Genomic DNA, 113,342 nt, shown 5'->3' with positions numbered 1-113,342 from the left:
CATCACCGCGCCGCGCAGGTCGATGAGCCCGGTGGGCCAGGCGCCGGTGAGCCGCGCGCTGGCAAAGATCAGCAGGTCCACCGCCCACATGATGCCGAGCGCGACGATCGCCATCCGCGCGCCGCCCGCATGCTGCCACACGCGGCCGTGACGCAGCCGGCTGACGAGGATCAGCGCGCCGGTGGCGGCGAGCATCTGCAGCAACAGCCGCGTGTCGAGCAGGATCGCCTCGACCGCTCGGCTGGTGACCGCGGCGGCGGCGATCGCCAGCACGCCGCTGCTGACCACGACCAGCGCCACGGTGACATAGACGGCGCGCAGCGATCGCGGGGCGGCATCCGCCGGATCGCGCCGGGCAAGCGCGTACATCAGCGACAGCCAGGCAAGGTTGCGCACGCTTTCCGCCAGCCGGGTCGCCACGTCGCGCGGATCGAGCCCGGCGACCGCAAGCGCCCAGAATGCGGTGGCGATCAGCCCGGCAAGGAACGGTCCGCGCGGCAGGGCACCACCGTGGCGCCGCTGGGTGAGCGCCAGCGTGCCGAACAGCAGCGCCGCCAGCGCATGGGTCCACAGCGTGATCGGTGCCGCGTTCACCGCGCGCCCGATGGCCAGAGCACCACCCGGAGCGTCTGGAGCAGGATCAGGAGGTCGAGGAAGGGCGAGTAATTCTTGGCATAATATAGATCATATTCCAGCTTGTGCCGGGCATCCTCGATCGACGCGCCATAGGGATAGTTGATCTGCGCCCAGCCGGTGATGCCGGGCTTCACCATGTGCCGCTCGGCATAATAAGGTAGCTGCTGTTCGAGCTCCTCGACGAATTGCGGGCGCTCGGGGCGCGGGCCGACGAAGCTCATCTCGCCCTTCAGCACGCTCCAGCATTGCGGCAGTTCGTCGATCCGCACCTTGCGGATGAAGCGGCCGATCCGCGTGACGCGCGGATCGCGCTCCAGCGCCCAGACCGCCTGCCCCGCGACCTCGGCATCCTGCCGCATCGAGCGCAGCTTGAGGATGTCGAACGGCTCGTTGAAGAGTCCAACGCGGCGCTGGCGGTAAAAGGCGGGGCCGCGGCTTTCGAGCTTGATCGCCAGCGCGGTGATGAGGATCACCGGCAACGCGAGGGCAAGCAACAGCCCGCTCGCCAGGATGTCGAACGCGCGCTTCGCCATCGCGGACAGCATGCGGCCCGAGGCGAAGCCGTCGGAGAAGATCAGCCAGGAGGGGTTCACGCTGGCAAGATCGATGCGGCCCGTCTCGCGCTCCAGAAAGGTCGAGAATTCGCTGACGTGGACGCCGGTCGTCTTGACGCGCAGCAGATCCTTGAGCGGCAGCGCATTGCGGCGCTCCTCGATCGCGAGCACCACCTCGGTCGCGCCATGTTCCACCACGAAGGCGGCGAGGTTGGGGATGGCCGAGCGGGGCACGGCATTGGGCACCTCGATCGACGGTTCGCCCATCGCGACATAGCCGGCGATCATGAAGCTGGCGCCGTTCGCCCGCTCCAGCCTGCCGAGCCGCGCCGCGCGCGCGCCGGCGCCGAGCACCACGATCCGGCGGCGAAACCGGTCGCCGCCCAGCATGCGGCGGAATAGGACGCGGGCCGCCACCAGGCCCACGATGGCAAAGAGCATCGCGTAGAACAGGCTCGATCGCCACAGGCTGACGGTCGGCAAGAAGAAATACAGGAGGCTGAGGAAGATGACGCCCAGCGACACCGCGACAATCAGCCGCATCACCGCCTGGCGCAGCGAGACCAGCACGTCCGCCTGATAGGCACCGACCGCCACCATCGCGATACCCAGCGGAATGGCAAAGGCAGCAAGCTGCGGCAGCCGGGTGGTGATCGCTTCCGGGATCATCTCTAGCTGCGCAGCACGCAGCAGCCAGCCACACTCGGCCGCGGCGAGCAGGATGACGAAATCGATCAGCCCGAGCAGGGCGACCGCATTCGGCACGTAGTGTTTGAATACTCTGATCATCGCCTGCGCTCGTCCCTATGGTGTAAGGGAAACCGACACGAGGGCTGTTGCAGGAAATGGCAAAGAAAGATTGAACGAGCCGTGGATCAAAAGCCGCTTACCGTGCATTAAGCCGGCGGGGATCTACCATTTTCCTGTTATTCGAACCGTTGCCCGGTCCATGAACCGTGGCTCAAGGAGCTTGCGCGCATGACGTCGATCGTTCCCGTGATCCTGTCCGGTGGCTCGGGTACGCGGCTGTGGCCGATGTCGACGCCCGAGCGGCCGAAGCAGATGCTGGCGCTGACCGCGGACCAGACCATGCTGCAACTGACCGCGGCGCGCGCCTGCGGCGAGCGGTTCGACGCGCCGATCGTCGTCGCGAACGCGCGCCACGCCACCATGATCGAGGATCAGCTCGCCGCGATCGGCTGCCGCCCGCAGGCGCTGATCCTGGAACCGATCGGTCGCAACACCGCGCCCGCGATCGCGCTTGCCGCGCTATGTGCGGTGGAGCCTGACGCGCCGCTGCTGGTGATGCCGTCGGACCATGTCATCGAAGACGTCGAGGCCTTCCGGGCGGCGGTCAACGCCGCGCTGCCGATGGTGGAGCAGGGCTGGCTGGTGACGTTCGGCATCACGCCCGATGCGCCCGAAACCGGCTATGGCTATATCAAGGTCGGCGAGGCGATCGAGCCGGGGGTGCACCGGGTCGACCGCTTCGTGGAAAAGCCGCCGCTTACGGTCGCCGAGGCGATGGTGGCGAGCGGCGATCATGCCTGGAACGGCGGCATCTTCCTGTTCCGCGCCGACGCGTTCCTCCATGCGCTGGCCCAGCACGAGCCGGACATGCTCGATGCGGTGCGCCGGTCGATCGCCGAGGGCGAGCGCGCCGGCACGCATGTCCGCCCCGCCACCCTCCCTTTCTCCGAAGCGGCCAATCAGTCGATCGATTATGCGGTGATGGAAAAGGCCGACAAGGTTGCGGTGGTGCCGGTCTCGATGGGCTGGAACGACGTGGGCAGCTGGGACGCGCTGCACGCGATCAGCAAGTGCGATCCGGCGGGCAATGCGATCGGCGGCGAGGTGATCGCGCTGGACACCAACAATTGCCTGGCGCGCAGCGATGGCGTGCGCATCGCCATGGTGGGCGTCAGCGACCTGATCGTGGTGGCGTCGGGCAACGACGTGCTGGTGCTGCCGCGCGGCCGCAGCCAGGAGGTGAAGGCGCTGCTGGAGGCGATGAAGAGCGCGGGCCAGCAAGGCGAGACGCCGGCGCAACTGGAGCGCGCGGTCAAAGACTGAGCGTCAGCGCCCCGTCGAGCGGGACGCTCGCCCATTGCCGCGTCAGCAGGTCCAGCTGCGCGCGGATCGCCTCGACCTCGGCCGGGGCGATGGCGGCGACCGGGTGGCCACGCGCGCCGCACGCATGTTCATAGGTGGCGATCAGATCGTCGACGGGCACGCGGCCGCCCCACATTTCGGCCTGAAAGGTCTCCACCAGGCGCTCGATCGCTTCCTCGTCAGCGGCGCCGGTGGTCGCGAACGCCGCGCTTTTGCCCTGCGCCACGAGCGCGAGGAAGCCGCGCGCGGCCAGCACGCTTTCCACCGCAAAATGAACCATGTCGTGCGGAATGATGCCCTGTTTCGGGCACGCGATCGATTCTCGCGTACCGTCGGCACGCACGATCGTCAGATCGTCGGACTTGCCGCCGCGCTTCGTGAAGGTGAGATCCATGACGACCTTGGCCGACGTAACGCGCTAGCGACGCTCAGGCCGACTCGCGATCGAGCAGCGCCGCAGGGTCGAGCCCAAGTAGCTCGATATAGGCGCGAATTCGGGGCCATTGCTGGCTGACGAAGGTCTCACGCTCGGACACGCGCAGTCGCTCCGCGGCGCCCGGCAACACGAACATGCCGACGCCGCGGCGCACCTCGACGTAGCCCTCGTCCTGGAACGACTGATACGCCTTCGCCACCGTCAGCGGGTTGGCGCCATGCTCCGCCGCGAGCGCGCGCACCGACGGCAATTGATCGCCGGCGCGGAAATCGCCGCGCAGGATTCCCGCCGCGATCGTGCCGCGAAGCCTGATATAGACCGGGCTGTCTTCGTTGCTCAGCGCTGTCATGCTGCCTTAATACAGCAAATGACAGCGGAGAACAGCCTGTAATGCGTGAGGAAGCGTTGCTGGCTGCGCCGGCACCGCCGCGCGATCAGTCCAGAATGTGCATCCAGAACGGCTCGCCGGCGAGGCTCTGCGAGCCGCGCAGCCGCTCCAGCGCGGCCTCGACGTGCGACTCGGGCGCCTCGTGGGTCACGATCACGACCAGCGCGGTGCCGTCCTCGGGCGCGGCACGCTGGATCAGGCTTTCGATCGACACGCCCGCGTCGCGCATCGCGGCGGCGATTTCCGCCAGCACGCCGACGCGATCCGCGAGCGTGAAGCGCAGATAAGCGCGGCCGCGCCGCTCGCCGGTGGGCGCTGGCGACGCCTCCGCCAGCGAAGCGACGGGCATGGCATAGGCCGGCCCGAACTCGCCGCGCGCAATGTCGATGAGGTCGGCCACGACTGCGCTGGCGGTCGGCCCGTCACCCGCGCCGGCGCCCTGGAACAGCAGGCGGCCGACGTAATTGCCGTCGACCACCACCGCGTTGGTCGAGCCGGTGACATGCGCCAGCGGATGATGCGTGGGCACCAGATGCGCGTGGACGCGCTGGAACAGGCCGCTCGCGCCCGCTTCCGCCACGCCGACGAGGCGCACGCGATAGCCGAGCGCCGCCGCCTCGGCGATGTCGGCCGCGATCACGTCGCGGATCCCGCTGACCGCCACGTCGCCGAACGCCGGCTTCATGCCGAAAGCGACCGAGGAAAGGATCGACAGCTTGTGCGCGGCATCCACGCCGTCGATGTCGAAACTGGGATCCGATTCGGCATAGCCCAGCGCCTGCGCCTCGGCGAGCACGTCCGCGAAGTCGCGCCCCTCCGCCTCCATCTTGCTCAGGATGAAATTGCAGGTGCCGTTGAGGATGCCGTAAACGCGGTCGATCGCGTTGGCCGCGGCGCCTTCGCGCAGGCCCTTGATCACCGGAATGCCGCCGGCGACCGCGGCCTCGAACTTCAGCGGCACCTTGGCGCCCTCGGCGGCGTTCGCGAGCTCCAGCCCGTGGTGCGCCAGCATCGCCTTGTTCGCGGTGACGAAGCCCTTGCCCGCCGCCAGCGTCGCGCGGGCGAGCGCCAGCGCCGGGCCGTCCGCGCCGCCGACCAGCTCGACCACGACATCGGCGTCGCACGCCGCGAGTGCGCTGGTGTCGTCGACCCATTCGAAGCCGCTGATGTCGACGCCGCGGTCCTTGCTGCGATCGCGGGCGGAGACGGCGACGATCTCGATCGGGCGGCCGGCGCGGCGCGTGATGAGCTCGCGGTTCTGCTGCAGCACGCGAATGACGCCGCCGCCCACCGTGCCAAGCCCCGCCAGTGCCACCCGCAATGCTGCCGTCATCGTCGCCCCCGTTGGTCGTCACAGCGCGACTAAGCGTTCGCCTGCGCCATGTCGACCATGTGGTGCACGGGCGCGGACCGACGGTGACGTGGGGTATTTTCGGTCTCTCCCCCTTTTCGGGGATGCGCAGGCGCCATCGAAGCTGCCATGCAAGCGGTGCGACCCAAGCCTGTGACCTACAGGCTACCTGCCCGGCCTCTTCTCAACGAAGCGGCCGGGCATATTTTTTTTGGTCGCGGCCGCGCCGACGGATCAGGCGGCCTTGGCGAACTCCGGCTGCTCCGGCTCGTTCGCGACGACCGGGTCGGGCTGAGCCGTAATGGCGGGCGTGGCAGGCGTGCGCTTGGCGGGGATCGCGAGGCGCGAGATCAGGACGATCGCGCCGAGCGCAAGATACGAGATCACGACGCCGACCGGCTGCACCACGAAGGCTGCGCCGAGCGCCAGGCGCAGCCACAGCGGGTTGAAGCCGAAATCGTTGCCCAGCGCATTGCAGATGCCGAGCAGATTGTCCTTGGCGTTGGTGGGCTTAGCGCTTTGCTGGGGGATGGCGGGCTGGGCGGTGGTCATGGTCTGGCTCCGGTCAATGGCGGCATGTGCCGCTTGATTGACGAACAGGTTGCAGCTTCCGTGCCAGACGGCGTGACACGCAATTTCAATGCTTTAGTGGTTCAGCGCCTTCGCCCGCACGCGACAGATCGGCACGGATCACCAGATAATAGCGCTTCGCGCCACCGCAACGGCAGCGCCGTGATAAAAAGCGGCGCACGCGAGGCGCGTCGGCGGGCGCGCTGCGACGCGCACCCGCACGGCCGTTCCTACATCAGCGCGAGAAGCTTGCTTATCTCGACAAAGGCGAAGCCGACCGAGCTGTCGGCGATGCCATAGGGCACGAACAGCTTGTCGTCCTGACGCATGGCGCCGCAGGTATAGACGACGTTGGGCACATAGCCCTCGCGATCCTGATCCGCCGCCGCCAGGATCGGCTCGCGCGTGCGACCCAGCACCTTGGAGGGATCGTTCTTGTCGAGCAGCGCGGCGCCGATCGAATATTTGCGCATCGGGCCGACGCCATGGGTGAGCAGCAGCCAGCCCTCGTCCACCTCGATCGGCGGCCCGCAATTGCCGATCTGCACCAGCTCCCACGGGAACACCGGCGTCAGGATCAGCTCGCCATCGTCCCAATGGTCGAGCCGGTCCGAGCGCAGCAGATACAGGTTCTCGCCGTCCTGCCGGCCGATCGAGAGATACTCGCCGTTCACCGTGCGCGGGAACAGCGCGATGCCCTTGTTGCGCGCGGCCGAGCCGGTCATCGGGACCAGATCGAACGAGCGGAAATCGCGGGTGCGCATCAGCTCGGACTGGATGCTGGCGCCGTTATAGGCGGTGTAGGTGCCGAGCCATTCGATCGAGCCGTCGTCGTGGGTGAAGTGGACGAGGCGCAGATCCTCCAGCCCCTTCGACTGCGCCTCCGTAATCGGGAAGATCACCGTGCCCGAAAGCGTCGAATCGCGGTTGCGGTGCACGGTGACCGGCCCAGTGGGCATGTCCTGCCCGTCCATCCCGCGCGTGTCGGCGGCGGTGGCGAAGGGCGGCTCGGGCGCGAGCGCGAGCTCATCATCGTCGGTGATGATGCCTTCGCGAAAGGCGACGGAGGAGATGTGCCCCTCCCCCACCGCGCGCAGGCTCATGACGATGCGCTGCGATCCCGGCGGCATCCCGGACTGGTCGGGATGCGGCACCGCGCTCGGGTTCATCAGCGCAGCGGCGGCATAGCTGTATTCGTGGCAGAAATAGGCACCGATCAGCTGGCGCTTTTCCTCACTGATGCCGCTGGCATCGAGACCGTGTACCTCGGCGATCTCCTCGTAGCGCGTCGTGAAGACGCGCCGGGTCTGCCAGTGGCGGGCCTCGAAGTCCTTGAGCACGGCCGACAGCTGCTCGTGCGCTTGCTGCGGCGTCATGGCGAGCACTTCGTCGATCATGCGCTGCGAACGGCTTTGCCCTTGGCCGTTCATCGCCGAACGGGCGATGTGAAAAGGGCGTACCACGACACGTGACGGATCGGCGTGAAGCCGGAGCCGGTGATTGAACAGGTCCAAGAAGAAGGCCTCGTATGGTCGTCCGGAAGTCGGCGCGCCGAGAAAGGCGTGGCTTACGCGACCGCGCGCCCCATCCCTGCCACGCCCTGCGCCTGCTTTGAAAGCCCAGAAATGGCGCAATTCGACAATTGAAGTGCCAAAATCGACTCGGCACCCTGGTTCCGGTTGAGCCCGGTCGGCATCAGGCCATCGAAACAGCCGCCATCCTGCAACGTCGCGAGCGGCAGATCGAGATCGTTCTGACCAAAATACCAGCCATAGGCGCGCTCGGCCTCTGTCCGCCATTTCGCGTCGCCGGTGGCGGCGTAAGCGGCACAGCATGCCTCAACGGTGGCCTGCGCCTCGAGTGGCTGCTGATCGAACGGCAGCGGCTCGCCATAGGGGCGACCGAAGCTTTCGGTGCCCACGGCGCGGAACCGCCCTTCCGGGCTTTTCTGCTGCTCGATGATCCAGTCGAGCGTTTCAAGACCGGCCGCCACCACGTCCGTGCGGCCGATCGCCTGACCGGCGCGGATCAGCGCTTCTGGCAGGCGGGCGTTGTCGTATGCGAGCACGATCTCGAACCACACCCAGTTCGGCCGGCGCGCGACATCGAGCAGCGCCATATGCTCGTCGGGGAAGCGCGACACGATCGAATGCGCGAGCTGGTGACCGGGCGACGCCTCGAGCATCGCCGCTGCGCCCAGCATCGCGAAGGACTGCGCGCGCGGGCTGCCGAGTTCGAAGGCGAGGCTCGCCGTCATGTCGAACATCATCACCGCCCAGTCGCGATGCTTGCGGCTGCGCGCGTCACGCGCGGTGACGCCCAGCGCCCACAAGGCGCGCCCGTTCGAATCCTCCGAACCGGCATCCTCGCACCAGGTGCGATCGAAGTTCATGAAGTTGCGGAAGCGCCGTTGATCGGGGTTCCAGGCATATTGCACGAAGGACGCGTAGATCGTCGTCCACTTGTCCCGCGCGACCTCGTCCAGATCCTCCATCGCGCTCATCAGGATCAGCGCGCGGGCATTGTCGTCGATGCAATAGCCGTGGCGGCGATCGGGCACCGAATAGATCGAATGCTGGAGCATGCCGGTGGCATCGCTCATCCGCTCCACGGCCGCCATGTCTGGCGCCTGCGGCTTGACCGTGCCGGCAGTGGGGATGCGCTGCGGGCGCCCGTCGATTATCGCGCTTATCTCGTTCATCGCTCGCTCCGCCACCCGTGACCATGTCATCGTCCGTCCACGCTCATAGGCACGCGCGGAAAGACGCGAACGATTGCGCTCGCTGCCGAGAAGATTGTTGATCTCGCGGGCGAACGCCGCGGCGTCGCGGAAATCGACCAGCACGCCATGCCCATCCGCCAGAATTTCGGTCGCATGGACATAGGGCGTGGAGATAACCGCCTTGCCCACGCCGACGGCGTAGGAAAGCGTGCCGCTCGTGATCTGAGCGGGATTCAGATACGGCGTGACATAGATGTCGGCCGCCTGGAGATAGTCGATCAGTTCGTCCTGCTCGACGAAGGCGTCGAGAAAGGCGATGTTGTTTTCGACACCCAGATCGCGGGCGAGCGCCTTCAGGCTGTCGCGATATTTCTCGCCTTCGTGCGCGACGAGATTGGGGTGCGTGGCGCCCAGGACGACGTACATCGCGCCCGGATTCTGCGCCACAACAGCCGGCATCGCCTCGATCACCGTCTCGATGCCCTTGCCCGGCGCGAGCAGGCCAAAGGTGAGGATCACGTCGCGGCCGGCCCAGCCGAAATTCGGCTTGAAAACAGCCGGGTCGGCGAACGGCCGATCGGGCACGCCATGCGGGATGTTGACGATCTGGCGCGGATTGATGCCGTGAACGCGCGTCAGGATCTCGCGCCCGCGCTCGGCCATCACGATGACCTTTGACGCACGGCGCAGCAGCGCCTCCATCACCGCCCGCTCCTGCACGCTCGGCTTTTCGAGCACGGTATGCAGCGTGACGATCAGCGGCAGGTTGGTACGGTCGAGCAGCGCCAAGATATGCTCGCCAGCAGCGCCGCCGTAGATACCATATTCGTGCTGGACCCAGATCGCCTCCGCGCCCGACGCCTCGATCGCGCGCGCGGTGGCGATATAGGCGGCGCGATCGTCCTGCGGGATCGTACCCGTGACGGCATCGGGGTAATCGTAGCGGCCGGGATGATCGTCCATCGCGTAAACGTCGACGGTGAGATCGGGATAGCGGGACTTCAGGGCATTGAACGTATCGGTCGTGAACGTCGCCAAGCCGCATTTGCGGGGCAGAAAGTTGCCGATCAGGGCAATATGCTTGACGTTATCTCGTGCGACCGCCTGGTTCATCCTCTTGTGCCTCTGCTACGGGAAACGCAGCGAGGGTTCACGCCGCGTTCACCGATACAACCGGATTGTTCGCAGTTGGTTGCGCCAATTTTTGCGCTGCAGCAAATAAAGATGCGTTTTCGCGATCAGCCGCGGCCGCGATACGACGGAACACCCTGATCGGGCAGCCACAGGTCGGCCGGCGGTGCACCGGTCTGCCAGAACACGTCGATCGGGATGCCACCGCGCGGATACCAATAGCCGCCGATGCGCAGCCATTCGGGCTTCATCTCCTCGGCCAGCCGCTCGCCGATGCCGACGGTGCAATCCTCGTGAAAGGCGGCATGGTTGCGGAAGCTGCCGAGAAACAGCTTGAGCGATTTGGATTCGACGATCGTGTCGCCCGGCACATAGTCGATCACCAGATGCGCGAAATCGGGCTGGCCGGTCACCGGGCAGAGCGAGGTGAATTCGGGCGAGACGAAGCGCACCAGATACTGGCGGCCGGGGCGCGGATTGGGAACATAATCGAGCACCGCTTCTTCCGGGCTGGCGGGAAGCGGGCTGTTCTGGCCGAGATGCAGTGTCATGCGGCGTCAGATAGGGGCGGCGGCGGCCAGTTGCCAGTTCGCGCGCGGCCCAGCTCGCCCGCAAGATTTCGACAAGCGGGGAATGGACGCTAAGAGATGGCCATGGATGCACTTGTCTCCGCCCAATGGCTCCTCGACGCAATCGGTGCGCGCGATCTGCGCATCGCCGATTGCAGCTGGTTCCTGCCCGGTGACGGGCGCGACGCGCGCGCCGACTATCTGGCGGCACACCTGCCGGGCGCGATTTTCCTCGATCTGGCCGAGATGGCGGACACCAGCACCAGCCTGCCGATGATGCTGCCCGGCCCGGAAAAGTTCGCCAGCCGGATGGGGCGACTGGGGCTGGGCGATGGCACGCGCATCGTGCTGTACGATCAATCGCCGCACCATACCGCCGCGCGCGGCTGGGCGATGCTGCGCAGCTTCGGCATCACCGATGTCGCGATCCTCGACGGCGGGCTGGACGCGTGGCGCGCGGCCGGCGGTGAGATCGCCACTGGGGAGGAAAGCCCCAAGCCGCGGCACATCACCCCGCGCGAACGCGGTGCGGCGATCCGCGATCTGGCACAGATGAAAGCGACGCAGGCGAGCGGCGACGCGCAGATCGTCGACGCGCGTTCGCCGAGCCGCTTTGCCGGTGCCGAGCCCGAGCCGCGCGCCGGCGTCACGCCCGGGCATATCCCCGGCTCCACCAACCTCCATTATGCGCGCTTCTTCCATCCCGACGGTACGTGGAAGCGCGGCGATGACCTGCGCGCCGTGTTCGAGAGCGCCGGCATCGACCTTGACCGCCCGATGGTGGCGACGTGCGGATCGGGCGTGACGGCGGCGGTGATCGCCTTTGCCGCGCACCTGTTAGGGCATGAGGTGCCGATCTACGACGGCAGCTGGGCCGAATGGGGCAGCGACCCTGCAACCCTCAAGGAGACGGGCGCATGAGCAAGGACCGGCCGATTGCCGATGCCACCCGCGTCGTCGCCGCGGGGCGGCGGGCGGAGTGGACGCAGGGCATCGTCAGCCCGCCGGTGTGGCGCGCCTCGACGCATCTTTACGGCTCGATCGCGGAACTGCGGGCCAATGGCGCGCGCGATACGCACCATCGCCTGTTCTACGGCCGGCGCGGCAGCCCGACGCAATGGAGCCTTGCCGATGCGCTGACCGAGCTGGAGCCGGGGGCGGAGGCGACGTTCCTCTATCCCTCGGGCGTGGCGGCGATCGCGGCGGCGCTGCTGAGCGTCCTCTCGCCCGGCGACGAGCTGCTGGTGCCCGATGCGGCATACGATCCGACACGATCGATGGCGACCGGGCTGCTCAAGCGCTTCGGCATTGGGCATCGGTTCTACGACCCGCTGATCGGCGCCGGCATCGCCGACCTGATCGGGCCGGACACCCGCGCGATTTTCATGGAAAGCCCCGGCAGCCTGACATTCGAGGTGCAGGACGTGCCGGCGATCGTCGCCGTGGCCAAGGCGCGCGGGATCACCACCCTGCTCGACAATACATGGGCCACGCCCCTGCGGTTTCGCGCGATCGAAAAGGGAGTCGATCTGGCGATCCTGGCGGGCACCAAATATGTCGTCGGCCATTCGGACGTGATGCTGGGCAGCGTCACCGCCGCGCCGTCGCACTGGCGGCGGCTGCGCGAGACGAGCTTTCAATTGGGGCAGGTGTCGAGCCCCGACGACGCATGGCTCGGCTCGCGCGGGCTGCGCACCATGGCGGTGCGCCTGAACCAGCATGAGCAAAGCGCCCTCAAGATCGCGCGCTGGCTCGAGACCCGCCCCGAGGTGGCGCGGGTGCTGCACCCGGCGCTACCCTCCTGCCCCGGGCATGACGTCTTCATGCGCGATTTCACCGGATCGACCGGCCTCTTCTCCTTCGTGCTGAACGGGGGCGACGAGGCGGCGCGCGCGGCGCTGATCGATGCGCTGGCGCATTTCGGCATCGGCTATTCGTGGGGCGGGTTCGAAAGCCTCGCGATCCCGGCCGATCCGGAGCGGCACCGTAGCGCTACGACGCCCGATTTCGCCGGACCGCTCGTCCGGCTTCAGATCGGGTTGGAGGATCCCGACGACCTGATCGCCGATCTCGCGAACGGCTTGCAGCGCTTCAGCGACGTGCGCGGATGATCGATCTCGAGCCTTGGCTCGCCTCGCACGGGCTGGCGCTGCCGTCGCGGTTCGACGCGCTGGAGATGGCGATCGCCGGCACGCTGATGGTGCTGTCGCTGGCGCTGGGCGTGCTGACGCAGCGCAAGCTGGGCGCGAAGGCAAGCGAGTGGTGGAAGAACCATGTCGCGCATCACGGCGAAGGTTTGTGGGAACGGATGCCCGCCATCCTGCGCCACGGCGCCGCCGCGCTGGCCGCCGCGATCGTCATGGCGGCCTATCCCTGGTCCGCCTGGGGTGGGCTGCCGATCGGCCTCGCGCTGGGCTGTGCCGGCGCGTTCGCCGCGCATCAGGTGCTGCGCGGGCTGGGCATTCCGCGCTGGGCGTCGTGGCTCGTTTCGGGGATCCTGTTCGTGGCGCTGTTCAGCCGCGCGGTTGGCGGGCTGGACGCGATCACCTCGACGCTCGACGGCGTGGGTGTCGATCTCGGGCGGCGGCGGCTGTCGCTGCTGGCAATCATCAGCGCGCTGCTGGCGATCGTGGTCATCGTCGCGGTGGTGCGGTTGGCCAATCGCATCGTCAGCCACACCATCGCGCAGACCAAGACGCTGGACGCTACGCAGAAGCTGCTCGGCCAGAAGCTGGCGACGATCGCGATCGTCATCGCGGCGTTCATGTTCTCGATCGACCTGCTCGGCATCGATCTCACCGCCTTTGCCGTCTTCTCCGGCGCGCTGGGCCTCGCTGTCGGCTTCGGTCTTCAGAAGACGGTCGGCAATCTGATCGCCGGGATCATCCTCCTCATGGATCGCTCGATCAAGCCGGGCGACGTCATCGTGGTGGGCGACAGCTTCGGCTGGGTGAACAAGATCGGCGTGCGTGCCGTCAGCGTGATCACGCGCGACGGCAAGGAGCATCTGATCCCGAACGAAAACCTGATGACGCAGGAGGTGGAGAATTGGTCCTTCTCCAACCGCAACGTGCGAGTGCGCATTCCGGTGAGCGTCGCCTATGATTGCGACCTGAAGCAGGCGCAGGAGCTGATGCTCGCCGCCGCCAAGGAATCGCCGCGCGTCCTGTCGAGCCCCACGCCCAATGTGTGGCTCACCAATTTCGGCAACGACGGGGTGGAGCACGAGATCCTTGCGTGGATCAGCGACCCGGAATCGGGCGTCGGCAACGTGCGCTCGGACGTACTCAATCGCTTGTGGTGGAAATTCAAGGGAGCGGGCGTGAACATCCCGTTCGCGCAGCGCGACATCTATGTGAAGAGCTGGCCCTCACCGCCGCCGGTCGCCGCGGCTGGCGCAGCGCCCGATCAGCCCAGCGACGCGCCCGCGGCGTGACCGACGGCGACGTCGCTAGCGTTTAGAGGAGCCGGGCTGGCGCGTGGACCAGCCCGCCGCCGCCCGTTCGGTCAGCGCGGGGTGTTGGCGCTTGCTTCCTGACCGTCGCCTTCGGGCGCGGCGATGATGTCGCGGGTGGTCTGGCCCTTGTCGACCACGTTAGTCTGCGGATCGCCGGCCGAGGAGCGGATGCCGCTGTCGACGGTGTCGCCGCCCGCTGCCTGAAGCGCCGCCGTCTCGCTGGCGCTGCGCGGCGCGCTGCCGAACAGCGCCTCCAGCGTCTGCGCCTGAGCCGCACTGGCGGACTGCACGCGCGCCGCGCCCGGGGTCGGCGGCACGAGCGCGAAATCGGGCGGGATGATCAGCGAGGGCTGACGCGCCACCGCGAACTCGTCGGGCCGGTCACGATCAAGGCCGTTGCTCGCGCATCCGGCCAGCAGCACCGCAAGGCCTGCGCCCATGACGATCGACTTACGCATTCACATTCTCCGAAGCCATCTTGTCCGGCTTTGCCGCCGGCTTATCGCGGATCAGCAGCGCGCGCACCAGCAGAATGAGCACGCCGATGGTGATCGCCGCATCCGCAATGTTGAAGACGAGGAACGGCCGCCACTCGCCAAAATGCAGGTCGGCGAAATCGACCACATAGCCAAAGCGGACCCGATCGACGATGTTGCCCAGCGCGCCGCCGAGCACGAGGCCGAGCGCGATCCTGTCGCCCACCTTTTCCTCGCGCCACATCCACCAGGTGACGGCGGCGGCGATCAGCGCCGTCATCGCCACCAGCGCCCAACGCGCGCCGTCGCTCTCGGCACGCAGCAGGCCGAGGCTGACGCCGATATTCTGCACGAAGCGCAGGTCGAAGAACGACACGATCTCGCGCGAGGCACCCAGAAAATTGATGCCGAGCGGGCCGGTGACGATCCATTTCGTCACCTGGTCGATCGCGAACACCGCCGCCGCGGCGCCGAGCCCCAAAGCGGGGACGGTACGCGTCACGCCGCCACCTCGTCGCCGACGACATCGGCGCAGCGCGCGCACAGCGCATTGTCCTCCGCCACTTCGGGCAGCAGGCGCCAGCAGCGCCCGCACTTGTGATAATCGGTCCGGCTCACCGTTACCTCATCGCCCGGCGATACCTTCGCCACGATGAACGCCTCGGCGAGCTGATCGACCGGCAGCGGCGTCTCGGTGACGGTGACGTTCGCCTCCAGGCTGGAGCGGACGACCTTTTCGCGGCGCAGCGGCTCGATCGCCTCCGTCACGCGCTCGCGCAGGCGGCGCACCTCGAGCCAGCGCGCGCTGACGTCCTCGCCCGCCTCTGCCGGCAGTTCGGGCCAGTCGAGGAAGTGCACCGAGCCGTCCTCGCTCGGGAAGCGCGATTGCCACACCTCCTCGGCGGTGAAGACCAGCACCGGCGCCGCCCAGCGCGTCATGGCGTGGAACAGCACGTCGAGCATGGTGCGATAAGCCCGCCGCTTCACGCTGTCCGGCGCGTCGCAATAGAGCGAATCCTTGCGGATATCGAAGAAGAACGCCGACAGATCCTCGTTGGCGAAGTCGGTCAGCAGCCGGACGTAATCGTTGAAGTCATAGTCGGCGATCGCACGGCGGAGCTGCTTGTCCAACGCATGGACGAGGTGGAGCATGTAGCGCTCCAGCTCGGGCCATTCCGCCACCGGCAGCTTTTCCGCCTCGTCGAACCCGTCGAGCGCGCCGAGCAGGTAGCGGAAGGTGTTGCGCAGCTTGCGATACCCGTCCGCGACGCCGGCCAGGATCTCCTTGCCGATGCGGTGATCCTCGGTGAAGTCCACCGATAGCGCCCACAGCCGCAGGATGTCCGCGCCGTAATCGCGCATCAGGTCGAGCGGGTTGATCGTGTTGCCGAGGCTCTTGGACATTTTCATGCCCTTGGCGTCCATCGTGAAGCCGTGCGTCAGCACCGCATCATAGGGCGCGCGCCCACGCGTGCCGCAGCTTTCCAGCAGCGACGACTGGAACCAGCCGCGATGCTGGTCGGATCCTTCGAGATACAGGTCCGCCGGCCAAGACAATTCGGGCCAGCGCCCGCTTTCCAGCACGAACGCATGGGTGCAGCCCGAATCGAACCACACGTCGAGAATGTCGGTGACCCGCTCGTAATCGGCCGGATCGCGATCGGGGCCGAGCAGCGCCGGCATGGCCGTGTCGCTCCACGCATCCACGCCCTTCTCGCGGAAGGCGGCGACGATGCGCGCGTTCACATCGGCGTCGACCAGATACTGGCCGGTCCGCCGCTCCACGAAGAGCGCGATCGGCACGCCCCAAGCCCGCTGACGGCTGATGACCCAATCGGGCCGCCCCTCGACCATCGCGCCGATGCGGTTGCGGCCCTTTTCGGGCACGAAGCGGGTTGCGGCGATCGCGGCCACTGCCTTTTGCCGCAGCGTGTCGCCACCCTCGATCGGCCGGTCGACGGCGATGAACCATTGCGGGGTGCAGCGGTAGATCACCTTGGCCTTGGAGCGCCAGGAATGCGGATAGCTGTGCTTGAAGTCGTCGCTGGCCGCGACGAGCGCGCCTGCTTCACGGAGGTCGGTGCAGATCGGGCCGTCGCTGGCAACGAACTTCTTGTTGATGACGCTGCCCTGCCCGCCCAGCCACAGCCAGTCGGATCGGTACATGCCCGCCGCATCGACCGCGAAGACCGGCTCGATGCCGTTCGCCTTGCACAGCTCGAAATCGTCCTCGCCATGGTCGGGCGACATGTGGACGAGGCCGGTGCCGGCATCGGTGGTGACGAAATCGCCCGCCAGGAACGGGCGAGGCTTGGCGAAAAAGCCGCCCAGCGCGTGCATCGGGTGCCGCGCAACGGCGCCCGCCAGCTTGTCGCCGGTGATCAGCGCGAGCGCGGTGACGGTGCCGGCCTCGTCGCCGACCTTCATCACCACCGGATGCCCGATCCGCGCGCCGAAGCTTTCGATCAGGTCGCGCGCCACCAGCAGCGTGCGCGGGCCCTCCACCATGTCGTCGAAGCGGGCGAGGACGTATTCGACGTTCTCGCCATAAGCGAGCGCCTGATTCACCGGGATCGTCCACGGCGTGGTGGTCCAGATCACCGCATGTGCGCCGACCAGTTCGGGCGCGTTGGGCGCTTCGGTGATCTCGAACGCAACATCGATCTGCGTCGACACCACGTCCTCATATTCGACCTCGGCCTCGGCCAGCGCGGTCTTCTCGACCGGCGACCACATCACCGGCTTGGCGCCGCGATAGAGCTGGCCGGTCTCGGCGAACTTCATCAGCTCGGCCACGATGGTCGCCTCGGCGGCATAGTCCATCGTCAGATACGGCTTGTCCCAATCGCCGTTGACGCCCAGCCGCTTCAGCTGCTCGCGCTGGGTATCGACCCACTTCTGCGCATAGGCGCGGCACTCGGCGCGGAATTCCGCCGCCGGCACCTCGTCCTTGTTCAGCTTCTTTTTGCGATATTCTTCCTCGACCTTCCACTCGATCGGCAGGCCGTGGCAGTCCCAGCCGGGCACATAGGGCGCGTTCTTGCCCAGCAGCGTCTGGGTGCGCACCACCATGTCCTTCAGGATATGGTTCAGCGCATGGCCGATGTGCATGTCGCCATTGGCATAAGGCGGGCCATCGTGGAGGATGAACTTTTCGCGCGCCTCGCGCTGCTCGCGCAGCCGCTGGTACAGGCCGAGCCGCTGCCACCGCTCGAGAATGGCGGGCTCCTTCTGCGGCAGGCCCGCCTTCATCGGGAAGTCGGTCTTCGGCAGGAAGACGGTGTCGCGCCAGTCCTTTGCGTCGGGGGCGCGTGCGGTGGGGGTTTCGTCGGCCATAGAGGCTCGCGCCCTTAGCGCGGGTCGCGGGGCAAAACAAACCGCTGTGGTGCGGCCGGTCAATCCCCGGCGAGGATCTCCCGCGCGCGCGTGCAATCGGCGGCCATCTGCTCGGTCAGCGCCTCCAGCGTGTCGAACTTCGCCTCGGGGCGGAGGAACTCGATCAAAGCGACGTCGATCACCTGGCCGTACAGGTCGCCGGAAAAGTCGAACAGATACGGCTCGAGCAGCTCCTTGGGCGGATCGAAGCTCGGGCGCACGCCAAGGTTCGCCGCGCCGCCAACAACGCGGCCGTCCGCCAGCGCCACGCGCACGGCGTAGATGCCGTAGGCGGGGCGCAGATAATTGCTCATGTCGACGTTGGCGGTCGGATAGCCGATCGTGCGGCCCACCTTGTCGCCATGGCGCACCTCGCCGCGGATCGTGAACGGACGGGTCAGCAGCCGGGCGGCGTCGCGCGGGCGCCCGTCACGCAGCGCGGTGCGGATGCGGGTAGAGGAGACGGTCTCGCCATCGAGCGCGACCGCACCCACCGTGTCGGTCGAAAAGCCATGGGTAGCGCCGAGCGCCGCCAGCATTGCGACATCGCCCGAGCGCGCCTTGCCGAAGGTAAAGTCCGCGCCGGTCACCACGCCGGCGGCGCCGATCTGCTCCACGAGTCGCGCGGTGACGAAGTCCTCGGCCGATAGCGCGGCAAGCTCGGCATCGAAGTCGAACACCAGCAAGGCATCGACGCCTGCCGCCTGCATCAGCTCGGCGCGCTGCTCCAGCTTGGAGAGCCGAAACCAGGGCGTGTCCTGCTTGAAGAAGCGCATCGGATGCGGATCAAAGGTCGCGCCGAGCGCCGGCCGCCCCTCGGCCCGCGCGCGTTCGACCGCGCGGCCGACCACTGCCTGGTGCCCGAGGTGAAAGCCGTCGAAGTTGCCGAGGGCGACGATCCCGCCGCGCAATGCCGCCGGCAGCGCGTCGCCTTTGCCCAGCCGGATGATCCCATGCCGCTCCATGGCAGCGCGCATAGCCGCGCGTGCTTCAGCGCACCAGTGTTACGAAGCTGTAGGCCGGGCGGTCGCCATCGACAGCACGATCCTCGCGCGCGATCTCGCGCCAGCCAGTGAACGGGGGCACGATCGTGTCACCATCGGGCGTGGCATGAACCTCGGTCAGTTCGATGCGATTGGCGAGATCGAGGAACAGCGCGAAAATGTCCGCGCCGCCGATCACCGCCGCGTCGTCGCCGGCCAGCGCCAGCGCGCTGTCGCGATCATGCACCACTTCCGCGCCCGCGGCAGACCAGGTGCGATCGCGCGTCAGGACGATGTGGCGGCGGCCCGGCAGCGGCGCGGGGAAGCTCTCGAATGTCTTGCGCCCCATGATCATCGGACGGCCCATGGTCTGCGCCTTGAACCGCGCGAGGTCCGCCGGCAGGTGCCAGGGCAAGCCGCCGTCGCGGCCGATCACGCCGTTGCTGGCGCGCGCCAGATGCAGCGAGACGGTCACCGCGCCGCCAGCGGCGTCGACGAAGGCGCGGCGCAGGCCGACGGGCTGCCGACCTGCAGCAGCAACGCAGCAAGCGTCGCCGTGGCAATCGTTACCAGATAATCGCGCATTTCAGCCTCCATCCCTTCGACTACGTATGTAGTCGTAACGGCTGAATGGCAAGTGAACGCTGTGGTCACGCCGGCATCGTCATACGGCGACAGGCGCCTTGATGTGCGGCTGTGCGACGTAATCGTGCAGCACGAAATCTTCGAGCTCATAGGCATCAATCGCGTTAGGCGTGCGCGTGATCTCCAGCCGCGGCGGCGGGCCGGGCGTGCGGCCGAGCTGCTCGCGCGCCTGATCGAAGTGGTTGGAATAAAGGTGGCAATCGCCGCCGGTCCAGATGAACTCGCCAGGCGCCAGCCCGCATTGCTGCGCCAGCATGTGGGTGAGCAGCGCATAGCTCGCGATATTGAACGGCACGCCAAGGAAGATGTCGGCCGAGCGCTGGTAGAGTTGCAGCGACAGCCGGCCGTTCGCGACATAGGTCTGGAACAGGCAGTGGCACGGCGCCAGCGCCATGGCGTGCAGATCGCCGGGGTTCCAGGCCGTGACGATCTGGCGGCGCGAGGCGGGGTTGGTCTTGATGTCGTGCACCAGCCCCTTGATCTGATCGATGTGCCGGCCGTCCGCCGTCACCCAATCGCGCCATTGCTTGCCGTATACGGGGCCGAGATCGCCCGCCTCGTCCGCCCATTCGTCCCAGATGCTGACCTTGCGATCCTGGAGCCAGCGCACGTTGGTGTCGCCGCGCAGGAACCACAGCAGCTCGACGATGATCGAACGCAGGTGCAGTTTCTTGGTGGTGAGCACCGGGAAGCCCTCGGCCAGATCGAACCGCATCTGGTGGCCGAACACGCTGAGCGTGCCGGTGCCGGTGCGGTCCATCTGCTCGCTGCCCGATTCGAGCACGCGGGCCATGAGGTCGAGATACTGGCGCATCCCGGCCTGCTACAGCCCGGCCGCACGCACGCCAAGCCGCCACGACCGCATCCGATACGGCGCCGATATCTTGCGCCGATCCCGCCACCCCTCAAACCGGACGGCATGTATGGGTTCGATCCGGCAATCAGCGGGCATCTGGCCGCCATGGCGCGGGCGGTTACCGAATCGCTCGCCTTCGTCTTCCTGGACGAGCGCGGCGGGACGGTGGGGCTGCACCACATCCTGTCCGCCAGCGCGTCGTCGGTCGACGTGCCGCTGCGCACGATCGTCGCGGTGGCGATGGCGCATGATTCGCGCGCGATCGTGATGGCGCACAACCATCCCTCGGGCGACGCCGAGCCATCGGCGGAGGACCTGCGCACCACCCGCCGCGTGGCGGAGGCGCTGGACAGCCTGGGGATCCGGCTAGTCGATCATCTCGTGCTGGCCGGCGACACGATGGTCAGCTTCCGTGCCCGCGGGCTGTTGTGACTGGGTGACGCGGCACGGCCGGATCGCAGCCGGCTCGGGGCGCGCGCCGCTCGCCCGGAAGGTGGCGAAATAGCCGCCGGCCGACGGCATCGCGGTGATCCCGACCAGCTCATAGCCGACCGATCTGAACTCGCAGCGCAGCAGCGCGGGCGGGGTGCCGTGGTTGGCGGTCGGGCGGTTGGCATCGACCACCACGACGAGGCCGTCGGGCCGCAGCGCGGAGCGCATGCGCCATAGGAATTCGTACGGCTGCTCGATCTCATGGTACATGTGGACCATGAAGATCCGGTCGAAGCTGTTCTCCGGCAGCTTGGGATCGTTCGGCTCGCCCAGTTTGACGCTGACATTGTCGAGCCGTTTGCGCGCGACCCGCTCGGCCAGCGCGTCGCGTACCGCCGGAATGATGTCCTGCGCCAGCACGCGGCCGTCTTCGCCCACCCGCTGCGCCAGCCGCGTGGTGTAATACCCCTCGCCCGCGCCGATATCCGCCACCGTCATGCCCGGCTTGATGGCCGCACGCGCCATTACCTCGCCCGCCTCGTTCAGCCGATCGCGCGCTTCTTCGTTCGACCAGCGCGGCGACACGATGTGCGCGACCGGGCGATCCGCGGCGGGGAACGGCCCCGGCTCGCGCGGCTCCTTCTTCAGCAACGGCTCGCCGCCCTCGCACGCCGCGAGCAGCAGCAGCAGCGCGGCGCCGGACTGACGAACCAGAGAAGCCCGGCGCATCCTCAGTCGACGTCCTCCACCTCGACCGCCTCGCCCGTGACGCGCTGCGCCAAAGCGGCGGCCATGAAGTCCTCAAGGTCGCCGTCGAGCACGTCGCCGGGCGAGGTCGAGGTGGTGCCGGTGCGCAGGTCCTTCACCAGCTGATACGGCTGCAACACGTAAGAGCGGATCTGGTGGCCCCAGCCGATCTCGGTCTTGGCCGCGTTGACGGTGTTCGCCTCTTCCTCACGCTTCCTGAGCTCATGCTCGTAGAGGCGGGCGCGCAGCTGATTGTACGCTTCCGCCTTGTTCTTGTGCTGCGAGCGCTGGTTCTGGCAGGCGACCACGATGCCGGTCGGCAAGTGGGTGATTCGCACCGCCGAATCGGTCGTGTTGATGTGCTGACCGCCAGCGCCAGAGGCGCGATAGGTGTCGATGCGAAGCTCGCTGTCGTTGATCTCGATGTCGATCGAATCATCGATCACCGGATAGACCCACACGCTGGAAAAGCTGGTGTGGCGCCGCGCGGAGCTGTCGTACGGGCTGATGCGGACGAGGCGGTGCACGCCGCTTTCCACCTTGGCATAGCCATAGGCGTTCTCGCCCTTCACCAGCAGCGTCGCGGACTTGATGCCCGCCTGCTCGCCCGCGTGATAGTCGATCAGCTCCACCTTGTAGCCGCTGCGCTCGGCCCAGCGCGTGTACATGCGCTGCAGCATCTCGGCCCAGTCCTGGCTCTCGGTGCCGCCGGCGCCCGCGTTGATCTCGACATAGGTGTCGTTCGCGTCCGCCTCGCCCGACAGCAGCGCCTTGACCTTGTCCTTTTGCGCGCGCTCCGACAGTTCGGCCAGCGCACGGGTGCCGTCCGTGGCCATCTCCTCGTCGCCCTCGGCCTCGGCCATCTCGATCAGCTCGGCGGTGTCGGAGAGCTCACGCTCGATCGTGCGCGTGGCGGTGATCGCCTCGTCCAGGCGGCGACGCTCGCGCATCACGTCCTGCGCGGCTTTGGGGTCGTTCCACAGCGTCGGATCCTCGACGCGGGCGTTCAGTTCGTCGAGCCGCCGCAGCGCACGATCCCAGTCGAGGCTGCGGCGCAGGAGCGCGAGCGCCTCGTTGATCGTGTCGGCATGGGCCTGCGCTTCGGCGCGCATCGTTCATTCTCCAGTTCTCGCGTCGGGTCGGCGCACCGGGGGCGGTGCCGTGGCGCGGACGCGCTGCGGACAACCGGCCCCGGCGATCGGCCGGCGCGACGGTATTTGGGTGGCGGACTTAGGGCCAGAACGGCGGCAGGACAATGCCGCCGCCGGCTGGTCAGTAAATGCCGCCTTCACGTTGCAGGAAGTCGCGGTCGCTCGCCTGGGTGGTGGGACGCGCCTTGGTGGGTGCGGCCGTCGGCGCCGCCGTCGGCCGCCGCGGCGCGCGACGCGCCTCCGCCTGCGGCTTGAACGCTTCCCAGATCACGGCAGGCTTGGGATCATTGTCATTGGGGAAGGTGCCGAATACCGGCCGGCCGCTGGCCCGATCGATCCGCACCATGCGAATGCCCGGCGGCGCGCGGAACGGCAGCGGCTCCATCCCCTCATATGCCTTGGTCGCCCATTGCTTGAAGATCGGCGCCGCCAGCGTGCCGCCCTGCGCATAGCCGCCGAGGTTCACCGGCGAATCGTAGCCGATATAGACGCCGGCCACCATTTGCGGCGTGCCGCCGATGAACCACACGTCCTTCGGCCCCGAGTTCGTGCCGGTCTTGCCGAAGATCGGTCGGTTCAGATCGCGCAGCACCGTCGCCGTGCCGCGCTGAATCACGCCCTCGGCGATGTGCACCATCTGATAGGCCGACATCGCGTCCAGCACCTGGCGCCCGCGCTGCATCGGGCGCGGCATCGCCTTGCCATCCCAATCGGGCATGTTGCAGCGGTCGCACGCGCGCCAGTTCTCCGGCCAGATCACCTCGCCGCGACGATTCTGGACGTAATCGATCAGCGTCGGTGCATGCCAGCGGCCCTGATTGGCGAGCACGCCATAGGCGTTGACCATCTTCATGACGGTCGTCTCGCCGGCGCCCAGCGCATAGGAGAGATACGGCTGATAGTCGCCGATATCCATTGCCTTCATCAGCCGCACGACGTTGGCCATGCCGGTCTGGGCGGCGGTGCGCACCGTCATCAGGTTTCGCGACTGCTCCACGCCCCAGCGCATGGTGTGCGGGCCGGCGCCGCGCGAATTGCCGAAGTTGCGGAAGCATTTCTGCCCCAGCCGCGCGCCCTGATCGACGCAGAACGGCCCGTCGACGATGATCGACGCAGGTGTCATGCCGTGTTCGAGCGCGGCGGCATAGACGATCGGCTTGATGGTGGAGCCGGGCTGGCGCATCGCCTGGGTGGCGCGGTTGAACGACTGCAAGGACGCGTCGAACCCGCCCTGCATCGCCAGTATCCGCCCGGTCTCGGGCTCCTGCACCACGAAGCCGCCCGAGATCTTGGGCACCGAGCGCAGCGCGAACTGGCTGCCCGACGGCGCCACGGCGATGATGTCCCCCGCCTTCAGGCTGGTGAACGCCGGCGTGCTGCTGCCACGCAGCGGCATCTGCGCGCCCGAGCGCGGCAGGCGTCCCTCGTCGCCGCTAGCGAAGCCGATCCGCGCCTCGCCACTGTCGCGCGAAATCACGATCGCGGCGCGCCAATCGGCGTGGTCGAGATTGATGTTGGTGTTGAGGAGCGCCACCTGCCAGCGATCGCCGTCGATCTCGACATGGCGCAACGGGCCTGAGAAGCCACGCCCGCGATCGTAGCGCAGCAAGCCGTCGCGCAGCGCCTCGGCCGCCGCGGCCTGCACGTCGCGGTTGAGCGAGGTGCGCACCCACAAGCCACCCGAATAGACGCTGTTCGCACTGTCGCGTGCCGTTTCGCCAAAACGATTGATCAGCTCACGGCGGACCTCCTCGACGAAATAGCCGCCGACCTGCTCGAACTTCGGCACGCGGGTGAGGATGGCGCCGATCGGCTGGGCACGCGCCTGGTCGCGCTGCGCCGCCGTGATGAAGCCGTTGCGCGCCATTTCGCCCAGCACCCAGTTGCGCCGCTCCAGCGCCCGTTCGGTATCGCGGAACGGCTCGTAATTCGCCGGGCCCTTTGGAAGGATGGCGAGATAGGCCATCTGCTCCAGGCTGAGCTGATCGAGTTCCTTGTCGAAATAGGCGTGGCTCGCCGCCTCGACGCCGTACGCGTTGCGGCCGAGGAAGATCTGGTTGAGGTAGAGTTCCAGGATCTGCGGCTTGGTAAGCGTATCCTCGATGCGCCAGGCGAGGATCGCCTCGCGAATCTTGCGCGTCGGCGAATAAGCGTTGCCGATCAGCAGGTTCTTCGCGACCTGCTGCGTGATGGTGGAGCCGCCGCGCGCGCGCTGCCCGCTGCCCAGCTTTGACACATAGTCGAACACCGCGCCGGCAAGGCCGGGATAATCGACACCGTGATGCTCGAAGAACGTCTTGTCCTCGGCCGACAGAAATGCCTCGACCAGCTGCTTGGGATATTCGGCAAAGGACAATTCCACGCGCCGTTCGCGGGCGTAGGAATAAATCGGGCTGCCATCGATCGCGCGGACGTTGGTGGGCAGCGGCGGCTCATAAGTGCGTAGCTGCTCGACAGACGGCAGATCGCGCGTGATGAAATACCAGCCTCCGGCCATCACCAGGAGGCCCAGCGCAGCAAGCACGGCCAGCACCTTTACCCAGCCACGGCTCCATAGCTGCGACAAACGCTCGCCCAGCGCAAAATGACGCCGCTTCGGCTCGATCGGTTCGGGAGGATTGGACGCCATACGCGACGCCGGTGTTTAGGGAGGCCCTCGGCGACTGGCAACATGCGGCGGTCAACATCCCGCCGCGCCGCCGCCCTGTGGCGACGGGCGTGCCTAGCGCGCGGCGGTTTGCGTCATCCGGCGTGCGAAATAGATGTCCACCGCACGGCGCACGCTTTGCGCGATCCGATTGCGCCCTTCACGGCTGTCCAGAAACGCGGCGTCCTGCGCGTTCGAGATATAGCCGGTTTCGAACAGGATCGAGGGCATGTCCGGCGCCTTCAACACCAGCAGCGACGCCATGCGGTGAAAGCTGCTTTTAACCGGGATCAGCGGCCTTGCCTCGCGCCCGAGCAGCCGGGCAAAGCCGGCGGACGCGTTCATCGTCTCGCGCTGGGTCAGGTCGATGAGGATGGAGGACACGTCCTCGCTCTCGTCGAGGTTCACGCCTGCGATGATGTCCGCCTTGTTTTCGCGCGCGGCGAGACGCGCGGCCTCCTTGTCGGAGGCGACGTCTGACAAGGTGTAGGCAGTGGCGCCGGTCGCCTCGACATTGCCGGCGCTGTCGCAATGGATGGAGATAAACAGGTCCGCGCCGAGCTGCCGCGCCACGCCGAAGCGCTCGCGGTGAAGGATGTAGCGATCGTCGTCACGCGTCAGGGCGACGCGCACACGACCCGATTCGAGCAGTTCGTCGCGGATCGCGCGGGCGATCGCCAGCGTCACGTCCTTTTCGCGTAGCCCCATCTCGGGGTTGAGCGCGCCGGGATCGTTGCCGCCATGGCCGGCGTCGATCACCACCAGCGGGCGGCTGGCATCGCCCTGTACCCGCGGCAGCACGCTTTTGCGCGCGGGCGGCACGGGCACCGTCACCTTGTATTTCGGTTTCGGCTTGCCCCAGCCGAACGGGAGGAAGCTGAGCGGCGAGGCTGCGCTGGCCGCCGCGAACCGCGCGCCATCGACCTGGCGCAGCGACAATTGCAGCGTGCGCCCCTCGTCGCGGAACTCGCCCTTGGACACGATCATCGGCGCGGCAAGGTCGAGCACCACGCGCGCGCCGTCGGCGCCGCGCCAGCCCTGGCGCACCGCTGCCACCGGCCCTTCGGCACCACCGCCCTGCCCCGGGTGCGCGCCGTCGATGTCGATCGCGATGCGCTGGGGTGCGTTGAGGATGAAGCTGGACGCACCGCGCACCGCCTCGTCGAAGCGGATGGTGATCCGCTCGTTGCCGATATCCACCCGCTCCACCGTCGCGGCCCAACCGGGCGCGGCGGCGGTGAAGCCAGCCAATAGTGCGAGCAGCATCGACATGCGCCCTGCATGCCGCGCTGGCCGCCCGCTGGTCCAGCGAAAAGCCATGATCTGCAAACCCTTTTTCCCTGTCCGACTCGATCTAGGGCGGCGGCTCTCAAGCCCGGGTTGCCCGACGCGGTTAACGCGGCGTTCGGCACATTCTTGCCGCCAACCGGCAAAGACGTTCCGGTTGCTGAATGACAATTGAATTGCTAGTCACCATTTTGATCGGATTGCGGACCATTGCGCCCGCGCCCGACCCACCGCCCAACCGGCCGATCGCGCCGGCGCGGGCAATCAGGTTGACGTACGCATGTCGCATATTCCCCCACCGCAGTTCCGACCGGCTTTCGCCGGCGGTGCGGACGCGGGGCTGATCCAGGGCGTATCGCCCGGACGTGCGCGGCGGACGAAGGCATCGTTCATCACCATCCGCTTGCCCGCGCCCGATGCGCCGGCAGCGCCTTTTTACCGCGCGACCCCGCCGTTTGGCGGCGCGAGTCGCGCGCGGAGACCATATAATGACCATGCGCATGCTGATCGACGCACGCCACCGGGAGGAAACCCGCGTGGCCGTCGTCAAGGGAAACCGCATCGAGGAATTTGATTTCGAGAGTGCCGAGCGCAAGCAGCTCAAGGGGAATATCTATCTTGCCAAGGTGACGCGCGTCGAGCCGTCGCTGCAGGCCGCGTTCGTCGATTACGGCGGCAATCGCCACGGTTTCCTCGCCTTTTCGGAAATCCACCCCGACTATTACCAGATCCCCAAGGAGGATCGCGAGGCGCTGCTCGCCGAGGAGGCGGAGCATGCCGCCGAGGAAGCCAAGCTGCGCGCCGAGCAGGAAGCGGCCGAAGAAGACGGCCTGACCGCTGCCGACGACGACGCCGATTTCGGTGACGAGGATGACGACGCGGACGGCGACGTCGCGACCGATGGCGACAGCGACGCCGAAGGTGAGGGCGTCCCCGCCCCGGCCGCCACGGGCATCAACGACGATCAGGTCGAGGCGCTGCGCCAGCGCCGCATGAACCTGCGCCGCCGCTACAAGATCCAGGACGTGATCCGCCGCCGCCAGGTGCTGCTGGTCCAGGTCGTCAAGGAAGAGCGCGGCAACAAGGGCGCAGCGCTGACGACCTACCTGTCGCTCGCCGGCCGCTATTGCGTGCTGATGCCCAACACGTCGCATGGCGGCGGGATCAGCCGCAAGATCAGCAACTCGGCCGATCGCAAGCGGCTGAAGTCGATCATGGCGGAAATGGAGCTGCCGCCGTCGATGGGCTGCATCGTGCGCACCGCCGGCCTCAGCCGCACGCGTACCGAGATCAAGCGCGACTTCGATTACCTCGCGCGCCTGTGGGACGGCATTCGCGAAAAGACGCTGACCAGCGCGGCGCCGGCGCTGATCTATGGCGACAGCGACCTCATCAAGCGCGCGATACGCGATATCTACAACAAGGATATCGACGAGGTGATCGTCGAGGGCGACGACGGTTACCGTCACGCCAAGGAATTCATGCGTCTGTTGATGCCCAGCCACGCGAAGCGGGTGAAGCATTACAGCGACCCCATTCCGCTGTTCCAGCGCTGCCATGTCGAGGATCAGCTCGCCGCGATGTACCATCCGGTGGTGCAGCTGAAATCGGGTGGGTATCTGGTCATCAACCCGACCGAGGCGCTCGTATCGATCGACATCAACTCGGGCCGGTCGACGCGCGAGCACAATATCGAGCAGACCGCGACCGCGACGAACCTTGAGGCGGCACAGGAAATCGCGCGCCAGCTGCGGCTGCGCGACATGGCCGGCCTTGTCGTCATCGACTTCATCGACATGGACAACAATTCCAATGTCCGGAAGGTCGAGAAGGCGATGAAGGAGGCGCTGAAGAACGATCGCGCCCGCATCCAGGTCGGCCGCATCTCGTCGTTCGGCCTTATGGAAATGAGCCGCCAGCGCCTGCGCACCGGCGTGCTCGAAGCCTCCACCCGCCCCTGCCCGCATTGCGAAGGCACCGGCCTCGTCCGCACCGCATCGTCCGCCGGTCTTGGCGCGCTGCGCCTGATCGAGGACGAGGCGGCGCGCGGCCGCGGCTCGCTGCTGACGCTGCGCGCCAGCGTCGAGGCGGCGGTGTACGTGCTCAACCGCAAGCGCGCCGACATCGCCGAGGTCGAGGATCGCTACGGCGTGACGGTCGAGGTCCTGCCGGACGGCGAGCAGGAGGGTGCGCGCATGTCGGTGGAAGCATCGGGCCCGCCGCCGGCCTATGCGCCGAAGTTCGCGCCGCCGCTCGAGGAAATCGAGGAAGATATCCCCGAGGAGATCGAGGAGGAGGAAGAGGAAGAGGTCGCCGAGGACGAGGCGACGTCTGCCGACGACACGCGCGGCGACGAGAATCGCGAGGGCGGTCGCAAGCGGCGGCGTCGGCGTGGCCGGCGTGGTCGCTCCAACGGCGACGCAGGCGCAGCGCCGGCGTCGAACGCGGACGGCGAGGCCGACGAGCGCGACGAGGACGTCATCGAGGCGGTGGAGTCCGATGACGACGGCGAAGGCACGCGGAGCGATGAGGCGGATGCCGATGGCGAAAGCGAAGGCGGTCGTCGCCGGCGCAATCGTCGCGGCCGTCGTCGGCGTGGCAATGGCGGCGCCGAAGGCGAGGCAAAGGCCACCGAAGCAGACGTGACTTCGGACGCGGACATGGTCGAGGTCGATGCCGCCCCTGCACCAGCGGCGGAGCCGGAAACCTCGGCAGGTGAAGCAACCGCGCCCGAGGCGACCGAGGAGGCCGCGCCCGAGGCGGAGCAGCCCGCGCCCAAGACGCGCCGTCGTCCGCGTGCCAAGAAGGCGGTCGAGGCCACCGCCGCCGAAGCACCGGCAGCGATCGAGACGCCGGGGATCGATGCGATCGCCCCCGCTACCGAGGAAGGCGCACCGGCCAAGCCGAAGCGGACCCGCCGCAAGAAGGCCGACGCACCCGCTGCCGAGGCCGAGAATGCGCCGACGCCTGCCGTCGACGAGGCCGAAGCGCCCGCCAAGCCGAAGCGCACGCGGCGCAAGAAGGCCGACGCGCCTGCGGCAGAGGCGGCTGCCGAAGCTCCGGCAGCCGAAGCGGCGCCGGTGGACGAGCAGGCTCTGGCCGAAGGCGACGCCAGCGACTCCGGCGACGAGGCGGCGGCAACCCCGCGCCGCGGCTGGTGGCAGCGGACGTTCGGCGCCTAAGTCGCTGATCGTGAAGCACCACTTGTGATCAGGATGCGCCGGGCTTCAGCGATGGTTCAGCCGCCATCATGCTGGGTCCGGCGCATGCCTGCCCTTTGCCAATCGTTTTCCGCGCGGCAGCGCCGGTGACGCGCCGCCCGCTCGCCCTCCGTCTCGTCGCCATGGCGGCGCTGGCCTGTGCTTTCACCGCGCAGACCGCCCAGGCGCAGTCGATCCTGCGCGACGCCGAAACCGAATCGCTGCTGAACGACATGACCGCCCCGCTCATCACCGCGGCGGGGCTGCGGCCGAGCGACGTGAAGGTCGTTCTGGTCAACGACGATTCGATCAACGCCTTTGTTGCCGGCGGGCAGATCGTATACGTCCACTCGGGCACCCTCCAGGCGGCCAAGACCGCCAACGAAGTGCAAGGCGTGATCGCGCACGAGCTTGGCCATATCACCGGCGGGCACGTGTCCTTGTCGGGACGCGGGTTTCAGGAAGCGACCGGTATTTCGATCCTGTCGATGGTGCTGGGCTTGGCCGCGATGGCTGCCGGCGCCGGCGAGGCGGGCGCCGGCGTCCTGGCTGCCGGACAGCAGGCGGCGATCGGCAAATACCTCGCCTTTTCGCGCCAGCAGGAAGCCTCGACCGACGCGGCGGGCGCCAAATATCTCAACGCTGCCGGGATCAGCGGCAAGGGATATGTCAATTTCTTCAAGACGATGCAGCAGCTCGAATATCGCTACGGCATCACCCGCAAGGTCGAGTTCATGCTCGATCACCCGGTATCGTCCGAGCGCGTCGCGGCGATTTCGGAGACGCTGGAATCCTCGCCCGCCTGGAACAAGCCGCTGAACCAGGATTGGGAAGAGCGGTTCAAGCGGGTGCAGGCGAAGCTGGACGGCTATCTCCTGCCGCCGGCGCAGGCGTTGCAGAAGTATCCCGAGACGATGCAGACCAGCTACGCGCATTACGCGCGCGCTTATGCCTATCACCGTGGCGGCTATCCGCAGAAGGCGGAGGCGGAAGCCGACGCGTTGGTGGCGAGCAAGCCCACCGATCCGTATTTCCTTGAAATCAAGGGGCAGATCCTGCTTGAAGCGGGCAAGCCGCAGGAGGCGCTAGGTCCGCTGCGCGCCGCGACCGATGGCTCGCGCAACAATCCGCTGATCGCCACCACGTTCGGCCACGCGCTCATCGCGACGGAGGACAAAGCGAATTACGACGAGGCGAAGCGCGTGCTGCGCACCGCAGTGGCGCGCGACGATCAGAACCCGTTCGCCTGGTATCAGCTGGGCACCGTGTACGAGCGTACCGGCGATCCGGCACGTGCCGCGCTGGCAACGGCGGAGCGCGCCAGCATGACGGGCGATCACCGCACCGCCGCGGTCAGCGCGCGCTATGCGCTGGCCGGCATTCCCAAGAACACGCCGGATTGGATCCGGGCACAGGATATTGCGATGACCTCCGGCAACTCGCTCGATAACGACAAGAAAAAGCGCAAGTGAACCGACTTACCCTGATGCTCGTCGTGCTGCTCGGTGCGGCATTCGGCGCAGGCGGCATGTGGCTGGCAGAGCGCGCGGCGCCTGGAAAGCTGGGCGCCGCAGACCAGGCGCAGGTCGAACAGGTGGTGCACGATTACGTGCTCGCCAACCCCGAGCTGATCCCGCAGGCGATGCAGAAGCTGCAGGAGCGCGAAAGCGGCCGGGCAGTGGCGGCCAATCGCTCACGCGTGGAAACGCCCTATGCCGGCGCCGTGATGGGCAATCCCAATGGCGATGTCACGCTGGTGGAGTTCTTCGACTATAATTGCGGCTATTGCCGCGCCAGTCTGCCGACGATCGATCGCCTGGTGAAAAGCGATCCCAAGCTGCGCGTCGTATTTCGCGAGCTGCCGATCCTGGCCGAAGAAAGCCGCGACGCGGCTCGCGCGTCGCTCGCGGCGGCCAAGCAGGGGCGCTTTGCGGCCTTCCACGAGGCATTGTACGCCGGCGGCCAGGTGAGTGCGCAATCGATCGCCGCTGCCGCGCGGCAGACCGGCGTCGATCTGTCGAAGATTCCCGACGATGCTGACACCGAAATCGCCGGCAATCTGCAACTCGCCGCCAAGCTAGGCATCAGCGGCACGCCGGCATGGGTCGTCGGGGACAAGCTGTTGTCCGGCGCGCTGCCGTTTGACCGGATGCAGGAGGCGATCGCCGAGGTTCGCGCCGCTCGCAACTGAGCCGGTCGCTTTCGGCGCCCCACCGCCGAGCCGTGGCTGCCACGCTACCGACGGCGGGACCTTCCGGCGCGCGCCGCGTTCTGGTTTGCGGACGTTCATTACGCCGCAGGTCTTCGTGCTTCTTCATATCCGTCGTTTTCTTCTTGCCGTCTGCCTGGTCACGCTCGCCGTCGGCCCGGCCGCCGCGCAGGATGCGGCCGCCAACAGCGCTACACCAACCGTTTCCGCCGACCCGTTCGGCCGCGAAACGCCGCGGTCCACCGTCAGCGGTCTGATCGATGCGCTGGCACAGCGCGATTACAATCGCGCGGCCAATTACTTCGATCTGCCGGTTCAGAGCGATGCCCGCGTCATGGCGGGCGCGTCCGAGCTGGCGCAGCGGCTGCAACGCCTGCTGGACAGCGGCGGCACGCTGCTGCCCTTTGCGCGCCTGTCGAACGAGCCGAGCGGGCGGGTCGACGATGACCTGCCGGTCGATCGCGAGCTTGCCGGCGACCTGAAGGGCAATGCCGGCGAGGCACCGATCCTGCTGACGCACCGCACCGTTGATGACCGCGCGGTATGGCGCATCTCGCACGAGACGATCCGCGAATTGATGGCCACCCCGACGCCCGCTGCGACCGCATCGCCGGTCAGCGAAGCGGTGGGGTTCAGCGTCGCCGGTGCACCGGTGGAGGATTGGGCGCTGCTGATCGGGCTGGCGGCGCTCAGTTTCGTGGTGCTGCGGATGCTTGCCGCCGCTGCGCTGGCGGTGATGCGCCGCGGCATCACCGATCCCGACTCGAACGGCGCCTATCGCTTCTTCCACGCCGCGCTCCCGCCGTTGAGCCTCTTTGTCTCCGTCATGATCTTCTACGCCTGGGCGGAGCGGCTGCAGGTGGCGATCGTCGCGCGCCAGACGCTGCTGCGCTACGCGGGCGGCGTCGCGGCGATCGCGCTGGTGTGGTTCCTGCTGCGTCTGGTGGACGCGGTGGCGGACGTGGCCATTGCGCGCATGCACCGCCGCTCGCGCCGGCAGGCCGTTTCGGTGGTCACGCTGCTGCGGCGCGCGGCAAAGATCCTGCTCCTGGTATTCAGCATCGTGGCGGTGCTGGATACGTTCGGCATCGACGTGACGACCGGCATCGCCGCGCTCGGCATCGGCGGTATCGCGCTGGCGCTGGGCGCGCAGAAGACGGTGGAAAATCTGGTCGGCAGCGTGACGGTGATCGCCGATCGCCCGGTGCAGGTGGGCGATTTCTGCCGGGTGGGCGACGTGATCGGCACGGTCGAGGATGTCGGCATTCGCTCCACGCGGATCCGCACCAACGATCGCACCATCGTCACCATTCCCAACGGCGACTTTTCGTCGCGGCAGATCGAGAATTACGCCAAGCGCGACCGCTTTCTCTTCAACCCCGTCATCGGCATCGAATATGTCGGCCCGGCCAAGCTGCGCGAAGCGGTGTCGATCATCGAGGACGTGCTTTTCTCGCACGACCAGGTGTCGAACGACGGGCCTCGCGCGCGCTTCAGCAACTTCGGCGACAGCGCGCTGGAGATCGAGATCTTTGCCTATATCACCGTCACCGATTTCGCGGAAAGCACGGCCATTCGACAGGAACTGCTGCTGACGATCTACGAGCGGCTGGCCGACGTCGGTATCGGCATCGCCTTCCCCACACGCACCTTGTTCATCGCTCCCGTCGCGCAGGGCGACGACGACGACAACGGTGCGGCGCCCGCGGTGCCGACGCAGACCATCTGACCCCCTCACGGCAAAGGCTTGACCATGAACGCAGCAGACGTGTTCACCACCCTATCGATCGAGTTGAAGCCGGATCCGTCCCGCACCGTCATTCGGCCGTTCAGCTTCGGCTATCCGGAGCCGTTCGGAAAGGATCGGCCTTCTCGCATGCAGCAAGTGGCCGATCGATTGCTCTCGCTGGACACGTCGATGCGTGCCCGCATGTGGAGCCTGATCGCGCAGCCGATGCACGAGCGCCACGCGAATGCCGATGCGACCTTCCTGCGCCGGTTCAACGACGTGGCCGGCAGCCTGACCTTGCCGGCCGATCTGGACGAGACGGATCGCCTGCTGCTGGGCGCCTATTTCAGCCAGGAATATGCGTTCGAGGCGGCCGCGCTGTTCAACCCCAGCATCATCCCGCTGCCCGACGCCGATGACGATCCCGCGACCGTTTCCTTTCTGCTGTCGCTGCGCGGGATCGGCGAAGGGCATATTTCGTCGGTCACCTTCCGCACCGGAACGTGGGACGGCGGCAACGAAGTCGTCATCAACCCGGCCAGCGAGCACGGCGTGCCGCCGCAGATCGACACGGAGGTGGACGGCTGGATCCGCCTCTTGTGCGGCGAAAGCGACGATGTGTCGGAGACCGTGCTGTTCCCGGTCCTGCCCAGCCAGCGATCGGGCATCGAGGATCTGCGCATGGTGCGGTTCACCGACGACGACGGCAGCCGCAGCATGATCGGCACCTACACCGCCTATGACGGGGTGATGGCGCGCGAGGAGCTGCTGCGTGGCGTCAACATGCGTACGGTGGAGATGCGCCCGCTGACCGGCGCGATGGCACCGTACAAGGGCATGGCGCTGTTTCCGCGCAAGATCGGCGGCCAGTTCGTGATGCTCGGCCGGCAGGATAACGAGAACATCTGGCTGCTACGCTCCGACCGGCTGGATCACTGGGAGGGTGGCGAGCGGATCATGGGGCCGAAATACCCGTGGGAGTTCGTCCAGATGGGCAATTGCGGCTCGCCGATCGAGCTCGACGAAGGCTGGCTGGTCTTCACGCACGGTGTCGGCATGATCCGCGGCTATTGCATCGGCGCCTGCCTGCTCGACAGAGCGGACCCGTCGCGCGTGCTGGCGCGCACGCCTTCGCCGTTGCTGTTCCCGAGCGCCGAACAGCGTGGCGGCTATGTGCCCAATGTGACGTACAGCTGCGGCGCGCTGCTCCACAAGCGGCGCATCCTGCTGCCCTACGCCATCGGCGACGAATATAGCGCCTTTGCCGTGGGCGAGGTCGACGATCTGCTGTCGGTGATGGTGCCGGCCTGACGCTGGCAGGTGACAGCGGGGCCGCAAGCCCCCACATGACCTCCATGCGTCGCCAGCCAAGCATCATCCGCGTCATCGATCTGGAAACCACCGGCAACGCGCCGCCGCAGCATGGCGTGTGCGAGATCGGCTGGCAGGATGTCGCACTGGGTGAGGATGGCCGCTGGGAAATCTATGGCGAAGGCGGGCAGCGGTTCGTCAATCCCGGACGTTCGATGCCGCCCGTCACCCAGGCGGTGCACCACATCCGTGACGAGGACGTCGCGGATGCGCCATGGTGGCACGACATCGCGCGTGGCATCCTTGATCCCTATCCGCGCCGCGTGGCGCTGGCCGCGCATCGCGCCGCGTTCGAGGAGCAATTCTGCACCAGCGCACTGACGCATGGCGCGGAGTGGATCTGCACCTGGAAATGCGCGCTGCGGCTATGGCCCGATTCGCCCAGCTTCTCCAACCAGGTGCTGCGCTATTGGCGCAAGCCCGACGGACTGCAGCATGAGCGCGGTCTGCCGGCGCATCGCGCGTTCCCGGACGCCTATGTTACCGCCTTTCACCTGCGCGACATGCTGAACGAGGCGAGCGTCGCGCAGCTGATCGAATGGTCGAGCATTCCTGCGCTGCTGCCGCGCGTTCGTTTCGGCGCCGATCGCGGCAAGCCGTGGAACGAGATCGAGGACGAAAGCCTGGTCAAATTCCTGACCGATCGCGATCCCGACGTGCGCTTCACCGCGGAGACGGAGCTGGCGCGTCGGCGCGGTGGCGGGCTGGTCGGGCGGATGAGCGCACAGGACCTGCTGCTTTGATGCCGATCAAGACAGCACGTCTGGCGTTTTAAGAAATCCGCTCCTAGACGCTTCGTCGATGGCCGGGGAACAGGGGCACAGCTTCGCCGTGAACGACGGCAAGATCGGACGCGTGCTGATCGCCTTCATGGCGGTCGGCTTCGTGGCGCTGATCGCCGCGGGCATCGCCGCCGCCTGGGTCACGGGCGAGATGGCAAGGCACAGCCAAGCCGTGTCGCACACCTACGAGGTGGAGCTGTCGATCGCCGAAACCCGCCGGCTGATCGAGCAGGGCGAAACGACGCGGCGCGGCTTTCTGCTCTCGCCCACCACGGCCAGCTTTCTCGATGCGTATAACACAACAGCCGCCGCCCTGCCGGTTGCCACCAAGCGGCTGCGGCAGCTGACCTATGACAATCCGCGCCAGCAGGTGCATCTGCGCACGCTGGACAAGCATCTGCGCGAGCTGCTGGCGCTGCGTGCCGAATCGATGGAGCTGATCGTCGCCGGTGACATCGCCGAGGCGACCGAACGGTTTCGCGAGGAACTGAGCAGCGTGCGCCTGCGCCAGATCCGCGCGGTGTTCGACCTGATGGCGCGCGAGGAGCGCAACCTGTTGCGCACGCGCGACGCACAGCAGGAACGCAGCATCAGCCTGTTCTACACGGTGCTGGTGGTCGCGGGGCTGCTGCTGGGTGCGGTGGCGATCGCCGCGTTGCTGGTGGTGGTGCGCTATACCGGCGACCTGGCGCAATCGCGCGAGCAGTTGCAGCAGCTGAACGAAAGCCTGGAGGCGATCGTGGTCGATCGCACCTCCGATCTGTCGCGCGCCAACGACGAAATCCAGCGGTTCGCCTATATCGTCAGCCATGACCTGCGCTCGCCGTTGGTGAACGTGATGGGCTTCACTGCCGAACTGGAGGCCGCAACCGCGACGCTGCGCGAGCTGGTGGAGCGCGCACAAGAAGAAGCGCCCGCCATCCTGACCGAAGATGCGCAGCTCGCCGCGCGCGAGGACCTGCCCGAGGCGATCGGTTTCATCCGCACCTCGACGCAGAAGATGGATCGCCTGATCAACGCCATCCTGGCGTTGTCGCGGCAGGGCCGCCGCGTGCTCGCGCCCGAGCCGCTCGACCTGATGCGCATGGTGGGCCAGATTCGCGACTCCATGGCGCACCGGCTGGACGAGACCGGCGCCAGCATCGACGTGGTCGGCTCGCTGCCCGCGCTGGTCAGCGACCGGGTGGCGATCGAGCAGATCCTGTCCAACCTGATCGAGAATGCGGTCAAGTATCGGCATCCCGACCGCGCGGTCGAAGTGCAGGTGCGCGGCGCGGCTGCCGCCGATCGCGTCTGGATCGAGGTTTCGGACAACGGCCGCGGCATCGATCCGCGCGATCACGAGCGCGTGTTCGACCTGTTCCGCCGGTCCGGCACGCAGGACCAGCCGGGCGAAGGCATCGGCCTCGCCCATGTTCGCGCCCTTGCCTACCGGCTGGGTGGTACCATTACCTTGCGCTCGGCGCTTGGCGAAGGCGCAACATTCCGCCTATCGCTGCCGCCGACGCTGAGCTTGCAGGAAAAGTCTTGAGATGAACGCACATCAATCCGTCAGCATCGTGATGATCGAGGATGACGAGGGCCATGCGCGCCTGATCGAGAAGAACATCCGACGCGCCGGCATCATGAACGACATCAAGCATTTCCTCGATGGCACGAGCGCGCTCGATTACCTGTTCAACTCGCCGCACGGCCCGATGCTGAACGGTCCGGCGCTGGTGCTGCTGGACCTCAACCTGCCCGACATGAGCGGCACGGACATCCTCGCCAAGATCAAGCAGTCCGACGGGCCGGTAAAGCGGACCCCGGTCGTGGTGCTGACCACCACCGACGACAGCCGCGAGATCCAGCGCTGCTACGATCTGGGCGCCAACGTCTACATCACCAAGCCGGTGAATTACGAAAGCTTCGCACAGGCGATCCGCCAACTCGGCCTGTTCCTGTCGGTGATTCAGGTTCCCGACATCGAGGAATGATGGCGGCACGCGCCTTGACCTTCTGCCAGCGCAGCGCCGCGCCGATCGGCCGCACCTGATGGATCGCATCCTCTACATCGACGATGACGAGGGCATCCGCCGCCTCGCGTCGCGTGCGCTGGCGCGGCGCGGCTGGGACGTCACCACCGCCGACGGCGGCGAACTGGGCGTGCGTATCGCCGCCGAGCAGCATTTCAGCCTGGTGGCGGTCGACCATTACATGCCGGGCATCGACGGGCTGGAGACGCTGTCGCGACTCCGCGCGCTGCCCGACCCGCCGAGCGTCGTCTATGTCACCGGGTCGGAGGAGCAGCGGGTAGCGGTTGCGGCGCTGCGTGCGGGAGCATCCGATTATGTGGTGAAATCGGTCGGCGACGATTTCTTCGACCTGCTCGACGCGTCTTTCCGCACCGTGGTGTCGCATGCGAAGCTGGAGAAGCAGAATGCGGCGGCGGAGGAATCGCTGCGGCTTTCCAATGCCCGGCTCGAGGCGCTGCTCGCCGAGGTGAATCATCGCGTCGCCAATTCGCTGCAGCTGGTGTCCGCGATGGTGCGGCTTCAGGCCGGCGCGCTCAGCGATCCGGGCGCGCGCACCGCACTGGAGGATACGCAGCGGCGCATCAGCGCGATCGCGCAGGTGCATCGGCGGCTCTACACGGGCGGCGATGTCGAGCAGGTCGACATGCGCGAATATCTCACCACGCTGGTCGATGAACTGGCGCAGACATGGTCGACCGACGATCGCCCCCGCGCGCTGCGGCTGGTCGCCGATCCCATCCGCCTGCCGACCGATCGCGCCGTCTCGCTGGGCGTGATCGTGACCGAACTGGTCAGCAACGCGTGCAAATATGCCTATCCGAGCGGCAGCGGCGAGGTGCGGATCGGGTTGCATCGCGAGGGCGATGACCTGTTCCTGCTGGCGGTGGAGGATGACGGCGTCGGCATGTCGGGCGCCATCTCGCCGGGTGGCACGGGCGTCGGCACCAAGCTGATCCGGGCAATGGCGCAGAGCCTGCAGTCGAGCATCGAATATGACCAGGCGCATCGCGGCACGCGCGCGGTGCTGCGGGTCGCGCTGGCCTGAGCGCGGCGCCGCCAACTCGGGCGGGTGCTGGAAATCTCGGCCCATCACCGTAGAAGGCGCGCGAGCCCAACCAAGGAGCGCCCCTTATGAAGACCCGTGCCGCCGTCGCCTTTGAGGCCAAAAAGCCATTGGAGATCGTCGAGCTCGACCTGGAAGGGCCGAAGGCGGGCGAGGTGCTGGTCGAGATCATGGCGACCGGCATCTGCCATACCGACGCCTATACGCTCGACGGGCTCGATTCGGAGGGCCTCTTCCCTTCGGTGCTTGGTCATGAGGGATGCGGGATCGTGCGCGAGGTCGGGCCCGGCGTGACGAGCGTCGCACCGGACGATCACGTGATCCCGCTCTACACCCCCGAATGCCGCCAGTGTAAATCGTGCCTCAGCCAGAAGACCAACCTGTGCACCGCGATCCGCGCGACGCAGGGCAAGGGGCTGATGCCCGACGGCACCAGCCGCTTCAGCTACAAGGGGCAGCAGATCTTCCACTATATGGGCTGCTCGACCTTTTCGAACTTCACCGTGCTGCCGGAGATCGCGGTGGCGAAGATTCGGCCCGACGCGCCGTTCGACACCAGCTGCTACATCGGCTGCGGCGTCACCACCGGCGTTGGCGCAGTCGTGAACACAGCCAAGGTCGAGCCGGGCGCGACGGTGATCGTGTTCGGGTTGGGCGGCATCGGCCTGAACGTCATTCAGGGTGCCAAGTTTGCCGGTGCGGCGCGGATCGTGGGCGTCGACATCAATCCGGATCGCGAGGAATGGGGCCGCAAGTTCGGCATGACCGACTTCGTCAACCCCAAGAACGTCGGCGACGTCGTGCAGCATCTGATCGCGATGACCGATGGCGGCGGCGATTATACGTTCGATTGCACGGGCAATACGGTGGTGATGCGCCAGGCGCTGGAGAGCGCGCATCGCGGCTGGGGCGAATCGATCGTCATCGGCGTCGCGGAGGCCGGCAAGGAGATCGCGACACGGCCGTTCCAGCTCGTCACCGGGCGCGTCTGGAAGGGATCGGCGTTCGGCGGCGCGCGCGGGCGCACCGACGTGCCGACGATCGTCGACTGGTACATGAACGGCCTGATCCAGATCGATCCGATGATCACGCATCGACTGAGCCTGGACGAGATCAACAAGGGCTTCGACCTGATGCACGCGGGCGAGAGCATCCGCAGCGTCGTCGTTTATTGATCCGCGGCCGTGGGCGAGCGGGGCGGCGCATTGCCTCCCCCTCGACTAACGCTCGGCCGCGCGGCATGACGGCCCGCTAAACCAAGGGGAGAGGACCTATGTTCAGCCACGTCATGGTTGGATCGAACGACATCGCACGGTCGCGCAAATTCTACGACGCCACTTTCGCGGCGCTCGGCGGCAAGCCGGGGATCGAGGACGACAAGGGCCGCCTGATCTACATGAACAACGGCGGGCTGTTCCTCGTCAGCAAGCCGATCGATGGCGAACCGGCGTGCCATGCCAATGGCGGTACGATCGGCTTTGCCGTGTCCGGGCCGGAGCAGGCGGATGCGTGGCACAAGGCCGGCGTGGAGAATGGCGGCGAGCCGATCGAGGATGCGCCGGGGGTGCGGTCGGCCGGGTTCGGCGATCTGTATCTCGCCTATCTGCGTGATCCGGACGGCAACAAGCTGTGCGCGATGCACCGTATGGGCGCGTAACCGCATAACGGATTGGGGAAGCATGGCGCGCCGTTGCGGTCGCGCCGGCTTCTCCCCACCCGTTTGCGCGCGCTTACGCCGTTCGCGTCACGCCGCTGAGCGCCAGTTGCCGGTCGATTGCGGCCACCAGTCGATCAAGCGCCGCCTGATCGCGCGCCTCGGCGCGGGCGGTGAGCATCGCCTGGGTGTTCGAGGCGCGCAGCAGCCACCAGCCGTCCTTTGTGGTGACGCGTGCGCCGTCGGTACGATCGACCGTGGCGCCCTCCGCCGCCAGCCGATCGAGCACCTCCTGCACCACCGCTTCGCGGCGCGCCTCGTCCACTGCGAAGCGTAGCTCGGGCGTCGCGACGACATCGGGCATGGCGTCGCGCAGGGCGCCGAGCGTTTGTCCGCTCTCCCCGACTGCCCGGATCAGCTGCACCGCGGCGTAGAGCGCGTCATCGTGCCCGCCGAGCTCGCCAAAGAAGATGTGGCCGCTCATCTCGCCGGCGAGCGGGGCGCCGATCTCGTGCATCATCGTCTTGATGTTGCTGTGGCCGCTTTTCCACATCACCGGCTCGCCACCGAGCTCGGCAATACGATCGAACAAGGTGGCGCTGGCCTTCACGTCGGCGACGATCGCGGCGCCGGGCCGGTCGCGCAGCACGCGCTCGGCCAGGATCGCGAGCAGCTGATCGCCGGCGACCACGCGCCCCTCGCCATCCACCGCACCGATGCGGTCGCCATCCCCATCGAAAGCAACCCCGAAATGGAGCCTTTCACGCGCCACCAGCGTCTGAAGATCGGCAAGGTTGGCTTCTTCGGTCGGATCGGGATGATGATGCGGGAAATTGCCGTCCACGTGGGTGAAGAGAAGGTGATGCTCACCCGGCAGCGCTTGCACCAGCTTCTCGATCGCCGGACCGGCGGCGCCATTCCCCGCATCCCAGCCGATCCGCAGCGCAGGGACCGCCGTGGCGGGTGTGAGGCGCGCGACATAATCGTCAAGAATGTCAATTTCGCTGACCCTGCCGGCACCGCTCTCCACATCGCCCTGCTCCGCGAGCGCCGCCAGTGCCGTGATGTCGGGGCCGAAGAATGGCCGGTGGTTCAGCACCATCTTGAAGCCATTGTCGTCGCGGGGATTGTGGCTGCCGGTTACCTGTATGCCACCATCCACCTCTAGCTGCCGCTCCGCATGGTAGAGCATCGGCGACGGGCCGATGCCGATGCGCAATACATCTACGCCCGCCGCCAGCAAGCCATCGACGAGTGCGGCTTCGAGCATGGGCGACGACAGCCGGCCGTCGCGCCCGACCGCGACGCGGTGCCCGCCGGTGCGGCGCACGACCGTACCGAAGGCGCGCCCGATGGCAGTGGCATCCGGCGCCGCAAGCGTTTTGCCGACCGTGCCGCGGATGTCGTATTCGCGCAGGATGGATGGGGGAAGGCGGTGCCGCATCGCCGCTGCTTACGCGGCACTCGCCCCGGCCGTCACGCGCAATTACGTGAAGCGCGGGAAGGGTCGCGCACAGCCCCTCCCCTATTCGTAGCGCAGCGCCTTGATCGGATTGGCGCGCGCGACCTTGAACGCATGGCCGGCGATCGTCGCCACCGCGATGCCGAGCGCCACGCCGCCGGCGACGAGGAACGGCAGCGGGGTCAGCGCCATGCGCGTGTCGAAGCCGTTCAGCCAGTCGCGCATCACCCACCAGGCGATCGGCCAGGCGATGAGATTGGCGACCAGCACGGGCCGGCTGAACTGCCACACCAGCAGGCGCACGATATCGAGCGTGCGCGCGCCCAGCACCTTGCGGATGCCGATCTCCTTCGTACGGCGCTCGGCGGTGAAAGCCGCAAGGCCGAACAGCCCGAGGCAGGCGATCACAACCGCGAGGATGGCGAAGCCGGCGAAGATCTGTGCGCGCCGTTCCTCGGCCTCGTACAGATCCTCGACAATCGCTTCGCTGAACTTTGCCTCGAACGGCACGTCGCTCACCGCCTGATTCCACACGCGCTCGACGCCGGCGCGCACGGTGGCGGGATCGCCGTCGTAGCGGATCACCATATGTGTCGTGCCTTCGCGCGTGCCGAGGAACATGATCGGGTCGAGCGGCTCGCGTACCGACCGGAAGCGCGAGTCCTTCACCACGCCGACGATGGTGATCGGCATCTCGCCATAGTCGGCGCCCATGCCGAGCCGCACGGTCTTGCCGATCACGTCTTGCGGGTTGCGGGCGCCCAGCTTGCGCGCGGCATATTCGTTGACGACGACGTTGGAGCCTCGCGCCACCAAGGCGCGGATTTCCGCCGGCGTTTCCGGGAAGGAGGTGCTCTGATCGTCCATCGGCCGCGCGGGATCGAACCAGCGGCCGGCGACGACCTTCAGCCCCATTGCGTCCTTGAAGCCGGCATCGACGCGGTAGCGGCCGAGCGTGACCGGCTCCGTACGCCCCGGCACCAGCACGCCCGAATTGCTGTTGTTCATCGTCGCCACGCCGATGTCGGTGCGCCCGACCGCGACCACGCCCGGGATGCGCTTCATCCGCTCCGCCAGTTGCTCGCCGCGCCCGATCAGCTGGTAGCGGCTGAGATTGTCGACCTGCAGGATGTGATCGCGCTTGTAGCCGGGATCGACCGAGCGGGCATACACCGTCTGGCCGTACACCACCGCCGTGCAGATGATGAGCGCGATGGAGATTGCGAACTGCCCCACCACCAGCACGCTGCGCAACCGGCCGCTTCCGGGCGTTTCGGCCGACGACTTGTTTGCTTTCAGCACGCTCGCCGGCTGGAAACGCGACAGAAAGAAGGCGGGATACAGGCCGCCGAGCAGGCCCACGATGATCACCAGCGCGATCGCTGGAAGAAGCATGCCGCCGCTGCCAACATAATCAAAGGTGAGGTCCGCATCGAGGAACGCGGCGAAGGGCCGGATCAGCAGCTCTGAAAGGGCAAGCGCGATAACGACCGCGATCAGCGCGACGAGCAGGGACTCGCCGACGAACTGCGCTATCAGTTGCTTGCGTGTCGCGCCCAGCACCTTACGCAGCGCCACCTCGCGGGCACGCTTGCCGGCGCGTGCGGTGGCAAGGTTGGTGAAATTCACCACCGCCATGCTGAGAATCAGCAATGCGATGATCGCAAAGGTGGCGATCGTACCGCGGTCGTTGCCGGGCGACATCGTCGCCGCCTGTGCCTTGCCGAGGTGGACGTCTCTGACGTTGACGAACTTCCAATCGGCATCGTCACCGGTGTTGTAGCGGGTGCCGCCGAAATTCTCGTCGGGGATGTTGCGCTTTTCCCAGGCGGGGAGCTGCGCGTTGAGCGTGTCCGGATCGGTGCCGGGCTTCAGCTTCGCGTAGATCCAGCCTGACTGGCAGCCCCAGCAGGTGAGGAACTCGGGCTCCTGCGCGAAGTAGGAGGTGAAGTCGCGGCGGAACACGCCGTTGATCTTGAGATGCGAATCCTTCGGCAGATCGGCGAGCACCGCGTTGATCCGGTAATCGTAGGTCTTGCCCTTCTGAATGAGGCTGATCGTGCGACCGACCACATCATCGGTGCCGAACTGGCGGATCGCCTCCGAGTGGGTGAGCACCGCGTTATCGGGCGCGTTCAGCGCGGTCTTCGACCCTCGCAGAAGCGGCAGGTTGATGACCGAGAGCAGGTCGCCATCCGCGATTAGGTAATCTTCGGTGGTGGCGACCTTTCCATCCTTTACGATCGTCGGGCTGCCGGACAGGACGTAGACCGTGCTCTCGACCTGAGGAAAATCCTTCTTCAGCCGTTCTTCCGCAACATAGCTGGCCATTTGCAGGAAGGCGGGCGGGCCGTCGCGCGGGTTGGGAAAATAGGTCTGGAATTGATAGGTGTTTTCCGCGTCGGGCAGCCACCGATCGAAGCTGGTTTCGTAGCGGATGAACGCCAGGATCAGCAGGCACGCCGCCATGCCGATCGCCAATCCCAACAGGTTGATGACCGAATAGACGCGGTTCTTGGCCAGGGCATTGATCGCGACGGTGACATAGTTGCGCCACATGGCAGGGTGCCTCCTAAGGCAGGTCCGACAGGCTGAAGAAAGGCGGCGTTGCGTCAGGCGGCGCGGCGGCGTTCCTGCAGGATGCGCCCGTCGAGCATGTTGACCACGCGGCTGGCGTAATCGGCGTGGGCGGGCGAGTGCGTCACCATCACGATGGTCGAGCCCTCGCCGTTCAGTTGCTGGAGCATGCGCATCACCTCCTCGCCGTGATTGGTGTCGAGGTTGCCGGTCGGCTCGTCCGCGAGGATCAGCTTGGGCGCGGCGACCAGCGCGCGGGCCACCGCCACGCGTTGCTGCTGGCCGCCCGACAGCTGGCTGGGGCGATGGCGCGCGCGGTGCGCGATGCCGACGCGGTCCATCACCTCCTCCGTCCGCGCGCGCCGTTCCCTGGCGGAGACGTCGTGGTACAAGAGCGCGAGCTCGATATTGTCGCGCACCGTGAGCTCGTCGACGAGATTGAAGCTCTGGAAGATGAAGCCGATGTTGGCTTTACGAAATTCGGCCAGCTTCGCCTCGCCGAGCCCGGCGACCTCGGTGGTGTCGAAAACGTAGGAGCCGCCGGTCGGGCTATCGAGCAGGCCGATGACATTGAGCAGCGTCGACTTGCCGCAGCCCGACGGCCCCATGATCGCGACGAACTCGCCGGCAGCAATGTCCAGGTCGATCCCGTCCAGCGCCACCGTCTCGACGCTGTCGGTGCGATACAGCCGCATCACATCACGCATCCGGAGCATCAAACATCCTTTCCTTGGGTGAGAGCGAGCGCGTCCTTGTCGGCGAACCCGGTATAGGGGGAGGTGATCACGCGCTCGCCCGGGGTGAGGCCGTCGAGCACCTCGACATTGTCATTGTTGCGCCGACCGAGGCGCACCTGGCGCTTCACCGCCGAGCGACCGTCGGGCGCCACCACGAAGACCCAGGCGCCGCCCGTATCGTTGTAGAAGGCGCCGTTCGGGATGAGCAGCGCGGGCGCCGGATCGCTGAGCGTCAACCGGGCCTGCACCGTCTGGCCGCGCTGGAGCCGCTCGGGCTCGGCGCCGACGAACTGCAGTTCGATCTGAAACTGACCGTTCTGCACCTGCGGCAGGATCCTGGAAACGCGTGCCCGATAGCTACGGCTGCCTGCCTCGATGCGCGCCTGTTGCCCTACTTCGACGCGGCCGAGGAAAAATTCGTCGACGCCGGCCTGCAGCTTGTTGCGCCCGGGCGAGTCGATCTGGCCGATCCGCTCGCCGCGCGACATGGACTGGCCGACCTGGATCGAAAAACCCGACAACTGCCCCGCCACTGGCGCCCGCAGGTTCAGCGCATCGAGGTTGGCGCGGGCAAGCTCCAGCCCGGCCTGTAGCGATGCGGTAGAGGCGCGCTGCTGCGCAAGCTGACCGCGCTGCAACGTATCGTCGGTGCTGCGGCCTTGGCTCACGACGGCGAGCCGCTGACGTTCATAACGCAGCTGGTCGCCGGTATCGGCGAACTGCCGCCCGGCGACAAAGCCGCGCGCGGCGAGCGGCGCTTCGCGATCGAATTGCCGCTGCGCCTTTTCCAGCGCTAGACGCGCTTCGAGGACCGCGCGTTCGTTCTGCACGCGGGTCTGCGCGAGCGACAATTCCTGCGCGCGCATGTTGTTGATCTGCTGCTCCACCTCGGTCTGGCGGGCGAGGGTCGAGAGCTGGAGCTCGGCATTGGACAGGATCGCGATCGACTGGCCCTTGGCGAGCATGGTGCCGTCCTCGACCAGCACCTTTTCCACCCGGCCGCCCTCGATCGCATCGATATAGACGGTGAGCAGCGGGGTGACACGGGTGCGCAGCGGAATGTAATCCTCAAAGGTGCCGCGGCGTACCTCGGCGATCGTCAGCCGGTCGGCGGCGACCGATTGCGTGCCGGGGCGCGGCGCGACCCACCAGAACAACAGCAGCATGAGGACCAGCGCGACGGCACCGCCCGCGATCACCCAGACGCGCGGCAGCCGCTTGCGCGCCACCACGCGGTCCATGCCACTGCCCGAGACGGCGCGCGGCTCCGCCACCGCATCCTGCGGCATCCGCATGACGCTCATGTCGTCCGTTTCCGAACAGGGGTGTGCGAAAACGGACAGGTCACAACGACACCGACAGATTGATGTGCGGAGTCGAGAGCGTCAGCGCAAACGTCGGCTTGGCCCCAGGAGCCGGCGCTTTCACAAGGGCGGCGACGGCCAGTGCCATGGCGAGGAGCAGCATGAGGCGGGCGAAGGACGCTTGGGTCATGCCAGCCTGTTTGCAGGCAGCGTGCCAAGTGCGCGTCACGCCAGAAAGAGCGCCAGAATCGCGCGGCTTTTCCCAATATGGCGCCAAGACTTGGGAAGCTGCGCCGATCGCCGAAACAGTGAGAACTACAGCAAGCATTTGAGAACAGGCGACTTGCTGGAGGTGGCACGAGAATTGATTGTCCGAAGTCGAACAATGGCTGTACGAGAGCGGACGGGATGGGGCCTGAATTCGATCGCTGCGTGATCGTCGACGACGACGATGATATCCTGTTGGCGGCACGATTGCTGCTGCGGCCGCTGTTTCGCGAGATCGTGACCGCGCAAAGCCCGGAAGAGGCGTTGCCCGAGATCAAGCGGCAGGCGCCTGACGTGGTGCTGCTCGACGCGAACTTCGCACGTGGCGCAACCGATGCGAGCGAGGGGCTGGCGTGGCTCGACCGGCTGACCGCGATCGATCCCGAAATGGTGGTGGTGATGATCACCGCGCATGCCGGCGTGCATGTCGCGGTGGCGGCGATGAAGCGTGGCGCGACCGATTTCGTGCCCAAACCCTGGTCCAACGAGCGGCTGCTCGCCACGGTGCGCACCGCCGCCGCGCTGCGTCGATCGCGGACCGCGGCGGGCGCGCCGCAGCGTGTGCCCGCGGCCAAATCGCCGTTGCTGGGCCATTCGCCGGCGATCGCGCGCGTCCATTCGTTGATCGATCGGGCCGCGCCGACCGACGCCAACGTCCTGATTCTGGGGCAGAATGGCACGGGCAAGGAAGTGGTGGCGCGCGAGCTGCACGCGCGGTCGCAGCGTGCGGGCCAGGTGCTGCAAACGGTGGATCTCGGCGCGATCGCGACCGAGCTGATCGACAGCGAGCTGTTCGGCCATGTGAAGGGCGCGTTCACCGATGCGCGCGCCGACCGAGTCGGGCGCATCCAGGCCGCTGACGGCGGCACGCTTTTCCTGGACGAGATCGGCAATCTGCCGCTGCACCTGCAGCCTAAGTTGTTGACCGCGCTGGAACAACGGCAGGTGACGCCGGTGGGCGCGAACAAGCCGGTGAAGGTGAACATCCGCGTGATCGCCGCCACCAACATGCCGCGCGACCGGCTGATGGACGAACGGGTGTTCCGGCAGGATCTGCTGTATCGGCTGAACACGGTGGAGATCGACCTGCCGCCGCTGGCCGAGCGGCCGGAGGATGTGATCGAGCTGACCGAGCATTTCCTCCACCATTATGCCGCGCGGTACGACCGCCCCTGCCCCATGCTGAGCGATGCGGCGCGCGCCGCGCTGATTGCGCATGACTGGCCCGGCAATGTGCGCGCGCTGCGCCATGCGGTGGAGCGCGCCACGATCCTATCGGCCCGCAACGTGCTGGAGCCGGAGGATTTCGGCCTGCTTCCGGGCATGATCCGGCCACATATCGCGCTCGCGCGGCCAGCAGAGGATCTGAACCTCGATCGGGTCGAACGGCGGCTGGTGGAAGAGGCGCTGCGCAAGCACGGCTACAACATCACGCTCGCCGCGAGCGAGCTGGGGCTGTCGCGCGCCGCGCTTTATCGCCGCATGGAAAAACATGGGCTTTGACCGGCGCTTCACGCTGGGGCTGGTCTTCCGCATCTCGGTGCTGCTGCTGGCATTGATGGCGGTGGTGTGGGCGTTCCGCACGCCATCACTGGTGATGGTGCGGGTGGTGACGATCGGTATCTCGATCCTCGCCGCAATGACTTTGTGGCGGCACGTATCGCGCACCAACCTGGAGCTCGCCCGGTTTCTGGAGGCAGTGCGGCTGAGCGATTTCGCCGCGCACTTTCCCGAGACGGGCGGTGCTGGCTTCGGCACGCTGGGCACCGCACTGAACGACACGATCCGGCGGTTGCGCGAACAGCGCGGGCAGACCGATGCCGAACTGCGCTACAAGGATGCGCTGATCGACGACATGCCGATCGCGCTGCTGACGATCGACGCCGGGCGGGTGGAACCGGGCAACAAGGCAGCGCGCGCCCTGTTCACGCGGCACAGCGGCGTTCGGCCCGAGGATTATGCCGTCTACGGCGCAACCTTTGCGCGGCGGCTGGCCGATGAAGATGCAGCGGGCGAGGAGATGCTGATCCTGAACCTCGACGGGCGGGCAAAGCGCACCCTGGTGCGCCAAGCGCTGCTCAACCGGCTGGGGCGGCGGACGCGCGCGGTGGTGGTGCAGCCGGTGCAGGAAACGCTGGATGCGGTGGAGATGGCGGCGCAGACCGACATCATTCGCGTGCTGACGCACGAGATCCTGAATTCACTGACCCCAGTCATGTCGCTGGCGCAGACCACCGCGACGCTCCTGTCCGACGACAACGTCGATGCGGCGCGGATCGCCGATGCGCGCGAGGCGGCGGCGACGCTGACACGGCGGACGCAGGGACTAGGGCATTTCATCGACAGTTATCGCGTGGTCGCGCGCGAGCCGACCGTGGTGCAGCATGCGTTTGATGCGGTAGAGTTCGCCGAGGAGCATGCCCGGCTGTTCCGCGCCGAATGGCCCGCCGTGGCGCTGACAGTGGCGGCGAGCGCGCTGACGATCCACGGCGACCGTGCGCTGCTGTCACAATTGCTGCTGAACCTGTTGCGCAATGCGGCGCAGGCGGCGAGCGCGCATCGGCCCGACCCCGCCGTCACCCTGACGATTGCGCCCGCCCGCCCGGTGATGATCGAGGTGACGGACAACGGGCCCGGCGTGCCGGCGAAGTTGCGGCAGGAGGTGTTCCTGCCGTTCTTCACCACGCGCACAAGCGGCACCGGCGTGGGACTGAACCTCGCTCGGCAGATCGCGGTGGCGCATGGCGGCACGCTGGAGGTGCATGACGCGCCGGGCGGCGGCGCGCTTTTCCGCTTATTGCTGTAGTGTGATTGGTGCCGATGAAGCGTCGCGGCACCGGCGTTTACGCCATTGCTGTGGCAATTGGCTGAGGTGCCCGCGCGTTACACGCTGATAGAATGACAAAAGGCCGCTCCGCGTCGCGGAACGGCCTTATCAGTCTAAGATGATCGAATCAGACCTTGTCGCCAAGCGCACCCTTGACGCTGCCCTTCACGTCCTGACCGGTGCCCTTGAGCTGCTGAGCCTTGCCTTCGGCTTCCAGCTCGGGATTGTCGGTCGCATCACCGTAGAGTTCCTTGGCCTTGCCCGCGATCTTGTTGCCCGCGGCGTCCAGCTTGTCGGTGAGTTCGCCCATCATGGTCTCCTACGCTACATTCCTGAGCGGCTGCTCGAGGTTAGTATCAAAACGGTTCTTTCCGCCGGTAGTTCCAGGCACGACTACGGGAACTCGACACCATCAGCCGGAGCACTAAGCTGGCAACGCTTGGCCTCCATAGGCGCGTTTCCGACCGACGCGCCCGGCCCGCAATGAGGACTGAAATTAGCGCCGTCAGTGATCATCGCCTCTGTGCCCAGGCTATCGGGAACATTAGCCGGCCGCGAGGTTTCTGGGGCGCACGGCAATGAAAGGGTTCCCATGCTTAGTTCACTGATCGGCGCGGCAATCGGCAGCGCGATTGACGGTGCGGATGGCGACGACTCGACGCTCGATGGCGCGATCGGCGGCGCAATCGCCGGCATGATGGTGCGCGCCTTGGCGCCGGTCGTACTGACCTACGCGACCGGCTGGTTAGTCCTGCACGGCATCGGCAAGGCGAAGGACCTGGTCTTCCAGAGCAGCGCGAGACAGGACTGACCGCGCGGGTGCCGCGCCATTGGTTCGGCGATCGTCGGCAAGCCGATAAGACCCGCGGGTAAAGAGCAAGTATCCGCGGGAACGCTTTGCCTCACGAGAGCGGGATTCTGCTATCCGCTATCGTCATATCCATGGAACGCGGATCCATATACTCTGGACGCCGCGAACGAAGCGGGCACTGCGTTTATGGATTCCCGCCTTCGCGGGAATGACGGGGGCGGCGGGGTCCGGGAGCGGGTGGTTCCTGCTGATGATCTGACACCCGCATCACGCCGCCTGCCCGGCCGTACTGCGCTACTTCAGCCACGCGAAGGCTGTGGCGAGTTGGGCGGTGCCGCCGCCGCGGAAGATGTCGCCATGGGCGAAGATCACCGTGTCGGGGGCGAGCGCCAGCATGCGATCAACGGCCTGCCGGACCTCGCCGGCGTGCGGCAGGAGCGCGGCGCGCAGCTGTAGCCCGGTGGTGCCGCTGGTGGCGCGGGTGGCGCGCATCACCGCGGCGGTGGCGGGGCGCAGCTTGGCGGGATCGAGATTCTCGATGAGGTCGGTGAGGATCAGCGTGCGGCTTTCGCGGTGAAAGAACCATGCCTCCTCGAACCCGCCACCGCCGGTGACGACGCCCTGCTCCAGCGCCGCGTCCCACGCCGGCGCGCCGCCCTCGACCAGATCATTGTCGATCCGCACGCGCGATTGCTGCACGGCGTCGCGCGTGCGCAGCGCGGGCACTGCCCAGACGGTGGCGTCGGGACAGGCGCGCTGCCATTCCTCCACGAACATCCAGTGCGCGAGCGTCGGCGCGACCAGATGGCGGATTGGGCCGACCGCGGTCAGCGCCCTGGCGAGCGACGGCGTGTAGCGCGTCGGCGAATGGAGCCACAGCCCGCCATCGGGCAGGCAGATCACCGTCATGCGGATCGGCAGCTTCATGCCGAGCGCGCTGATCGGGGCGCTGTCGACGATCCAGAGGTTGTCGGCGAGCGGCTTCAGCGTGTCGAGCGGTGGGTAGCCGATCTCGTCATCACTGTTGGCCGCACCGCGCGCGAGAAAGGCGCCGGCCGCGAGCAGGCCAACGGCCGCGACGGCCGCGCCGATCCGCTTGCCGCCGCGGCGCCGCGTGTCCGGCGTCTCGGCCCATTGCCCGGCCTCGGCTGCCGCCACCGGCATCTTGGCCTCGTCGTTGATGACCGGCTGCACCGCATCGGTGGCGATGTCGGGTGTCTGCGTAGCGATGAGTTCCTCCCGCAAAATCGGCTTCAGCGTCTTTCCGCTCGCGTTGCGCGGAAACTCTGCCGTTCGAAGAACAATACGCACCGGCACCTTGAATGGTGCCAGATAGGCCGCGGCGTGGGCGATCAGCGCTTCCTCGGCCACGGTGGCGCCGGGGCGCAGCTGCACCAGCGCGCCGACCTCTTCGCCAAGGATGCGGTGCGGCAGGCCGACGACCGCGGCGTCCATCACGGCCGGATGCGCAACGAGGACATCCTCGATCTCGACGCAATAGACGTTCTCGCCGCCGCGGATCAGCATGTCCTTGGCGCGGTCGAGCAGGTAAACGAAGCCTTCCTCGTCGATGCGGCAGATGTCGCCGGTGTGGTACCAGCCGTCGGTGAAGGTCTGGGCGGTCGCGGCGGGGTTGTTCCAATAGCCGGCAACCACATTGGGGCCGCGGATCCAGAGTTCGCCGGCCTGGCCGCGCGGCAGCTCGTTGCCGCCGTCGTCCACCACCTTCACGTCGCAGACCGGCACCGGCAGACCGACGCTGTCGGGGTGGCGCAGGTAATCCTCCGCATTGTTGCCGATCGAGACGGAGGAGGTTTCGGTGGCACCATAGCCCTGGCTCGGTTTGAACCAGGGGAACAGCTGCGCGAATTTCAGCGTCAGTTCGGGCGCGATCGCCGCGCCGCCATAGCCGTAGCTGTCGAGGCTGGAGAGATCGCGCCGGGCGAAATCGGGGGATTCGAGCACCTGCCACACCATTGCGGGCACGCCGGTGGTGCCGTTGACCCGCTCGGTCTCGACCAGCTCGAGGAACCGTTCGGGATTCCATTTGTGCATCAGGACCAGCTTGGCGCCGGCGATCACCGTCGGGATCAGCATCGAATTGGTGCCGGTGACGTGGAACAGCGGCACGGGGAGCAGGTTCACCCGCTGCGGAGCGTTCGGATCGGGCTCGGGCAGCGGATCGCCGCGGCGCAGCGTGGCGCGCGCGGCGCCAAAGGTGATCGAGACGACGTTGGTGAGCGCGTTGCGGTGCGTGCCGAGCGCGCCCTTGGGCCGGCCGGTGGTGCCGCTGGTGTAGAGGATCGTTGCGGGATCATCGGTGTGGAGGCCGGGATCGGGCATCGGATCGTCGGGCAGGTCGGCATAGCCTTCGCTGGATCCGATCAGATCATCGAGCGGGATCGCGGCGGTGCCGTGCGCGTCGTCGGTGCGGACGGAGATGAGGCCGTCGAGCGCCAGATCGGCGACATGGGGTGCGAGCCGCTGGAGCCGATCGCCGTCGACGATCGCGACCTTGGCGCCCGAATTGCTGATGCCATAGGCGAGCTCGTCACCCAGCCCCCAGGCGTTGAGCGGGGTGACGACCGCGCCGATCGACATGCCGGCCCAGAAGGCGAGCGACCATTCGGGCAGGTTGCGCATGGCGACGACCAGCCGATCGCCCTTGCGCACGCCGAAGCGATCGTGGAGCACGCGGCCGAGCTGACCGGCGGCGCGGAAATGCGCGGCGTAGGTCTGGCGCTCGCCCTCGTAGATGATGAACTCGCGGTCGCCCCAGCCGAGCGCCAGATCGAACACCTGGCGCAGATCGTTCATGGCGTTGACATAGGTGCGCAAACGGACGCCGCGGATCACCTCCTCGCGCGTCTCGAACGGGGCGCCAGGGGCGGTTAGCTGGCGATAGGCCTCGGCCAGGTCGACGGCGGGCCATGGCCGATCGGTCGCCGTCACAGCGGGCTGCTGTTCCATATCCTCATCCTCTCGCTGCACCGGCTTTGCTCGGCCCTTGCCCGATGAGTGTTGGATGATTGACGCTAGGGCAAGGCCGAATTTCTTGTGGCGGCGTAAATGACGGGGCGGCGCGATCAGGCTGTTGCCCGCATCGCACCGCCCTCCCCTTTTATGCCGCGGCGGCGATCAGAAGCGCACGCGCCCCGTCACGCCGTAGAGGCGCGGCTGACCGAGGAAGGCGCCATAGGTGCCGGACTGGAGCGGCTGATCGACAACGACCTGGTAGTAATCCGAATTGGTCAGGTTCTGCGCCCAGACCTCCAGCGACCATGCCTCGCTCACCGGCTCGATGCCGATGCGCGTGTTGAGGATCGCGAACGGCTCCTGCACCTTCAGCGGATCGAGGTTCGAGCCGGTGTTGTAGCGCGACGACCATTTCAGCGACGCCGAGGCGAGAAAGTTCAGATCGGCGGTCATCGGCTGTTTGGAAGTGAAGCCACCGGTGACGTTCCACTTCGCGGCATAGGGCAGGCGATTGCCCGACAGGCGCGTGAGGTTGGGCAGCGGCGGGGGGAAGTCGCCGAACTTGGTGTCGGCATATGTCGCGCCGGCGTTGAGTGTGAGGCCCTGGATGCCGGTGTTGAACAGGAGGTCCATGTCGACGCCCTTCGACGTCACCTTCGGGATCGATGTCACGACGAAGCTGACGCCGGTGTAGGTGTTGAGCTGGAAATCCTTATAGGTCTGGTAGAAGCCGGCGATGTTGGCGAACAGGCGACGGTTTAGCAGCGTCGTCTTGGTGCCGATCTCGTAGCTTTCGACCTTTTCGGTGGCGAAGCTGGTGTCGGGATTGAGCACGCCGGGGGCGAGCCGCGCGCGATCGAGGTTGAAGCCGCCCGATTTGAAGCCGTTCGCGTAGGAGCCATAGGCCATCACCGCGTCCGACAGGCGATATTGCAGCTTGGCGGAGCCGGCCCAGCGGTTTTCGGGGCGGCGCTGATTGATGGTGGCGTTGTTAAACGCGGCGTCTGCCGTGGGCGTGCAGATCGCGCCGACCGCGGCGGCCGGCAGGCGGCGCGCGATCGCCGCGGCGCAGGCGTTGCCGGGCGCGGTGTTGGTATAGGTCGACGTCGCGCGCTTTACCTCGTCGGTGTAGCGGATGCCGAGCGTCAGATCCAAACCCTCGGCGAGCGTCAGCGTATTGTCGGTGAAGACGGCAAAGGATTTCGCGCGGTGGCGGTGCGTATCCTGCTGCCCGGTGTTGGGCACGAAGTTCGTCCCCGCCGGCAGCCCGGTGAGCGCCGACACGAGATTGGCGTTGGTGCCGCCCGACAGCAGCAGCCCGAAATAGGGCTCGTACGCCGTGCCGAAGAAGGTGTTCTGCCGGCTGACCAGCCGTTCGTCGGCGTAGAAGACACCCAAGATCGATTTCAGCCGCTCGCCATTATAGGCCAGCCGCGCCTCCTGCGAGAACACCTTGAACTGGTTCGAATTGCCATCCGAATTGCGATACCACAGGTCGGCGGAGGAATAATCGATATCGACGCCGCTGTTCGACCGATAGAAGCGGTAGGCGGTGATCGAGGTGAGATCGAGCGTCTCGCCAAGCTCCCAATTCACCTCACCCGAGACGCCGCGATCGCGGATGCGGAAATCGGTCGGGCGGTTGGCATAGGTGGTGCGGTCGAACGCGCGGCCGTTGCGCAAGGTGCCCGCGTCGGCGGCGAGCGCGTCGATGAAGGCGCCGGTCGCGCCGGTGATGATCGGCGCGTTGACGCAGCAATCCTCGTCGCGTTCGGACCAGTCGCCGATCAGACGGACGTTGAACGTGTCGCTGGGGCGGATCAGCAATTGCGCGCGGACGGTCCAGTTATTCTCATTGTCGGCCTCTGTGCTGGTACGCGGGCCCGCGCCGGTGCGCACGTTCCAGAAGCCGTCACGCTCGCGCTTCAGCGCAAAGATGCGGCCCGCCACGGTATCGCCGATGATGCCGCCGGTCGCCGCGCCCGAGATCGTATAGGCGTTGTAATTGCCGTAGCTGCCGACGAACTCGGCGGAGGGATTGAAGCTGGGCGAGGCGGTGACGACGTTGATGACGCCGGCCGACATGTTCTTGCCGAACAAGGTCGATTGCGGGCCCTTCAGCACCTCGATCCGCTCCAGCTCGCCGAGATCGCCGAAGGCGACGCCGCTGCGCGCGCGGTACACGCCATCCACGATCGTGCCGACCGAGCTTTCGAGGCCGGGATTGTCGCCGACGGTGCCGACGCCGCGGATGCGGATGGAGGTCTGCGCCGGGCTGGTCGAGGAGGTGACGTTCAGGCCCGGCGTGATCGTCTGGAGATCCTTGACGTCGCGCACGCCCGCGGCCTCCAGCTGCGCCTGGTTGAGCACAGACACCACGATCGGTACGTCCTGCAGCCGTTGCTCGCGCTTCTGCGCCGTCACGATGATGTCGCCGGTGGTGTCCGCCTGCGGGCTGCGCCCGGGCGCGGCGGCGCTGGCGCTGGTTTGCGTACTGGTTTCGACACCAGCATCCACGTCTGCCGGCGGCGTGGCGGAGGCGGCGTCCTGCGCCAGTGCGGGCGCGGCGGCCAGCAGGGATGCGGAAAGGGCAATGGCGGACGCGGTATGACGCAACATGACTTGTTCTCTCCCCGGAGCGGACGTTGATCACGTCTCTCTTCCGGCATCAGCAGCAGATGCCGGTGTGTGTTCCTACCGGGGAACGGCGACTTACGTAGCTGCCACTTGTGCTAGGGTGCGCCGCAAGCTGACCGTGGCGCCGCGGTCAGCCGGGGATCCAGCGCGGGCCGCTGTTCGCGGGATCGTCGAGCACGATCGGAGACGGCAGGTGAACGAACTCGACCTGCATGCCCCAGGGCGTGACGCCGAACCAGCAGCGATTGCCCGCGCCCTTTTCCTTGCCGCCAAGCTCGATCGGTCCGTCGCGCATGGTGCCGCCCGCGTCGCGGAAGCGCGCCGCCGCCGCGTCCAGATCGTCCACGTAGAGCGCGAAATGGTGCATGCCCATGTGGCTGGGCGCGTCGGCGGTGGAACCGTGGCCGCCCTCCACCTCGAACAGTTCGACGTTGGCGCCATCGGCGATCCGCATCATGCGGATGGCGACAATGCGCGTGCCCGGCTCCAGGCCGTTCTTGTCGCACATCTCGTCGCCTTCCTGCGCCTTGCCATGCTTTTCGATCAGCGCGTACAACGTCTTGGCATCGAAAGCGCGTTGGAAGAAGCGCTCCGCCGCCTCGATCGACGGCACCGTGATGCCGACATGTTCGATACCCTTGATCACACCCACACACCGTCTCCTGCTTGCGGGCAGAGAACGGTGCGCCGGGTGATGGGTTGCCTGCCCAAAAGGGCGCGAGAAGGACGCGCTGACCGGCGAACCGCTTGAGCGGGCGGGAAAAGTGCATATATACTGGTCGTTATGGAATCGACCGCTGCACCGTCCGTCAAGGGGCGTCCGCGCGAGTTCTGCGTCGATGCGGCGCTGAGCAAGGCGTTGGGCGTGTTCTGGACAAAAGGCTATGAGGGGGCCTCGATGGCCGACCTCACCGAGGCCATGGGGATCACCAAGCCGAGCCTCTACGCCGCCTTCGGCAACAAGGAAGCCTTGTTCCACAAGGCGCTCGACCTCTACGAGGCCGAGAAGCTGGCCTATACCCGCGAGGCGCTGAAGCAGCCGAGCGCGCGTGCCGTTGCCGAGCATTTCATGCGCGGCGCGATCGAGGCGCAGACCAGCAGCTGCGATCCCAAGGGGTGCCTGGGCGTGATCAGCGCGACCGCTTGCGGGGCCGAAGCCGAATCGATCAAGGCCGACATCATCGCCCGGCGAGCCTCCTCGCAGCAGGCGCTGATCGACCGCTTTCGCCAGGCCAAGCGCGATGGCGACCTGCCCGACCATGTCGAGCCGGAAAGCCTGACCCTGTACCTTTACGCGATCCTGCAGGGCATGGGCGTGCAATCGGGCTCCGGCGCGTCGCGCGCGGAGCTGGAGCGTGTGGTGGAAACCAGCCTGATGATGTGGCCGACCGCCTGAGCCAATGAACCGATGCGGGCGCGCGAACCGGCGCCCCACCGATCAATAGGCTGGTGGATCGCTGGCCGGGAAACTTTCGTCCGACGCCTCGTCGACGCGCGACCATTGGGCCGGCGGGTCCCTGACCTCGGCGGGGCCAGCATCGCGCACCTGAACCACACCGCCGAGCTCGCCCGGCAGGCGGGCGAGCGCCACGGGCGCTACCGACGGTGCCGCAACCGGCGCGGCGGCCGCCCGGCGCCGGCGCCCACGTCCGACGACGAAGCCGAGCCCGAGCGCCGCGACGATCCATGGCCACGGCGATGGCGCGGGCGCGGGATCCGCCCAGGTTTCGTCGTTGCTGCTGCCGGCTGGCTGCGGTGCCGCCGTCGCGGGCGTCGTCTGCCACGACGCGGGGCGCACCACGTCGGGCTGACCGGCGGGCGCGGCGTCCGGCAGCAGCGGCGTGTCGTCTGTGGCGGCCTTCGCCTCTTCCAGCGCATCGGGCGCTCGGGTAGGCGACGCGCCGGCGCCGTTCGCCTCCGCGAAGGCGACGCCCGATTCCTCCTCCACCGCAATCGGCGGCTGATCCGGCGGGATCACGTCGCGATGATAGCCGGCGTCATCGGCGGGCGCAGCCTCGCCGCGCATGCCGTTTTGGGCCGGCGCCTGGTGATTGGCGGGATCCGCCATGCCGTAGAGCCGCGTGTCCGGGTCTGCCATCGATCGGTCCTTTCGTCTTGCCGTACCAACGGGCCGAACCGGGGAGCGATCCCGGGAATCCGTTTGATGAAAAGCAAGGCCGTCTTGCCCTTGCCTGCCAGCATTGGCGTGTGCGAGCAGTCGGGCATGTGGCCGGCATTCATGAGGACCGTCATTTGATCCAGATCGCGACTTCGCCCTCTGCACCGCCACCTTTGCCGCCCCCCTCCCCCTGGTACACCCACCTGTACGTTCAGGTGCTGATCGCGATCGTCGCCGGCGTGCTGCTGGGCCATTTCGCGCCAACGACCGGCGAGGCGATGAAGCCGATCGGCGACGCGTTCATCAAGCTGGTGAAGATGATCATCGCGCCGGTGATCTTTCTCACCATCATCACCGGGATCGCGGGGATGCGCGACCTGGGCGCGGTGGGCCGCGTGGCGGGCAAGGCCTTTGGCTATTTCCTGTTCTTTTCCACGCTGGCGCTGATCGTCGGGCTGATCGTCGCCAATGTCGTGCAGCCGGGCAGCGGGCTCAACATAAATCCAGCGACGCTGGATGCCAGCAAGGTGGCGGATTATTCGGCCAAGGCGCATGAATCGACGCTGGTCGGGTTTCTGCTGGGCGTCATTCCCGACACGTTCCTGTCCGCGCTGACCGACGGCAACATCCTCCAGACGCTGTTCGTCGCGATCCTGTTCGGCATCGGCCTCGCGATGATCGGCGAGCGCGGGGATCGGCTGCTCGGCGCGCTGAACGACGTGTCGCTTGCCGTGTTCAAGGTGGTGTCGATCCTGATGCGCGCGGCGCCGCTGGGCGCGTTCGGCGCGATGGCCTTTACCATCGGGCGCTATGGCGTGGGCACGCTGGCGAACCTCGCGATGCTGGTGGGGACATTCTACCTCACCTCCCTGCTGTTCGTGCTGGTGGTGCTGGGCACGGTGGCGCGGTTGTGCGGCTTCTCGATCCTGCGGCTGATCGCATATCTGAAGGCGGAGCTGCTGCTGGTGCTCGGCACGTCGTCGTCGGAAAGCGCGCTGCCCTCGCTGATCGAGAAGATGGAGCGGGCGGGCTGCGCCAAGTCGGTGGTTGGGCTGGTGGTGCCGACGGGCTATTCGTTTAACCTCGACGGCACCAACATCTACATGACGCTGGCGGCGCTGTTCATCGCGCAGGCGTGCAATGTCGACCTGACGCTGGGGCAGCAATTGCTGCTGCTCGGCGTCGCCATGCTGTCGTCCAAGGGCGCGGCGGGGGTGACGGGCGCAGGCTTCATCACGCTCGCCGCGACGCTGTCGATCGTGCCCGACGTGCCGGTCGCGGGCATGGCGCTGATCCTGGGGGTGGACCGCTTCATGTCCGAATGCCGCAGCCTGACGAACTTCATCGGCAATGCGGTGGCGACGGTGGTGGTCGCGCGCTGGGAGGGGCAGCTGGACAAGGCGCAGCTCGACCTCGCGCTTACCGGCCGCGCGCCGCCGATCGCCGACGTGGTGTGAGCGCGGCCGCTTAGTGCAGCGGCCAGGTCCAGATGACGAGCGGCGTGCCGACCAGCACGATGAGGAGCGACAGGGGCGCGCCGAGCCTCGCGTAATCGCCGAACTTGTAGCCGCCCGGCCCGAGCACCAGCGTGTTGCACTGGTGCCCGATGGGGGTGAGGAAATCGGACCCCGCGCCGATCGCGGTGGCGATCAGGAACGCCTCGGGCCGGTAGCCCAGGTCGTGTGCGAAGACCGCGGCGATCGGCGCCATCACCAGCACGGTGGCGGCGTTGTTGAGGAACGGCGTCACCGCCATTGCCGTCACCATGATCAGCGCCACGGCGCCCCATGCGGGGAGGCTGGTGGCGACATCGGCAAGGCCCGTCGCGATCAGATCGGACGCGCCGGTGGTGCGCAGCGAATCGCTGACCGGGATCAGCGCGCCGAGCATGATGAGGATCGGCCATTCGACCGCCTGATACGCCTCGCGCGTGGGCAGCGCGCCGGTGGCGATGACGACACCGGCGGCGGCGAAAAAGGCGACCGCGACCGGCACCAGCTCCATCGCGGTCGCGGTCATGGCGATCGCGAGGACGATCAGCGGCAGCCAGCTACGCCCGCTGCTGCCCAGCCGTAGCATGCGCTCGGCCAGCGGCAGGACGCCGAGGTCGTGGAGCCGATCGGGCAAGCGCACGAGCGAACCTTGCAGCACGACGACATCGCCCGCCTTCAGCTTCGTCTCGCCGAGCCGCCGCGCGAGCCGCTCGCCGGAGCGCGAGAGCGCGATCAGGTTGACGCCATAGTGCGACTGGAGCCGCAGCCGCTCCGCGGTCTGGCCGACCAGCACCGAATTGGCGCCGATCACGCCCTCGATCACGCCGATCTCGTCGCCTTCGTCATCGGTCAGGTCGCGCTGCTCGCCCTCCAGCACCAGGCTGTCCGCGGCGATGACGCGTTCCAGCGCGTCGGGTTCGCCCGCCATGATGAGAATGTCGTCCTGACGCAGCTCGACATGGTGCGCGGGCACGGTGCGCATGTCGGCGCGCAGCAGGTTGGTGACGTTGACGTCGTGATCGTGCCGCTCGAGGAACGCGCCCACCGTTTCGCCGATCGCCGGCGATCCTTCGGGAATGGTCGCCTCGGTCACATAGCCGGTGATGTCGAGCGCATCGCCCATCGTCGCGGTGGCGCGCCGATCGCGTGGGAGGAGGCGATAGCCGAAGCGCAGAAAGATCATGCCGACGATCAGCAGGCCGAGGCCGGTCGGCAGATAATCGAACATGGTGAAAGGCTGCCCCGTCATCTCCTGCCGCACGCGGCTTACGATGATGTTGGGTGAGGTGCCGACCAGCGTCATCAGCCCGCCGAGCAGCGAGGCAAAGGACATCGGCATCAGAAAGACGGAGGGGCTGGTGTTGTTCTTTTTCGCCATCTGAAACGCGGCGGGCATCAGCATGGCGAGCGCACCGACATTCTTGACCAGCGCGGAGGCGATGCCGACCGAGGCAGTGAGCAGGACGAGTTGCGAGCGCACCCGCTTGATCCGCCGCGATACGAAGGCGAGCGCGCGCTCGATCAGCCCGGATCGCTGCATCGCCGCCGACATGACCAGCGCGGAACCGACGATGATGACGATATCGTCGGAGAAGCCGGAGAAGGCGTCCGCCGGCTTCACGATGCCGACCGCCAGCGCCGCAAGCAACGCGATGATCGCGGTGACGTCGTAGCGAAAGCGCCCCCAGATAAAGAGCCCCATCATGCCGGTGAGCACGGCCACCGACAGCCATTGCGGCGTGGTCATCGCAGGGTCGCCCGCGCGCTTGCGCCCAACATGAAGCGCCGATGCGCCAACGCCCAAATCCCCGTCATGCCGCGGTAACGCGCCATGCGGGGAAAGGGGCCATACAGATCAAACCCTTGTGGGCAGATCGAAGAAAATTTTGGCCGGGGCGACGTCCATGGCTGCAGACGCCCCCCGGCCGCGGGACAATCGGCTCAGAATTGGTAGCCGAAGCCCGCATTCGCGCCGCCATAGCCCTGGCTGTCGATCGAGGCGCCGATGCGGAAGATCGAGTGCCCGTCGTTGAGGAAGGTCGAGGCGCCGACCGCCAGCGCGGACTGACCCCGGTAGGTGCCGCCGCCGATCGCGACCATCGAGCGGCCCGGCTCGTTCGCCTGCGGCAGGCCCGCCGCCGCCAGCGCCGACGACGTGCCGGCGCTAAGATCGCGGCGCACCTCACGCAGGTTGAAGTTCATCGACGTCAATGCCTGGTTGAGCCGCGTGTCGGTGTAGGCGTTCGCCTGGTTCACGGCGCCCTGCAGGCCGCTTTGCAACTGGCCCACGTTGACCGCATCGGTCGCCGACGTGCCCGCCGCCACATTGCGCAGTACCACCGCGCTGCCCGTGGTGTTGAACGTCACCGAGGTGCGGCCCTGATCGTATTGCACCGAATTGGCGCCAAGCGCGGCGGCTTGCTGCGCCACCTGATTGGTGGCGTACAGCTGCCCGCCGTTCACCGCCTGGGTCGATCCGGCCGCCACGGCGCCGGCCGCGACATTGTTGATCGCCACGGGCGCTGCGGCATCGCCTCCGGCGAGCGTCACGCTGTTGGCACGCGCGCCGGCTGCGTCGCGGTCATATTGCAGGCTGTTGGCGGCCTGTTGCGACACCGCGAACAGCTGCTGCCCGTTCACCGCATCGGTGGAGGTTGCCGACACCGCGCCGCCGGCTACGTTGTGAAGCGTGACGGGCGCTGCCGGATCGGCGCCGACAAAGGTGACGTCGTTGGTCAGCGTGCCGCCGTTCGGCACCGTCGGATTGTCGGGGTTGCTGTATTGCACGGGGCTGACCGCGCTGCCCGTCACCAGATTGTTGAAATTGGTGATCGCGGTGGTGTTGGCCGAGACCTGCGCGTTGGTGGTGGCGAGCTGATCGCCGTTCACCGCGTCGGTCGATCCGGCGACCAGGGCGCCGGCGCGCACATTGTGGAGGCCGACCGCGCCGCCGCTGGCGCTGACCAGAGTCGCATCCTCGCTGACCGTGCCGCCGTTGGGCGTCGTCGGCGTCGCCGCATCGGCGTAGCGCAGCGGCTGATTGGCGAGGCTGGTGTTGATGTTGGTGATCTGCGTGGTGTTGGCGTCCACCTGCGTTGTCAGATTGGTGACGTTGGTGTTGGTGCCGGTGACGGAGTTCTGCAGATCGGTGATCGCGGTGGTGTTGTTGGCGACATCGGTCTGGAGATTGGCGACGTTGGTTTCGGTGGTCGTCACCCGCGCGTCGATGTTGGTGATCGCATCGGTATTGCCGGCCACCGCCTGATTGGTGGCGAACAGCTGATCGCCATTCACCGCGTCGGTCGATCCGGCGGCAAGCGCACCCGCGCGCACATTGTGGAGGCCGACCGCGCCGCCGCTCGCGCCGAGGAGCGTCGCTTCGTCGGTTACCGTGCCACCGTTGGGAACCGTCGGCGTTGCCGGATCGGCATAGCGCACGGGGCCGGCCGCGATGTTGCCGAGATTGGTGATGGCGGTGGTATTGGCGGCAACCTGCGCATTGGTGGCGAACAGCTGGCTGCCGTTCACCGCCTCGGTCGAGGTGGCCGACAGGGTACCCGCGCCGACATTGCCGATCACCGTACCGCCGGCGCCGGCCAGCGTCACGCGGTCGCGTGCCGCCCCGTCATATTGCACCGCGCGGTCGGCAAGCGCCGTCACCTGTGCGGCGACGCCATCGACCTGCCCCACGGTGGCGGCGTCGGTCGCGGCGGTGCCGGCGGCGACGTTGGTCAGCTGGCGCTCGGCGCCCGGCGCCCCGATCGACACTTCACCGACGGAGTTCTGCGCACCGACCAGCCCGGTGGCGGTGTAGTTCGCCAGCGCGCCGCGGCCGGCGACCGATCCTGCGCCAAGCGCAACGCTGTTCGCCGCCGTGACGCTGCTGTTCGTACCCAGCGCGATGCTGCCAGTGGCGCCCGCCTCCGCGCGGGCATTGTTGCCGAAGGCGATCGCGTTGATGTCGCTGGCAAAGGCCGCTGCGCCGTCCGCGCCAAGGCCGGTGATCTGGTTGCCGCCGATCGCCACGCCGGCGGGCGCATCAAGCGTGATCGAGTCTGCCGTTAGGCGGCACTGATCGGTCGGGCCGACCACCGTGCCGTCAGTGGCGAGCGCCTGCAACGTGATCGGCGCGCCGTTGGCGGCATCGGTCAACAGGCCGGATGCGTTCAGCGACAGATCGGGCAGCAGGCCACCGAGCAGCGGCAGGCCCAGAATATCGTTCACGCGACCTTCGACCGGTGTGGCGATGCCGGTGATCACGGGCGTGAGAATGTCGGTAACGGCAGAGCGCGGCAGGCTGACGCCCGAGCATGCGCTGACGACGCGCTGCTGCGCCTCGGCCTGCTGCGCGGTGAGCACAGCCAAGAGAACCGGCGACCCCAGCAACGAGCGGGTCAGCAGGCGGGTCATCATCGAAGAGCGAGATTGTGTATGGTCAGCCATGTCATCCTCCTTTTCGGCCGATCATTGCGGCCGGTTCGGAAAGGATGCTGCGAAGCGTTCAACGCTTTGTTACACGTATTTATACGTAATTTGCGCCAGAATTAACTATATGCCCGGCAATGACTAGAAGCGAAACATAGTTAAAGATGCCATAATAGAAGAACACAAGCAGAATACACGCTTATTCCTCACCGAATCTCCCGCGATTACTGCGAGTCGCCAGCATATTTATTTTCAAGGGAACTTACCCAACACTCGTGGATTATAGACTATTGGCTCGCTTGCAAGCGTCTTTTGGCGTGCCATACATCACGGTTGCGAGATGCGCCATCAGCGCATGCGCCATGGACAGAAACCTGATCATCTTCAGCATGAGCGGCAGCCAAAGGCCGGCTCAATGCTAGTGTGTTGTGGCGCTCACGAAATTGTGGCGCGCTTCAACTGCGATCGCGCCACTTGAGTGCGAGGAAGTTTGCTTGATCATATAAGGTCTCGGCTGGGTCCAAGCCTTTGCCGGTGCGGACCTCTGAAGCCAGGAGCCTTATAAATAAACAGCGGCGCACCGCGCACGGTACGCCGCTGCCATGATGTGCAGGGTAACCGCCCTGCGATCCGCCGCTAGATCGTGGCGGCCGTCCGTGGGCGCGTGGCGCTGTGACCGCCGGCGCGGTACAGCATGTCGGCGGCCTGATCTGCCGCCATGCCGCTGCGGCCGGCGTCCACGGAGACGAACACGCCGCCATCATTGATGCGGCTGCCGTAATAGCCGGCATCCTCTTCGCTGACGCCGTGATCGGTCATCACCTTTTCCAGGCCACCGGCCGCGCCGCCCAGCGCCGCGCCGGTGATCGCCATGCCCGGCACCATCGACGATGCGATCGCGCCGCCCGCCACCAGCGGGCCGACGCCGGGGATCGCAAGTGCCGCGATGCCGAGGATCGTGCCGATGCCCGCGCCGGCCGCCACCTTGCCGATGAATTCCTTGCTGTCGGCGCCGCTGCCGTCGCCGATCGTCGTCTCGCCATCGTGGCGCGCAATCACCGAGATCGCCTCATCCGAGACGCCGTTGCGGCGCAGATCGTCCACCGCGCGCTCGGCGTCGGCATGGCTGTCGAAAACTGCGGATACGAGATTGCTGGTCATCATCCCTCCTGTCGCGACATGGTCGCAAAGCCTGGAACATGAAGCCCGCCACGCGCCGTTACGTTCCGGAAAATTCAAGGTTACCGCGACGTTAACCCTCTTATCCCGTTCGAAACCGGAGGATCGGCGTGCCGTTCAGACGAGAAAGATCAACGCCCCGACTAGCAGGAGGGTAACGACGAGCACGACCTTCAGCACCCTGGCCAACACGTTGCGTCCGGGGACCGCGAAGGCAATGCCGACAAGCGCCGCCATGCCGAGCCAGAAGGTGAGCGCAAGCGGTGCGCCGTTGCCGATCGTCTTGCGCAGGATGAACGTCACCGCCAGCAGGAGCGGCGATCCCCAGACCACCGCGTCCCAGACGGCGCGCAGGCGCGGCTCATGGACGCCCCGGCGCTCGCGCTTGCCGAGCCAGATGTAGGTGCCGGTGGCGCAGATGCCGGTCAGTACCAGGCCAAAGACGAAATAGGCGATCTTCACCGGCATGCCGCCGAAATTGCCGAAGTGCAGCCGGTAGTTGGAAGCGGCGGCCTGCTGACCCAATGTGCCGTCGGCGAGCCCGGCGATCGCGTGGAAGCGGCCGGCCGCGTCGAAGGTGTAATATTCGCCGAACACCAGGCGGCGCTTGTGCTCGCCGAGTAGCTGGATGTGCTGCCCCGCGGTGCCCGGATCGTGCAGCGTCACATAGGTGAGGTCGGCATCGGGGTGGTTGGCGCGCATGTAATCAAACGCCGCAACGATGTTTGGTGCGGGTGCGGGCGTCTTGTCCGGCTTCCCTTCCGCGCCGAAGATGGGAGCATAGACCGCCTCCAGATCGCCGCCGTAGCTGGTGGTCGCCATGCCGTAAGCGGTGACATAGGCCATGCCGATGAGCGCGCCGGTGAAGGCGATCGCCAGCGTGAAGGGCAGCGTCCAGACGCTCAGCCGATTGTGCCAGTCCGCCAGGCCGAGGCCGCCCGTATCGCGGGCGCGCAGGCGAAAGGCGTCGCGGAAGATGCGCGGGTGCGCGACGACGCCCGACAGCGACAATGCCAGCATCATGACGCCAAGCCCGCCGACCACCGTCAGCCCGGCGATTGCCGGCAGGTTGAGCGCGTAATGAAGCTCGACCAGGAAATCGGACCAGGCGACTTCCTCGGGCGCGGCGATGTTGCCGGCCGCATCGAGGTGGACGGCCTGCGTATCGGTGGTGACGGTGGTGCGCGGGAGCGGCTCGACCGGCAGGTGGACGTAAAGGTGCGTGGTGGGCGGCTTGCCCTTCTCGGACGCGAGCACCGCCTCCACGCCGCGCTGCACGGCGGCGGGATCGATGCGCGTCATCTCGGGCGCGTCGCGCTGCTCGACCCGCTGCCATTCCTGGTAGAAGACCGCGACCGCGCCCGAGAGGCTGACGAGGTAGAGCAAAGCGCCGGCGACGAGGCCGATCGCGGCGTGGACCGACAGCGCGCGCTTCACGGTGCCGTTGTCGGGGGCGAGGCTCATGCGATCAGGTCCAGCGCGACGCCAAGCGCGCCGGCGATCGCCCAGCCGAGCAGCAGGCGGATCTGGGCGGCGCGGGCTTCGCGCATCAGCAGCGCGTAGCTGAGGATGGTCCAGGCGAGCGGCGTGGCGGCGAGCGCGATGACGTTGGCGTCGGCCTCGGTGGCGCCGAGCAGCATAGACAGCGCGCGGCAGCCGATCGCGACGGCGGTGGAGACGAGCGCGGCGGCGATCGCGACGAGGAGGAAGGTGGCGATGCGGCGGCCGAGCTGGAGCGGCTCGTTTCCCTCGGGCAACATCCTGACGCGTCGGTTGGAGACCTTGGCGCCGGGTGCGGCGGGCGACAGAAAGGCAGCGTGGGCAAGGACGAGCAGCGCGGCGATCATGGCGATGAGCGCGGCGACAGTGATGCCCCAAGCGCCTGAATGTGCGGCGGAAAAGATGGTGGCGAGCAGCAGGACGGCCCAGCCGAGGCCGTTCAGGACGGTGGAGCGGCGCGGGCGCGACCAGGCGAGGCGCAGCGTGCCGACGCCGGCCACGGAGGCCGCCGCAGCGCCGGCGAGAAGCGTTTCAGCGGCCATCAGCAGCCAGCGCAGCGACGCGGCGCAATGTGCGTGAACCCGATCATTGCTTGTCCGCCCCTTGCTGCGTGTCCGGTCAGCGCGCGATCGCGGCGCCGGGGCGTTGCCTAGCCAATGTGTGAATGGTTCGCAATAGCAGGGGTGATTGCCGGCCGTTTCACGTACCCGCGTGGTATGATGGCGGCCGCCCTCTGGAGATGATCGGCCTTATTCCGGCCTCGCCCGGCCAGTTCAGTGTTCCATCACCAGAACGCCTGCCGCCAGCTGATCGCGCAGCTCCCGTTTGAGCACCTTGCCCGAGGCATTTTTGGGAAGTTCGTCGACGAACACCACTGCGCGCGGTTTCTTGTAGCTGGCGATGTGCGCGCGGCAGAAGGTGATCAGGTCGGCCGCGGTGGTGGTCTCGCCGGGGCGGCAGGAGACGATCGCGACGACCGCCTCGCCCCATGTCGGATCTTCCGCGCCGACCACGGCCGCCTCGCGGATCGCCTGATGACGGTAGAGCACTTCCTCCACCTCGCGCGGGTAGATGTTCTCGCCGCCCGACACGATCATGTCCTTCTTGCGGTCGACGATCCAGAGATAGCCCTGCTCGTTCCAGCGCCCGACGTCGCCGGTGTGGAACCACGGGCCGGTGAAGGCTTTCGCCGTCGCCTCCGGGTTGCGCCAATAGCCCGACAGCACCTGATCGCCGCGGACGAGGATCTCGCCCTCGGTGCCGGGCGGGGCGTCCACGCCATCCTCCGTCACGACGCGGACCTGCGAGAGCAGCATCTGGCGCCCGACCGAGTTCAGGATCGGCAGCCCCTCGTCGAGCGCGCGGTCATGCTCGTCGGCGGTGAGGACCATGACGTTGCCGGCCAGCTCGGTCATGCCGAATCCGGTGGCGAAGCGGACGTGCGGCCAGCGTTCGCGGGCGCGGCGCAGCACGGCGACGGGCATGGCGGAGGCGCCGTAGCCCATGTTGCGCAATGAGGAGAGATCGTGGCGCGGCATGGCGGAGTGATCGAGCAGCATGGCGATCATCGTCGGCGCGGCGGAAGTGGCGGTGACGCGGTGGCGCTCGATCGTCGCGAACAGGATTTCGGGATCGAAATTCTGCATCAGCACCACGGCCTGTCCGCGCAGATGCTGGATCAGCAAGGCATAGCCGGCGACGTGATACATCGGGAAGGTGAGCATGTAGACCGGCTCGGCCACCGCCACGTCGTCGCGATCCCAGCTGACCAGCGCGTTCATCACCGCGCCCACGACGTTGCGATGGCTGAGCATCGCGCCCTTGGGCAGCCCGGTGGTGCCCGAGGTGTAGAGCAGCCAGGCGAGATCATCGTCGGCGACGCGCACGTCGGGCGGCGTGGCCTCGCCGGATGCGAGCAGCGCGTCGAAGGCGAGCGTGCCCGGCGCTGGCTGACCGATGGTGACGATCGTGTGGACGCCCAGCTGATCGCGGATCGAGTCGATCGCGCCCATGAACTTGTCCTCGACGATCAGCACCGTCGGCGCGGCGTTGCCGATGATATAGGCAAGCTCGGGCGGGCTGAGGCGATAATTGAGGAAGGTGAGCGCCATGCCCGCGCCGGGCACGCCATAATAGCAGAGCGCATATTCGGGGCAGTTTTCGGCGAGGATCGCGATGCGGTCGCCCGGCGCGGCGATGGCGAGGAGCGCATTGGACAGCTGCCAGCATCGGTCGCGCAGCTGCGCATAGGTGATCGCGCGATCGTGGAACTGCACCGCGACGACATCGGGCGCGCGATGCGCCGCGGTGGCGGGGATATCGCCTACCAGCATGGGTTTCGCCCTCTCCTGCTGCCGGTCGCCTGGAGGGCGCCGGCTTGTGGGAATGGAGTGTGTTCCATTTTTTCGGCGCGCGATAGCCGGTGCGTGTGCCTCGTCATGCCGGGCTGGTCCCGGCATCCACTGTCCCGCACACTCTCGAGCCGGTGAGTTCGCGGGACAGTGGATCCCGGCACAAGGCCGGGATGACGTAGGTTGTTAGGAGATCGATGGTGCCACAATGACGTGGCTTGTGCGGCTATCGTACCGCTCTAGGCTCCCCCAAAAGATCACCGGGGAGAGAGCGAGATGACGACCTGCACCGCCGCCGTTGCGCATGGGCCGCACCAGGATTTCGTGCTGGAGGAGCTGCACGTCGGCGAACCGCAGGCGGGCGAGGTGCGCGTCAGGGTGGCGGGTGTGGGGCTGTGCCATACCGACCTCGTCTTTCGCGACCAGATCGCGACATATCCCTTCCCTGCCGTGTTCGGTCATGAGGGCGCGGGCGTGGTCGACGCGATCGGTGAGGGCGTCACCGGCTTTGCGGTCGGCGATCAGGTGATCGTGGGCTTTTCGAGCTGCGGCGCCTGCCCACGGTGCGACGAGGGGCTGCCGAGTTATTGCCGCAGCTTCGTGCCGCTCAACTATGCCGGGATGCGGGTGACCGACGGGTCGAAGGCGTATGCCAAGGGCGACACGGCGGTCGCGTCGCATTTCTTCGGGCAATCGACCTTTGCCACCTATGCGATCACCCGCGCGCGCAATCTGGTGAAGGTGGAAGACAGTGCGGCGCCGCTGGCGATGCTGGGGACGCTCGCCTGCGGGTTTCAGACCGGCGCGGGGGCGATCATGCGCACCTTCGACTGTCAGGCCGGTAGCTCGCTGGTGGTGTTCGGCGGCGGGCCGGTGGGGCTGGCCGCGGTGATGGCGGCGACCATCCGCGGCTGCGCGCGCATCATCCTGGTGGAGCCGATGGAGAACCGGCGCGCCATCGGACGCGAGCTTGGCGCGACCGACGTGATCGACCCGGCGGCGGGCGATCTGGCGGCGGCGATCCGCGCGGTGGTGCCCGATGGTGTCGACTTCGCCTTTGACACGACGGGCAACGTGTCGGTGATCGAGGCAGGCATGGCGGCGCTCGGCAGTCACGGCGCGATCGGGCTGGTCGGGGTGCCGCGCGAGGCGGGTGCGTCGATCACGGTCAACATCAGCGCGCTGATGACGCCGGGGCACCGCATCTATGGCATCATCGAGGGCGACAGCGACCAGCAGGGCTTCATCCCCGAACTGCTCGCGCATCATGCCGCCGGCCGCTTTCCGTTCGATCGGCTGGTGCGGACCTTCGCGCTCAGCGACATCAACGAAGCGATCGCGGCGCAGGCGCGCGGGGAATGCATCAAGGTAGTGCTGATCCCGTAACTTCTGTTATGTGACGGGCAAACAGAGTCAGGAGAGAGACGCGATGAACTTCGATGGTGCGTATCGCATGCTGATCGGCGGCGAGCTGGTGACCGGCTCGGCCACGCTCGACGTCGTGAACCCGGCGACCGAGGAAGTGATCGCCAGCGCGCCCGATGCGACGCAAGGCGACCTAGACACGGCGATCGCGGCGGCGCGCAAGGCCTATCCCGGCTGGGCCGCGACGCCGATTGCGGAGCGCAAGGCGAAGCTCGCCGCGCTGGGGCAGGCAATCATGGCCAATGCCGATCCGCTGATGCGCCTGCTGACCAAGGAGCAGGGCAAGCCGCACGCCGAATCGCAGGGCGAGGTGATGGGCGCGGGTTACTGGCTGATGGCCGCCTCGCAGCTCGATCTGCCCGTTACGGTCAACGAGGATTCGGACGATCGCTACAGCGAGACGCGCCACGTGCCGCTGGGCGTCGTCGGTGCGATCGCGCCGTGGAATTTCCCGATGATCCTGGCGATGTTCAAGGTCGGCCCGGCACTGCTGGCGGGCAATACGATGGTGCTGAAGCCGTCGCCCTTCACGCCGCTGTCGACGCTGAAGTTCGGCGAGCTGGCGGCCGAGCTGCTGCCGCCGGGCGTGCTCAACATCGTGACGGGTGGCGACGACCTGGGGCCGTGGATGACGAGCCATCCGGGCTTCGACAAGATCAGCTTCACCGGATCGACCGCCACCGGCAAGCGCGTGATGCAGTCCGCCGCGCCGACGCTGAAGCGCGTGACGCTGGAGCTGGGCGGCAACGACGCGGCGATCGTGATGCCCGACGTCGACGTGGAGAAGGTCGCGGAGGAATTGTTCTGGGCGGCGTTCCGCAACAACGGCCAGATCTGCATCGCGACCAAGCGGATGTACGTCCACAAGGACATCTACGACCAGCTGCGCGACGCGCTGGTTGCCTATGCCAAGACGGTGAAGGTCGGCGACGGTTCGGAGCAGGGCACGCAGATCGGCCCGATCAACAACAAGCAGCAATATGCCCGCGTGCTGGAGCTGATCCAGGACGCCAAGGACAAGGGCTACAAGTTCCTGGTCGGTGGCGAGAAGGCCGATGTGCCGGGCTATTTCGTGCCGGTGACGATCCTCGACAATCCGCCCGAGGACGCGCGGATCGTGCAGGAGGAGCAGTTCGGCCCGGTGCTGCCGCTGCTGAAGTTCGACGACGTGGACGATGTGGTCGCGCGGGCGAATGCGACCGATTACGGCCTCGGCGGCTCGGTGTGGGGCAATGACGAGGACAAGGCGTTCGAGATCGCGCAGCGCATCGCCAGCGGCACGGTGTGGGTCAACGAAACGCAGCACCTGTCGCCGATGGCGGCGTTCGGCGGCATGAAGCAGTCGGGCGTCGGCGTCGAAGGCGGGATCGAGGGCCTCTTGGAATATACCAACGCGCAGACGATCGTGCGCAAGAAGCGCAAGGAAGCGGTCGCGGCCTGACGCATCGGCATGACACATGACGGGCGGTGGGCGGCCGAGCGGGCCGCCGCCGCCCGCTTTCCTTTCAGAGCAAAAGGACCGGCATGAACGATCTTCTGGGCACCTGGACATTGCTGTCGTGCGTCAGCCAGCGCGGCGAGGCGGAGCGCCGCACCTTTGGCGACCCGCCGGGCGGGCAGCTGCAATATACCGCCGACGGGCGCATGTCCGCGTTTCTGATGGACCCGGCCTGGGCCAAGGGCGGCGACCCGAAGGCGGACAGCTTTACCGACTTCTTTTCCTATGCCGGCACGTGGCAGCGCGAGGGTGACCGGGTGACGCACGACATCCTGTTCGCCTCGCAACCCACGCGGGTGGGGACGCGCTTCGTGCGGCTGATCGTGCCGGTGGATGCCGATACGATCGAGCTGGTGACGGAGCCGGAGGTGTCGAAATCGGGCCAGACCTATGTCACGCGGCTGACCTGGCGGCGCGTGAGGCCGGGCGCCTGAGCGCGAGGCGCCGCGCCGTATTGTAGAACGATGCTCGCCCGGGTCATGCGGCCGACGGAGCGGCGCAAGGACCCGGGCGAGGTTCAAGGGACTTAGCCGTTCAGCTTGTCCTTGAGCGCCTTGGCGGGGGTCAGCGTCAGCTTCTTCGACGCGGCGATCTGGATCGCCTCACCCGTCGACGGGTTGCGGCCCTCGCGTGCGGGGCTGTCCTTGACCTTGAACTTGCCGAAGCCGTTGATGGCGACTTCCTCACCCTGGGTGGCGGCATCAACAATGGCGGCGAACACGCCGTCGACCAGCTTGCGGGCATCGGCCTTGCTGAGGTCGTGATCAGCCGCGATGCGATCGGCGAGGTCGGAATTGTTCATGTCATGCTCTCATATTGTGGAGCGACCTCCATATGCGCAGCGACGGGCAATGCACCATCCGTCTTGGCGCAAAAATCGTTTCGCGCGCGATATTTTGGCCGTTTGTTGCTCGTAAACCCGCATCATCATCCGATCGGGCGCCGTTCGACCCGCGGCAGCGCCCGTCGGTGACGATCGCGAGTCAGCCCTTGTCCGGCTGACTCGCCAGGAACGCATCGATATCGCTGGCGGCGTGACGCTCGTCCAGCGCCATGTTCACGATCCGCCCGCGCTTGACCGCCGGACGCGCCGCCACCTGCTTCGCCCAGCGCTGGAGATTGCCGTAGCTGGCGACATCGAGGAAGGTGCCGGCGTCGTAGGCTTTGCCCTCGGCCACCAGCCCGTACCACGGCCAGATCGCGATATCGGCGACCGAATAGGCATCGCCCGCGATATATTCGTGGTTCGCCAGCTGTCGGTCGAGCACGTCGAGCTGCCGCTTCACCTCCATCGTGAAGCGATCGATCGCATATTCGATCTTGAACGGGGCATAGGCATAGAAGTGCCCGAACCCGCCGCCGAGATAGGGCGCCGACCCCATCTGCCACATCAGCCAGGACAAGACCTCGGCGCGCGCCGGGCCGTCCGCCGGCAGGAAGGCGCCAAACTTTTCCGCCAGATGGAGCAGGATCGCGCCCGATTCGAACACCCGGACCGGCGTGTCGCCACTGCGATCCATCAGCGCGGGGATCTTCGAATTCGGGTTCACGTCGACGAACCCGGAGCCGAACTGATCGCCTTTCATGATGTCGATCAGCCAGGCGTCGTATTCGGCGCCGGCGTGGCCCTGCGCCAACAGCTCCTCCAGCATGACGGTGACCTTCACACCGTTGGGCGTGCCACGCGAGTAGAGCTGAAGCGGATGCTCCCCGACCGGCAGGTCGCGGGTCTGCGTGGGGCCGGCGATCGGACGATTGATCGACGCGAAACGCCCGCCGCCTTCACCCTTCCGCCAGGTCCAGACTTCGGGCGGCACATATTCCGATGATTGCGACATGCGGTAATGATCCTCATCATGGGGCAGCATGGCTGCGTTCAGCGTTCGGCGTTCCGCGAAGACGGGTAATCTTGCGTACCGAAACACTGAACGAGATGGCGCGGCGCAAGGTCCAGTCAACCGGCCAGTCGCGCGCAACCGCCTGATCGAGGCGTTCCTTCATGCTACGCAAGTCGGCCAGCCTCTTGCCACAAGGTGGCCACGAGATCCGACGCGGGCATGGCGCGGAAAAGCGGTGCGCCCTGCCCGGCCCATTGTGCGCCGAAGCCACTCTCTCCCGCAGCCTTGGCGGCAGCGTTGAGCGCCTTTCCCGCGTCATAGGCGATCGGGTAATCAGGCGCGGCGAGCCGGTTGGTCGCCGCCCAGGCGGTAAAACGATTGCGCAAGCAGCGGGCAGGGCGGCCGGAGATCGCATCGATCATGACGGTATGGCGCGCGCCCTCGCCGCCCAGCGCAAGACGGTAAGCCTCGTCAGCGCTGCTTTCGGGGCAGGCGATAAACGCCGTGCCCAGCTGCGCGGCGATCGCACCCAATGCCAGAGCCGCGCGGATACCCGCACCATCCATGATCCCGCCCGCCGCGATAACGGGAATGCTGCTGAGCGCGCCAATCAGCCGCACCAGCGCAATCGTGCCAAGTCGATCGTCGGCGAGCGTGGGATCGAAGATGCCACGATGCCCGCCGGCCTCCCACCCCTGTGCGACGATCACGTCGATGCCCGCAGCTTCGATCTGGCGCGCCTCGTTCAGGCTGGTCGCGGAAGCGATCAGCGTGCATCCCACCGCCTTCAGCGCCGCGATGCGATCGGGAGCGGGCACGCCGAAATGGAAGCTGACCACCGGCGGCGCTTCTTCGACCAACATCGCCAGCATGGCAGCGTCATCGGCGAAGCTGGTGTAGATTTCCCGCAACGTGCCAGGCGGCGCACTGCCGTACTCGGCGAATAATGGCTCAAGCGCTTGCAGCCACTGTCGCTCGCGCGCGGCATTTGCCTTCGCTTTCGCGTGAACGAACACATTGACGTTAAACGGGCGGTCGGTTCGGGCGCGGGTCGCGCGGATCATCGCGCGCGCACCGGCAGCGTCCGTGGCGCCGACGCCGATCGACCCGAGCCCGCCGGCATTGCTGACCGCCGCAGCAAGGTCGGGCGTCGACACGCCAGCCATCTGCGCTTGCACGATCGGGATCGTGATCCCGAGTTGCTCCAAGCTTGTCATTGTAGCGGCATGCACCCGTTGGTGCACGCCCGCAATCTGGGGGTGAGCGGATGGCGCGCTGTCATGATCCGCGCTGCTTTCCGCCTACCAAGCCCGATTCCAGTGGAACCACCGACGCGTCGTTTCCGCCGGGAGCGTCGTCGTTCGCCTATCTGGTCAGCCAGCCGTGTGCGCGCAGCCAGCCCAGCAGCGCGGCGTTCCACCCGGCGCTGGTAGTTCCCGGCTTGCCGTCGAAGCCGAAGCCGTGGCCGCCGTGTTCGTAGACGTGCAGTTCGACCGGTCGGCCGGCGCGTCGCCAGCTCTCCGGCAGGGCATAGCCCTGCTTGCCGAACAGCTCGTCGTCACTCGCCACCGCGACGAACAATGGCGGTGCATTCTCCGTCACGGTCGTAGCCGCCATGTTCGGATAGATGGCGGCAAACAGGTCTGGCATCGTGCCCGGCGCGGCGGCCTTGACCAGATCGGTGCCCATGATCGCGCCGGCCGAGAAGCCCATGTAGGCGACCCGGCCGGGATCGACGTTCCATTGGCGCGCCCGCGCTCGCACCAGGCGCATTGCAGCCTGCGCATCGGCGAGTGCCGCCGCGGGCGCGGCGATGTCGGCGCCGCCCTTTGCGCCCATGGCCGCTGCCGCCGCAAAGCGGGCGAGCGCCGCCGAACGGAACGCGTCCATCCCCGCGGGTGTCGGGTCCAGACGGTATTTCAGCACAAAGGCGGCGATGCCGTGATCCGCGAACCACCGCGCCGGCTTCATCGCCTCCGCCTCCATCGATTCCATGATGAAGCCGCCCCCCGGCGCGATCACGACCGCCGCGCCCGTTGCCTTTGCCTTGTCCGGCAGGACGGGGAGAAGCGTGGCCGTGGATACGTTGCGCACCGTCGAGCGGCCGGCCAGCGTGAACCAGCTTTCCGCGGGCATATCAGGGATCGCGCCGGTGCCGAGCGGGATGGCGCCGGTCTGCGGCGGCGCTTCCATGGGCGCGACGGGGATGCCCTGCGCCACCGCCGCGGCCGGCATGATGACGGCGCCAAGGGTAAGCGCGAGTGCAAGGCGGATCTGTTTCATATCACGTCCTTCAGATGATAGGTCAGCGCCATTGCCGGGCCGGCAGGTCGACGGTGACGACGGGCCCCAGATCGGTCGCGGATCGGCCCAGCGCGAAGCCGTAGCGACCCGCCGGCATCGTCCATCGCCCGCCGCTGCTTTGCGCCAGAAGCCGCGGTTCGATGGGGATGGTAGCGGTTTCCGTCGCGCCGGGCTGCACCGCCACTTTGGCGAACCCAGCGAGCCGGCGCGTCGGCCCGGCAGGCGTGGAGACGAGGTACAATTGCGCGACCTCGCTGCCGGCGCGCGCACCCGTGTTGCGGATCGACACGGTAGCGCGCGGTCGTTCGCCACCCATCAAGGTCATCGGCCCGTGATCGAAGCTGGTGTAGCTGAGCCCGAAGCCGAACGGGAACAAGGGCGTCAGCTTCTTGCGGGCGAACCAGCGATAGCCGACGTCCGCGCCCTCAATGTCATAGTCGATCGGATAGCGCGTCCCGGCCGCAAAGCCAGCGGCGAAATCGCGATCGACCATGCCGGCATAGGGGAGCGCCGGACGTGGCAGCTGATCGACCGAGGCGGGAAAGGTGATGGGCAAGCGCCCCGATGGGTTGACGTCTCCGAACAGCGTGGCCGCAATCGCATCGCCGCCGCGCGCCCCGCCATACCACGCCTCCAGCACCGCGCCGGTGCGATCGCGCCACGGCATGAGGACCGGGCCACCGGTTTCCAGCACCACGACCGTCTTCGGGTTGGCGCCAGCGACCGTAGCGATCAGCGCATCCTGCCCGTTCGGCAGCGACAGATCGGGTACGTCGGCCCCTTCCGCCATCCATTGCGTCGCAAAGACGATAGCGACGTCGGCCGCCTTTGCGGCCGCAGCGGCCTCTGCCGGATAGCGGCCGTCGACGAACGTCACCTTTGCCCTTGGCGCGATGGCCCGGATGGCGGCGAGCGGGGCGGTGCCGTGGTAGGTCTGATTGTTGTATTTGGCGAGCAGCCCCTCGCCGCCCATCGGCAGCGAAACCGCCGGGCCGCCCTCCGGCTGCACCTGCGTCGACCCGCCGCCCGAAAGCACCCCGGCATCGGCATAGCCGCCGACCACCACGATCGAGCGAACGTCCTTGGACAAGGGCAGCAGCGCCTTGGGATTGTGCAGCAGCACGATGCCCGCGTCCTCCACCGCGCGCGCGACCTCGCCATTGGCGGCGAAGTCGATCGGCTGCTTGACCGGCGGGTTGGCGTCCAGGCCGAGCGCATAGATCGAGCGCAGGATGCGGCGGTTCATGTCCGCAACGCGTGCCGCATAGGCCGGGTCACGCGCCGCGGCCGCGGCAAGCGGCTTGCCGAAGAACACCTGCTTGTCGATCTGCGCGCCCGATTGCTGGTCGAGCCCGGCGAGCGCGAAATCCACCGCGTCCACCGATCCCCAGTCGGACATGACAAAGCCGGGGTAGCCCCAATCCTGCTTAAGCACGCGGTTGAGCAGGTAATCGCTGCCGCAGGCGGGGGCGCCGTTTACGCGGTTATACGCGCACATCACCGCGCCCGGTTGCCCGCGCTCGATCGCCAGTTCAAAGGCCAGGAGGTCGCTCATTCGCAGCGCATCGTCGGCGATCCTGCCGTCGACCAGGTGCCGACCGGTTTCCTGCGCATTGAGCGCGAAATGCTTTACGGTGGACATGACGTGTTGCGATTGCACGCCGGCGATCGCCGCCCCGCCGAGCAGACCCGAATGCAACGGATCCTCGCCGAAATATTCGAACGTTCGCCCGTTGCGGGGATCGCGCATCAAATTGATGCCGCCGCCCAGCAACACGTTGAAGCCCTTGGCACGCGCCTCACCCGCGATCATCGCGCCGCCACGGCGGATCAGATCGGCGTTCCATGTCGCGCCCATCGCCGTTGCCGACGGCAGCGCCGTCGCGCCGTCGTTGCGCAGGTTGGCGATGTACGAAACGCCGAGGCTGGCGTCGGTTTCGAGCAGCGCGGGAACGCCAAGGCGAGGGATCCCGGCGATGTAGCCGGCCCCAAGCACCGCCTGGGAGGGGATCTGCACCTTGGGGATGAGCGGAATGGCCCACAGGCCATGTGTCAGCACCGTGCGCTCCTCCACCCGCATCTGCCGCTCTGTTTCGGCAGCGCGGCTGTCGGCGGCAGTCGGGATGGTGGCTTGCGCCAGCGATGACGAGGCGCGCGGCTGCGCTTCCTGCGCCGTTGCCGCCGCAGCGGACACTGCCAGCGCGCCGGCAAGCAGCCCCGAACGATAGGCTTTTCGCGTCATCACCCCTCCTAAACAACTTCTTACGTGCGTGCTTGACAGTATGTTTGTTTGAGCGGATGGTTGTTGTCAAGCGGTACCAACCGCGAACCAGGTGAGGAAAAATGATCATGCGGGAATTGGCAGCGTTTGTAGGTTCAAGCGCTTTGGCTTTGGCGAGCGCGGCGCAGGCGCAAACCGCAGCGCCGCCGGCGGACGCCGTCGATCCGGCAGCCGATGCGGCACCCCTTGCAGAGGGCGATATCGTCGTCACGGCGCAGCGCCGCACCGAGAGCCTGCGCGACGTGCCGATCGCCATCACCGTGGTGAACGGCCAATCGATCCGCGAAACCGGTGCCACCCAGCTGGCTGACATCACCCAGCGTGCGCCGAGCCTGAACTTCACGGCGACCCCCGGCGTGCCCAATTTCGCGATCCGCGGGGTCGGCACCAACTCCTTTGACTATGGCATCGAATCGGCGGTTGGCATCGCCGTCGATGACGTAAACATCACCTTGCCGCGCTTTGTGCCGCTGAACTCGCTGGCCGATGTCGAGCGGGTCGAGGTGCTGCGTGGGCCGCAGGGGCTGTTGTTCGGCAAGAACACGACGGCCGGGCTGATCTCGATCACGACCGCCAGGCCGAAGCTGGGAGAACGGAGCAGCAGCGGCCGCGTTCAGGCCGGCAGCCGCGACCAGGTGCAGGCGCAGGCGGTGGTCAACCTGCCGATCGCATCAAATGCGGCGCTGCGCGTCAGCGGCGGATACCAGTATCAGAAGCCGTCGACGCAATTGATCGGCCCAGGCCGCCTCGATCCGGCGCGCCGCTATTTCGGCACCGCCAAATTGCTGTGGGAGCCGACCGACCGCCTGTCGCTCTACGCGATCGCCGATTACCAGAACAACAGCGGCATCGAGGCATATTCGACGATCCGCCGCTTCGGCGGCAATGATCCGACACCGATCCCCGCCGCGTTCCGCCCGTTTGCGCCGCCCAACTTCGTGCGCGTTCAGAACAGCGCGCTTGGCGTCATCGCCTCGCCGACCAACAACAAGACCGCGATCGGCAGCACGAACGTGCTGCGTGACGAGCGCAGCTTCGGCGCGCAGCTGTCCGCCAGCTACGACGCCGGTGCGCTGACGATCACGTCCGTCACCGCCTATCGCGATCTGAACGCCCGCGCGAACAACGATGTCGACCAGACGCCGGTGGCGTTTTTCGACACCAACATCGCGAACTCGCAATCCTACCAGCTGTCGGAGGAACTGCGCGTTTCGAACAACGGTAGCGGGTTCGTCGATTACACCGCGGGCCTGTATTTCTTTCGTCAACAGATCGACGCGCAGATCCTGCAGGCGGGGACATTCGGCGTGTTTCCGGCCAGCGCGCCGCTGCGCCTGTCGCCGATCAACGGCCAATCGAACTTCGATTACGGCACCAAAAGCTATGCCGGCTTTGCACAGCTAACCTTCAACGTCAGCCCGCAGCTGAAGCTGATCGCCGGCGGCCGCTACACCTGGGACGACATCAACTCGACCACAAACGTGACGGCGGTGCCGGGCGTCTGCAATCTGGTGACGTTCCTGTTGAGTGGTGGCGGGCGCTGTGTCGGCACCCTCGCCGCCCCGCTGATCGCGAACCGCAAGGCCGATGGCCTGTCCGCGCGCGTCGGTATCGAATATGCGATCGCGCCGACCGCCAATCTCTACGCAACCTACACGCGCGGCTACAAGGGACCGGCCGTCAGCTCGGCCGCCGGCATCGCCTTCGGCGTCGATCCGGAAAATGTCGACGCCTACGAGATCGGTGCCAAGCTGGACCTCGCCGATCGGCGCGTCAGCCTGAACATCGCGGGCTTCATCAACAACTTCCGCGATTTCCAGGCACAGGTGTTCGACCCGGCGTTGAACGGCGAGCTTGGCACGTTCCGGACGGGCAATGCTAGCGAGCTGCGGACCCGCGGCGTCGAAGCGGAAGCGGTGGTGCGCCCGCTTTCCGGCGTGAGCCTGACCGGCGGCGTTACGTATCTCGATACCCGCTACGGCGACTATAACGTCGCCTGCTACTTCGGGCAGACCGCGGCGCAGGGCTGTTCGCTCCCCGGCCCGAGTTTCAACGCGGCAGGCTCGCCGCTCGTCGGCGCGTCGAAATGGACCACCAGCCTGGCGGCAAATGTGGATCAGCCGATCAACGACGACCTCAAGGTCTTCGTCAACGCCGACTGGCGCTATCGCAGCAGCTTCTATTACGCGATCAACGATCCCAGCACGATCCAGGACGGCTATTCGCTGGTCAACGCCACCATCGGGATTGGGGACATCAACGATCACGCACGTTTCAGCGTGTTCGTTCGCAACCTGTTCGACAAACGCTATGCCGCCGCCATCTACCCCGGCAACTTTTCTGCCGGCCAATATGTGCAGACGCTGCCCGACAATGCCTTTCGCCGGATCGGCGCCGCATTCGAGTGGCGCTTCTTACCGTGACGGTCGCGCCCGACTTGTTCGGGCGCGACCGATCCGTCATCAGGACGCCAGGAGCAAAGATGGGAAAAGCAAAGACGCCGCGCCGTACGCAGGAGCAGCGGACGGCGGAAACGCGTACAGCCTTGTTCGAGGCCGCGGTGCGCGCGATCAGCCGGTTAGGGTACACCCGCGCGAGCAATGCCGAGATCGCCGACGAGGCAGGCATCAGCCGCGGCGCGATCACGCATCACTTCTCGACCCGCGCGGTATTCATCGCCGAGGTGGTGCGCTGGGTATTCGAGCAGGAAGTCGTCGCCTATCGCGAGCTGCAGCGCGACTGGGGTGTGGGCTCGCGCGTATCGGACTGGCCGCGTATCTCATGGGAGGTGCTGTCGCGCCCGTCCGGCGTCGCGGTGCTGGAGATTTTCGTGGCCTCGCGCAGCGATCCCGAGCTCGCCGCGCTCATCAAGCCGGCGCAAACCGCGATCGAGGAGCTGGCGGCCACTGCCTTTCTGGAGCGGCTTGGCGCCAAGCAGCATGACACCGCCGCGATCCGCCTGGTCGTCTGGGCGATGCGAGGCCTGTCTCTCGGGCGCGAGTTCATCGAAGATCCCGAACAGATCCGGGAAGCCGTCGACCTGCTTGCCAGGCTGCTCGAACAGGCTGCGCCGAACGGCACGATGGAGGAATTGCTGGCGCTTCCCCCTGCGCCGGCGCGAGCGACGCCGATCGCATAAGCTCGGCGGGACGCCGTGAGCCTTTGCCACGAGCGGCGGGATCGCAGGCCGGCACCCTAGTCGGACACGGGGCTGCATACGCCCGACGCTGTTTCCGGACGCTCTGCAGCCCAGACGCAATCAGCGCTTGACGATAAATCTATATAGGTAGAGTTAGCGTCAATGTCTCGAACACGCGCGCTTTCGCCCCATGCCCGAATCGTCCTCGCCATCCTGCTCGAGGCCGGTGGCCGATGGTCACACGGGTACGAACTGGCGCGGCTCGCCGATGTGAAATCCGGCACGCTTTATCCGCTGCTGATCCGCCTGGAGGCGCAAGGCTATCTTGAGGCGGAATGGCAACAGCCGGTGGACGGCGGGCGACCGCCGCGGCATGCCTATCGGCTGACGGCCACCGGCGTGCAGCTCGCCCAAGCCAATCCGCCCGGTGACGCGGCAATACTCAATTCGCGACGCCGGGAGGCGACCATATGAGCGCCGGGCTGCGCCGCGGGCTGGCCGATCTCACCTGCCGGGCCCTGCAGGCAATATTGCCACCCTCGTTGCAGTCGTGGGGGTGGGCCATTCGCTGCGAGACGGCGAATATTCCCGACGATACCAAGGCGCTCCTGTTCGCGATCCAGGGCCTGTGCGGACTTATGCCCCGCGCGATCGCTTCGCATCTGCTTCAGCCTTTTGCGTCGCTGTTCGGCGAGGGCACGCCTCTTCCCGGCGGATCGACCACCATGAGCATCGTCCAAGCCACGATGTGTCGCCCTCGCACTATCGGCATTGCCTGCGCGATTGCCGCCGTGGCGCTCGGCATCGTCTACCTGGCGATCGCCGGTGCGCCGATGCGCTACCTCGGAGTGAACGCCGGCGCGTTGGTGATCGGACTGACGATGCTGGCGCTGCTCGGCGGGTCGCCAGCGGCGGATCAACGATGGATGGGCGCTGCGATCGTCGCGGCGGCCGGCACCCTGCTCGCAACCGCGTTTCTTGGCGCCGACGTCGACGGCGCAGCGCGCTGGGTGCGCCTCGGCGGGTTGGCCGTCCAACCAAGCCTGATCCTGGTGCCGGTGATGCTTGTCGCCTTTTCGCGATGCCATGACGTGCTGGCGACGGCTGGCATCGTCGCTGCCGCTGCCGCTATGGCGCTTCAACCCGACCGGGCAATGGCCGGCATGCTTGCGCTATGCCTCGCCGCACGGGCGATCACCGATCGGGACCGGCATGCCATTGCGGCGCTCGCCGCAGGCGTTGCCAGCTTCGCCGCGACGCTTGCTCGCGCAGATACGTTGCCGGCAACCCCTTACGTCGACCAGATCCTCTATTCGTCCTTTCAGGTTCACGGCGGTGCCGGACTGGCGGTGTGGGGCGGCCTGGCCCTGCTCCTGCTGCCGGCGGTGATCGGATGGCGCCGCGACGCCGAGAACCGGGCGACCTACGTCGCGTTCGGCATGGTCTGGCTGGCTGCAATGCTGGCGGCCGGTCTCGGCAACTATCCCACGCCGATCGTCGGCTATGGTGGCAGCGCCATCATCGGGTATGCATTGAGCCTGCTGGCGCTGCCGAAGCTGGCGAGCGCTGGCGCCAGCGCCGTTTCTCGCACGCCCGATGCGACCGATAGCACGCAGCGCGACCGCACGTTGCGTGTCGGGCTGGCCTGATCACATGTCGGCGCTTCCCAACACCAGCAAGCTTCGTCGTGCGGCACGGCTGATGATGACGCGTCGGTACCGTTACTGGCTCATCGCCGCGACCGTCGCCGCGCTGATCTATTATGGATGGGGCGAAATCACCCGCACGCGCGGGGCGCAGAAGGTGTCAATTCGCCCGGCAGAGGAAGCCTGCGGCACATCCGGATCGCTGCGCTACTGCATCTATCGTGATCCGCGGGGAACCAATGGCGATGTTCTCTACCATATGCACGGGCGCAACCTCGACGAGCGCATCTGGAACGACGACACCTACCTGACGGCGCTGATCCAGTCGGAATGGCAGCGCCGGCCCGAGCTGCCGCCGACGGTCGTGACCCTTTCCTATGGCTCGACCTGGCTGCTGACGCCCAAAGGACAAAAGGCCGACAGCGGGTTGCTGGACGATCTGATGGCGCGCCTGCCAGCGATCGAGGCGAGGATCGGGCGGCCGCGTCGCCGCCTTCTGCTTGGCGAATCGATGGGCGGCCTCAACGTGCTGATCGCCGGCCTGTCCTATCCGTCGCGCTTCGCCGAGGTCGCGGCGCTATGCCCCGGCGTGTATTCGATTTCGCCCTTCGCATCGCTCGCTACCATCGGGGCGGCCATGCAGCGGACGGGGGCAAGCCCTAAGATGATCTTCGGCGTGTGGATGATGGCGCGCAGATATGCCGCGAACGACGCCGAGTGGCAGCGCGTCTCGCCGCTGGCGCTGATCAAGCGGGCCGGTCCGAGCTACCCCGCGCTGTACCTCTCCAATGGACTTTATGACGCCTACGGCAATTTCGAGGGCTCGCAGCTGCTCGCAGCGAGGGCGCACGCGCGCGGTGTCAGGATGCAGTGGCACCCGCTGTATGGCGGACATTGCGCAACCGACGTGGCGTCGCTGGCGGCGTTCCTGATATCCTGACACCTTGCCGTCGAAGCGGAGGGCCGACTTTTGGCAGGAGCCGCAGCCTCGGCGCTCCCCTTCCACTTGCCCCCTCCCCCCTGCCTGCTACGATCCCACGCCAGAGTGGCGGAGACCGGCAGTTGAGCGACAAGCGGATCAGACAACCCGCCGATTATTACCGGAGCCCCGAAAACAGCATCGGCTATCTGACGCGGATCGTCTTCCGCAATTTCTCGCGCGTGCTCGAGAAATATACGCTGCAGCATGATATTTCCGCCGGCCAGTGGCGCTTTTTGCGCCAATTGTGGATCGAGGACGGCATCACCCAGCGCGAATTGAGCGAGCGCGTCGGCATGCGTGAGCCGACCACCGTTGTTGCGCTAAAGGGGCTGGAAGCGGCCGGCCTCGTTCGCCGCGAAAAGAGCGAGGTCGATCGCCGCAAGATCTACATCCATCTCACCCCCTTTGCGCGAGAACTGGAAACCAATCTCGCGCCGCTGAACGCCGAGGTTCATGCCATCGCCACCGCCGGGATGAGCGACGAGGAGGTCGAGACGCTGCAGCGTTTGCTGCGCCAGGTAATCGGCAACCTTTCCGAAGAAGCGCGCAAGCTGCCGACGATCACCGACGTCCGCGCCTAGCGCGCTACGTCGCTGGCACCGCCACGCCGCGCCGCACCGAGAACCGCGGTGCCGCCGAACTTCGCCAAACATCCCTTGCTCGACCGACCTCTGGCGTTCGCCCGAGCAGCATTGTCGTGCAACGCGCCCACAAGGGTTGCAAACCGCGGCTCAACCCATATAGCTTAGCTATCTAAGCTTTGGAGGGATCGCGAGCGTGGGGCCACTTTCCGATATTCGCGTGGTTGAGCTGGGGCAGCTGATCGCCGGCCCGTTCTGCGCGCAATTGTTCGGCGACATGGGCGCGACCGTGGTAAAGATCGAGCCGCCGGGGACGGGCGATCCGATGCGCCAATGGGGCGCCGGCGACCCGCCGGTGTGGTGGGAGGTCATCGCGCGCAACAAGCGCTCGGTCGCGGCCGACCTGCGCACGGCCGAGGGGCAGGAGATCGCGCGCCGCCTGATTGCGGGCGCCGACGTGCTGATCGAGAATTTTCGGCCGGGCACGCTGGAAAAATGGAACCTCGCACCCGCCGATCTGTGCGCGGCGAACCCGCGGCTCATCGTGGTGCGGGTCTCTGGCTATGGCCAGACCGGGCCGTATGCCACCCGCGCCGGCTTTGGCGGGATCGGCGAAGCAATGGGCGGCTGGCGGGCGCTGGTCGGCTCGCCCGATCGCCCGCCCTCGCGGCTCGGCGTGTCGATCGGCGATAGCCTGGCGGGTACCTATGGCTGCCTTGGCGCGCTCGCCGCGCTGCATGAGCGGCACACGAGCGGCAAAGGCCAGATCGTCGACGTCAGCCTGTTCGAATCCGTGCTTCAGGTGATGGAAGGGCTGGTGCCCGAATATGCCGCCACGGGTCACGTGCGCACGCGCAGCGGATCGGTGCTGAAGGGCATCGCCCCGTCAAACGTTTATCCCTGCCGCGACGGCGAGCTGCTGATCGCAGCCAACCAGGACGCGATCTTCCGCCGCCTTGCCACCGCGATGGGGCGGCCCGAGCTGGCCAACGATCCGCGCTACGCCACCCATGTCGCGCGCGGGCAGCATCAGGACGCGCTGGACGCGATGATTGCGGACTGGTCCAGCCGCTATGACGTTGCCGAGCTGGAAGCGCTGATGGCGCAGCATGCCGTTCCCGCGGGGCGTATGTTCGCGCCACGCGACATGCTGGAGGATGCGCATTTCCGCGCGCGCGAGGCGCTGGTAGAGGTGGAGACGGAGCGGCATGGCGTGCTCCCGATGCAGGGCGTCTTTCCGCGCCTGTCGCGCACGCCCGGCGGGATCGCGCGCGCCGCACCGGCCGAGGTCGGCAAAGATGGGGCGGCGCTTCTCGCCGCCGCCGGGTACGACGCCGACGCGATCGAGCGCTTTCGTGCGCGTGGTGTCATCTGAGTGGCGCGCACGCTGCTGGACAAGGTGTGGGATGCGCATGTCGTCGCCGAGGATGGCGGCGAGACCCTGCTCTATGTCGATCTGCATCTGCTCCATGAGGTGACATCGCCGCAGGCCTTTGCCGGGCTGGTTGCGGCGGGGCGGCCGGTACGTGCCCCCGCCCGCGCGCTTGCGCTGTTCGACCATAATGTGCCGACCACCGATCAGGCCCGCGGCATCGGCGCGGTCGCCGATCCCGAGGCGCGCGCGCAGCTCGGCCGGTTGATGGAGAATAGCGCGCGCCACGGCATCGAGCGGTTCGCGATGGGCGATCCGCGCAACGGCATCGTTCATGTCGTCGCACCCGAGCAGGGCCGCACCATCCCCGGCAGTACGCTCGTGTGCGGCGACAGCCACACCTCCACGCATGGTGCATTCGGCGCGCTGGCGTTCGGGATCGGCACGTCGCAGATCGAGCATGTCCTGGCGACGCAAACGCTGCGGCTGCGCAAGCCGCCGGCGATGCGCGTCACGATCGACGGCGTGGCCGGGCCCTTCGTTTCGGCAAAGGATCTTGCGCTGGGCGTGCTGGCGGCGATCGGCGTCGATGGCGCGATTGATCATGTGATCGAATTTGCCGGCCCGACGGTACGCGCGCTGTCGATGGAAGGGCGGATGACGCTCTGCAATCTCGCGATCGAAATGGGCGCGCGGTCGGGCCTGATCGCACCAGACGACACGACGTTCGCGTATCTTGCGGCGCGGCTGGGCGACATATCCGCGCACGTGCCCGCGTGGCGCGCGCTCGCCAGCGACACGGATGCGGTGTTCGCGCGCGAGGCGCATGTCTCGGCCGATGCGCTAGCTCCGATGGTGAGCTGGGGGACAACGCCTGCGCAGGTCGTGCCGGTCGATGGCCGCGTGCCCGATCCGGCGACACACGCCGACGCGGCGGTGCGCCGCGCGCAGGAGCGGGCGCTCGCCTATATGGATCTCGTGCCGGGTCAGGCGCTTGCCGGGCTGCCGATCGATCGGGTGTTCATCGGATCGTGCACCAATAGCCGTATCGAGGATCTGCGCGCGGTCGCCGCCTTGGTCGACGGACGGCGCGTCGCACCGGGGGTGCGCGCAATGGTCGTGCCCGGATCGGGGCTGGTGCGGCGGCAGGCGGAGAATGAGGGCATCGCGGAGACGCTGCGCGCGGCGGGTTTCGACTGGCGCGAGCCGGGCTGTTCGATGTGCGTCGGGATGAATCCCGATCGGCTTGCCACAGGCGAACGCTGTGCGTCGACCTCGAACCGCAATTTCGAGAACCGTCAGGGCACGGGCGGGCGCACGCACCTGATGAGCCCCGCGAGTGCCGCGGCGGCCGCGGTGACGGGGCGGATCACCGATGTGAGAACGCTGTAGGCGCTGTTAGTGTGCTGCCTCATAGGCGGCGATCGCATCCTGGTGCCGGAGCGTGCGGCCGATATCGTCCAGCCCGGCGATCAACGCCTCGCGCACGGCGGGATCGATTGCGAAACCCACCATTATATTGCCGGTTCGGATCTCCTGCGCGTGGAGGTCCACCGCGACGGGCGCATCCGGGACCGCCGCAAGGTGATCTGCCAGCGTCGCCAGATCGGCATCGCTGACCGTCGCCAGCAACAAGCCGTTAGACGCGGCATTGCCCGCAAAGATGCTCCCGAAACTCGGCGCGATCACACAGCGGATGCCATGCCCGGTCAACGCCCAGACCGCATGTTCGCGCGACGAACCCGAACCGAAGTTGCGCCCCGCTACGATGATCGCGCGGTCGGCGGCCAGCGCATAGGCAGGGTCTCCCGTTCGCACGTCGGCGAACAGGTGCACGCCCAGCCCATGTCGCTCCAGCCCCTTCATGAAGCGCGCCGGCAGGATCTTGTCGGTGTCGATATCCGGGCTGGCCAGCACCGCCGCCCGCGCCGATAGCGGCCGCCACGGCGTCATGCCGCCTGCTCCCAATCGGTCGCCAACGTTTCCAGCAGCGCCTCGAACCGTTGCTCCCCGATCGTGCCGGCGATCTGATCGGTCAGGTCGCCCATCACCGCCTGCGCATCGCCGCGCATCCGCTCGCCGAAGTCGGTCAGCCGCAGCTGCTTGTGGCGTGCATCGTCGGCGTCGGGCGCGAGCGTCACGATGCCCTTGTCGATCATCTGCTGCACCGTCGTGTGGATCGCTTGACGCGAAATGCCGAGCCGCCGCGCGATCTCCGACGGGCGGGTGACACCGCTGACGATGTTGATCATCACCATCGATTGCGCGCGGCTCACATCCGGCCAGCCGTGACCGTGCAGCCGCGCCTGCAACCGCTCGTCGAGCCAGCAGAAGCGCTGAAAAAGGTGCATCATCAGTTCGATCGACTTCATGGCTGGGGTTAGACGGCGTGCCGGCGGTTTGCGCAACCCGCCTTGCCGTCGCGATATCCTTAGCATACTATGCTTTTCGGGAGGAGCAAGACGTGCAGGCTGTTGAGATCGTTGAGGTCGCCCCGCGCGACGGGCTGCAGAACGAGGCGGCCAGCGTGTCGACCGCCAACAAGCTGTCGCTCATCGCCCGTGCGATCGACGCGGGTGCGCGGCGCATCGAGGTGACGAGCTTCGTCAATTCCGCGCGCGTGCCGCAGTTGGCCGATGCCGACGCGGTTGTGGCTGCCTTGCCCGCACGCGACGACGTGACGTTTATCGCGCTGGTGCTCAACCGCCGCGGCGCGGATCGCGCATTGGCGACGCGTATCGACGAACTGGGCGCGGTCTGCGTCGCCAGCGATACCTTCGCCATGCGCAACCAGAAGCAGACATCCGGCGAATCGCTCGCCGCCGCACAGGAGACGGTGAGGCTCGCGCGCGGCGCGGGGCGTAGCGGCCAGATCACCATTGCCGCCGCCTTCGGCTGCCCGTTCGAGGGCGAGGTGCCGCTCGCCCGCGTCATCGACATGGCGCGCCGCGCCGCCGACGCCAATCCGCGCGAGATCGCCCTCGCCGACACGATCGGCGTTGCGGTGCCGGCGCAGGTGGCGGAGGCGGTAACACGCGTGGCCGAGGCGATCGCCCCGTTGCCGGTGCGCGTTCACCTCCACGACACGCGCGGCACCGGCATCGCCAACGTCTGGGCGGCGATCGGTGCAGGCGCGCGGGCGATCGACAGCTCGCTTGGCGGCACCGGCGGCTGCCCCTTTGCGCCCGGCGCATCGGGCAATGTCGCCACCGAGGACGTGATCTATCTGCTCGACCGGTCGGGTATCGCCACCGGTTATGATCGTGGGAAGGCGATCGCGACTGCGCAATGGCTGAGCGAGACATTGGGCCGCGATCTGCCCGGCAAGCTACTGCGCGCCCCTGCTTTCCCGGCGGCGGTGGCGTGAGTCCCGCCGAGATCGCCGCGCGCATCGCCGACGCACGCGCCAGCGGCGTCGCGATCCCGCACTTCACCGGCGTTACACACGATCCCTACATCGTTCAGGACATTGCAACCGCCGCCCGCCGCACCGGCGGTGGCGTCACGATCGGGCGCAAGATCGGCCTCACCTCGCAGGCGGCGTACCAGATGTTCGGCGTCCACGAGCCCGACAGCGGCTGGCTCTGGGCCGACTGCCGCTTCGCCAGCGGTGATACGATCGCGACGCCGCTAATCGCCCCCCGTGTCGAGGCGGAGATCGCACTCGTCCTTGGCCGCGACGTGGACGATCCCGCCACCGCTGCCGACTGCGTCGATCATGCCCTGCCCGCGATCGAGATCGTCGACAGCGCAATCGCCAATTGGGACGTGCGGCTGTTCGACACGGTGGCGGACAATGCCTCGGGCTGGGGCATCGTGCTCGGCGGCCCGGCGCGTCCGATCGCCGGGCTGGACCTCGCCGCGCTTAACATGACGCTGGCGCGCAACGGTACGATCGAGTCGCGTGGCATCGGCGCGGCAATCATGGGCGGGCCACTCAAGGCGCTCGATTGGCTGGCGCATCATGCCGCTGCGCGCGGCGTGCCATTGCGCGCCGGAGAGATCGTCATGACCGGTGCGCTTGGCCCGGTTCTGCCGGCTGTGCCCGGCGCTCATTTCGCGGTTCGGATCGACGGCTTTGATCCCGTAACCGTCACCTTCGCCTGAGGAATAGAGATGCTCGGACTGATGCAGGACGTGCCGCTGACCGTCGATCGGCTGCTGACCCACGCGGCGACATGGCACGGCGATCGCGAGGTGATCTCGCGCGATGCCGATGGCCACGTGACGCGCAGCGACTATGCACGCGTCCATGCCGATGCGCAGCGCGTGTCGAATGCATTGCGCCGCGCCGGCGTGCAGCAGGGCGACCGGATCGCGACGCTGGGCTGGAACGGCGCGCGGCATCTCGCCGCCTGGTACGGCATCGCCGGTATTGGGGCGATCTGCCACACACTGAACCCGCGCCTGTTTCTCGAACAGATCGTCTATATCGCCAATCACGCCGGTGACCGGATGCTGCTGGCCGATCCGGCTTGCGCGCCGATCGTCGAGGAACTGCGCCAGAAGGTGCCGACGCTGCGCGAGATCATCTTCCTGTGCGATCGCGCCTCGTTGCCCGCGACCAGCTTTCCCGCGATCGCCTTTGACGACTGGATCGCGGACGAGGAGCCCGCCGCGACGTGGGGCGGCTTGGACGAACGGCTGGCATGCGGGCTGTGCTATACCAGCGGCACGACCGGTAATCCCAAGGGCGTGCTTTATTCGCATCGCTCGAACAGCATTCATGCCATGATGACGCTGCAAGCCGATGCGCTGGCGTTGTCTGCGCGCGATACGGTGCTGCTGGTGGTGCCGATGTACCATGCCAATGCCTGGGGCGTGGTCTATTCCGCGCCTGCGGTCGGCGCGAAGCTGGTGCTGCCGGGACAGCGCATGGACGGAGCCTCGCTCCACGCGCTGATCGAAAGCGAAGGTGTCACCTATTCCGCCGCCGTTCCGACTGTGTGGCAGATGCTGCTGCAGCATGTGCAGGAGACGGGTGCGGGCTTTTCCACGCTGAAGCGGGTGACGATCGGCGGATCGGCCTGCCCCGAATCCATCATCCGCACCTTTCGCGACGATTATGGCGTCGATGTCGTCCAGGGATGGGGCATGACCGAAACGTCGCCGCTGGCGACCGTCTCGATCCTCTCACCTAAGGTTGCCGCCCTGCCCGAGGCTGAGCAGATGGCGTACAAGCTGAAGCAAGGCCGGCTGCTCGCCGGGCTCGAGCTGAAGATCACCGACGACGCGGGCAATCGCCTGCCGCATGACGGCCAGACGCCCGGCCGGCTGATGATCAAGGGACCAACGATCGCCGCATCCTATTATGGCGGCGACGGCGGCGACGTGCTTGATGAGGAAGGCTTCTTCGACACCGGCGACGTCTCGACGATCGACCCGCGCGGCTACATGCAGATCACCGATCGTGCCAAGGACGTGGTGAAATCGGGCGGCGAGTGGATCAGCTCGATCGAGATCGAGAATATCGCCACCGGCCATCCCGCAGTGCACATCGCCGCGGTGATCGGCATCGCGCACCCCAAATGGGATGAGCGCCCGATCCTGCTCTGCCAGCTGAAACCCGGCGAGACGGCAACCGCCGCCGACCTTTCCGACTATCTCGACGGCCGCATCGCGCGCTGGTGGATGCCCGACGACGTGCTGTTCGTCGACGAGATCCCGCTCGGGCCCACCGGCAAGATCGACAAGAAGCGCATCCGTGCCGGACTGGAGGGATATACGCTCCCGTTCGAGGTTGCGCGCTGAGCGACGATATGCTTAGCGGCCTAAGTAATAAGTAGGAGAGGCGTATGGACCGGCGCGACATCGATGGGCTCGACGTGACATTCATCGGCAAGGTCTCGCCAACCGCGCCGCGCATTCAGGCCGGCGGACATCCGTGCCAGGGCATCTATTACGCGCCGGCGGGCAGGAAGCCCAAGACCGCGGTGATTGCCACGCATTACAACGTCGATTTCAGCGAGCATTATATCGCGCCCTATTTCGCGCGGCGCGGCTTCGGCTTTCTCGGCTGGAACACGCGCTATCGCGGGTTCGAGGACCAGTTCCTGCTCGAACATGCCGTGCTCGACATCGGCGTCGGCATGCGCTGGCTGCGCGAGGAGGCCGGGGTCGAGCGGATCGTGATCCTGGGCAATTCGGGTGGCGGCTCGCTGATGGGCGCTTACCAGGGCGAGGCGATCGCACCGACACTGGGCGCGGCGCTGCCCGCCGCGGGGCAGGATGCGCTTGAACAGCTCATCAAGGCCGATCTGTATATCTCGTTGAACGCGCATCAGGGCCGCCCCGAAGTGCTGACCGACTGGATGGACGCTTCGGTACTGGACGAGACCGATCCGGTCGCCACAAACCCCGCGCTCGATCCGTTCAATCCCGACAACGGCCCGCCGTACAGCCCCGATTTCGTCGATCGCTATCGCGCCGCGCAGCGCGCGCGCAACCAGCGCATCACCGACTGGGCCAAGGCGGAGCTGAAGCGGCTGAACGACGCCGGCGTGCCCGATCGCCTGTTTCCCCTGTTCCGCTGCTGGGGCGACCTGCGCTGCATGGACTCCTCGCTCGACCCGTCCGATCGCGAACCGCGACGCTGCTATCGCGGCGACCCGGCGATCGCCAACCGCACCCCCTCGATCGGCCGCGCCAACACGCTGAAGACGTGGCTCAACATGTGGAGCCTCGAAACGTCGCCCTGCCAGGGCGCGCCGCACCTCGCCAAGTTCAATACGCCCGCACTAGTGGTACAGGGCACCGCCGACACCGGCGTCTTTCCGAGCGATGCCCGCAAGATCTTCGATCACATCGGATCGCGCGACAAGCAGATCGAGTTGATCCCCGGCGCGCATTATTTCGAGGATTCGACCGCGCACCGCGATGCCGCCGCAGACCTGATGGCGGCGTGGATCGAGGCCAAGTCCTGACCATGGCGGAACGCGAGACAATCGCGATCCTTCGCCGCCTCGGCATCGCCGATGGTGACGTGAAGCTTACACCGCTGTCGGGCGGCGTCTCGTGCGATGTATGGCGCGCCGACATTCCGGGGCAAGCGCCCCTGGTGGTGAAGCAGGCGCTGCCCAAGTTGCGGGTAGCCGCTGATTGGCGCGCGCCCGTCGCGCGTGCGGAGAACGAGGTGGCGTGGCTGCGCCGCGTCGCAGCGATCGATCCGGCGCTGGTGCCCGCCGTGGTCGCAACGTCACCTGCCGATCATCTCTTCGTCCTTGGCTGGTGCGACGGCCCGGTGTGGCGCGACGAACTCGTCGCCGGCCGCGTCGATCCCGCGTTCGCCGGTCGGCTCGGCGCCGATCTGGCGCGCATTCATACCGCCACCGCGGGTGAGCCGGGGCGCTACGATCCCGCGCTGTTCGACGCGTTGCGCATCGCGCCTTTCCTGCGCTACGCTGCCGAACGCGTGCCGGTTGCCGCAGACGTGCTGATCGCGCTCGCTGACGATCTCGCCACGCGCCGCATCGCCCTGGTCCACGGCGACGTCAGCCCGAAGAACATCATCGTCGCGGGCGATCACGGCCTGTTCCTCGACGCCGAGCCCGCGGTGTACGGCGATCCGGCGTTCGACCTCGCCTTCTGCACCACGCATCTGCTGCTGAAGACGATCTGGCTCGCCGAGCATGAAGCCGCGCTCCATGCCGCAGCCGCAACCTTTGTCGACCGGTACCTCGCCGGCGTGACGTGGGAAGCACCTGAGCCGCTTGCGATACGCGCCGGGGCACTCGTCGCCGCGCTGCTGCTCGCCCGTGTCGAGGGCAAGTCGCCAGCACCGTATCTGAATGATCGCACCGGTGCGATAGTCCGTGCCCGCGCGCTGGCGCTGCTGGCGCGCCCGCCTGCGCCGCTGCCTACCATCATCGCCCAATGGGAGCCTGCATGACCCATCGTATCGACACCGTGATTGGCCGCCAGCTGTGGGATTCGCGCGGGCGGCCGACGGTGGAGGCCGAGGTGCGGCTCGCCGGTGGTGCAATCGGTCGCGCCATCGCCCCCGCCGGTGCGTCGCGCGGCGCGCATGAGGCGATCGACCTGCGCGACGGCGGTGCGGCGTTCGGCGGAATGGGCGTGGCGCAGGCGGTTGCCAATGTCATGCGCGAGATCGCGCCGGCGCTCGCCGGGATGGATGCGCGCGATCAGAGTGCGGTGGACGCCGCGCTCGTCGCGCTCGACGGTACGCCCACCAAGCAGCGGCTTGGCGGCAATGCGGTAGTCGCGGTGTCGATGGCGGTGCTCCATGCCGCCGCCGCAGCGGAAGCCGTGCCTGTCTGGCGCTGGCTGGCGCAGGACCGCGCGGTGCGACTGCCATTGCCCGAGATCCAGATCTTTGGCGGCGGCGCGCATGCCGGCCGCCGCACCGATATCCAGGATTTCATGGTCATGGCCCCGCACGCCGGCAGCTTCCGCCGCGCACTCGAAATTACCGACGAGGTGTACCGCGCCGCCGGGCGACTGATGGCCGAACTTGGCCCTCTCGCCGGGGTTGCCGACGAGGGCGGCTGGTGGCCCAATTTCGCGTCCAACGAACAGGCGCTCGACGTGCTGACGCGATCGATCGACACAGCGGGGTACCGGCCGGGAGAGGATGTGTTCATCTCGCTCGATATCGCCGCCAACGAACTGGGCAATGGCGCCACGTACCGCCTTGCACTCGACGATCGCGCGATGAACGGCGCGGCAATGGCGGAAACGGTGATCGGCTGGACGCAGCGCTACCCGATCATCTCGGTCGAGGATCCCGCGGCGCAGGACGATCTCGCCACCATGACGGCTGTTACCGCCGCGATCGGCGACAGGGTGCAGGTGATCGGCGATGACGTGCTCGTCACCCGCGCCGAGCGGGTCGAAACCGCCGCCGCCGCCAAGGCGTGCAACGCCGCGCTGATCAAGGTCAACCAGATCGGTACCGTGACCGAGGCAAAGGCCGCGCTTGACGCAGCGCGCGCCCACGGCTGGGGTACGATCGTCTCGGCACGGTCGGGCGAAACCGAGGACGTGATGATCGCGCATCTTGCGGTCGGCTGGGACGCGGGGCAGTTCAAGGTCGGCTCCTTCACCCGCTCCGAGCGGATGGCCAAGTGGAACGAGATGCTGCGCATCGAGGAAGCGCTCGGCGCGCGCGCTGACTATGCCGGCGCGGGCGCCTTTGCCGCGCCGATCGCGGCGGCGCTGACATGAGGATCGCGATCGACACGCATCCGAGCGCCGGGTTCCAGGCGCAGATCGACGCCGTGTTCGGCGCCGGCGCTGTGATCAACATCGGCCCCGGCGGTGCGATCGGAGACGCCGAGATACTGCTTCACGTCCTCCACCCGATCACGCCCGAGGCGATCGCCGCTGCGCCCGATCTGCGGCTGATCCAGAAGCTCGGCGTCGGCGTGAACACGATTGCGCTGGATGCGGCGGCGGCGCGCGGGGTCGCGGTGTGCAACATGCCCGGCGTCAACGCGCAGGCAGTGGCGGAATGCGCGCTGGCGCTGATCCTTGCCGGCCTGCGCCGCACGGTGCCGCTCGATGCCGCGACCCGTACCGGGCAATGGGCGGTGCCGTCCGACGTGCTCGACGACATGGGCGAGATTGCCGGGCGCACTGTCGGTCTTGTCGGCATGGGCGCGAGCGCCACGCGGCTCGCTCGCGTGCTGGCCGCACTCGGGGCGGAGGTGGTGTATGCCGCCCGCTCCGCGCACGACGTTCCTTATCGCCGCGTGACGCGCGACCAACTGGTCGCCACTGCAGATATCGTGTCGCTACACGTGCCGCTCACCGACGAGACGCGTCACATCGTCGATCCGCTGGCGATGAAGCGCGGCGCGATCCTCATCAACGTCGCGCGGGGCGGGCTGGTCGACGAAACCCGCCTCGCTGCTGCGCTGAACGGCCATCTGCGCGGCGCCGGGCTGGACGTGTTCGCCACCGAGCCAGTCTCGCCGGCCGATCCGCTGCTCGCGCTACCAAATGTCACCGTCAGCCCACACGTCGCGTGGCAGACACCCGAGACGCTGGCCCGCAGCCTCGCCGCGGCGGCGGAGAACGTCCGCCGCCTCACCGCCGGCGAACCGCTGCTGAACCGGATACCGGCATGACCATCATTCTCGCTTCCGGGCAATTGCTCACCGCCGAGACGTGGTCGCCGCAGCGCGCCGCCTGGGCCGACCGCGACGTGCGCCATGCCGATCACACGCAAGACGACAGCATCGCCGATATGGCGACCCGTCTGCTCGACGCCGCCCCGGCGCGGTTCGCACTGGTCGCGCATGCGATGGGCGGCTTTGTCGCTTTCGAGGTGCTGCGGCGCGCGCCCGAGCGCGTCGCCAGCCTGGCGCTGATCGCCACATTGGCATCGGCCGATGGCCCGGCGCAGACGGCGCGGCGACAGGGCTATATCGATCTGGTCGAAGCGGGTTGTTTCGACCAGGTGATCGAGGAGCGCATTCCGATGCTCTTCCCGCCAGACCGGCGCGACGATCCGGTGCTGCTGGCGCTCGCCCGTCGCATGGCCGCGGATACCGGCGCGTACATCTTTCTGCGCCAGCAGCGCGCCATCATGAGTCGGATCGACAGCCGCCCCGGCCTCGCGGCCGTCAGCGTGCCGACACTGCTGATCCGCGGCGATTCCGACGGCATCACCACGCCCGAGCAACAGGCCGAGATGCGCGCAATTCCCGGATCGCGCCTCGTGACGCTGCCCGGCATCGGCCACCTGCCGACCGTCGAGGCTGCGGAGGCGGTGACCGGCCTGCTCAGCGCGTGGATCGACCGACACGGAGAATAAGCGATGGACGAAATGGAGGGGCAGCTGATCGTCGGCATCGGGCCAGCCATGACGATCGATGGCGGATGGTCTGACGCATGATCGAGCTGCACTATTGCGCCACGCCAAACGGCATGAAGGTGGTGCTGATGCTGGAAGAAACCGGCCTCCCTCACCGCATCGTTCCGTACGATATCTTCGAAGGCGATCAGCTGCGTTCGCATTTCGGCCGGATCAATCCCAACCGCAAGCTGCCGGCCATCGTCGACCTTGCGCCAGGCGCTGGCGAGCCGCCGCTGGCGGTGTTCGAATCCGGCGCGATCCTGCACTATCTCGCCGAAAAGACGGGGCGTTTCCTTGCCCCGCGCGGGGCAGCACGGGCACGGACGATCCAGTGGCTGATGTGGCAGATGGCGGGCCTTGGCCCGATGGGTGGGCAAGCGAGCCACTTCCTGCGCTACGCGCCCGCCGGCCAGGATTATGCCACACAGCGCTACATTCGCGAGTTCGACCGGCTGCTCAACGTGCTGGAAAACCGTCTGGCGGAGAGCCCGTATCTTGCCGGCGATGATTATTCGATCGCCGACATGGCTGTCTGGCCCGGCCGCGCCTCCGCCTTTGTGTTCGGTCGCGACGATGCGGAGCGACCCGCCACGCGCCGCTGGTACGAGGCGATCGCCGCCCGCCCAGCGGTGCAGCGCGCGACCGCGCGTGCGGATCTGAAAGCGCCCGACAAATACCTCGGTCGTCACCAGAAACTGAGCGACGCCGAATGGTCCAACATGTTTGGCGACGCGATGCATGCTGCGGTGCGGGCCAACGACTGACTCGCGGAACAGGCGATCCGGCCTATCGCGCCACCCCATGCTGCCGCTCGCCCCACAGGATCGAGCGATGCTCGTCGGTGAAGCCGTCGAGCCCGCCCTCGATCGTTTCCTTGCGCGCGACGCCCACCGCCATCCCGTCACGAACCGCTGGCCGCGCCAGCATCGCCTCGCCCCAGCGCGCCAGGTGCGGATAACGATTGGCCTGCTCGGCAATCGGACGGCGCAGATAGGGCAGCATCGCCATGTCCGCGATCGTATAGTCGTCGCCCGCCACCCATTCCGCCGCGCGCAATTGTCCGTCGAGCACGCGCAGCAGCCGATCGGTCTCGCGAGCATAGCGGTCGATCGCATAGGGATGCCGTTCCGCGGCATAGAAGCCGAAATGCGCCGCCTGGCCGAACATCGGGCCGATGCCCGACACCTGGAACATCAGCCATTGCCAGCAGGTCACACCCGGCCGGATCGGCCGGCAGAAAGCGGCCGGTCTTCTCGGCGAGATATAGCAGGATCGCACCTGTCTCCCAAAGCACCAGCCGTCCCGCCGGCCCGTCCTCGTCGACGATCACCGGCGTCTTGTTGTTGGGGTTCAGCGCCAGGAACTCAGGCGTCAGTTGGTCGCCGGCGAGGATATCAACCGTCTCCAGCCGCCAATCGAGTGCCATTTCGTACAAGGCGATACCGATCTTGCGCGCATTGGGCGTGGGCCCGCCATAGAGCGTGATCATCGTCCCTCTCCCTCAGCGCACGACGTAGATGCGGTGGCGTGCGCCCAGATCGGTCCGTTCGCCAAGGCCGATCGCTAGCACGCCGTTGAGCCAGCCATAGTTCGGGTCCGCCGTTTCGAACACCGGCGCTATGCGCAGATAATAGCGCGCTGGATCGACCGACGCAGCGCGGGCGGGATCGGCAAATTCGGCGCGTACGTCGTCAGGGATCACGCTGCGCCCGCCATAGCTGACGTAGATGATCGCCCCGTCATCGGTTTGCCAGATCGCGCGCGCATCCATGGTGCCGACAGCAGTCGTCGCGTCGAGGCGGCCCGCAACGGACCAGTTGCCACCACCGGGCAGCACCGCTCCGCGGAGCCTAGGCCCGGCGAAGCTGCCACCGGTTACATAGCCGATCCGGCGCTCCCCGAAGGGTGACGCGCCAAGCGGGAGAATGCCGCCCGCGACGTGGAAGTCGACGGTGCACAGATAATCGCCCAAGACTGTCTGCGGTGCCGTTTCGGTCGCCTTCTCCATCGCATGTTCCCCGCTAGACACTTACGAGAATAATTAGTAGCCTAAGTGAAATTGTAAAGCGCGGTCCGGTTCAAGGCGCCGTGCGTGGCGAAGGGGAGGAACAATGGGACGGATGGTTCGTGAGTTGACGGGTGCGGCCGTCATCGCGCTACTGGCTGCGATGCCTGCGATGGCACAAGAGGCCGCGCCTGCCGCGCCGCCCGCCGATCCGCTGCCTCCGGCGACCGCGGCATCGGACAGCGACATCGTCGTCACCGCGCAGCGTCGCGAGCAACGGCTGCAGGACGTGCCGATCTCGATGGAGGTGGTCACCGGGGAGACAATTGCCGCGTTCCAGGCGACGGACTTCAAGTCGGTACAGAATTACGTGCCCAACGTGTTCGTGCAGCAGACCAACGGCAACGACACGATCTACATCCGCGGCTTCGGCTCGCCGCCGCAGAACTTTTCGTTCGATCAGGCGGTGAGCGTGTATGTCGACGGCGTGTACGCCGGGCGCGTGCGGCAGGCGCTCAACCCATTCTTCGACGTCGCGCGCGTCGAGGTGCTGCGCGGTCCGCAGGGCGCGCTTTACGGCAAGAACACGCCGGCCGGTGCGGTCAGCGTCGTATCCGCTGGGCCGACCAAGGAATTCGAGGGGTCGGTCACCGGCGTCTACAATTTCGATCTCAAAGGCGTGGACTTGACCGGCTATGTCGCGGGCCCGCTGTCCGACACGTTCGGGCTGCGCGTGGCGGCGCGCGTGCAGGATCAGGACGGCTATCTGCGCAACCGCTTCAACGGCAAGGACGAGCCGCGCAACCAGCTCCAGTTGTTCCGCGTCAGCGCGCTGTGGACGCCCACCGATACCGTGGACGTGTCCGGCAAGCTGGAGCTGACCAACCAGAAGCGCAGCGGCGGCCTCAGCGTTTCCAGCCCCGTCAACACGACGCAACGGATCAAGGAAACGCGCTACACCGACGACGGCGTGCTCGGCCCCGAACAGTCCGACAATCGCGCGGTGCTCGGCTCGGTGACCGCCAATGTGGGCATCGGCGATCACACGCTTACCTCGATCACCGGCTATTCGTGGTTCAATGGCAAGGTGACCAATTACTTCGATCAGGAGACGCCCACCGGCGCGATCGTAGCCAATTCGGTCTACAATCAATATCCCGAGCGGTTCAATCAATTCTCTCAGGAATTCCGCCTGCTTTCGCCGACTGGCGGAACGCTCGAATATGTCGTGGGCGCGTATTACGATACGTCGCGCTACTATCTGACGCAGCTCGGCGGGTTCAACATCGCCGCCCTCAACTATTTCGGTCTGCTGGAAACCAACTTCCGGCAGAAGGCCCGCTCGATCTCTGTGTTCGGCCAGGCGACCATTCGGCCGTTCGAAGGCTTTCGCGTCATCGGCAGCCTGCGCTACACCAACACCCATAAGGACGGCACGTTCGGCGGACGACTGCGCTATGGCCCCTTCGCCCTGCGCCCGGTAAACACCACCGCAGCGGCAAAGATCGAAGAAGGGCTGACCGATCCTTCGGTGACGCTGCAATATGACTTCACGCGCGACCTGATGGTGTACGCGGTTTACGGACGCGGTTCGAAATCGGGTGGGTTCGTATCGAACACCTATGGCACCACCGACGCCACCTTCGTCTATCGCCCGGAGCGCTCGCGCAACTGGGAAGCCGGCGTGAAGGCCACGTTGCTCGACGGCAAGGTGAACGCCAACGTCTCGGTCTACGATACCAAGTTCACCGATCTCCAATCATCGGTCTACAATCCGGTGATCTCGACCTATCAGGTCGGCAACGCCGCGGCGGCGACATCGCGCGGGATCGAAGGTTCGCTGCGCATCGCGCCCAGCCGCTATTTCGACATCACGGCCTCGGGCGCGTACCAGGACGTCAAATACGACGATTATCCAGGCGCGGCTTGTCTCGCAACGCAGCCGCTCTCGCAATGCAATCCGGCCTCGCCGGCCAGCATTCAGGCGAACAACCTCGCCGGCTACCGGCTGGCCTATACGTCCAAGTTCACCGGCAATGTCGCGGTACACGGGCGCGCGGACATCGGCGACTACAAGCTGGACGGCAACGCCATCGTCGGCGGGCGGTCAGGCTTTTTCAACTCGGACAATATGAGCCCACTGTACGGCTATCAGCGCGGCTTCGCGAAGCTAGACCTGCGCGTACAATTCGGGCCGCAGGACGAGCAATGGCACGTTGCGGTCGTGGGAAAGAACCTGACCGACAAGTTGACCACCGGCAGCGCCTTCCTGCTGCCCGCGCCGATTACCTCGTCGCCGCGCGCGATGCTGTTCGTGGAACCGCCGCGCAACATTGCGATCGAGGCGGGCGTGCGGTTCTAACACACCCTTACCCCCCCTCCCTCACCGGGAGGGGGCTTACCGCGCATCGTGTCCCCATTGCCGCGTGACCACGCCCCCCTCGCGGCGCACCGCAACCCAGTCGCCACCCGGCAATGTATCGTCCGCAATCAGGTCGATCACCGCCGCGGCGATGTCGTCGGGCGTGCAGCGCTCGTTGTTCGCAAGCACCGGCGCCATCCAGTCGGCCGCGCGATCGCCGCCGGTGGTATGCAGGATCGGCGTATCGGTCAGCCCCGGCAGCACGCCGGCGACGCGCACGTTCCATTCGTCCTTCAACGACGCGCAGCAGCGGGTGAACATCATCACCCCCGCCTTGGTAGTGGCATACATCGCGTCCCGAAAACCGGTGCCGAGTGCGACGGTCGATACCGTGTTCACGATCACGCCGCCGCCAGCATCGCGCATGCGCTGCGCCATAACCTGCGTCGCGGCGATCAGCGAGGTAAGGTTGACGTCGACGATCCAGCCGATCCGGTCGAGCGGCATTGTGGGAAACATCGCCGCGCCCGAGACGACGCCGGCATTGTTGTGCAGGATGTCTGGCGCGCGCTCTGCGCCCACGGACGCGAACCACGCCGCCGCCGCCGTCACGTCGGCAAGGTCGAGCGTCACCGCCTCCGCCGCCGCGCCGACCAGCGCCGCCGTTTGCGCCAGCCCCACTCGATCGACATCCACCAGCGTCACCCGCGCGGCGCCCTGCCGGGCCAACTGCAGTGCCGTCACCCGTCCGATGCCTGACGCGCCACCCGTCACGATCGCCCATTTGCCCCTGATCTCCATCGGCCCTCTCCCTGGTACAACCGTCAGTGTGATTGACACACATCCTTATGTATCTAAGCTTCTCTCGCAAGGGCGACGGTGAATCGCTGCGAGGAGACGGGATGACCGACACGGCGATGAACATGCAGCGGACCGCACCGGGTGCCGCGCAGCGAGCGATCGCGCTGTGGATGCTGTTCGCGATCGGCACGCTCAATTTCGTCGATCGCCAATTGCTGTCCGTGCTGGTCGAGCCGATCCGCGCCGAGATGGCGTTCAGCGACACGCAGTTCGGGCTGCTCACCGGGCTGAGCTTTGCCCTGTTCTACGCGCTGATGGGTGTGCCTTTCGCGATGGCGGCGGATCGCTGGCATCGCGTGCGGCTGATCGCGGCGGCTTGCGCGATATGGAGCGTCTTCACCGCGGCCTGCGGCTTTGCGCAGACGTTCGTCCAACTCGCGCTTGCACGCTTCGGTGTGGGGATCGGCGAAGCAGGCGGGACCGCGCCATCACTGTCGGTGCTGGCAGATTATTATCCGCCCGAGCGCCGTCCGCTGGTGATCGGCATCTTCACCGCCAACGGGCCGTTCGGCGTGTTTCTGGGCGCGGCGTTCGGCGGCTGGGCCGCGGCAACGATCGGCTGGCGCAATGCCTTTATTGCGATCGGCGTCGTCGGTGCCCTGATCGCCGCGCCGCTGCTGCTGATGCTGGTGCGCGAGCCGGCGCGAGGACAAATGGACGCAGCCCGGCCTACTGGGTCCGATACGGCGCTGCCGATGGGGGCGAGCTTTGCGCTATTCCTGCGTCGCCGCTCGCTGCGGATGCTGGCGATCGCCAGCGGACTGTCGGCGTTCGTCAGCTACGGGATGCTCAACTGGATCCCCGCCTTCCTCATGCGCACGCAGGGCATGCCGTTGAGCGCGCTTGCAACCTGGTTTGCGCCGGCCGCCGGGATCACCTTTGGGCTGGGCATCTGGGGTGGCGGCGCACTGGTCAACTGGGCGGCGCGGCGCTCGGCGGCGGCCTATGCATTGGTGCCGTGCGTGGCGACGGTCGTGCTGATTCCCAGTTTCGCCGCGGCGCTGCTGGTGGATAGCTGGCAATGGTCGCTCGCGCTGATGCTGGTGCCGATGGTCGCCTGCACGATCTATGTCGCGCCGGCGCTGGCGCTGGTGCAAAACCTTACCCCGTCGCGCGCGCGCGCCACCGCCTCGGCAATCCTGCTGCTGATGTTCAACCTCGTCGGGCTCGGCTGCGGTCCGCTGGTGATCGGCATGATCAGCGACGCGCTCGCCCCCGCTTATGGGGTGGCGAGCCTGCGTTTCGCATTACTGTGGGTGCTGCCGTTCGCCGTCGTCGCGGCGGTGGCGCAATATCGCATGGCGCGCGACGTGCGTGCCGATCTCGACGGGTATGAAAGGGAGAGGCAGGATGACCGATGACGAGATGCGCGCATTCGCCGCACGCTTCTTTGACGCGATCGAGCAGGGCGACATCGCGACGATGCAGGGCAGTTTCACGCCCGATGCGGCAATCTGGCACAATACCGACGAGTTGATCGTCACGCCGGAGCAGACCGCGCAGACGCTGACCGGCATGGTCGCGCGGATCGACCGCCGCTCCTACGCCGATCGGCGCGTCCACGTTTTCCCCGGCGGGTTCGTGCAGCAGCATACGTTGCAGGGCACGCGCACCCATGACGGGGTTGCCGTGCGCCTGCCGTGCGCAATCATCTGCCACGTCGAGGGCGGAAAGATCACCCGCCTCGATGAATATTTCGACTCGGCCCATGTCGCCGAATTTCGCAAATTCGCCTGAAGGAAGCAGCTCATGCCTATCTTGCGCCAGGTGCCGCGCGCCGACGTTACCGACGAAACCGTTCTCGCTTACTACAACCGCCTGTTCGGCGATCGCGATCCGGTCGCCGAACCCGGTACCGCCACCGGCACGCCGGGCGACTGGTGGACGGTCTACGCGCTCGCGCCCGATATCTTCAAACATGCCGTCGATGGCTTCGCGGTCTACCGCCACCCGGCGCGGCGCATCTCGCCGGTCCTGCGCGAACTGGGCCAGACCCGCGCCGGCTGGGTGAAGGGCAGCCAGTTCGTCTTCTCGCAGCATTGCAAGTCGCTGCGCGGCCTTGGCGTCAGCGAGGAGAAGATCGCCGCCGTTCCTTATTGGACCGTCGCGGATTGCTATGACGAGCAGGAGCGCGCCGTGCTCGCCTACGCCGATTGCCTGGCCCAAGCCGGCGGCCGCGTACCGGACGCTGTCTTCGCCAAACTCAAGACCTTCTGGGACGACGAGCAGATCTTCGAGTTTACCTACATCACCTGCCTTTACGACATGCACGCGGTGATTACCCGTGCGCTGCGCATGGAATTCGACGACCGCGCGGACCCGATCGTCGAGGTCGCCGCACCCGAGGGATTCAGCGCCGCGGACTTCCTCAGCGCACCGCGCCCCACGACAAACCGTCAATGACGTTGACGGTTTGTGCTTAATCAGCTAAGCAAAGTCGCAAGGGAACGAGAGGATGCGCTTTTACAATTCGGTCGGGCCGAACCCGCGTGTCGTGACGCTGTTCATGGCGGAGAAGGGCATTGCGATACCGGCGGTCATGGTCGACCTGCGCGGCGCCGAGAACCGCCGCGCGCCATACAATGTCGCGATCAACCCGGCCGGTCAGACGCCCGCGCTGGAGCAGGACGACGGTGCCATTCTCACCGAGATCCTTCCGATCTGCGAATATCTCGATGAACTGCACCCGGCACCGCCGCTGATCGGCACCACGCCTGAGGAGCGCGCGACGACACGGATGTGGGCACGACGCGTCGATCTCAAGATCTGCGAGCCGCTGACCAGCGGCTTCCGCTATTCGGAAGGGCTCGCCTTGTTCGAGCCGCGGATGCGCTGCCTGCCGGAGGCGGCGGCGGGGCTGAAGGCAGTGGCGCAGGACGGGATGCGCTGGGTCGACGCACAGATCGCCGGGCGCACATGGCTGACCGGGGAGCGCTTCACGCTCGCCGACATCCATCTGTTCGCCTTTCTCGATTTCGGTCGCAGCGTCGGGCAGCCGATCGACCCGGCCTGCACCAATCTGATCGCCTGGTTCGATCGCGTAGCGGCGCGGCCAGCGTGTCAACCCACAGCATAAAGAGAGGAGAATGACGATGCCGGCAACCAACAGCGAATTCGAGTTCAAGGGGGTCAACCACCTCGCGCTCGTGTGCAAGGACATGGCGAAGACGGTGGAATTCTACCGTGACGTGCTCGGCATGCCGCTGGTCAAGACGATCGACCTGCCCGGCGGACGCGGGCAGCATTTCTTCTTCGATATGGGGAACGGCGACAGCCTCGCCTTCTTCTGGTTTCCCAAGGCGGCCGAGGCGCACCCGGGGATTTCCGCTCCTGCCGCGCTGCCGACGCAGGGCGATTTCTCCTCCGCGCACGGTTCGATGAACCATATCGCGTTCAACGTGCCGGCCGAAAAGTTCGACGAATATTACGAGCGCCTTCAGGCCAAGGGCGTGGCGGTCACGAAGATCCTCAATCACGACGATTCTGACACGCAATCGTCCGATCACATGCATGACGGCGTCTTCGTCCGATCGGTATATTTCTTCGATCCCGACGGCGTGTGCCTCGAATTCGCCGCCTGGACCAAGACGTTCGGCGATCACGATGTCGCCCACGATCCGATGACGGCCGACGGCACGAAGCGCGAGGGGCTGATCGTGCAAAAGGCGTTGGCGGAGAACGACGTCGCCGAGATGGTGCCGGCGGAATAACCGTCGGCCGAGAGAATCTACGCCTTCCGGCGTCGGTCGGGGCTCAGCTACGGAACGGACGTTGTTTGGCGCTGCTCCCTAACAACAGCCGTCCTAGCTGGGCTCCGGCCTTGATCGGGGCGCTATTACACCTCCGATTGGGGCGGTTCACCGCGTGACCATCGCGCTCGCCTGGCTTCCGGCCACGCTGCTGGCCGGGTTACTGCAGGCGTGGCGAACGGCCGTACAGCAGCGCCTACGATCGCAATTGTCGGTCAATGGAGCGGGCCTCGCCCGCTATGTCTACGGCCTGCCGCTCATCCTTGCCGTACTGGGCAGCTACCTGCATTTCGGCGGGGCAGCGCTGCCTCGTCTCGACGCGACCTTTTTCGGCCTCGCCGGTGTGGCGGCGATTGCACAATTGCTCGCCACGAACCTGCTCATCATGGCCTTCGGCTATCGTAATTTCATCGTCGGCACCGCCTTTTCAAAAACGGAGACGGTGCAGGCGGCCGTGTTCGGCTGGTTGATCCTTGGCGAAACCGTCACGGTGGCCATCGCTGCTGCCATAGCGATCGGCATCGCAGGGGTGCTTACGCTGGCGCTGGGTGGGCGCAACCTCACGCCGCGCAATGTGCTGCAAGCTTTGGGACAACCCGCGGCGCTGTGCGGGCTTGGTGCGGGCGCGCTGTTCGCGATCACCGGCGTGTTCATCCGCCGCGCCGCGCTGCATCTGGAAAGCGACCGGCCATTCCTAGCCGCACTGGTCACGCTGGCGGTGGTGGTGGCGACCCAATCTCTATGGCTCGGCGGTTGGGTAGCGTGGCGCGAGCCCGCGACCTTGCGCGCCGTCGCACGATCGTGGCGCACCTCGTCACAGGTCGGGTTGCTCGCGGGGACCGGCTCGATCTGCCTGTTCAGCGCGCTCGCGATCGCACCCGTCGCCCTCGTGCGCATCGTGGCGCAGGTAGAGGTAATCTTCACCCTCGCCTTTGCGACCTTCTATCTACGCGACCCATTCCACCGCATCGAGGCAGCGGGGCTATTGCTCGTGGCGGCGGGCGTCATACTGGCGCTCGCCGAGGCTTTGTGAGTGCCGCGTGGCGCGGGCGATCGGACAGCCTTGCAGAGGCGGCGGCTTCATCTCGGGCGTTCAGCGCGGTCTTCCCATTTCTCACCCCCTGCGCGTTGCTCGCCTGCAGAAGACGCGGCTTTCCCGAGCAAATCGGAATAAACTTCAGGTGTCGTAAGGAGTGTTGCCCGATCGCGGTCGGGCGACCGACCGCGGCGTAAGAGAGCGCTGGATGTCGCGGCTCTCCCGGAACGGCCACCGCGCTTGTCACTTGGCCTTCCACTTCACCGGAATGCGCAGGAAGCTGACGCCGTTCGCTTCGGCCTCATCGAAGTGGCCGGCGCGGATGTTGACCTGGATCGAGGGTAGCAGCAGCTTCGGCACGGACAGACCGGCGTCGCGCTGCTCACGCATTGCAACGAACTCGTCCTCCGTCACCCCCATGTGAACGTGAACGCTTGCCCGGCGCTGCTCGCCCACCGTCGTCTCCCAGCGATACTCGTCACGCCCTGGCGCTTTATAGTCATGGCACAAGAACAAGCGCGTAGCGTCTGGGAGCGACAAAATGCGGCGGATCGATCGATAGAGCTTTCGTGCGTCGCCACCGGGAAAGTCAGCCCGCGCCGTCCCGTAATCCGGCATGAACAGCGTATCACCGACAAAGGCAGCATCGCCAATCCGGTAGGCAACATCCGCCGGCGTGTGCCCGGGAACATACATCACCCCAACGGTAAGACTCCCCAACGCGAAGGCATCGCCATCATCGAACAGCCTGTCGAAATCAGAACCGTCCGTTTTCAGATCGTCCATCGCGAAGACGGGACGGAAAATCCGCTGGACGTCGCGGATGTGCGCGCCGATCCCGATCCATGCGCCAGTGTGCGCCTTGATAAAGGGTGCGGCCGACAGATGATCGGCATGGGCGTGCGTCTCCAGCACCATCGCGATGCGCCAGTCCTGCTCACGCGCAAAGGCGACGATCCGCTCGGCCGAGCGCGTTTCGGCAACGCCACTCGCAAGATCAAAGTCGAGTACCGGATCGATCACCGCCGCTGTGCGTGTGACGGGATCGCCAACGAGGTAGCTGATCGTGTTTGTCGGTTCGTCGAAGAACGCCTCGATGAATGGCTGGGTCATGAACACCTCCGTTAGCTCTTGCTAATATATTAGATGATGCTACATAAGCAATATCTAATGGAGTGGCGATGGTGCTCAAGCCAATGGATCTGGCGACCTTCGAAGCAAAAGCGGGACAGTTGGCCGACACGCTGAAGGCGATCGGCAACGCGCGCCGGCTGATGCTGCTGTGCAAGCTGGTCGAACATGGCGAGGTGACGGTCGGCGATCTGGCCCGCGATGTCGGCCTGTCGCAGTCCGCCTGCTCGCAACACCTTGCCAGGATGCGCGACGAAGGCCTCGTCACCTACCGACGGGAGAGCCAAGCGCTCTGGTACGCCATTGCGGATGCGCGTGTCGAAACGCTGCTCGCCACCCTCTACCAGCTTTATTGCAAGGACTGACGTCATGATGCTTGCGACCCTTTCCCCGGCCGACACCCGCGCCGCGATCAATGCCGGTGCCCGCCTGGTCGATATCCGCGGTGCCGACGAACATGCGCGCGAGCGCATTCCCGGCGCGATGAACGTGCCGCTTAACCGGATCGGCGATCTGCCGCGTGACGGCCGCCCGGTCGTCTTCCACTGCAAATCAGGAATGCGCACCGCCGCCAACGCCGCGCAGCTTGGCGCGGCAGCGGGCGGTGCGCCGGCGTATATTCTTGAGGGCGGCATCGAAGCGTGGCGACAGGCCCGCCATCCCGTCAGCGCCGATCGATCGCAGCCGCTGGAATTAATGGGTCAGGTTCAGATCACGGCCGGTGCGCTGGTGCTGGCCGGCGTGCTGCTCGGCGCGTTCGTCGCACCCGGCTTCTACGCACTGTCAGCATTCGTCGGCGCTGGGCTGATGTTCGCCGGTGCGACGGGGTGGTGCGGCATGGCCAACCTGCTCCGCATGATGCCCTGGAACCGGCGCGCGGCAGCCTGATCCGATCATGCACATCGCGGCCATTCTCGCGGCGCTTGCGGCGGGCGGGGTGATCTGGCTGCTTGTCGGGCTCGCAGCCGGCTTTTTCGGGATCGGCGGTGGATTTCTCATCGTGCCGGGCCTGATCATGGCGACCGCTATGCCGCTACCCTACGCGATCGGCACGTCGCTCGTCGTCAGCGCACTTGGGCTGACCACCACCACCTCCTACGCCCTGTCAGGCTTGGTCGATTGGGGCGTGACCGCGCTGCTGGTCATCGGCGGCGTCGCCGGGGACCGTCGGCGGCATCGCGCTTGGCAGAAGTCTTGGCACCCGCAAGGTACTGCTCGAACGGGGCTTTGCCGGCATGGTCATCGCTCTCGGTGCCTATGTCGCCACGTCATCTCTGTGAGAAACGCGCTTCAGCGTGACGGGATTGTTGATTAGCGGAAGCACAGCCTAGCCTCTTTGACCGATAAATTCCGGTCACTTCAGCCGGCGACGCCGCCGCCCAAGACATACCCGAGCGCGCCCGTAACGCCCATGGCGACAATCCCCCAAAAAGTGATCCGAAGCACCGCAGGACCGATGCGGGCGCCGCCCACCTTGGCGCCGATTGCTCCGAGGATGGCGAGCAAGATCAGGGCCGTCAGCAATACGGCGATACTCACGACCGCTCGGGGCGCGGCGAGGGCGACGATCACGGGGGCGATCGCACCGGCCGTGAACGCTGCCGCGGACGATAACGCCGCCTGCGCCGGGCGGGCGGCGAGTTGATCTGTTAGCCCCAGTTCGTCACGCATGTGCGCACCCAGCGCATCATGCGCCATCATCTGTTCGGCCACCTGTCGTGCGACCGTTGATGTCACGCCGCGGGCCTCGTAGATGGCAGCGAGTTCCGCCGTTTCCTGTTGCGGCGAGCGGGCAAGTTCATGGCGTTCGCGCGCCAGATCGGCCTGCTCGGTATCGGCCTGCGAGCTGACCGAGACATATTCACCCGCCGCCATCGACAGCGCGCCGCCAACCAGGGCCGCAGCGCCGGCCAGCAGGACGCCAGAATGCGACGCCCCTGGGGCTGAAGCGACCCCGACCAACAGACTGGAAACCGAGATGATGCCGTCGTTTGCGCCAAGCACCGCCGCCCGCAGCCAGCCGGTGCGATGGACGAGATGATGCTCACTTGGCAGCCCCGACGTGACGCTCGCGGACCCTCCGGGCGTCTTCGTGTGACTGTCACCCGCTGCTCGCGTCGTCATCGGCGCCTTTCTATGCGTTCGTTCAGACGTTTCGCGACACCAGGCATACGCGGACCGTCTCCATGTTTAGCGCCAGACGGCGGTCGGATTGCCGCTACGGGTGCCGGATCACCTACATATCATGCAGCATCGCGTACGGGAAAACCACCGTCGACGCGAAGACAAGCCTGACGCCACATTCCCGCGTTCGTCCAGGCCGCACCACGTGCGAGGCGAAGGCTTGGCAGCGATGTGACAGTGAGAACGGTTCTCGAGAACTGGTCTGGATCAATCTCGTTGCCGGCTAGCGGGCAGGAACGTGTCGATAAGTACGTCGGCCCCGAAGCGACGAGGATTTCACGATGAACGACTATAAGGCGGTTTTAGCAGGCAAGTACCCGTTCGGCGACGATCGCATCGGCGGCGCGCACACGGGCAGATCCACCCTTCAGGATTGGTACTCCAATCGCCTTCGCGTTCAGCTTCATCGTAACGGTCCGCGCGCCAACCCGTTGGGCGAGGACTTCGATTACAAGGCAGCGTTCGAGACGATCGACCTTCAGGCGCTGTAGGCGGAGATCAAGGCGTTTCTCACCAACTCGGTCGCGTGGTGCCCGTTAAAGTACGCCGGCAGATGATCCGCATGGCGTGGCACGCGGCGGGCACCTATCGCATTGCTGATGGGCGTGTCGGCGCGGGTGAGCGATGAAACGTTTCGCGCCGATCGACAGCTGGTGAGATAACGGCAACACTAACAAGTTCAGGCGCCTGATCTGGCCGATCAAGCAGAAACACGGGGCTGCGCTTTCCTAGGCCGACCTGATGGTGTTGACCGGCAATTGCGCGCTCGAGATCATGGGCTTCCCAACCTTTGGCTTCGCCGGTGGGCGGCACGATGCCTGGGAGGCGGGCGACACCACCTATTGGGGCCCGAACACATCGACATGACGACGGTGAAGTCATTCGACGAAATGGTGAACAGCGACGAGTGCTGGCGCGGGAAGAACGGCGAAGCCGACTACGTCCTGAAACAACCGCTCGCCGCGACACATCAGGCTCTGATCTACGTCGATCCGGAAGGGCCCTACGCCAGCGGCAATCCAGCGGCATCGGCGCGTGATATTCGCATCGCATTTACGCGTATGGCGATGAACGATGAGGAAACGGTGCCGCTGATCGTAGCGGCGCCACGCCTTCGGCGAAAGCCACGGCATAGTGAAGTCCGATCGCATCGGCGCCCCGCCCGAGATGGCCCGATCGAGCAGATGGGGCTGGCTGGCGCAATCCGGAAGGAACCGGTGCCGGCGAGTTTAAGATGACCAACGGCATCGAAGGCAGCTGGACGCCAGACCCAACCAAATGGGATAAAAGCTATCTCGAGAACCTGTTCAAATTCGAATGGGAGCAGACGCGCAGCCCCGCGGGCGCCTTACAATGGACCCCGGTCGACAAAAGCGCGACGCGCACCCCCGACGCGCATGTCTCAGGCAAGACTCACCCGCTGACGATGATGACCAGCGACATCGCGCTGAAGATCGATCCCGTCTATCGCAATCTGCGAGCGGTTTCTCGCCGACTTTGACTATCTCACGCTGCAATTCTCCAAGGCGTGCTACAAGTTGACCCATCGCGACGAGAGGCCGAAGTACTGGTATTTCGGCGAAGAGCGGACGATCTGCTGTGGCAGGATCCGATCCCGTCGGTCGATCATCCGTTGATCGAGGACGCGGACATCGCGACGCTCAAGCGGAAGGTTCTGGAGAGCGGGCTGTCGGAGTCCGACCTCGCCTTCACCGCGTTTCCCGCGGCGTCGACCTTTCGCACGACCGATAAGCGTGGCGGCGCGAACGGCGCATGGCCCGCGCTGGCGCCGCAGAAGGATTGGGCGATCATCCGCCGGACGGTGCCGGTTGTCGCTCGGCTGCGCGAAGTGATGGCCGAATCCGACGCAGGCGCCGCGCGCGGCAAACGGGTATCGCTTGCCGACCTGATCGTGCTTGGCAGCTGCGCCGCAATCGAGCAGGCCGCGGCAGATGCCGAGGAAGAGTTGGCTGTGCCGTTCGGGCCCGGCCTCATGGACACCGATATGGCGCGTACCGACGCGGACAGCTTCGAATGGCTCCGTCCCGTCGTGGATAGCTTCCGCAACTATGTCGATGACGCGTTCGAGACGATCACCCCGGGCTGAGTAGCCCCCGAACAGGTGTTCCTCGATCGTGCCGCGCAGATGGCCTTGCCGGCACCTGAATGGGTCGGCCTTACCGGAGGGCTTCGTGCGCTCGGCGCCAATTGGGACCGCTCGGCCGACGGCATCTTCACCGCGCGCGTTGGCGCCCAACGGCCTCTTTACCGTTCTGGCCAGCATTGATTACGAGTGGCAGAAGGCGAACGAACAGGGGCATCGCTTCCGCAATGGCGGAGCGCAGCGGTTCACCGCCACTTGCGACGATCTGATCCTGGGTGCCAACTCGCAGTTGCACGCCATTGCCGAGGTCTATGGGTCGGAGAACGGCTAGTCACGCTTCGTTCGCTTAAAGGAACTTGAAGCGACGGAGCAGGCCCTGAAAGCGGCGCTGGCCATTCTGCCCGTTCGAGAAGTTGTCCAGTTACTGGCCACGCACGAAGCGCTGTATATCCGCGCGATCGTGGACCTGGATCAGCATCTGGCATCGGGGGCGGCGCAGCCGCGCGGCAGGCATCTCGTGCGCTCATCGAGAAAATCGTGGTTCAGCCGGGCAGCGCGCGCGGTGGCAAACGCCGGCCGATGCAGTTGCAAGGCGATCTGTCCAGAATACTGGAGGTAGCGACCTCGGGAGCCCCAGACGCAACAAAGCCCCGTCCGGTGAAGGACGGGGCTGTTGTGACACCATTGGTTGCGGGGACAGGATTTGAACCTGTGACCTTCAGGTTATGAGCCTGACGAGCTACCGGGCTGCTCCACCCCGCGTCACCGTATGTGGTCCGTTTGGGGAAACACGAACGCCTCCGCGTTGTGGC

The 113,342-nt window shown here is 66.7% G+C and carries 105 protein-coding genes, 1 tRNA gene and 1 pseudogene (1 of these 107 running past the window's edge); 57 read left to right on the top strand and 50 right to left on the bottom strand.

What is annotated here, in order from left to right; translation table 11 throughout:
• Nucleotides 1-594 carry the 5' portion of an XrtA/PEP-CTERM system histidine kinase PrsK gene (gene prsK, locus SPDO_RS05440; protein ID WP_245829214.1) on the bottom strand. The gene continues 1,461 nt to the left of window position 1, outside the view, so the window shows 594 of its 2,055 coding nt (coding positions 1-594); it begins with the start codon at nt 592-594; its stop codon lies beyond the left edge, outside the window.
• A complete protein-coding gene (locus tag SPDO_RS05435) occupies nt 591-1,979 on the bottom strand; it encodes a TIGR03013 family XrtA/PEP-CTERM system glycosyltransferase (protein WP_088366476.1) in 1,389 nt (462 codons plus the stop codon). The genes prsK and SPDO_RS05435 overlap by 4 nt, the downstream gene beginning before the upstream one ends.
• Before the next feature lie 246 nt (nt 1,980-2,225).
• Here SPDO_RS05435 and SPDO_RS05430 point away from each other — a divergent pair, with 246 nt between their 5' ends.
• Nucleotides 2,226-3,263 (top strand): mannose-1-phosphate guanylyltransferase, encoded by a 1,038-nt coding sequence (locus SPDO_RS05430; RefSeq protein WP_245829297.1) that lies wholly within the window; start codon nt 2,226-2,228, stop codon nt 3,261-3,263.
• Here SPDO_RS05430 and SPDO_RS05425 read toward each other — a convergent pair.
• The 7 genes from SPDO_RS05425 to queF all read right to left on the bottom strand — a co-directional run bounded on the left by SPDO_RS05425 (nt 3,253) and on the right by queF (nt 10,451).
• On the bottom strand, nt 3,253-3,696 hold the full coding sequence (locus SPDO_RS05425) for a hypothetical protein (RefSeq protein ID WP_088366474.1): 444 nt from the start codon (nt 3,694-3,696) through the stop codon (nt 3,253-3,255). The two genes, SPDO_RS05430 and SPDO_RS05425, sit on opposite strands and share 11 nt — an antisense overlap.
• A gap of 34 nt (nt 3,697-3,730) precedes the next feature.
• Nucleotides 3,731-4,087: a GntR family transcriptional regulator gene (locus SPDO_RS05420; protein ID WP_088366473.1), complete on the bottom strand. Its 357-nt coding sequence runs from the start codon at nt 4,085-4,087 to the stop codon at nt 3,731-3,733.
• An 85-nt stretch (nt 4,088-4,172) separates the two neighbouring features.
• Nucleotides 4,173-5,459 carry a homoserine dehydrogenase gene (locus tag SPDO_RS05415; protein WP_088366472.1) on the bottom strand — a complete coding sequence of 429 codons (1,287 nt, stop codon included), beginning with the start codon at nt 5,457-5,459 and terminating at the stop codon, nt 4,173-4,175.
• Between the two features lie 252 nt (nt 5,460-5,711).
• Entirely contained in the window at nt 5,712-6,029 is a 318-nt protein-coding gene (locus SPDO_RS05410; RefSeq protein ID WP_088366471.1) for a PspC domain-containing protein, read from the bottom strand.
• A 248-nt stretch (nt 6,030-6,277) separates the two neighbouring features.
• Nucleotides 6,278-7,561: a glycoside hydrolase family 130 protein gene (locus SPDO_RS05405; RefSeq protein ID WP_088366470.1), complete on the bottom strand. Its 1,284-nt coding sequence runs from the start codon at nt 7,559-7,561 to the stop codon at nt 6,278-6,280.
• 53 nt (nt 7,562-7,614) lie between these two features.
• The gene (locus SPDO_RS05400) at nt 7,615-9,882 is read right to left on the bottom strand and encodes a glycosyltransferase family 4 protein (protein WP_088366469.1); all 2,268 of its coding nucleotides are present in this window, start codon (nt 9,880-9,882) and stop codon (nt 7,615-7,617) included.
• Nucleotides 9,883-10,007: 125 nt separating this feature from the next.
• Nucleotides 10,008-10,451 carry a preQ(1) synthase gene (queF, locus tag SPDO_RS05395; RefSeq protein WP_088366468.1) on the bottom strand — a complete coding sequence of 148 codons (444 nt, stop codon included), beginning with the start codon at nt 10,449-10,451 and terminating at the stop codon, nt 10,008-10,010.
• 102 nt (nt 10,452-10,553) lie between these two features.
• Here queF and SPDO_RS05390 point away from each other — a divergent pair, with 102 nt between their 5' ends.
• The 3 genes from SPDO_RS05390 to SPDO_RS05380 are packed head-to-tail and all read left to right on the top strand — an operon-like array spanning nt 10,554 to nt 13,905.
• Nucleotides 10,554-11,390, top strand: a complete 837-nt coding sequence (locus tag SPDO_RS05390; RefSeq protein WP_088366993.1) for a sulfurtransferase — start codon at nt 10,554-10,556, stop codon at nt 11,388-11,390.
• On the top strand, nt 11,387-12,580 hold the full coding sequence (gene metC / locus SPDO_RS05385; RefSeq protein WP_088366467.1) for a cystathionine beta-lyase: 1,194 nt from the start codon (nt 11,387-11,389) through the stop codon (nt 12,578-12,580). Before SPDO_RS05390 ends, metC begins: the two co-directional genes overlap by 4 nt.
• On the top strand, nt 12,577-13,905 hold the full coding sequence (locus SPDO_RS05380; protein WP_088366466.1) for a mechanosensitive ion channel family protein: 1,329 nt from the start codon (nt 12,577-12,579) through the stop codon (nt 13,903-13,905). The genes metC and SPDO_RS05380 overlap by 4 nt, the downstream gene beginning before the upstream one ends.
• 71 nt (nt 13,906-13,976) lie before the next feature.
• Here SPDO_RS05380 and SPDO_RS05375 read toward each other — a convergent pair whose 3' ends face one another.
• The 6 genes from SPDO_RS05375 to SPDO_RS05350 form a co-directional block, all read right to left on the bottom strand.
• The gene (locus SPDO_RS05375) at nt 13,977-14,384 is read right to left on the bottom strand and encodes a DUF3035 domain-containing protein (RefSeq protein WP_088366465.1); all 408 of its coding nucleotides are present in this window, start codon (nt 14,382-14,384) and stop codon (nt 13,977-13,979) included.
• Nucleotides 14,377-14,904: a signal peptidase II gene (gene lspA / locus SPDO_RS05370; RefSeq protein WP_088366464.1), complete on the bottom strand. Its 528-nt coding sequence runs from the start codon at nt 14,902-14,904 to the stop codon at nt 14,377-14,379. Before lspA ends, SPDO_RS05375 begins: the two co-directional genes overlap by 8 nt.
• Complete coding sequence (ileS, locus tag SPDO_RS05365; RefSeq protein ID WP_088366463.1) at nt 14,901-17,738, bottom strand: isoleucine--tRNA ligase; 2,838 nt, start codon at nt 17,736-17,738, stop codon at nt 14,901-14,903. Before ileS ends, lspA begins: the two co-directional genes overlap by 4 nt.
• Before the next feature lie 59 nt (nt 17,739-17,797).
• Nucleotides 17,798-18,742 (bottom strand): bifunctional riboflavin kinase/FAD synthetase, encoded by a 945-nt coding sequence (locus SPDO_RS05360; RefSeq protein WP_088366992.1) that lies wholly within the window; start codon nt 18,740-18,742, stop codon nt 17,798-17,800.
• A gap of 25 nt (nt 18,743-18,767) precedes the next feature.
• Nucleotides 18,768-19,235, bottom strand: a complete 468-nt coding sequence (locus tag SPDO_RS05355) for a dihydrofolate reductase (RefSeq protein WP_088366462.1) — start codon at nt 19,233-19,235, stop codon at nt 18,768-18,770.
• Between the two features lie 189 nt (nt 19,236-19,424).
• Nucleotides 19,425-20,219: a thymidylate synthase gene (locus SPDO_RS05350; protein ID WP_088366461.1), complete on the bottom strand. Its 795-nt coding sequence runs from the start codon at nt 20,217-20,219 to the stop codon at nt 19,425-19,427.
• Between the two features lie 105 nt (nt 20,220-20,324).
• Here SPDO_RS05350 and SPDO_RS05345 point away from each other — a divergent pair, with 105 nt between their 5' ends.
• Entirely contained in the window at nt 20,325-20,693 is a 369-nt protein-coding gene (locus tag SPDO_RS05345; RefSeq protein WP_088366460.1) for a JAB domain-containing protein, read from the top strand.
• Here SPDO_RS05345 and SPDO_RS05340 read toward each other — a convergent pair.
• From SPDO_RS05340 to SPDO_RS05325, 4 genes are all read right to left on the bottom strand, one after another.
• Nucleotides 20,628-21,422 carry a class I SAM-dependent methyltransferase gene (locus SPDO_RS05340; protein WP_088366459.1) on the bottom strand — a complete coding sequence of 265 codons (795 nt, stop codon included), beginning with the start codon at nt 21,420-21,422 and terminating at the stop codon, nt 20,628-20,630. The two genes, SPDO_RS05345 and SPDO_RS05340, sit on opposite strands and share 66 nt — an antisense overlap.
• Nucleotides 21,423-21,424: 2 nt before the next feature.
• Nucleotides 21,425-22,552 (bottom strand): peptide chain release factor 2, encoded by a 1,128-nt coding sequence (prfB, locus tag SPDO_RS05335; RefSeq protein WP_088366458.1) that lies wholly within the window; start codon nt 22,550-22,552, stop codon nt 21,425-21,427.
• A gap of 160 nt (nt 22,553-22,712) precedes the next feature.
• Nucleotides 22,713-25,220, bottom strand: coding sequence for a penicillin-binding protein 1A (locus tag SPDO_RS05330; protein WP_088366457.1), 2,508 nt, complete (start codon nt 25,218-25,220; stop codon nt 22,713-22,715).
• Between the two features lie 93 nt (nt 25,221-25,313).
• Nucleotides 25,314-26,510, bottom strand: a complete 1,197-nt coding sequence (locus tag SPDO_RS05325) for an N-acetylmuramoyl-L-alanine amidase (RefSeq protein ID WP_088366456.1) — start codon at nt 26,508-26,510, stop codon at nt 25,314-25,316.
• 503 nt (nt 26,511-27,013) lie between these two features.
• On the opposite strand from SPDO_RS05325, the gene SPDO_RS05320 reads away from it, so the two are divergent.
• From SPDO_RS05320 to SPDO_RS05270, 11 genes are all read left to right on the top strand, one after another.
• On the top strand, nt 27,014-29,707 hold the full coding sequence (locus SPDO_RS05320) for an Rne/Rng family ribonuclease (RefSeq protein WP_245829211.1): 2,694 nt from the start codon (nt 27,014-27,016) through the stop codon (nt 29,705-29,707).
• Nucleotides 29,708-29,868: 161 nt separating this feature from the next.
• Nucleotides 29,869-31,197 (top strand): M48 family metalloprotease, encoded by a 1,329-nt coding sequence (locus tag SPDO_RS05315; protein WP_088366990.1) that lies wholly within the window; start codon nt 29,869-29,871, stop codon nt 31,195-31,197.
• Entirely contained in the window at nt 31,194-31,916 is a 723-nt protein-coding gene (locus SPDO_RS05310; protein WP_245829209.1) for a DsbA family protein, read from the top strand. Before SPDO_RS05315 ends, SPDO_RS05310 begins: the two co-directional genes overlap by 4 nt.
• An 85-nt stretch (nt 31,917-32,001) precedes the next feature.
• Nucleotides 32,002-33,663 (top strand): mechanosensitive ion channel family protein, encoded by a 1,662-nt coding sequence (locus SPDO_RS05305; RefSeq protein WP_245829206.1) that lies wholly within the window; start codon nt 32,002-32,004, stop codon nt 33,661-33,663.
• A gap of 24 nt (nt 33,664-33,687) precedes the next feature.
• Nucleotides 33,688-34,974, top strand: coding sequence for a glycoside hydrolase family 130 protein (locus SPDO_RS05300; RefSeq protein WP_088366454.1), 1,287 nt, complete (start codon nt 33,688-33,690; stop codon nt 34,972-34,974).
• Between the two features lie 44 nt (nt 34,975-35,018).
• Entirely contained in the window at nt 35,019-35,777 is a 759-nt protein-coding gene (locus tag SPDO_RS05295; RefSeq protein ID WP_088366453.1) for an exonuclease domain-containing protein, read from the top strand.
• A 58-nt stretch (nt 35,778-35,835) separates the two neighbouring features.
• A complete protein-coding gene (locus tag SPDO_RS05290; protein WP_088366452.1) occupies nt 35,836-37,347 on the top strand; it encodes a sensor histidine kinase in 1,512 nt (503 codons plus the stop codon).
• Nucleotide 37,348: 1 nt separating this feature from the next.
• Nucleotides 37,349-37,792, top strand: a complete 444-nt coding sequence (locus SPDO_RS05285; RefSeq protein ID WP_088366451.1) for a response regulator — start codon at nt 37,349-37,351, stop codon at nt 37,790-37,792.
• A gap of 58 nt (nt 37,793-37,850) precedes the next feature.
• A complete protein-coding gene (locus tag SPDO_RS05280; RefSeq protein WP_088366450.1) occupies nt 37,851-38,876 on the top strand; it encodes a sensor histidine kinase in 1,026 nt (341 codons plus the stop codon).
• A gap of 86 nt (nt 38,877-38,962) precedes the next feature.
• Nucleotides 38,963-40,069 (top strand): S-(hydroxymethyl)glutathione dehydrogenase/class III alcohol dehydrogenase, encoded by a 1,107-nt coding sequence (locus tag SPDO_RS05275; RefSeq protein ID WP_088366449.1) that lies wholly within the window; start codon nt 38,963-38,965, stop codon nt 40,067-40,069.
• Between the two features lie 98 nt (nt 40,070-40,167).
• Nucleotides 40,168-40,551, top strand: coding sequence for a VOC family protein (locus tag SPDO_RS05270; protein ID WP_088366448.1), 384 nt, complete (start codon nt 40,168-40,170; stop codon nt 40,549-40,551).
• A gap of 73 nt (nt 40,552-40,624) precedes the next feature.
• Here the strand turns inward: SPDO_RS05270 and pgmG are convergent, their stop codons facing one another.
• From pgmG to SPDO_RS16800, 5 genes are all read right to left on the bottom strand, one after another.
• A complete protein-coding gene (gene pgmG / locus SPDO_RS05265) occupies nt 40,625-41,992 on the bottom strand; it encodes a phosphoglucomutase/phosphomannomutase PgmG (RefSeq protein ID WP_088366447.1) in 1,368 nt (455 codons plus the stop codon).
• Nucleotides 41,993-42,073: 81 nt separating this feature from the next.
• A complete protein-coding gene (locus tag SPDO_RS05260; protein ID WP_088366446.1) occupies nt 42,074-44,569 on the bottom strand; it encodes an ABC transporter permease in 2,496 nt (831 codons plus the stop codon).
• A gap of 53 nt (nt 44,570-44,622) precedes the next feature.
• Nucleotides 44,623-45,303, bottom strand: coding sequence for an ABC transporter ATP-binding protein (locus SPDO_RS05255; protein ID WP_088366445.1), 681 nt, complete (start codon nt 45,301-45,303; stop codon nt 44,623-44,625).
• Entirely contained in the window at nt 45,303-46,628 is a 1,326-nt protein-coding gene (locus SPDO_RS05250; RefSeq protein WP_088366444.1) for an efflux RND transporter periplasmic adaptor subunit, read from the bottom strand. Before SPDO_RS05250 ends, SPDO_RS05255 begins: the two co-directional genes overlap by 1 nt.
• Before the next feature lie 40 nt (nt 46,629-46,668).
• Nucleotides 46,669-46,818, bottom strand: a complete 150-nt coding sequence (locus SPDO_RS16800; RefSeq protein WP_158212151.1) for a hypothetical protein — start codon at nt 46,816-46,818, stop codon at nt 46,669-46,671.
• 218 nt (nt 46,819-47,036) lie between these two features.
• Between SPDO_RS16800 and SPDO_RS05245 the strand changes: the two genes are divergently transcribed.
• Both SPDO_RS05245 and SPDO_RS05240 read left to right on the top strand, forming a co-directional pair.
• Nucleotides 47,037-48,398 (top strand): sigma-54-dependent transcriptional regulator, encoded by a 1,362-nt coding sequence (locus SPDO_RS05245; RefSeq protein WP_088366443.1) that lies wholly within the window; start codon nt 47,037-47,039, stop codon nt 48,396-48,398.
• Entirely contained in the window at nt 48,388-49,701 is a 1,314-nt protein-coding gene (locus SPDO_RS05240) for a sensor histidine kinase (protein WP_088366442.1), read from the top strand. Before SPDO_RS05245 ends, SPDO_RS05240 begins: the two co-directional genes overlap by 11 nt.
• Before the next feature lie 148 nt (nt 49,702-49,849).
• Here SPDO_RS05240 and SPDO_RS05235 read toward each other — a convergent pair whose 3' ends face one another.
• Nucleotides 49,850-50,032 (bottom strand): CsbD family protein, encoded by a 183-nt coding sequence (locus SPDO_RS05235; protein WP_088366988.1) that lies wholly within the window; start codon nt 50,030-50,032, stop codon nt 49,850-49,852.
• Between the two features lie 282 nt (nt 50,033-50,314).
• Between SPDO_RS05235 and SPDO_RS05230 the strand changes: the two genes are divergently transcribed.
• Complete coding sequence (locus SPDO_RS05230) at nt 50,315-50,533, top strand: hypothetical protein (RefSeq protein ID WP_088366441.1); 219 nt, start codon at nt 50,315-50,317, stop codon at nt 50,531-50,533.
• Between the two features lie 294 nt (nt 50,534-50,827).
• On the opposite strand, the gene SPDO_RS17035 is transcribed toward SPDO_RS05230, so the two are convergent.
• The 3 genes from SPDO_RS17035 to SPDO_RS16795 form a co-directional block, all read right to left on the bottom strand.
• The gene (locus SPDO_RS17035; RefSeq protein WP_088366440.1) at nt 50,828-53,503 is read right to left on the bottom strand and encodes an AMP-binding protein; all 2,676 of its coding nucleotides are present in this window, start codon (nt 53,501-53,503) and stop codon (nt 50,828-50,830) included.
• A gap of 168 nt (nt 53,504-53,671) precedes the next feature.
• On the bottom strand, nt 53,672-56,128 hold the full coding sequence (locus SPDO_RS05220) for a TonB-dependent receptor (protein ID WP_088366439.1): 2,457 nt from the start codon (nt 56,126-56,128) through the stop codon (nt 53,672-53,674).
• A 148-nt stretch (nt 56,129-56,276) separates the two neighbouring features.
• Nucleotides 56,277-56,798: a VOC family protein gene (locus SPDO_RS16795; RefSeq protein ID WP_158212150.1), complete on the bottom strand. Its 522-nt coding sequence runs from the start codon at nt 56,796-56,798 to the stop codon at nt 56,277-56,279.
• 132 nt (nt 56,799-56,930) lie between these two features.
• Between SPDO_RS16795 and SPDO_RS05210 the strand changes: the two genes are divergently transcribed.
• Nucleotides 56,931-57,542, top strand: coding sequence for a TetR/AcrR family transcriptional regulator (locus SPDO_RS05210; protein ID WP_088366438.1), 612 nt, complete (start codon nt 56,931-56,933; stop codon nt 57,540-57,542).
• A 42-nt stretch (nt 57,543-57,584) separates the two neighbouring features.
• On the opposite strand, the gene SPDO_RS17310 is transcribed toward SPDO_RS05210, so the two are convergent.
• On the bottom strand, nt 57,585-58,244 hold the full coding sequence (locus SPDO_RS17310) for a hypothetical protein (RefSeq protein ID WP_088366437.1): 660 nt from the start codon (nt 58,242-58,244) through the stop codon (nt 57,585-57,587).
• 164 nt (nt 58,245-58,408) lie between these two features.
• Between SPDO_RS17310 and SPDO_RS05200 the strand changes: the two genes are divergently transcribed.
• A complete protein-coding gene (locus SPDO_RS05200; protein WP_088366986.1) occupies nt 58,409-59,722 on the top strand; it encodes a dicarboxylate/amino acid:cation symporter in 1,314 nt (437 codons plus the stop codon).
• 10 nt (nt 59,723-59,732) lie between these two features.
• On the opposite strand, the gene SPDO_RS05195 is transcribed toward SPDO_RS05200, so the two are convergent.
• The 6 genes from SPDO_RS05195 to SPDO_RS05170 all read right to left on the bottom strand — a co-directional run bounded on the left by SPDO_RS05195 (nt 59,733) and on the right by SPDO_RS05170 (nt 69,195).
• Nucleotides 59,733-61,505, bottom strand: coding sequence for an SLC13 family permease (locus tag SPDO_RS05195; RefSeq protein WP_088366985.1), 1,773 nt, complete (start codon nt 61,503-61,505; stop codon nt 59,733-59,735).
• Nucleotides 61,506-61,699: 194 nt separating this feature from the next.
• A complete protein-coding gene (locus tag SPDO_RS05190) occupies nt 61,700-64,201 on the bottom strand; it encodes a YadA family autotransporter adhesin (protein ID WP_088366436.1) in 2,502 nt (833 codons plus the stop codon).
• A gap of 618 nt (nt 64,202-64,819) precedes the next feature.
• Nucleotides 64,820-65,344: a hypothetical protein gene (locus SPDO_RS05185; protein ID WP_143559588.1), complete on the bottom strand. Its 525-nt coding sequence runs from the start codon at nt 65,342-65,344 to the stop codon at nt 64,820-64,822.
• Nucleotides 65,345-65,479: 135 nt separating this feature from the next.
• A complete protein-coding gene (locus tag SPDO_RS05180; protein ID WP_088366434.1) occupies nt 65,480-66,826 on the bottom strand; it encodes a PepSY-associated TM helix domain-containing protein in 1,347 nt (448 codons plus the stop codon).
• Entirely contained in the window at nt 66,823-67,404 is a 582-nt protein-coding gene (locus SPDO_RS05175; RefSeq protein ID WP_088366433.1) for a hypothetical protein, read from the bottom strand. The genes SPDO_RS05180 and SPDO_RS05175 overlap by 4 nt, the downstream gene beginning before the upstream one ends.
• A 231-nt stretch (nt 67,405-67,635) precedes the next feature.
• Entirely contained in the window at nt 67,636-69,195 is a 1,560-nt protein-coding gene (locus tag SPDO_RS05170) for an acyl-CoA synthetase (RefSeq protein WP_158212149.1), read from the bottom strand.
• Nucleotides 69,196-69,489: 294 nt separating this feature from the next.
• Between SPDO_RS05170 and SPDO_RS05165 the strand changes: the two genes are divergently transcribed.
• From SPDO_RS05165 to SPDO_RS05155, 3 genes are all read left to right on the top strand, one after another.
• Nucleotides 69,490-70,599 carry an NAD(P)-dependent alcohol dehydrogenase gene (locus SPDO_RS05165; RefSeq protein ID WP_088366431.1) on the top strand — a complete coding sequence of 370 codons (1,110 nt, stop codon included), beginning with the start codon at nt 69,490-69,492 and terminating at the stop codon, nt 70,597-70,599.
• Nucleotides 70,600-70,642: 43 nt separating this feature from the next.
• The gene (locus SPDO_RS05160; protein ID WP_088366430.1) at nt 70,643-72,079 is read left to right on the top strand and encodes an aldehyde dehydrogenase family protein; all 1,437 of its coding nucleotides are present in this window, start codon (nt 70,643-70,645) and stop codon (nt 72,077-72,079) included.
• Nucleotides 72,080-72,162: 83 nt separating this feature from the next.
• Nucleotides 72,163-72,570, top strand: a complete 408-nt coding sequence (locus SPDO_RS05155; protein ID WP_088366429.1) for a lipocalin-like domain-containing protein — start codon at nt 72,163-72,165, stop codon at nt 72,568-72,570.
• Between the two features lie 92 nt (nt 72,571-72,662).
• On the opposite strand, the gene SPDO_RS05150 is transcribed toward SPDO_RS05155, so the two are convergent.
• The 6 genes from SPDO_RS05150 to SPDO_RS05130 all read right to left on the bottom strand — a co-directional run bounded on the left by SPDO_RS05150 (nt 72,663) and on the right by SPDO_RS05130 (nt 78,520).
• Complete coding sequence (locus tag SPDO_RS05150) at nt 72,663-72,938, bottom strand: HU family DNA-binding protein (protein ID WP_088366428.1); 276 nt, start codon at nt 72,936-72,938, stop codon at nt 72,663-72,665.
• A gap of 181 nt (nt 72,939-73,119) precedes the next feature.
• Nucleotides 73,120-73,974, bottom strand: coding sequence for a glutathione-dependent disulfide-bond oxidoreductase (yghU, locus tag SPDO_RS05145; protein ID WP_088366984.1), 855 nt, complete (start codon nt 73,972-73,974; stop codon nt 73,120-73,122).
• A 16-nt stretch (nt 73,975-73,990) separates the two neighbouring features.
• Nucleotides 73,991-74,137, bottom strand: coding sequence for a hypothetical protein (locus SPDO_RS16790; RefSeq protein ID WP_158212148.1), 147 nt, complete (start codon nt 74,135-74,137; stop codon nt 73,991-73,993).
• Nucleotide 74,138: 1 nt separating this feature from the next.
• Nucleotides 74,139-75,191 carry an NAD(P)H-dependent flavin oxidoreductase gene (locus SPDO_RS05140; RefSeq protein ID WP_088366427.1) on the bottom strand — a complete coding sequence of 351 codons (1,053 nt, stop codon included), beginning with the start codon at nt 75,189-75,191 and terminating at the stop codon, nt 74,139-74,141.
• A 148-nt stretch (nt 75,192-75,339) separates the two neighbouring features.
• Nucleotides 75,340-76,257: an alpha/beta hydrolase gene (locus SPDO_RS05135; protein WP_088366426.1), complete on the bottom strand. Its 918-nt coding sequence runs from the start codon at nt 76,255-76,257 to the stop codon at nt 75,340-75,342.
• 22 nt (nt 76,258-76,279) lie between these two features.
• Nucleotides 76,280-78,520 carry a beta-glucosidase gene (locus SPDO_RS05130; protein WP_088366425.1) on the bottom strand — a complete coding sequence of 747 codons (2,241 nt, stop codon included), beginning with the start codon at nt 78,518-78,520 and terminating at the stop codon, nt 76,280-76,282.
• 143 nt (nt 78,521-78,663) lie between these two features.
• Between SPDO_RS05130 and SPDO_RS05125 the strand changes: the two genes are divergently transcribed.
• From SPDO_RS05125 to leuC, 8 genes are all read left to right on the top strand, one after another.
• Entirely contained in the window at nt 78,664-80,982 is a 2,319-nt protein-coding gene (locus SPDO_RS05125; RefSeq protein ID WP_158212147.1) for a TonB-dependent receptor, read from the top strand.
• 59 nt (nt 80,983-81,041) lie between these two features.
• Nucleotides 81,042-81,698 (top strand): TetR/AcrR family transcriptional regulator, encoded by a 657-nt coding sequence (locus SPDO_RS05120; protein WP_088366423.1) that lies wholly within the window; start codon nt 81,042-81,044, stop codon nt 81,696-81,698.
• A gap of 162 nt (nt 81,699-81,860) precedes the next feature.
• Nucleotides 81,861-82,172 carry a PadR family transcriptional regulator gene (locus SPDO_RS05115; RefSeq protein WP_088366422.1) on the top strand — a complete coding sequence of 104 codons (312 nt, stop codon included), beginning with the start codon at nt 81,861-81,863 and terminating at the stop codon, nt 82,170-82,172.
• Nucleotides 82,169-83,347, top strand: a complete 1,179-nt coding sequence (locus SPDO_RS05110) for a hypothetical protein (protein WP_088366421.1) — start codon at nt 82,169-82,171, stop codon at nt 83,345-83,347. The genes SPDO_RS05115 and SPDO_RS05110 overlap by 4 nt, the downstream gene beginning before the upstream one ends.
• Nucleotides 83,331-84,284, top strand: a complete 954-nt coding sequence (locus SPDO_RS05105) for an alpha/beta hydrolase-fold protein (protein WP_211280005.1) — start codon at nt 83,331-83,333, stop codon at nt 84,282-84,284. Before SPDO_RS05110 ends, SPDO_RS05105 begins: the two co-directional genes overlap by 17 nt.
• 122 nt (nt 84,285-84,406) lie before the next feature.
• Nucleotides 84,407-84,907, top strand: coding sequence for a MarR family winged helix-turn-helix transcriptional regulator (locus SPDO_RS05100; protein WP_088366420.1), 501 nt, complete (start codon nt 84,407-84,409; stop codon nt 84,905-84,907).
• 196 nt (nt 84,908-85,103) lie between these two features.
• On the top strand, nt 85,104-86,282 hold the full coding sequence (locus SPDO_RS05095; RefSeq protein ID WP_425441924.1) for a CaiB/BaiF CoA transferase family protein: 1,179 nt from the start codon (nt 85,104-85,106) through the stop codon (nt 86,280-86,282).
• Nucleotides 86,283-87,671 (top strand): 3-isopropylmalate dehydratase large subunit, encoded by a 1,389-nt coding sequence (leuC, locus tag SPDO_RS05090; protein ID WP_088366419.1) that lies wholly within the window; start codon nt 86,283-86,285, stop codon nt 87,669-87,671.
• A gap of 6 nt (nt 87,672-87,677) precedes the next feature.
• Here the strand turns inward: leuC and leuD are convergent, their stop codons facing one another.
• Nucleotides 87,678-88,232, bottom strand: a complete 555-nt coding sequence (gene leuD / locus SPDO_RS05085) for a 3-isopropylmalate dehydratase small subunit (protein ID WP_088366418.1) — start codon at nt 88,230-88,232, stop codon at nt 87,678-87,680.
• Nucleotides 88,229-88,651: a MarR family winged helix-turn-helix transcriptional regulator gene (locus SPDO_RS05080; protein ID WP_088366417.1), complete on the bottom strand. Its 423-nt coding sequence runs from the start codon at nt 88,649-88,651 to the stop codon at nt 88,229-88,231. Before SPDO_RS05080 ends, leuD begins: the two co-directional genes overlap by 4 nt.
• A gap of 92 nt (nt 88,652-88,743) precedes the next feature.
• Here SPDO_RS05080 and SPDO_RS05075 point away from each other — a divergent pair, with 92 nt between their 5' ends.
• From SPDO_RS05075 to SPDO_RS05035, 9 genes are all read left to right on the top strand, one after another.
• Entirely contained in the window at nt 88,744-89,646 is a 903-nt protein-coding gene (locus SPDO_RS05075; protein WP_088366416.1) for a hydroxymethylglutaryl-CoA lyase, read from the top strand.
• Nucleotides 89,643-90,386 carry a 2-keto-4-pentenoate hydratase gene (locus tag SPDO_RS05070; protein WP_158212146.1) on the top strand — a complete coding sequence of 248 codons (744 nt, stop codon included), beginning with the start codon at nt 89,643-89,645 and terminating at the stop codon, nt 90,384-90,386. Before SPDO_RS05075 ends, SPDO_RS05070 begins: the two co-directional genes overlap by 4 nt.
• A gap of 9 nt (nt 90,387-90,395) precedes the next feature.
• A complete protein-coding gene (locus tag SPDO_RS05065; RefSeq protein ID WP_088366414.1) occupies nt 90,396-92,030 on the top strand; it encodes a long-chain-fatty-acid--CoA ligase in 1,635 nt (544 codons plus the stop codon).
• Nucleotides 92,031-92,074: 44 nt separating this feature from the next.
• Nucleotides 92,075-93,202, top strand: coding sequence for an alpha/beta fold hydrolase domain-containing protein (locus SPDO_RS05060; protein ID WP_088366413.1), 1,128 nt, complete (start codon nt 92,075-92,077; stop codon nt 93,200-93,202).
• Nucleotides 93,181-94,167, top strand: a complete 987-nt coding sequence (locus SPDO_RS05055) for a phosphotransferase family protein (RefSeq protein WP_245829202.1) — start codon at nt 93,181-93,183, stop codon at nt 94,165-94,167. The genes SPDO_RS05060 and SPDO_RS05055 overlap by 22 nt, the downstream gene beginning before the upstream one ends.
• On the top strand, nt 94,164-95,462 hold the full coding sequence (eno, locus tag SPDO_RS05050; RefSeq protein ID WP_088366411.1) for a phosphopyruvate hydratase: 1,299 nt from the start codon (nt 94,164-94,166) through the stop codon (nt 95,460-95,462). Before SPDO_RS05055 ends, eno begins: the two co-directional genes overlap by 4 nt.
• Nucleotides 95,459-96,367 (top strand): NAD(P)-dependent oxidoreductase, encoded by a 909-nt coding sequence (locus tag SPDO_RS05045; RefSeq protein ID WP_088366410.1) that lies wholly within the window; start codon nt 95,459-95,461, stop codon nt 96,365-96,367. Before eno ends, SPDO_RS05045 begins: the two co-directional genes overlap by 4 nt.
• The gene (locus SPDO_RS05040; RefSeq protein ID WP_088366409.1) at nt 96,364-97,056 is read left to right on the top strand and encodes an alpha/beta fold hydrolase; all 693 of its coding nucleotides are present in this window, start codon (nt 96,364-96,366) and stop codon (nt 97,054-97,056) included. The genes SPDO_RS05045 and SPDO_RS05040 overlap by 4 nt, the downstream gene beginning before the upstream one ends.
• Before the next feature lie 77 nt (nt 97,057-97,133).
• The gene (locus SPDO_RS05035; protein ID WP_088366408.1) at nt 97,134-97,862 is read left to right on the top strand and encodes a glutathione S-transferase N-terminal domain-containing protein; all 729 of its coding nucleotides are present in this window, start codon (nt 97,134-97,136) and stop codon (nt 97,860-97,862) included.
• A gap of 22 nt (nt 97,863-97,884) precedes the next feature.
• Here SPDO_RS05035 and SPDO_RS17025 read toward each other — a convergent pair whose 3' ends face one another.
• The 3 genes and pseudogenes from SPDO_RS17025 to SPDO_RS05025 all read right to left on the bottom strand — a co-directional run bounded on the left by SPDO_RS17025 (nt 97,885) and on the right by SPDO_RS05025 (nt 99,106).
• Complete coding sequence (locus tag SPDO_RS17025; RefSeq protein ID WP_211280004.1) at nt 97,885-98,313, bottom strand: glutathione binding-like protein; 429 nt, start codon at nt 98,311-98,313, stop codon at nt 97,885-97,887.
• Nucleotides 98,314-98,356: 43 nt separating this feature from the next.
• Nucleotides 98,357-98,587, bottom strand: a pseudogene (locus SPDO_RS17355) (glutathione S-transferase N-terminal domain-containing protein); the annotation flags it as partial.
• A 12-nt stretch (nt 98,588-98,599) separates the two neighbouring features.
• On the bottom strand, nt 98,600-99,106 hold the full coding sequence (locus tag SPDO_RS05025; RefSeq protein WP_088366407.1) for a DUF3237 domain-containing protein: 507 nt from the start codon (nt 99,104-99,106) through the stop codon (nt 98,600-98,602).
• Nucleotides 99,107-99,209: 103 nt separating this feature from the next.
• Here SPDO_RS05025 and SPDO_RS05020 point away from each other — a divergent pair, with 103 nt between their 5' ends.
• Nucleotides 99,210-101,465, top strand: coding sequence for a TonB-dependent receptor (locus SPDO_RS05020; RefSeq protein WP_088366406.1), 2,256 nt, complete (start codon nt 99,210-99,212; stop codon nt 101,463-101,465).
• A 36-nt stretch (nt 101,466-101,501) separates the two neighbouring features.
• Here SPDO_RS05020 and SPDO_RS05015 read toward each other — a convergent pair whose 3' ends face one another.
• Complete coding sequence (locus SPDO_RS05015) at nt 101,502-102,266, bottom strand: SDR family NAD(P)-dependent oxidoreductase (protein WP_088366405.1); 765 nt, start codon at nt 102,264-102,266, stop codon at nt 101,502-101,504.
• A gap of 101 nt (nt 102,267-102,367) precedes the next feature.
• Between SPDO_RS05015 and SPDO_RS05010 the strand changes: the two genes are divergently transcribed.
• The 6 genes from SPDO_RS05010 (at nt 102,368) to SPDO_RS04985 (ending at nt 107,108) form a co-directional block, all read left to right on the top strand.
• Entirely contained in the window at nt 102,368-103,687 is a 1,320-nt protein-coding gene (locus SPDO_RS05010) for a spinster family MFS transporter (RefSeq protein WP_158212145.1), read from the top strand.
• Nucleotides 103,677-104,063: a nuclear transport factor 2 family protein gene (locus tag SPDO_RS05005; RefSeq protein WP_158212144.1), complete on the top strand. Its 387-nt coding sequence runs from the start codon at nt 103,677-103,679 to the stop codon at nt 104,061-104,063. Before SPDO_RS05010 ends, SPDO_RS05005 begins: the two co-directional genes overlap by 11 nt.
• 12 nt (nt 104,064-104,075) lie before the next feature.
• Nucleotides 104,076-104,729 carry a carboxymuconolactone decarboxylase family protein gene (locus SPDO_RS05000; RefSeq protein WP_088366402.1) on the top strand — a complete coding sequence of 218 codons (654 nt, stop codon included), beginning with the start codon at nt 104,076-104,078 and terminating at the stop codon, nt 104,727-104,729.
• A gap of 52 nt (nt 104,730-104,781) precedes the next feature.
• Complete coding sequence (locus tag SPDO_RS04995) at nt 104,782-105,402, top strand: glutathione S-transferase family protein (RefSeq protein WP_088366401.1); 621 nt, start codon at nt 104,782-104,784, stop codon at nt 105,400-105,402.
• Nucleotides 105,403-105,412: 10 nt separating this feature from the next.
• Nucleotides 105,413-106,036 (top strand): VOC family protein, encoded by a 624-nt coding sequence (locus tag SPDO_RS04990; RefSeq protein ID WP_088366400.1) that lies wholly within the window; start codon nt 105,413-105,415, stop codon nt 106,034-106,036.
• 154 nt (nt 106,037-106,190) lie between these two features.
• Nucleotides 106,191-107,108, top strand: a complete 918-nt coding sequence (locus tag SPDO_RS04985; RefSeq protein ID WP_342746655.1) for a DMT family transporter — start codon at nt 106,191-106,193, stop codon at nt 107,106-107,108.
• Between the two features lie 246 nt (nt 107,109-107,354).
• On the opposite strand, the gene SPDO_RS04980 is transcribed toward SPDO_RS04985, so the two are convergent.
• A complete protein-coding gene (locus SPDO_RS04980) occupies nt 107,355-108,224 on the bottom strand; it encodes an MBL fold metallo-hydrolase (RefSeq protein WP_088366980.1) in 870 nt (289 codons plus the stop codon).
• Between the two features lie 68 nt (nt 108,225-108,292).
• On the opposite strand from SPDO_RS04980, the gene SPDO_RS04975 reads away from it, so the two are divergent.
• The 3 genes from SPDO_RS04975 to SPDO_RS04965 are packed head-to-tail and all read left to right on the top strand — an operon-like array spanning nt 108,293 to nt 109,557.
• Nucleotides 108,293-108,607 carry an ArsR/SmtB family transcription factor gene (locus tag SPDO_RS04975; RefSeq protein ID WP_088366399.1) on the top strand — a complete coding sequence of 105 codons (315 nt, stop codon included), beginning with the start codon at nt 108,293-108,295 and terminating at the stop codon, nt 108,605-108,607.
• A 4-nt stretch (nt 108,608-108,611) separates the two neighbouring features.
• A complete protein-coding gene (locus SPDO_RS04970; RefSeq protein ID WP_088366398.1) occupies nt 108,612-109,130 on the top strand; it encodes a rhodanese family protein in 519 nt (172 codons plus the stop codon).
• A 7-nt stretch (nt 109,131-109,137) separates the two neighbouring features.
• Nucleotides 109,138-109,557, top strand: a complete 420-nt coding sequence (locus tag SPDO_RS04965; RefSeq protein ID WP_425441923.1) for a sulfite exporter TauE/SafE family protein — start codon at nt 109,138-109,140, stop codon at nt 109,555-109,557.
• A 44-nt stretch (nt 109,558-109,601) separates the two neighbouring features.
• Here SPDO_RS04965 and SPDO_RS04960 read toward each other — a convergent pair whose 3' ends face one another.
• Nucleotides 109,602-110,366, bottom strand: coding sequence for a VIT1/CCC1 transporter family protein (locus SPDO_RS04960; RefSeq protein WP_088366397.1), 765 nt, complete (start codon nt 110,364-110,366; stop codon nt 109,602-109,604).
• A gap of 341 nt (nt 110,367-110,707) precedes the next feature.
• Between SPDO_RS04960 and SPDO_RS17130 the strand changes: the two genes are divergently transcribed.
• The 6 genes from SPDO_RS17130 to SPDO_RS17105 all read left to right on the top strand — a co-directional run bounded on the left by SPDO_RS17130 (nt 110,708) and on the right by SPDO_RS17105 (nt 112,861).
• Nucleotides 110,708-110,917 (top strand): hypothetical protein, encoded by a 210-nt coding sequence (locus SPDO_RS17130; protein WP_245829199.1) that lies wholly within the window; start codon nt 110,708-110,710, stop codon nt 110,915-110,917.
• 250 nt (nt 110,918-111,167) lie between these two features.
• A complete protein-coding gene (locus SPDO_RS17125; protein ID WP_245829197.1) occupies nt 111,168-111,293 on the top strand; it encodes a peroxidase family protein in 126 nt (41 codons plus the stop codon).
• Nucleotides 111,290-111,664: a hypothetical protein gene (locus SPDO_RS17120; RefSeq protein WP_245829195.1), complete on the top strand. Its 375-nt coding sequence runs from the start codon at nt 111,290-111,292 to the stop codon at nt 111,662-111,664. Before SPDO_RS17125 ends, SPDO_RS17120 begins: the two co-directional genes overlap by 4 nt.
• Nucleotides 111,661-111,927, top strand: a complete 267-nt coding sequence (locus tag SPDO_RS17115; RefSeq protein WP_245829192.1) for a hypothetical protein — start codon at nt 111,661-111,663, stop codon at nt 111,925-111,927. The genes SPDO_RS17120 and SPDO_RS17115 overlap by 4 nt, the downstream gene beginning before the upstream one ends.
• 27 nt (nt 111,928-111,954) lie before the next feature.
• Entirely contained in the window at nt 111,955-112,533 is a 579-nt protein-coding gene (locus tag SPDO_RS17110; RefSeq protein WP_245829189.1) for a peroxidase family protein, read from the top strand.
• 139 nt (nt 112,534-112,672) lie between these two features.
• Entirely contained in the window at nt 112,673-112,861 is a 189-nt protein-coding gene (locus tag SPDO_RS17105) for a hypothetical protein (RefSeq protein WP_088366396.1), read from the top strand.
• 354 nt (nt 112,862-113,215) lie between these two features.
• Here the strand turns inward: SPDO_RS17105 and SPDO_RS04945 are convergent.
• Nucleotides 113,216-113,292, bottom strand: a tRNA-Met gene (locus SPDO_RS04945).
• Between the last annotated feature and the right edge of the window lie 50 nt (nt 113,293-113,342).

The sequence above is a fragment of the Sphingomonas dokdonensis genome (assembly GCF_002197685.1).
Lineage (GTDB): Bacteria > Pseudomonadota > Alphaproteobacteria > Sphingomonadales > Sphingomonadaceae > Sphingomonas > Sphingomonas dokdonensis.
The sequence above is the reverse complement of the archived record's forward strand: the minus strand, read 5'-3'. Positions and strand labels throughout refer to the sequence as shown.

Excerpts from the sequence above, each read along its gene's own strand:
- SPDO_RS04980 (WP_088366980.1), bottom strand. The coding sequence starts at position 108,224 with ATGACCCAGCCATTCATCGAGGCGTTCTTCGACGAACCGACAAACACG.
- SPDO_RS05390 (WP_088366993.1), top strand. The coding sequence starts at position 10,554 with ATGGATGCACTTGTCTCCGCCCAATGGCTCCTCGACGCAATCGGTGCG.
- SPDO_RS05190 (WP_088366436.1), bottom strand. The coding sequence starts at position 64,201 with ATGGCTGACCATACACAATCTCGCTCTTCGATGATGACCCGCCTGCTG.
- SPDO_RS05160 (WP_088366430.1), top strand. The coding sequence starts at position 70,643 with ATGAACTTCGATGGTGCGTATCGCATGCTGATCGGCGGCGAGCTGGTG.
- SPDO_RS05040 (WP_088366409.1), top strand. The coding sequence starts at position 96,364 with ATGACCATCATTCTCGCTTCCGGGCAATTGCTCACCGCCGAGACGTGG.
- SPDO_RS16800 (WP_158212151.1), bottom strand. The coding sequence starts at position 46,818 with ATGACCCAAGCGTCCTTCGCCCGCCTCATGCTGCTCCTCGCCATGGCA.
- SPDO_RS05110 (WP_088366421.1), top strand. The coding sequence starts at position 82,169 with ATGAGCGCCGGGCTGCGCCGCGGGCTGGCCGATCTCACCTGCCGGGCC.
- SPDO_RS04970 (WP_088366398.1), top strand. The coding sequence starts at position 108,612 with ATGATGCTTGCGACCCTTTCCCCGGCCGACACCCGCGCCGCGATCAAT.
- SPDO_RS05410 (WP_088366471.1), bottom strand. The coding sequence starts at position 6,029 with ATGACCACCGCCCAGCCCGCCATCCCCCAGCAAAGCGCTAAGCCCACC.
- SPDO_RS05150 (WP_088366428.1), bottom strand. The coding sequence starts at position 72,938 with ATGAACAATTCCGACCTCGCCGATCGCATCGCGGCTGATCACGACCTC.
- SPDO_RS05425 (WP_088366474.1), bottom strand. The coding sequence starts at position 3,696 with ATGGATCTCACCTTCACGAAGCGCGGCGGCAAGTCCGACGATCTGACG.
- SPDO_RS04975 (WP_088366399.1), top strand. The coding sequence starts at position 108,293 with ATGGTGCTCAAGCCAATGGATCTGGCGACCTTCGAAGCAAAAGCGGGA.
- SPDO_RS05320 (WP_245829211.1), top strand. The coding sequence starts at position 27,014 with ATGACCATGCGCATGCTGATCGACGCACGCCACCGGGAGGAAACCCGC.
- ileS (WP_088366463.1), bottom strand. The coding sequence starts at position 17,738 with ATGGCCGACGAAACCCCCACCGCACGCGCCCCCGACGCAAAGGACTGG.
- prfB (WP_088366458.1), bottom strand. The coding sequence starts at position 22,552 with ATGCGCGCCGAAGCGCAGGCCCATGCCGACACGATCAACGAGGCGCTC.
- SPDO_RS05250 (WP_088366444.1), bottom strand. The coding sequence starts at position 46,628 with ATGAGCGTCATGCGGATGCCGCAGGATGCGGTGGCGGAGCCGCGCGCC.
- SPDO_RS05290 (WP_088366452.1), top strand. The coding sequence starts at position 35,836 with ATGGCCGGGGAACAGGGGCACAGCTTCGCCGTGAACGACGGCAAGATC.
- SPDO_RS04960 (WP_088366397.1), bottom strand. The coding sequence starts at position 110,366 with ATGACGACGCGAGCAGCGGGTGACAGTCACACGAAGACGCCCGGAGGG.
- SPDO_RS05275 (WP_088366449.1), top strand. The coding sequence starts at position 38,963 with ATGAAGACCCGTGCCGCCGTCGCCTTTGAGGCCAAAAAGCCATTGGAG.
- SPDO_RS05380 (WP_088366466.1), top strand. The coding sequence starts at position 12,577 with ATGATCGATCTCGAGCCTTGGCTCGCCTCGCACGGGCTGGCGCTGCCG.
- SPDO_RS17115 (WP_245829192.1), top strand. The coding sequence starts at position 111,661 with ATGACCAACGGCATCGAAGGCAGCTGGACGCCAGACCCAACCAAATGG.
- SPDO_RS05195 (WP_088366985.1), bottom strand. The coding sequence starts at position 61,505 with ATGACCACGCCGCAATGGCTGTCGGTGGCCGTGCTCACCGGCATGATG.
- SPDO_RS05280 (WP_088366450.1), top strand. The coding sequence starts at position 37,851 with ATGGATCGCATCCTCTACATCGACGATGACGAGGGCATCCGCCGCCTC.
- SPDO_RS05020 (WP_088366406.1), top strand. The coding sequence starts at position 99,210 with ATGGGACGGATGGTTCGTGAGTTGACGGGTGCGGCCGTCATCGCGCTA.
- SPDO_RS17035 (WP_088366440.1), bottom strand. The coding sequence starts at position 53,503 with ATGGAACAGCAGCCCGCTGTGACGGCGACCGATCGGCCATGGCCCGCC.
- SPDO_RS04990 (WP_088366400.1), top strand. The coding sequence starts at position 105,413 with ATGACGATGCCGGCAACCAACAGCGAATTCGAGTTCAAGGGGGTCAAC.
- SPDO_RS05155 (WP_088366429.1), top strand. The coding sequence starts at position 72,163 with ATGAACGATCTTCTGGGCACCTGGACATTGCTGTCGTGCGTCAGCCAG.
- SPDO_RS05360 (WP_088366992.1), bottom strand. The coding sequence starts at position 18,742 with ATGGAGCGGCATGGGATCATCCGGCTGGGCAAAGGCGACGCGCTGCCG.
- SPDO_RS04965 (WP_425441923.1), top strand. The coding sequence starts at position 109,138 with ATGCACATCGCGGCCATTCTCGCGGCGCTTGCGGCGGGCGGGGTGATC.
- SPDO_RS05315 (WP_088366990.1), top strand. The coding sequence starts at position 29,869 with ATGGCGGCGCTGGCCTGTGCTTTCACCGCGCAGACCGCCCAGGCGCAG.
- SPDO_RS05295 (WP_088366453.1), top strand. The coding sequence starts at position 35,019 with ATGCGTCGCCAGCCAAGCATCATCCGCGTCATCGATCTGGAAACCACC.
- SPDO_RS05165 (WP_088366431.1), top strand. The coding sequence starts at position 69,490 with ATGACGACCTGCACCGCCGCCGTTGCGCATGGGCCGCACCAGGATTTC.
- SPDO_RS05140 (WP_088366427.1), bottom strand. The coding sequence starts at position 75,191 with ATGACAAGCTTGGAGCAACTCGGGATCACGATCCCGATCGTGCAAGCG.
- SPDO_RS05230 (WP_088366441.1), top strand. The coding sequence starts at position 50,315 with ATGCTTAGTTCACTGATCGGCGCGGCAATCGGCAGCGCGATTGACGGT.
- SPDO_RS05060 (WP_088366413.1), top strand. The coding sequence starts at position 92,075 with ATGGACCGGCGCGACATCGATGGGCTCGACGTGACATTCATCGGCAAG.
- SPDO_RS05045 (WP_088366410.1), top strand. The coding sequence starts at position 95,459 with ATGAGGATCGCGATCGACACGCATCCGAGCGCCGGGTTCCAGGCGCAG.
- SPDO_RS05120 (WP_088366423.1), top strand. The coding sequence starts at position 81,042 with ATGGGAAAAGCAAAGACGCCGCGCCGTACGCAGGAGCAGCGGACGGCG.
- SPDO_RS05415 (WP_088366472.1), bottom strand. The coding sequence starts at position 5,459 with ATGACGGCAGCATTGCGGGTGGCACTGGCGGGGCTTGGCACGGTGGGC.
- SPDO_RS05180 (WP_088366434.1), bottom strand. The coding sequence starts at position 66,826 with ATGAGCCTCGCCCCCGACAACGGCACCGTGAAGCGCGCGCTGTCGGTC.
- SPDO_RS05235 (WP_088366988.1), bottom strand. The coding sequence starts at position 50,032 with ATGGGCGAACTCACCGACAAGCTGGACGCCGCGGGCAACAAGATCGCG.
- SPDO_RS05350 (WP_088366461.1), bottom strand. The coding sequence starts at position 20,219 with ATGCGCCAGTATCTCGACCTCATGGCCCGCGTGCTCGAATCGGGCAGC.
- SPDO_RS05420 (WP_088366473.1), bottom strand. The coding sequence starts at position 4,087 with ATGACAGCGCTGAGCAACGAAGACAGCCCGGTCTATATCAGGCTTCGC.
- SPDO_RS05330 (WP_088366457.1), bottom strand. The coding sequence starts at position 25,220 with ATGGCGTCCAATCCTCCCGAACCGATCGAGCCGAAGCGGCGTCATTTT.
- SPDO_RS17310 (WP_088366437.1), bottom strand. The coding sequence starts at position 58,244 with ATGGCAGACCCGGACACGCGGCTCTACGGCATGGCGGATCCCGCCAAT.
- SPDO_RS05400 (WP_088366469.1), bottom strand. The coding sequence starts at position 9,882 with ATGAACCAGGCGGTCGCACGAGATAACGTCAAGCATATTGCCCTGATC.
- SPDO_RS05065 (WP_088366414.1), top strand. The coding sequence starts at position 90,396 with ATGCTCGGACTGATGCAGGACGTGCCGCTGACCGTCGATCGGCTGCTG.
- SPDO_RS05325 (WP_088366456.1), bottom strand. The coding sequence starts at position 26,510 with ATGTCGATGCTGCTCGCACTATTGGCTGGCTTCACCGCCGCCGCGCCC.
- metC (WP_088366467.1), top strand. The coding sequence starts at position 11,387 with ATGAGCAAGGACCGGCCGATTGCCGATGCCACCCGCGTCGTCGCCGCG.
- SPDO_RS05300 (WP_088366454.1), top strand. The coding sequence starts at position 33,688 with ATGAACGCAGCAGACGTGTTCACCACCCTATCGATCGAGTTGAAGCCG.
- SPDO_RS05080 (WP_088366417.1), bottom strand. The coding sequence starts at position 88,651 with ATGAAGTCGATCGAACTGATGATGCACCTTTTTCAGCGCTTCTGCTGG.
- SPDO_RS05435 (WP_088366476.1), bottom strand. The coding sequence starts at position 1,979 with ATGATCAGAGTATTCAAACACTACGTGCCGAATGCGGTCGCCCTGCTC.
- SPDO_RS05130 (WP_088366425.1), bottom strand. The coding sequence starts at position 78,520 with ATGACGCGAAAAGCCTATCGTTCGGGGCTGCTTGCCGGCGCGCTGGCA.
- queF (WP_088366468.1), bottom strand. The coding sequence starts at position 10,451 with ATGACACTGCATCTCGGCCAGAACAGCCCGCTTCCCGCCAGCCCGGAA.
- SPDO_RS05115 (WP_088366422.1), top strand. The coding sequence starts at position 81,861 with ATGTCTCGAACACGCGCGCTTTCGCCCCATGCCCGAATCGTCCTCGCC.
- SPDO_RS17125 (WP_245829197.1), top strand. The coding sequence starts at position 111,168 with ATGGTGTTGACCGGCAATTGCGCGCTCGAGATCATGGGCTTCCCAACC.
- leuD (WP_088366418.1), bottom strand. The coding sequence starts at position 88,232 with ATGACGCCGTGGCGGCCGCTATCGGCGCGGGCGGCGGTGCTGGCCAGC.
- SPDO_RS05260 (WP_088366446.1), bottom strand. The coding sequence starts at position 44,569 with ATGTGGCGCAACTATGTCACCGTCGCGATCAATGCCCTGGCCAAGAAC.
- pgmG (WP_088366447.1), bottom strand. The coding sequence starts at position 41,992 with ATGCGGCACCGCCTTCCCCCATCCATCCTGCGCGAATACGACATCCGC.
- SPDO_RS04995 (WP_088366401.1), top strand. The coding sequence starts at position 104,782 with ATGCGCTTTTACAATTCGGTCGGGCCGAACCCGCGTGTCGTGACGCTG.
- SPDO_RS05185 (WP_143559588.1), bottom strand. The coding sequence starts at position 65,344 with ATGACCAGCAATCTCGTATCCGCAGTTTTCGACAGCCATGCCGACGCC.
- SPDO_RS05170 (WP_158212149.1), bottom strand. The coding sequence starts at position 69,195 with ATGCTGGTAGGCGATATCCCCGCCACCGCGGCGCATCGCGCGCCCGAT.
- SPDO_RS05135 (WP_088366426.1), bottom strand. The coding sequence starts at position 76,257 with ATGAAACAGATCCGCCTTGCACTCGCGCTTACCCTTGGCGCCGTCATC.
- SPDO_RS17120 (WP_245829195.1), top strand. The coding sequence starts at position 111,290 with ATGACGACGGTGAAGTCATTCGACGAAATGGTGAACAGCGACGAGTGC.
- SPDO_RS05240 (WP_088366442.1), top strand. The coding sequence starts at position 48,388 with ATGGGCTTTGACCGGCGCTTCACGCTGGGGCTGGTCTTCCGCATCTCG.
- SPDO_RS05220 (WP_088366439.1), bottom strand. The coding sequence starts at position 56,128 with ATGTTGCGTCATACCGCGTCCGCCATTGCCCTTTCCGCATCCCTGCTG.
- SPDO_RS05010 (WP_158212145.1), top strand. The coding sequence starts at position 102,368 with ATGACCGACACGGCGATGAACATGCAGCGGACCGCACCGGGTGCCGCG.
- SPDO_RS05005 (WP_158212144.1), top strand. The coding sequence starts at position 103,677 with ATGACCGATGACGAGATGCGCGCATTCGCCGCACGCTTCTTTGACGCG.
- SPDO_RS05375 (WP_088366465.1), bottom strand. The coding sequence starts at position 14,384 with ATGCGTAAGTCGATCGTCATGGGCGCAGGCCTTGCGGTGCTGCTGGCC.
- SPDO_RS05285 (WP_088366451.1), top strand. The coding sequence starts at position 37,349 with ATGAACGCACATCAATCCGTCAGCATCGTGATGATCGAGGATGACGAG.
- SPDO_RS16790 (WP_158212148.1), bottom strand. The coding sequence starts at position 74,137 with ATGAAGGAACGCCTCGATCAGGCGGTTGCGCGCGACTGGCCGGTTGAC.
- SPDO_RS05270 (WP_088366448.1), top strand. The coding sequence starts at position 40,168 with ATGTTCAGCCACGTCATGGTTGGATCGAACGACATCGCACGGTCGCGC.
- SPDO_RS05255 (WP_088366445.1), bottom strand. The coding sequence starts at position 45,303 with ATGCTCCGGATGCGTGATGTGATGCGGCTGTATCGCACCGACAGCGTC.
- SPDO_RS05210 (WP_088366438.1), top strand. The coding sequence starts at position 56,931 with ATGGAATCGACCGCTGCACCGTCCGTCAAGGGGCGTCCGCGCGAGTTC.
- SPDO_RS05025 (WP_088366407.1), bottom strand. The coding sequence starts at position 99,106 with ATGGAGAAGGCGACCGAAACGGCACCGCAGACAGTCTTGGGCGATTAT.
- yghU (WP_088366984.1), bottom strand. The coding sequence starts at position 73,974 with ATGTCGCAATCATCGGAATATGTGCCGCCCGAAGTCTGGACCTGGCGG.
- SPDO_RS17130 (WP_245829199.1), top strand. The coding sequence starts at position 110,708 with ATGAACGACTATAAGGCGGTTTTAGCAGGCAAGTACCCGTTCGGCGAC.
- SPDO_RS05000 (WP_088366402.1), top strand. The coding sequence starts at position 104,076 with ATGCCTATCTTGCGCCAGGTGCCGCGCGCCGACGTTACCGACGAAACC.
- SPDO_RS05015 (WP_088366405.1), bottom strand. The coding sequence starts at position 102,266 with ATGGAGATCAGGGGCAAATGGGCGATCGTGACGGGTGGCGCGTCAGGC.
- eno (WP_088366411.1), top strand. The coding sequence starts at position 94,164 with ATGACCCATCGTATCGACACCGTGATTGGCCGCCAGCTGTGGGATTCG.
- SPDO_RS05035 (WP_088366408.1), top strand. The coding sequence starts at position 97,134 with ATGATCGAGCTGCACTATTGCGCCACGCCAAACGGCATGAAGGTGGTG.
- SPDO_RS05345 (WP_088366460.1), top strand. The coding sequence starts at position 20,325 with ATGTATGGGTTCGATCCGGCAATCAGCGGGCATCTGGCCGCCATGGCG.
- SPDO_RS05175 (WP_088366433.1), bottom strand. The coding sequence starts at position 67,404 with ATGGCCGCTGAAACGCTTCTCGCCGGCGCTGCGGCGGCCTCCGTGGCC.
- SPDO_RS05430 (WP_245829297.1), top strand. The coding sequence starts at position 2,226 with ATGTCGACGCCCGAGCGGCCGAAGCAGATGCTGGCGCTGACCGCGGAC.
- SPDO_RS05340 (WP_088366459.1), bottom strand. The coding sequence starts at position 21,422 with ATGCGCCGGGCTTCTCTGGTTCGTCAGTCCGGCGCCGCGCTGCTGCTG.
- SPDO_RS05245 (WP_088366443.1), top strand. The coding sequence starts at position 47,037 with ATGGGGCCTGAATTCGATCGCTGCGTGATCGTCGACGACGACGATGAT.